This window comes from Dyadobacter sp. SG02, assembly GCF_900109045.1.
Taxonomy (GTDB): domain Bacteria; phylum Bacteroidota; class Bacteroidia; order Cytophagales; family Spirosomataceae; genus Dyadobacter.
This window is the reverse complement of the sequence record NZ_FNYL01000002.1, coordinates 288,357-403,699: the sequence shown is the minus strand read 5'-3', so window position 1 is coordinate 403,699 and position 115,343 is coordinate 288,357. Positions and strand designations below refer to the sequence as shown.

Genomic DNA, 115,343 nt, shown 5'->3' with positions numbered 1-115,343 from the left:
ATTTCGCCATCAGCTCATTCGGCACGTCCCCGGGTGAAGTACGCGTCCTTGTCATCGGCGCCATTACAACCCTGTTTGCCAATTCCTGACCTCCCAACTGAAAGGGAGCGAATAAAGATGCACTTTTCATTTTACATTGATGTTTTAAACTCGGTTATTTCGAGCAAAGTACCGATGCATCTAACTCACCTACAAGAGCTTACCTTGACGTTCGTGACGGTAATGAAGGTTTGTATTGTTCACTGTCACGGGTTTATCAAATGAAAAAAATCATTAAATTTTACATGCATCAGCATATTCATCCCAACAACATTACACAAAGTGGCTTATAACAGAACATCCCAGCAGGACTGGGCAACGGACCCCGGGACCTGCTCCATCGAACTGGCCCTTGCCTCCATCAGCGGCAAGTGGATACTGAGGATATACGGCATCCTGCGCGACCGCGAGACCGTACGCTACTGCGACCTCAACAACCAGCTGACAGACATTTCCGAGAAAACGCTCACGGCCCAACTGCGCAAAATGGAGCAGGACGGCATTGTCACACGGGTCGTCTACCCCGAAGTCCCGCCCCGCGTCGAATACCAGCTCACCCCATTAGGCCAATCGCTTGAAACGATTTACGATGCATTAATGAATTGGGGCGAGCGTTATGCGGAAAGTAAGAAGGAGCAGGAAGTATGATGTTCTTGCAGCAGCGGTTGCCTCATTTGAAGTTAAATACAATTTGCAAGCCTGTGCTGCCATTTACGGTGTTGAATCGTTTCAGGCTGGGGTAAATTTGAAAAGATAGGTCGTCGGACACGTCGAAAGTTTTTAAATGCGCGGCAACGTTGGCCTCGATAATGCTTAGCACGTAAATGAGCCCTGTTGTGAGAAGTGATACATTCTTGTATCTGCGCCACGCGTCTTTACGCCGCACGATCTGATCTTTCCTCAGAAATTCTACCTTGTTGCTGGTGTTGAACAGGCTGCGCACCACGACCGGCATCTGTGAATTATCCGTGATTCCATGAGCCGGGCTGCCGGTGTTCAAGTCGTAGAACGACTGGTATGCTTTTAAGAAATCCTTGTATTTAAGCGAATTAAGGTGGAATGCAAAAATGCTGCCTCCGAGCGAAGCATATACAATCGGAACTTTCCAAAAGTCCCGGTTATAGACCTGTCCCCAACCTGGTATTGTTGCGAGAATCGTTGCGGTCCTGGGATTTCGTTTGCACCTATATTTTCCTTCAACTTTGTTTGATGTGTCTTTAACTGAGACTTCTTTACAAAAAGCAGTATCAGCGGACTTGGCTGACGTCGTCGTCAATACTAAACAAATTACAATTAAACTTACAGATTTGAGAATACCGGTCATGGCTTGCAAAAAGTGGTTTGAGGTTGCAAGCAACCATCATATCCCTGCTTCCACAACTTAAAAAATGTTAATCTTTCCAGCTTGGGTTTTACAAAGGAGAAGTATCTTAGGGCATCATCCGGATCGTCAGCTATGAAAGAGTACCTTATTCGTTTCTTCACTTTCAATAATTGGGCAAACAAGGCCGTTGCCGACTTCATTTCGACACACGAAATAAAGGACGAACAGGTATTGCTCCTTGCCTCGCACCTGGCCCACGCGCAGCGAAACTGGTATTTCAGGGTAATAGGGCAGCAAAACGACGTCCCGATTTGGACACCGTTGCCGCCTTCCTCCATCGCATCGCAACTTGCGGAAAATGGAGAACTTTGGCTCTCACACCTGAACATGATGCAAGAGCCCGACTTTCATACAAAACTGGCCTATAAAAACATGGCCGGTGACCCGTACCTCGATAACCTGGGGGACGTTCTTACGCACCTGGTAAACCACTCGACGTACCACCGCGGACAGATCATATACCTGCTGCGCGGACTCGGCGTGACGCCACCGGGAACCGATTTCATTCTCTTCGCAAGACAATCCCCTTGATTATCAATACGTAAAACTCATTTATTCGTCGCGTAATGCGCCGTAATCACCCCCGAATTGAGCGTTTTTGCATCCAATAGCTTCAACTTGCTGGTATTGATACTTGTATCGAACAAACTGATACCATTGCCCAGTATAATAGGGTGCACGGTGAGTTTGTATTCATCGATCAAACCCAACTTCATAAAACTTTTCGCCAGGCCCGGGCTTCCGAAGATGACGAGGTCTTTGCCGGGTTGCTGTTTGAGTTTGTTCACCTCTTCTACGACATTGTCTTTGATCAGCGTCGTATTATTCCAGTCCGCACTGTCCAAAGTCGTCGAAAACACCACTTTGGGAATGTCTTGCACCCATTGCGCGTGTTCGAGCGAGTGTTTGTCCTCGCCGGGATTGTTCAGGACGGTGGGCCAGTAACCTGCCATCAGTTGGTAGGTAGTTTTGCCGTACACAGGCGCGCCGACGGTCTTCACCAGTTCCGCGGCATAGTTTTGCAACTCTCCGTCGTACGTTAAAAAATTCAGTCCGCCATTAACATCTCCCGCGAAACCATCCAGCGACATATGCGCAAATAATACCAGCTTTCTCATTTTGATTGAATTTGATTCGTTTTTAGCCCTAATGATCACACTTGCAAAACTATCGCCGGTGCGGCGGATTTTTTGTGGGGTTTAGTGCCAATGAAAGGGGGAATTCAGGCCATTTTACCTACCCGCAATCAGCGCCCCCGCATCCGCATCCAGCAAAATCTCACAATTAGGGTGCATTTGTACGATGGACGCGGGGATGTCGGTGGTAACAGGACCCAGAATGGCCTTTTCGACCATTTCGGCTTTGTGGGAGCCTTTGGCGATGAGGATCAGCTTGCGGGTATGCATGATGTTCCTGATCCCGCGCGTGAGCCCGCCCAGGATAGTACCCTCGGGCACCTGCGTCTCCCGGCGCACGCGCGCCTCGAAGTCGGGGTCCATAGGCGATACCCAGGTTTCACTTTCGAACGGCGTGCCGGGCTGGTTGATACCGATGTGGCCGTTCATGCCCAATCCCAGCATTTGCAGATCGGCCCCGCCCCTTTCGGCAAGCCGTTGCTCGAAAAGGCGTGCTTCGCGCCCGAAATCGTCCGACATCGTGGGCGGCATTATAAAATTCTCCTCGGGAATGCCCAACGGACCGGCGATCTGGTTCAGGATCATCGTATAGCAGCTACCGGCATATTCACGCGGCAGGTTGGTCAGTTCATCGACATTAAACAAGGTAATGCGCGACACATCGAACGGGTATTGCCGGTAAATATCCGAAACGATAGCGTGCATATCGATCGTGGTCTGCCCAGTGGAGAGTCCGATCACCGCATCGGGTTTTTCCAGCATCTGGGCAATGATCCGCCAGGCGGCCGTTACATTGAATTCGTGTTCGCTTTTGCAAATGGTAATTTTCATGATTTGTCAAAAAAGGTGTTAAAGTACTGTCAGGCAATAAGGTCTTTAAAAAAAACGTCCAGCGCCAACGCCGCCTCGTCTTCGTCCTCCCCGTCGATCACGACCGACACCCGGTCGCCGCCTTTGGTGGATAGTGCGAGAATGTTCAGCATACTGTTGAGCTGGATCATCTTTTCGCCCTTTTTCAGGCTGATCCCGGATTTAAATTTTTTCACCAGCCTGACAAGCGCCGTGGCGGGCCGCGCATGAATGCCTTCCGGCGCGAGAATCGTGTACTCTTTGGATATCATACCAATGCATTAAAATTTTAATTAACTGATTTACAAATAGCCCTGATCTCATCGGCGCTGTCGAGGCCTTTGGCCGCTTCGAAAATGCATTGCGCCTCGGTGAGCGTGGTCTCTCTCACCTGCTGTTTGATCCGGGGTATCGAGACGGCACTCATCGAGAACTCCCGCAAACCCATTCCGAGCAACAAGCGCGTCGCGTGCGGGTCGCCTGCGAGCTCGCCGCACATACCCACGTGAATGCCCGCACGGTGCGCCTCTTCGATCACACGGACGATCAGCCTGAGCACGGCCGGATGAAACCCGTCGTACAAGGCAGCGACCTGGTCGTTCATCCGGTCGACGGCTAATGTGTATTGAATCAAATCATTCGTACCAATGCTGAAAAAATCCACCTCCTTTGCCAGCAGATCGGCAATAACCGCCGCTGCCGGTATTTCGATCATGATCCCGGTCTGCATTTGCGCGTCGAACAGAACGCCTTCCTGCGCCAGCTCTCTCCGCACTTCCTGCAAAACCACTTTGGCCGCGCGAATTTCCTGCACGCTGCCGATCATCGGGAACATGATTTTGAAATTCCCGAATGCACTGGCACGTAATATGGCGCGAAGCTGGGTGTTGAAAATATCTGTCCTGTCCAGGCAAATGCGTATGGCGCGGTAGCCCAGAAACGGGTTTTCCTCTTTCGCCAGCCCGAGGTAAGGCGCTTCCTTGTCACCGCCGATATCGATCGTCCGGATGGTAACAGGCCGCTTACCGGCTTTCAATGCAATTTTTTGGTAGAATTCGAATTGCTCCTCCTCGTCCGGTAGCGAATCGCGGCCCAAGAATAGTAGTTCGGTGCGCAATAGCCCCACTCCTTCTCCTCCGTTTTCGAATGCCTGGTCCAGGTCCGCCGGTTCGGAAATATTCGCCAGAAGCTGCACCGCGCAGCCATCTTTCGTCACGGCCGGTACATCCCGGAGTGATTTCAGCCATGCGATTTCCTCCGCGAAATGCTGCTGCTTTTCGCGGTAGCTATCAGTCGTTGCGTCGTCGGGATGCAGTACCAGTTCTCCCGCCTGCCCGTCCAGCACCAGCCATTCTCCCTCTTTTATACCATCGAGCAAGGGTCCGCAGCCCACAACGGCCGGAATGCCGCGCGCTTTCGCCACAATGGCCGCGTGGGAGGTTTTGCCGCCCATTTGGGTCGCAAATCCCGCGACCCGCGTCAGGTCCAGGGCAATGGTATCCGACGGGCTCAGGTCGTCGGCGATGATAATGCATCCTTCCGGGTAAGTGCGCGTTTGCTGCGCCCGCCCGCCGAGGTGACGGAGGATACGGTCGCCCGCGTCGCGCACATCCGCATGACGTGCGCGCATGTAGGCATCGTCCATGTTCAGGAAGAGCTGTACCAATGCATCCGTAACCCCGACCAGCGCATCGTGGGCCGTTCTGAACTGTTCTTCGATCCGTTGTACGACGTCATTGCGCAGTTGCGGGTCCGTCAGGAATTCGGTTTGGGTTTCGAGGATATCCAGCCCTTCGTCATTGCCCGCGTCGGTTAATCCGGCGATCAGCGCCTCCACTTCGGCGACGGACTGCGATACGGCTTCGTCAAACCGCCCGATTTCGGCTGCCACCTCCGCCGCATTGGTCAGGGTAATGCCGGTTACAGCCACCACTTCCCGCCGCATCACAAATGCCGGCCCGATCGCAATCCCCGGAGACACGCCAATGCCTCCGATCCTTCGCGGTTCTTTCGTCGTTGTCATAGGCTTTCAGGCAAAAATATTTAAAACACTCCCTAAAAAGCCCAGCAATAACAGTCCCAGGAGCAGATAGGTCGTCTTGACATTCCGCTTCACGAAATAGAACACCAGGAAAGTCAGCGCCAGTGGGATGATATGCGGCACGATCTGGTCGAGCACGCCCTGCAACGGCACCGCCGAATCCGAGGAACCGATCATCGCCGGCGTTTTGATGGCCATTAAGGTCGCCGGCATGGCGCCTACGACCATCAGTCCGAGAATGGCGGAACCGGCTTTCAGTTTGTCCATGACATTGGTTTTGGAAAGATCCTGTAAGAACCGGGTACCCGTTTCGTAGCCAACGAACGTCAGCTTGTAGCGCAGGATCAGGTGCGGCACATTGAATATCACGAGGAAAAGCAAAGGCCCCAACGCGCTACCCTGCAATGCCAGCGATGTACCGATCCCGGCGGCAATCACTTTGATCGTTCCCCAGAACAGCGAATCGAATACCCCCGCCAGTGGGCCCATCAACCCGGTTTTGACGGAGTTGATCGACTCCTCGTCGAAGTCGTGCTCGCGGGCATTCTGTTCTTCCATTGCGGCCGCGATGCCGATAATGAGCGTGGAACCGTGCGGGGCGGTGTTGAAAAACTGCAAATGCCGCTTCAATGCACCCGACATCGCCTCCTTCGTTTTGTAAAGCCTTTTCAGAACCGGTATCATCGTGAATGCAAAGCCGGTGTTCTGCCAGGTTTCGAAATTGAAATTCGCTTCCAGGGCCATCGAGCGGACAAACAGGCTCCGAATGTCGCCCTGCGTGAGGAGCGAAGATTTCGGTTTGACCATCACAGGCGGCGAGTCATCCATATCGAAATCATCGAAATCGCCGTCGCTGTGGGCAGCAGGCTGTTCTTTGTGCGTGATGTTGGTGACGATCAATGCGATGATCACCCCCAGCCCGCCGATGGCGATCATCGGCAGTTTCAGGTAGCTGGTCAGGATAAAACCCAGGAAAAAATACGGCGCGCCTTCCTTGTTGAACATCAGGTTCATCAGCAATGCAAAACCCAGCGCCGGCAGCATATTGCCCGCTACCTGCAACCCTGAATGCACCCAGGGAGGAATCGTATCCACGAACGACCTCACCGCATCCGAGCCCAGCAACAATGCAAGCAACGTTACCACACCCATCAGCAACGGTTTGAGCAGGCCCGACAAAATGTGCAGCCGCTCCACGCTCCGATAGTCGCCGTCCTCCGCATAACGGTCAAAACGTTTATTCCATACCGGGCGGAACACGAACAAGCCGCTCACGACCATTTCCGCGAGGATAGAGATCGGTACCGCCAGCGCGAGCGCCACAGCCGGGCCTTTTCCCGACATAATCGCGAATGCGGTACCCAGCACGCCTCCGGTAATGACGTCGGGCGGGATAGCCGCCCCGACTTTGATATTCCCCATAAAAATCAGTTCCAGCGTGGCGCCGATGACGATCCCCTGTTCGAAATCACCCAGCACAAGTCCTACCAATGGCCCCAGTACAAGCGGCCTGCTGAGCAGCGTAGTGCCCAGAAAATCCTCCGAATGCCCGAATGCGGCGATCAGAGTAATGAGGATATAAGATGTCAGCATCAGAGCAGTGTTTCGATGGACCGTGGTTCGTCGGTAGGTACTTGCCGTACTTCCAGTTCGATGCCCTTTGCGAGCAGGTCGCGGATGAGGGCTACCTCGGCATCGGTGACGGTAAAGGCTTTGGAAATGGCCCTCGCCCCTTCCCGCGCCCGGATACCACCGAAATTGATGCTGCGTACCTCCGGCAATGCATGGGCGAGCGCGGCCGCATCCTGCACGGAGTTGACCAGCACCAGTATTTTCATCGGTTTCGCGCGTTCGTCGGATAAAAAAGTGACGGTATCCGCGATCGATTTGATCAGCAGCTTCGCATTCGCCGGTTTGGCGAGGTTCATCGTCATTTTTAGAAAATCATCCTTGGCGACCTTGTCGTTGGCTACCACCAGGCATTCCGCACCCACGGCGGGCGTCCACGTCAATGCCACCTGACCGTGCACCAGCCGGTCGTCGATCCGTAAGAGCTTAATCATTGAAATCGTCGGGTTGCTGGGAGGTTACAAGATCATTTACATAAACCATCTGGTCTCTGGCAGCCTGTATCGCATGGGCGATCACTCCTTTTACAGGCTCCTCCGGGTCGGCCATGAGCACCTCCACGAGCAGCGGCAGGTTGATGCCCGACACGATATGTACATTTTCTTTCAACGCGTAGCGAAGCACCTGGTTGGTGACGCTTCCACCGAGCAGGTCCGTAAAAACGACCAGTTCGTCGTCGTCCGACAAACCGGCGAGCACTGTTTCCAGCTCATCTTCCAGTCCTTTGTTTTCCTCCGCATACGCCTGAATGAGGTGAATATGCTCCTGCGGGCCGATAATCATTTCCAGAGAGCTCCGGATTCCCCCGGCAAACGTACCGTGGGTCGCGATCAGAAATTTTCGCATGAATTTGATAAGTATATGTTAAAATAGGTTTAGGATTATCCTCAAAAGACCTTATACAGATTTTTTTTACCTTAACATTTCAATAATTTCGCAAAAGACCTCATCCTAAACCTCAACCCATGAAACGAACAAGAGCCCTGCTGGCGCCCTTTCTGCTTGCTATCGCCCTTACTACCCATGCATTTGCCAAAATCATTATCCATGTCAACCAGGTCGGGTTCGATGCCCGCGGGGCCAAGGGCGCTATCATCGCCTCGGACGTAGGCGAACTGGACAGCGTTTCGGCATTCTTCCTGGTCGATGTGCGCACGCAACTGAAAGTGTTTTCAGAAAAACCGGGCAAACCGGAACAGGTTGCAGAATGGTTTCCAGGCCGCATTTACCGCCGCATCGATTTTTCGCGCTTCAATAAAAGCGGTCGGTACCAGGTCGTTTTGAATGTGAAAGGGACGACCATTACCTCCGATGAATTCCAGATCACCGACAATGCTCTCGCTAAACTGCTCATCCCGTCGGTGATCCATTACTACAATAAACAGCGCGCCGACAAGCCCGAAGAGTTGCTCGCCGACGAGCACGTAATGCTTTACGGAAGCGAAAAGACCGTCGACCTGCGCGGCGGCTGGGACGATGCTTCGGGCGATATCAGCAAGTATTTCTCGCATCTGGCCTATGCCAATTTCATGTCGCAGCAACAGATCCCGCTTTGCACCTGGGCCATGACCAACGCCGCCGAGCGCATTCCCGGGCTGCTGACCGAGCTGAATGTACTGGATTCCATGAAACGGGAAGCATTATACGGCGCCGATTACATTGTGCGGTCGCTCTCGGAGGAAGGCTACTTTTACATGACCATTTTCAGCTATTTCAACCCCGATCCCAAAGCCCGTCGCGTGGTAGGTCTGAATGCCAACAGCGTCACGACCGACAAGTACCAGTGCGCCTACCGCGAAGGCGGCGGCATGGGCATTGCCGCGCTCGCCCGCATTTCGCGATGGAAAATGGATGGCGCGTTCACCTCGGCACAATACCTGGCCGCTGCCAAACGGGCATTCGCGCATTTGCAGGTCAATAACCTCAAATACTGCGACGACGGCAAAGAAAACATCCTCGACGATTACTGTGCATTAATGGGCGCCACGGAGCTCTGGCTGGCGACCGGCGAGAACGAGTACCGCGACGAGGCCCGTAAACGCGCCAAAAACCTCGAAAAACGAATGACACCCGCCGGCTACTTTATTGCCAACGATGCCAACCGCCCGTTCTGGCACGCCTCCGACGCCGGGCTTCCCATCGTAGCACTTTGCCGGTACATGGAAGCCGAAGGAAACCTGGCGTTCCGAAACGGGGCGTTCATAACCGTCAAAAAAGCACTGGATTACAACTTGCGCGTCACCGACGAAGTGGCTAACCCTTTCGGCTATGCCCGGCAATCGTTTTTGATGAACGGGACGGTTAAGAACGGCTTCTTTATCCCGCACGAAAACGAGAGCGGCTGGTGGTGGCAGGGCGAAAACGCCCGGCTGGCCTCCCTGGCTTCGGCCGCATTGCTCGGCGGCAGGCAGGTGTACCCGGTGAAAGGCGGGCTTGGTACCAGCGAGAAGCTCATGGCCTACGCGGGGCGGCAGCTTTCGTGGATACTGGGCGGTAATCCCTACGAGGCCTGCTTCATGTATGGTTTCGGGCGCAACAATATGCCTTATATGAAGTCCATGTACGGGCACGGCTCGGAGCGCGGCGGCATTTCGAACGGCGTTACCGGTAAAGACGGAAACGCCGACGGCAGCGGGATCGATTACAAACCGCACGACAACGGCAACGAATGGCGCTGGACCGAGCAATGGATACCGCATGCCGCATGGTTCCTCATCGCCGTCACTACCATGGCCCAGGACTAGCAATATGAGCAAACGAAACCTCCTGACGCTGGTCATTACCCTGTGGATGAGCAGCCTCGCGTTTGCGCAGCAGCCGAAATTCAAGGTGCTGGCATTCTATTCCGAAAAAGTGGAAATGGACCACGTGCTGTTTGCACGGGATGCATTGTATTATTTCAAACTGCTCGCCTCCCAGCACCAGTTCACCTTCGACGCTACTTCCGACTGGGACCATTTGAACGACCGCTTTTTGAGCAACTACCAGGTAATCGTGTGGCTCAACGACTCGCCCGTCACGGACGCGCAACGTGCCGCATTTGAAAAATACATCCATAACGGCGGCGCCTGGCTGGGTTTTCATGTGGCGGGCTACAACGATCGAAGCTCTAAATGGACCTGGTTCAGGGATTTCCTGGGCGGACCCGTGTTTCACAGCAACAACTGGCCGCCTATGGCTGCGAAGGTCGTGGTGGAGGACCAGTCGCATCCGGTAACGAAGCGGTTGCCCGCCACGTACGACGCGCCGGTTACGGAATGGTACCAATGGAAACCAAGCCCGCGGATGGACAAAAATGTGAAGGTATTGGTTTCGCTGGCGCCGGAGGTCTATCCGCTGGGCGTAAAAACCTATCTCGAAATGGGCGATACGCCGGTAGTCTGGACGAATACCCGCTACAAAATGCTCTACCTCAATATGGGGCACGGCAACAAGGTGCTTTCCAACCAGGACCAGAACAAGATGATCGCCGACGGCCTGCTGTGGCTCGCCGGCCAGCTCAAACCCGGCGATCCGCCAGTGGTTTGGACGGATAGCCAAAACAATGCGACTAACATGAACATAGGCCACGGCGACAAAGGCCTGTCCGATTTCATGCAGAACAATATGATCGCCAATGCATTGTTCTGGCTTGGCAAGCGAAAAGAAGGCATTTCCCGCAAAACCCTGCCCACGCTTCGCCCTGGCGATTACCCGGAGCTGGTGGACGTTCCCGGCGGGACATTCCGGATGGGAAGTGACGGCAATGGAAAGGACGAAGCGCCCGTGCACAGCATTACCCTGAAAAATTTCAGCATTGCCAAAACCGAGACCTCCGTGGCCCAATGGCGCGTGTTCTGTAATGCTACCCATCGCGCGATGCCCGATTTGCCCGGCTGGGGCTGGCACGAAAACCATCCGGTGGTGAATGTCAGCTGGGACGATTGCGTAGTCTATTGCCATTGGCTCAGCGAACAAACCGGCCGGCATTACCGCCTGCCCACCGAGGCCGAGTGGGAGTTCGCAGCCGCAGGCGGCGCGCAAAGCCATGGTACCGCATTCAGCGGGGCCGCTACGATCGATTCTGTCGGGTGGTATGTGGCAACGGGTTACGGCACCAGGCCTGTCGCCACCAGGAAACCGAACGAACTGGGCCTCTTTGATATGACGGGAAATGTGTGGGAATGGGTGAGCGACTGGTACGATGCTGCCTATTACGCCGCAAGCCCTGCGCAGAACCCTGCCGGACCGGCGAATGGTACTTACAAAGTGTACCGCGGCGGTGCCTGGTCGGTGCCCGCACCGAATTGCCGCATTAGTTACCGCAATGTAGTACCGCCGTCGAGCAGCAACTTCAACAGGGGTTTCAGAATCGCGGCAGATTGAATGATTTGAAATACAACATACTCACCTAAACCTTTTACAAATGAACAAATACCTGCTTTTCATGGCCGGCCTGCTTCTGGCCGTTACATTGACTTCCGCCTTGCGTACGCCACCCACGCCCGCAAGCGCGTCGTACACATGGACAGGCGCATGGCAGCCCTCGCGCATCAGCGCGGGCGACGGGATTACCGCACTCGACATTAAAATCGGGAAGTTTATCAACCTGCCGAAAGAAGCGCTGGCGCAGGTGATTTTTAATGTCAACAACCGTTTCCCGGGTTCAAAACCTTGGTCGACCTGGGCCGTGGGCGATATGACGGGGCTTATTCCTTCCCACAAAGGCCTTACCGACGCCGGGCACGAGGCGTACCTGAGCTATATGGACAAGCTCGGCGTACAAGTTTTCCTCGAAATTTTCCCCTCCAAAAAAGCGGGCACGGACATTCCGGAAGAGATTGACCGATGGCTGGGCAAATTTAAACAGCACGCTTGCATTGCAGGTGTGGGGATAGACCTCGAATATTACGAAAAAGCGACCGACGAGGCGGCGAAATCCTGGGACGAGCGGATCAAATCGCATAACCCGCGCTACCGCATGTTTATCCGGCATTACAGTCCCGACTTCATGCCCCCTACCTACCGCGGCAAAGGCGACCTGATCTTCGTCGACCATGCTTCCGAGGCCACCATCGAAGATTTGAACAAGGGATTTACAGCCTGGGCTAACCGCTTTGCGCCTACCGCCTGCGCATTTCAGATCGGCTACCCGGCCGACGAAGACGGTATGAACGGCAGCAATGCATCTGGCTGGTGGAAATTGAAAGACCCGGTCCGGGATTGGGGCCAAATGCTGGTTTCGGGGATCAATAACCCAGGACAGGAGCTGGGGCTGATATGGGTTACGGCCCGGTCGGGCAAGAGCTATCACCGGAAATGGGACCTGACCAAAGGGGCCAAAATCCCCGATACCGGCAAATAGCTGGCCCGGCCCTCCTACTCGCTGCGCAGCGATTTCACCGGGTTCATCAAAGCCGCTTTAATGCTTTGCAGGCACACGGTAGAAAACGCAATCATGACGGACAGCGCACCCGCGAGTGCGAAGAACCACCATTCCATGTCGATTTTATAGGCGAAATTTTGGAGCCAGTAGTTCATTATATACCAGGCAACGGGACATGCGATCACGACGGCAATCAGCACCAGTTTCAGGAAATCGCCGAGCAGGAGCAGCACAATGCCGCCCACGGATGCGCCCATTACTTTCCTGACGCCGATTTCTTTCGTGCGTCTTTCGGTGGTAAAACTAGCCAGTGCGAACAGTCCCAGGCCGGAAATGCAAAGTGCCATGATCGTCAGGCCCGAAACTACACGCTGAAAGAGCTCGTCGGAACGATGCAGGGCGGCGAAGTTTTCGTCCAGGAAAAAGTAGGTAAACGGGCGTTGCGGTACGAGCTCTTTCCATTTCCGCTCAATTTCGGCCAGGGACGCTTTCATATCGTTTCCCCGTACCTTGATAAAAAGATTGCTCAGGTTTTGAGAACCGACCACGAAGGCAAATGGCTTGATACTATTGTGCAGGGATGTAAAATGGAAGTCTTTGACGACACCGACCACCGTCCGGTAATCTCCCATCAGGTCCGTATCGACCACCGTACCTAACGGCTGGTGCAGGTCCAATTGCCGGGCCGCGGTTTCATTGATGAGCAACGAGGCCGTGGAATCGGAGGGAAAACCGGCTGAAAACAGGCGACCTTGCTTGACGCGCACATCGAGCGTTTGCAGGAAATCGTTGTCTACGACCATGAAATTAATCACAACTGCCTGATCCGCGCCTTTTTTCGCCATCCCGTTCGCCTGGTTCGACTCGCCGAAGACGCCGGACGACGCGCCTACTTTTACCACGTCCTTCAAGCCCAGCAGCTCGCCCCGGAGCGCGTCCAGGTTTTTCAGGCCGCCTATATTCGGTAATGTAATGATCTGTTCTTTGTCAAACCCGAGCGGCGCGGTTTTTAAAAAATTGATTTGCCTCGTCACCACAATGGACCCGATCATCAGCAACACCGAGGCCCAAAACTGGAATGTAACCAGTCCCTGCCGGAGCCATGACAGACGGGCGCCGGGTATTTTCTGGCTTTTCAATACCTGCGCGGGCTGGAACGACGACAGGAACAAAGCGGGGTAAAGGCCCGCCAGCAGTCCGGTTACCGCCGCAATCGCCAGCGCCACCAGGCAGTTTTGCAGTCCGGGACGGTTCCATACCGTAAGTTCCTTTTCGAGCACGTCACTGAAATAAGGCAGCGACAAGGCAAGCGCCCCGATCGCCAGTACGGCCGCTAAAATGGATACGACCATCGACTCCCCCAGGAACTGCACCATGAGCGAACGCCTGAATGCGCCCGCGGCCTTGCGTACGCCCACCTCCCGTGCGCGTTGCGACGAGCGTGCGGTAGCGAGGTTCACGTAATTGATACCTGCGATCACGAGGATAAAAAGCCCGATGAACGAAAGTATCCTGACATAAGAGTTGTCGCTGTTTTGGCCGAGCTCCCATTTCAGTTTGGAATTCAGGTGAATGTCGGTTAATGCCTGCACATAAAAGATATTCCGGTTCTCGGGTTGATATTTCCTTACCAGCGAGCGCAATTTAGCCGTGAATGCGTCGGTACTGGTATTGGGTTTCAGCTTCGCGTAAGTATAGAAGGTATACGATGCCCAGTCGGTATCGGGGTTCATATCCGGGCTTGTATCCGCGCGACGCAATGGGATCAGGAAATCGAAATGAAAATGGGAGTTGCCCGGCACATCTTTCAGCACGCCCGTCACGATAAAGTCGCCGCCGTCGATGCGCAGGTTTAACCGCTTACCAACCGGGTTTTCCGGGCCGAAATACTTGCGCGCCATTGTTTCGGTCAGTACTACCGACTTCGGCGACGGAAATGCGGATTGCTTGTTTCCGGCAACAAACGGAAATGTGAACACATCGAAAAAGCTGTCGTCCACACGGTACACGCCTTCTTCGTAGAACTGGGCGTCGGGCTGCCGGATCAGGAATTTTTGGTTCCATCCGGGGAAGATCCGGGTCACGGATTCAATTTCGGGAATATCCTTTTGTAATGCGGCCCCCAAAGCGGACGGCGTGGTCGCATCGGGCGTACGGCTGCCGTCGATAGTTACAAAGTCCTTGACAATGCGATAAATCCTTTCGGGGTCGCGGTGGAACCGGTCGTAGCTCAGCTCGTCGCGGACCCAGAAACCGATCAGCAAAGCGCAAAACAGACTTAACCCGAGGCCGCCTACATTAATAAAACCGTAAAGCTTGTGGCGAAGCAGGTTCCTGAAAGCGATTTTGAAATAGTTAATCAGCATACCCGGGACGATTAAGGGGGTGGATGGATATTGTGACCGGTTGCGCCGGATATATCTTGGTTTAACAAAACCCAGCGCCTGGCGCCAGTACAGCAGACGGGCCCGCTTTTCACCCAGACGCTTCACGTTATACGCAAAATCCTCGTGCAGGTCACCCAGGATCGTTTCCAGCAAATGCGGGGCCAGGAGCCGTTGCAGCAGCTTATCGGCCGACGAGGGCGGAGAGTGGTCTGTCTTGTTCATTCCGAGCGCAGGCTTTTAACAGGATTCGTGAGTGCAGTTTTAATGCTTTGAGAACTCACGGTAACCAGCGCAATCAAAACCGCAATTAAGCCTGCAAGGGCAAACATCCACCATTCCGCATCAATCCGGTAGGCGTATCCTTGCAGCCACTTGTTCAAACCGTACCACGCCAGGGGAGTCGCTATGAGAATGGCAATTAGTACTGAGCCGATGAAATCCTTTACCAGGAGCTGTACGATACCCGCCACGGTGGCGCCCATCACTTTACGAATGCCTACTTCCTTGGTCTTGACACGGGCCGTGTACGTGGCAAGGCCAAACAAACCCAGGCAGGAAATCAGGATTGCAACAATCGAAAAGAAGTTGAACAGCACCCCCAGACGTTGTTCAGACTTATAAAGATGATTGTAGGTCTGATCCAGGAAAGTATATGCAAAAGGGGCGTCGGCATTGTATTGTTTCCAGAGCTTTTCGACCCCGGCGATTACCTGTGCCGCGTCTCTACCATTCGTTTTTACATACATTTCATCATTCACAGGCCCGTACTGCAAAATCGCGGGCTCTATTTTTTGTTTCAACGAGGCAAAATGAAAGTCTCTAACCACCCCAACGATCGTACCCGCCTTACCAAACAACGTGAAACGCTTACCCACGGGGTTTTTAATGCCGGCTTCACGGACGGCCGTTTCATTGAGTATGAAATGGGTCGAATCGGACGCTATGCCTTTAAAGCCTTGTCCTGCTGCAAGCGGGAGTTTAAAAACGGTCAAAAAATCCTTGTCCACGGCAAGCGGATGGATGAAAAATTTCTGATCCGGGCTTTTTCCTTCCCAATCGGTGTCGGTGGTCGTTACGGCCATGTCCAGAATGAGGTCGCTCGCGCTGGTAACGCCAAGGATTCCGGGACTATTCAAAAGCGTATTCCGAACAGATTGCATATCCGCGGCCATATTTTTCAATTCAAACCTGACCACATGCTCTTTGTCGTATCCCAGTTGTTTTGCATTGATATACGCCAATTGCCGGTCGATGACGATGGTGCCGCAGATCAACGCCACCGAGAATGCAAACTGGCTCGTTACCAGTATTTTGCGGAAAGCGGGCGCACTCACGCCCCCCGACAGGCCACCCTTCAATGCTTTCAGCGGCTCGAACGAGGAAAGCAATAACGCGGGATAAATGCTGGACAATGCCAGTGTGGAAAACACCACAACGCCGACCATAACCCAGATGTCGGTATTCAGCAGGGTGAAGGACATACTTTTACCCGTCAGGTTGTTGTAGAACGGCATCAGAAGATAGGCCAGGATCATGGCAGCCAGGGTAGCCAGAAAAAACACCAGCACCGTTTCCAGGATAAACTGCATGAACAACTGGAATTTACCGGCGCCGATCATCTTGCGTACGCTCACCTCTTTCGCCCGGACGACAGCGCGCGCGGTCGCGAGGTTGATGTAGTTGACGCAGGCAATGAACAAAATTAAAATACCCACCACCAGGAATATCCGCACGATCCGGATCAGGCCGTCACTGCCGTCGGTTTGGTACAAATGCATTTCCGATAGCGGCTGCAAGGCATAAGGATCGCTCATCCCGATGTCCCTGAAATTCCTGACCAGCGTTTTGGCCATCTTTCCGGCCACCTCGTGGTGGGAGGCTCGCGCGTTCAACTGCAAAAAAGTAGTGTAAGTAAAATTCCCCCAATCCTCATCCATCGTTTTGCCGTCGTAGGCCAGCGCAATTTTTTTCGCATAAAGTGCCATCGGGAAAAGCATTTCAAACTGGATGCTGGAATTGTCCGGAAAATCTTCCACCAAACCGGATACGACAAAGCTTTCCTTTCCGTCGGCTGTCAATACCTGCCCGACGGGGTCCTGATCACCGAAGTAACGTTCGGCCGCGGAGGCTGTCAGTATCACCGAATTTTGCGCAGGGAATGGATTGGACCGGATTCCTTTCAGCATTTTAAAATCGAACATCTTAAAGAAGGCCGGATCGACGTATCCTTGCTTCTCCTGCCTGATCTGTTTGTCTTTATATCTGAAAACTACGAAATCGGTACTGTTTTTGATGCGGACCGCATTCTCAATTTCAGGGATTTCAGCCTTTGCGAACGTGGCGATGGGCGCGTGGGAATTTGCCCATATCCGCCTGTCTTCCCCTTTGCCCATATTGGACAACACCCTGTAAATATGCTCATGGTTGCCGTGAAACCGGTCGAATCCGAGCTCATTCCGGACCCAGAGGAGGATGAGTATTCCCACAACCAGGCCGGAAGTCAGGCCGAAAATGTTAATGGCGGAGTAAACCTTGTGATTAACCAGGTTTCTCCACGCGATTTTGAAATAGTTGCTGATCATATCATGGCTTATTAAAACGGATGGATAATCCTTTCTTCTCTTTAAATATCGTGGTTTGACAAAACCCGACGCCTCGCGCCAGTAGTGCCGGCGGGCCTGCGTTTCACCTGCACGCTTTACATTATACGCAAAATCCTCATGCAGGTCGCCCAGGATGTTTTCGAGCAGATGCGGCGCGAGGAGCAGTTGCAGCAGCCTGTCGGCCAGTCCGGGCGGTTTCGCCGGATGTTTGTCCGGAGCGCTCATAGGCCAATGGCTGGTTTGAACGAATTGGCCAGTTTTGCCCAAAAACTTTCCCTTACTTCCTTTATTTGCTGCAAGGTGCGCTCTCCGTGGGTAGTTACCGTGTAGAGACGCTTTCTCCGGCCGCCGCGCTCGCTCGTAGCCCCTCCTACTTCGGATTTGACCATCCCTTTCTCCTCCAACCGTTGCAAAGCCGAATGTACTTGATTCAGCTTGACGGAGCGGCCTGTCTGTTCGGCAATCTCGTGCATCAATACAACGCCATAGGCCTGCCCGTACATTACAGCGACAGTCAGCAGTACAATTTCTTCAAACTCTCCCAAATAGGTCCTGTTCATGATTTTTTATTATTCCAATATTTGCTGATCAAATAACCTGCCAAACTTTGGTTTTACATTCAAAATACTGATAATCAAAACGTAAAGACCTATCCTAATATACAACACTGTCCGATAACGGACAACTTCTGTCCAATAGGGAACGATCCGCCGGATTGCGGAATCTCCCCGAAAGTATCGTAAATTATACATCGCCAGGGCGCCCAGGCAACCGCCCGCTACTGGTTGCTCGTCTATGTAGAAGAGAACCTAAAATATCCGTCTTCCATGAAAAAATCAGTTCAAGTTCTGCTATTCGGCCTCACGATGTTGCTGGTTGCCTGTGATATTAAAAAAGAAGCAACGCCCGGACCCGGGGACACGATACCTCAGGCGGCGATATCGGCGGTAAGGGAGGCATTCCCGAATGCGACGTCGTTAAAGTTTACGCCTATTGAAGCGAACCGGGTCTGGCAGGCCAAATTCGCCGTGGACGCCGCGCGTATGGCCGTGTACGTGAATAGCGCGGGCAGGATTTACGAAGCTTCGCAAGATACCGGCACTTCCGACTTACCGGCAATCCTGCTGCAATATATCCGGAAGTTATATCCCAAAGCGACGATCATCGAAGCCACCAAAACGATACAGGATGGCACATTCACGGGCTACAAGGTGGTGATCGTGGTCGACCCGGCAGTCCCGTCCGATACCAAAACCCTCCTGTTCGACACCGACGGTAATCCAACCATGGATGTAGATCCGGGCACGTCAAACGGAACGGGGTCTCAGGATGCCGTGAGTTATGTCCTCGGTTTGGCGGATCTTCCCGAAGCGGCTAAAAGTGCATTGGCGGGCTATACTTTCGAGAAGGGTTTTGCCAAAACTTACGATGGCAATACCATTTACAATGTGCTCGCAACGAAGGGAGGCGTAACAACGACGTTTATATTCGACGGTTCCGGGAACATTCTGAAATCGTATGAGGAAACGCCTGTTCCAAACCCGAACGATGGCCTTGTACTGACGGCTGACAATCTGCCGGAGTCTATCAAGGCTTATCTCAATGAAAACTACGCAGGCTGGACATTCGCAAAAGGGGCGATCGATCAGCTCAACGGGCAGATACAGTCCTACCTGGTCGTGTTTATGCTTAACGGAAGCTATTACATCGGCGAGTTCGATGCGGGAGGCAAGCCATCGAAGACTATTCAAAAGCTCTAACTGATCCACAGATGCCCATTTCGGCGAATTGTTTGATTGCCTGCCAGCAACAAGACCGAAAGGCCCAGGCGGCTTTGTACGAACATTACAAAGGCCGTCTGCTCGGCTTTTGCCGACGGTATGCCAGGACGGATGCAGAAGCGGAAGATATTATGCTCGACAGTTTTTTGAAGATTTTTGCCCAATTACATACCGTCAAGCGGGTGGAATCCCTGGATGCCTGGGTAAAGTCGGTCACCATCCGCACGGCGATAGACCATTACCGCAGCCAACTACGTGAGCCCGTGGTGGTACCCATCGAACACGCCGCCGACATGGCCGATAACAGCTTCCATACCATCCTTGATCAGCTGAATATCGAAGAGATTCAACGGATCATCGCACTGCTGCCGACGGGCTATCGCATGGTTTTCAACCTGTACCTGATCGACGGCTTCTCGCATGCCGAGATTGCGCAGTTGCTTGGCATTTCCGAGGGAACTTCGAAATCGCAGCTCTCAAAGGCCAAAACGCTATTTTCCAAAACCATAAAGGGGGACCCCAAACTTTTTTATGCACCCTGACGACGAATTGGGCAAACTGCTCCGGGAGAGATTTGCCCGCTATGAACCGGAACCTGAAACTTCCTGGGAGAAGTTTGAAACGCGTTTGGCCGATTCGTCCAAACCGGCCCGCAAAAAACGACCGATCGTCATGACGGTCGTGGTCCTGATATTAACCATCGGCGGTATCGGATTCTGGGCAAGCCGGCCGTCGCGCTCGCGGAGTGCGGAATCAACCGTATCGCAAAGCATTCATTCCAGGCCACATCTCGCAGGCAACCGTCAGCCGATGGACGATAGTCAAAAACCATTGCGGCATTCTGGAAGCGCTCCGGCATTGGATGGTCACTCAAAGCCACTGCGGCTTTCGAGAAACGCTCCGACGCTCTCAACGCAAATAGTAAAGGAAGCTGACCGGTCGGCGCCAGAAAACAAGAGGCGTTTCACGACAACCCCATTAAAACCGGCTTTGACCGGAAGCTACAAGTTGGATGCTTTACTTACAGAAGCACCGCCGGCAAATGAAATGTCAGAAATTGAAATATCAGACAATAAACCCGCAGCCATGCTGCCACTGGCTTCCAGGCAAGCATCCGATCTGGTCACTGGCTTTGCCGCCCTTCATGTACCGGTACCACCGAATAACGAAAAACCCGGCACCTACAAACCGGGGCGGCTACAACCGGCCTGGGTAATCAAAGCCGGGCCGCTGCTCGGATACAATGGGATGAGCTCGGTGGAGAGAGAAAACAACAGCGCATTAGGTTTGGAAAACCTGCGGACCTCGCTGCCGGAGCGACTAGGATGGCATTTGCACATCGCCCGGCAACACCCGCTTTCCAATGGCCGTCAACTGGAAATCGGCGCGGTATTCCGCCAGTTTCGTCAGGATATCCGTTACCAGGTGCCCACCGGCGCGTATTCGGTCCAGGTCCAGCCCGACAACTCGGTAACGGTGACACAACTTCGCGATACGCTGAGCGACAGGTCCGTCATTCGTCAGGCGGGACTGCGACTGGGACTTACCACGCCGGTTTTGCGCGCCGCAGGCCTGTACGGGGGTATTGGCGGCGAGGCTGTGTATCAGTTCAACCTCGGGAATGTCGTCGTGAATGCGGAAGTTGTAATCGGGAAAAAGTTGGCAACCGCCCACGCCGCAACGGTTATGGTTGAACTATTTGCCAACTCTGCGATACGACCGGTGTATGATAGCCAGCGATGGTTGCGGGTATTGCCGTACCATATCGGCCTTCGCGTAGGCGTGCCTTTGAGGGCGCCACGATGATTCGGACTAAAACTTAAAAATATCACCCAACTCTATCACATGCTGCCCATCTTTCAGGACTTTCGGGGACTTCGCCATTTTTTCGGCGAGTGTCAGCGTGGGTAATGGCCGGAATTTTTTGAACAATCCCAAACCGGTCGCAAAGTTCAGCATCCTCCCGGCGATGCGCTCCCCTGCCCTGTCGGTATCTTTCCGCAGGAGCAACCCGGGCCGGAAAGTAATGGATTGCGGAAATGCAAGTTGCGCAATGCTGTCTTCCAGCTTGCCTTTCATGCGCGAGTAAAACACATTGCTCGCCGCGGACGCGCCGTATGCCGACAACAGGACTATCCCGCGCACACCATTTCTTTTGGCTATTTCCGCGAATTTCAAAGGTATTTCGTAGTCGATCCGCCATTGGTTATCCTGGGAGCCCGCTGCTTTCAAGGTAGTACCAAGGCAGGAAAACCAGACGTCACCCCTGATCCGGTCGGCTACCCGGCCCAGATTCGCAAAATCCGTCACGACCTCCGTCAGTTTGGGATGCGCGATACCGCTGGCCCGGCGCACAAAAATGACCACTTCGGTATAATCCGCGTCTTGCAGCAAGATATTCACCAGGTCCTTCCCGGTGGCGCCCGTAGCGCCGATAATCAAAGCTCTCATGGTTGCTTTTTGTTTATTCAGGTAAATTTAAGGGATTATTGAAAAGTGGAAGTATGCTTATGCATTCTCCCACTCTTTGCCGACTTACATTACTGGGCAGTATACCCGCCGTCGATCACCAGCTCCGACCCGGTAACATAGCTTGCCTGATCGCTTGCCAGAAATACCACGCCGCTCGCAATCTCGTCCGGTTCGCCGCCCCTACCCATCGGTGTAGCTGCGATCACCACATCGTTGAGTACCGCATTCTGGCTGTCGGTAAGCGGGGTGTGGATGAAGCCCGGATGTACCGAATTGACGCGGATGCCATTTTTAGCATACGTGATCGCCGCATTCTTCGTCATAAGCACCACCGCGCCTTTGGCTGCATTGTAGGCTACCACATTTGCGGCACCCACGGAACCCCAAATGGAAGATACGTTGATAATGGCCCCGTAATTTTGTTTGATCATTTGCGGAATGGTATGCTTCATACCCAGGAGTACGCCCGTTTGGTCAACGGCAATGAGCCGGTGCCATTCATCCAGCTCGATCTCGTGGATGGGTGTGTAGGCGATAACGCCCGCATTGTTCACCAGGATATCGATCCTGCCTTGCTCGCCGATCACGCGTTCGACACCCGTTTTCCAGTCACTTTCCTGCGTTACATCGTTTTTGATGAACGTCACTCCTTCGCCGTAGTCCGCATCTTCGCGGATGTCGAATGCGTACACGATAGCTCCCTGCGCTACAAACTGTTTGGTAATAGCCAGTCCAATGCCCTGATTGGCTCCTGTTACAATGGCTATTTTGTTTTCTAAACTTTTCATTTTTGTTAAACTGAATTTACTACTGATTCTAAAATAAAGCCGAACGGTATTGATCAGTCGCAGAGCGACCATTATCGGGCGACCGCCCGGCCAAACTTTTACTATTGCCCGATTTTTATCGAAAGATTCCGGGACCGCCCAATGGCTAAGCCGGTAAATACTTAATTGTCTTTGTTTTTTTGAAAACGAATACACCCAGGTAATGGAAGAAAACGCCGACCGTCCAGGCAGCTGTTTGCCAGAATGGCCAGAGGTAGGTCCTGTCGGTGAAGTACCAGATGATCCAGATGGCCGGGATCGTGAGCAGGAATACAAGCAGGTGAATGCGAAATCCTTTTGTCTGATTGATGGGGTACATGGCCGCCATATGTTTCTGATTTTTCATTGCATTATCATGTTTAAATTGACAATACAAAGTTGCCCCGGAAACGAAGGGGGTACCTGACACAAATGTGTCAAAAACTATTTCTGCGCTAATTTCTGGCGAATGCGGGTGAGCGTCTGGCGTTCGATGCCGAGGTAACTGCAAAGATGGGAAAGCGAAACCCTGTTAAAAAGGTCGGGATACCTGGAAATGAAGTCTAGGTAACGGTCTTCGGCGGTTTGGAATATAAAACTTTCGATGCGGGCCTGCTGCCGCTTCAATATGGCCTCCGCAACGAGCCGGCCATAGCGTTCGAAACCGGTGGATTGTTGGTATACCCATTGCAAATCTTCATGAGAGAGACACGCCATCACCGTCGGTTCCAGGCATTGAATGGTATAATTACTGGGCTTCCGCGCAAGGAATGAATCGTAATGCGTCGCATAATCTCCCGCAGGATAAAACCCGACGGTCGTCTCGTTACCGGTCAGGTCGATGTAAGACGATCGCACGAGCCCCTGCGCGATGAAGCCGATGGCCTTCTGCACTTTCCCCGCTTCCAGGAAAATATCTTTCCTTTTCAGCTCCTGGAAACTCAGCTTCGAAGCAAACAGCGACAGCTCGTGGTCGGTCAGCGAGGGACAAATGGCTTTCAGGGATGCAAGGTAGGTTTGGGTTGCTTCTTCCATGGTGCAAACGGGTTGGTATGCAAATGTATATTTTTCCATTTCTGTTTGCACCGATAACACCGGCATCATGCATCAAGATTTGATAATGCTATTTACAAATCCACTTCATGCCCGAGTACCGATAACCATCCGCAACGATATTCTGCTGGGAATCATAGATTAATTTTAAAGGCTGGTCATAGACGATTTGATTTTCATGACTCAGTTTCACCCTGTTCATATTATTGGTTGAAAACAATCTGGCGGGGGAATCGTTGGCGGAGAAAAACAGGTAGTTCAGCTGTTTTTGCGTTGTTAGAAAGCTGGCGTATTAAGGATGCGGGTTTTTCCGTCGATCCGTAGCTGAATTCAATGCGTTCTTTCTCTTTGATCGTAAAATAGTATCAGAAATTCATGAACTTAGCGGGTGACCTTGTAATTATGGTATCCAAATATATACGAACCCGTTCAGGTTTCTAAATGAACATGATTATCATGAAAAAACTGTTTGCCCTTTTCATAATAATTTCCGCTGCCGGTTGTAAAGAAAGCCCGGATAAAGAATTTGATGAATGTGTAGGAGCATCGTACTATTACCTGGATAATCAAAGCACACGAAGCTTTTCGGTTCAATTTTCGGGTCCCGATCTCAATCATCAAATAGCACCGGCCACGGTCGTTAATCCCAAAATGCGGGTTCTGATCGGACAGGATTCAGATTTCGGTTTCATACCTGCACCGTCGATGACGTTTTCCTCCTTCTCGCTAAATACCACCGTCAATGGTCAAAAAGTCATTCTTTATCAACAAAATCCAGTAAAGGATTCTCTTTGGGCGAAGCAGAAGGAGAACGCCTCCGATCCTGATTTTGGGTGTTACAGTGTTGATTACACGCTCAAAATCACCGATGACATGCTCAATTGACACGCATATTCCTGCATCACTTCACACTGATGCGGCTCCAATATGGCGTCGTTTTTGCGCCGTCCGGGAAGCTTCCGGTGACCGTGTAGAGCCCGGGAGGCAGGCTGAGTGGAATTTTATATTTCCCGAAACCAACCGTTACACCTGCAATGGCCCAGGAATATCGAGCAGGCTCCGGTTCGAGGTCGATCGACGTCGACGCCGATGCCAGGTGCAGCCGGGGAAGTTTGGTGGTATCGAAATAGGTAGCAGTAGCGCCGTAGTAAACCGGCCAGGACTTCGCGTAAAATTCCGTTCCCCTGCTGATGGTCAGTCGCTGCGTGTTTCGGTCGACTGACTGGTGAAGCCCGCCTTGCCAGATTGTTTCGATCTGCCGGGTCGAGTTACCGAAAAGGTAGATATTTCCGGCACCGGCCAGCTCGTCTCCCTCATGGACGGACACCAGATACGAGCCTTGTGTAAGCACAGACGGAATTTTATCAACGCTGAGCGAGGTGGAATCCTGTGACGTCACAGGCACCGTCACCTGGTTTGCCATAAAGTCATTGGAAAAAGTCAGCGTGTATTTTTTCTCGGGGAGGAAAAAACCGCCCGTGATTTTGATCGTATCGCTCCGGCTATAATCGAACTTATAGGATGGTTGAATGTAAATGGAAGGTAAACCCCTGAGGAACCTGATTCCTTCAAAAACCACCGGGTTATGGTTGTACAATGCTATTTCTAGCGTGAACGGGTCGTTGGAGACGAAGTTGCTTGCGCCCGCAAACTGGATAAAGGTGTCAAAATCGCCAATTTCCGCGGCCGTCGAAAAACCTGTTTTTTTATTCACGAATTGCACCAAAATGCCGCTCCCTACGCCGGGTGCGCGCGGGATGGTTCCCATTTTTGCCGTAAAGCGGGCTGGTATTCTGACCGCCCCGGAAACAATCGGGATTTCATTAGTCAATAGCTCAATGGCAGGCGTACCCGTAAAATTGAAATAGACCTGGATGTAAAACTCATACTTTTCGGTTTTGTCCCTCAATCTGATTACGAGCGGCGGATTGCCTGAATACGAATAACGAATTATGGAATCGGAAGTAGCTTTATTGAGGCTATCGAGGAGAAAAATATCCGGTTGTAATGCCAGCTTCACTTCTGCCTTCTTTTCATTAAAATCGTCCGGCAAATTTACCATATAGCTGTTACTGACCGAATCAAACTGGATTTCGGTAGCACCGGTAACATCCAATGCTTTTAAGAAATCCCGGGCTTTCATGACAATCTCCTGCCCAGGTTCAGGTTTGGGCGCGAATTCAATTAAATCATCCTTCTTTTTACAACCCGACAAAAAGCCGAGCAACACAATCATGGTAAGGAATATATTTTTCATATCCAGCGGTTGAAATTCCATTGCATAGACAGTTGCAGGCTGCAAAAGGGTTGCATGTAACTCCATATTTACCGAGTCGCGGAAATTCTACATTCAATAGGAACTATTTGTTACAATCAGTGACATGATCGACGGGTACCTTTCGGCTTGGTCATGGGCGTCCGTCCATGCAGCAATCGTTTACAAATCCCAAGCCGTTATGATCAAACGCTACCTGTTTTTTTGCCACTTCGCTTTGCTACCTGCGCTTTCGGCGCAAGCGCAGTTTACAGCCGGGGCCGAGGGGCTCTTTATTGCCCAGGATACGCAGGTATCCATAGACAGCCTCACCCTGGAACCCAGCGCCGGGTTCTCGCTCGCGTCGCAGACGCTCACGATCTCTCACATACCTGTTCCGGGAGTGCCCCCGAGTATCCGGCGCGTGTACAGTTTTACGACGCCGGTCGATTTTGCCGGTATTATGGGTTTCTTTTTCCAGCCTGCCGAACTCAACGGCAATAACGAGAGTACTTTGCAGCTCGCACACGGCAACACCAACTTCGTTTCGGTTGCGGGCAGCACGGTCGATATTACCCGGCATTATATTTCCAATACGCTGCCGCTAACCAATTTCACCTCCCTTACGGCTGCGCAAGAGGATGCATTGCCTGTCCGCCTGATCGGCTTTGAGGTAAAAAGATTGGAAAACCGGACGGTGCTTTCCTGGCGAACTTCCGAGGAAGAGAACAGCGACTACTTCGAAATCCAGCAAAGCGAGGATTCCCGGAACTGGGCGGCGCTGGGCACGGTGAAAGCCGCCTCCGAAAGCGTTACGCTCCGCGAATACACATTCAACGACCTTGTACAAAGATACGGGACGCAGTATTACCGCCTCAAAATGGTGGACAAGGACGGGAGCTTTGCGTACAGTACTATCCGTCACCTGCGGTTTGAAGATCCGGCAGTAATAAGCGCTTATCCGAACCCCGTGGTGGACAAGTTACGGATCGGCTCTAACGAGGCCCTCGCCAGGGTTACAATGACCGATCTGACCGGCCGCCTGGTGCTCGAACTGACCAAACCCGAGCCCGGCCAGGAGTTCAGTTTGAAAAATTACCCGGCCGGCATGTACCTGATACAGGTAAAAACCGCCACCGGCAGATCCCAGGCTATCAAAATCATTAAACAGTAAAAACCCATTTCCATGAAAAGAAACTTTATTCTCCATACGCTCACAGCCCCTCTGAGATCGAAAGCGGCGCCGCTTGCCGCATTGTTTGCCTCACTGGCCTTCGCAGCGAATGCACAGGTCGGAATCGGCACCCTCACCCCGGATGCGAGTGCGCAGCTCGATGTGAAATCCGATTCGAAAGGTGTTCTGGTCCCACGCCTCACGTCTGCCCAGCGGACAGGCATTCCCGCCCCGGCCGACGGCTTGCTGGTGTATGATACCGATACCAAAAGCTTCTGGTTTTTCAAAAGCGGCACAGGCTGGGCAAAAATCGACCCGGAGACGCTTGCATTGCCCTACGCAGGCACCGAGACTAACGCGGGAACCTTGTTTTCGGTCACCAACCAGGGTGCCGGCGCAGCACTGGAAGGCGTAGCGGGCACTGCGGGGCCGGCAGGCCGCTTTCTGAACACGAATGCCGCGAACACCGAAGGCAATGTGGTCACCGTCGAAACCAACGGAAGTGGAAATATTCCTGACCGTACAAAAGGGCACGCGGCATCTTTCCGGGTCAGCAACAGCGAAAGCGTGGCGGCAGCCGTGCGGGGCGAGGTAAATACCATATTCGGTAATTTCGGCGCAGCGGGTATCTTCGGTGTTTCTAACGGTACTGGTGGGTTGGCCGGATTATTCCATGCTTCGAACACGAATGGTAATGGCGCAGCTTTGGTCGCAATATCGGACGGCAATGGTATTGCCTTTCGGGCCAATGCGGCGAAGGGTAATGCTGTTGAGGCGAACGTCGACGCCACTGGCGATGCGATTTATGGCTGGGTACCCACCTTTGCAACTGGCCGGGCAGGTCACTTTGAGATTTATAACGAGGACAATGGAAATGATGCGATCACCGTGAAAACAGTAGGAAACGGTACCGCTGGGCGCTTCATCGTAGATCGTACCACAGGCACATCTCCGGCAGTATACGGAGAAGTCAACTCCATGTTTGCCAACTTAGGCACGGCCGGAATATATGGTAGATCTTCCGGGACAGCCGGTTATGCGGGGCTTTTCTATTCGTCTAACCCCTCCGGTAATGGCCCTGCCATGCTGGCTCTCACAGAAGGCAACGGAAATGGCCTCACGGCCAATGCCGGTGGCAGCGGGGACGGCGTCGAAGCCAGTGCTGATGGCGCCGGTAATGCTATCTCCGGTTTCATCCCGAATTTTGGTACGGGCAGGGCGGGAAGGTTTGCCAACAATAACGCAAACAACGGCAATCCCGCGGTACATGTCAGCAATGCGGGATCAGGACCTTCATTACTCGTCCAACATTCCGGCGGTGCCAGCGGCAACCTCGCCATATTTCAGAATAATACCGCGAATGTAGCCCGCATCAACAAAGCAGGAGTAGGTTTTTTTAACGGAGGAACCCAGAACAGCGGCGCCGACATCGCGGAGGCATTCGATGTGATCGACGAAGTTTCCGAATATGAACCCGGTGATGTGCTGAGCATTGCCACTTCCAAAGACCGTACCATCGAAAAAAGCGCAGGCGCCTATTCCGACCTCGTACTGGGCGTATACGCGACCAAACCGGGTGTGTTGCTGACGGAGGAAAATATCGACACCGACCTGACCGGAAAAGTGCCGATGGGCGTCGTAGGAGTAATTCCCACCAAAGTCTGCGGCGAAGGCGGCGCCATCCAGCGCGGTGATCTGTTGGTAACCTCGTCCACCCCCGGCGTGGCCATGAAAGCCGATAAAGCGAAAGTTCAGGCCGGACAAATCCTTGGTAAGGCATTGCAGAACTTCGATGGCGACGGAATCGGCAAAATCAATGTGTTTGTCAATGTTAAATAGGAACTTTAATCCATTATCTCATATGAAATGCTACCTCATCATCGCCCTTATCGCCTTCACAGGCCTGACGGCAAGCGCCCAAACCCGCTATAAAACAGACGAGCGTATGATCGACCAGTTTAAGAACGGAACAGTTCCCGGCCTTTTATTCAGCAAGTCGGTTCCTGCCCAAAAAGCGCCGGAGGCAAAGCCCGCAAACACAGAAAGCTTCGGCCGGCAGATTCGTAACAATGCGATACCGGGCGTATTATACAAAGAGACAATGACACCCGCACAACCTGCAACGGGACAGAACGTACAGGCCAGACCGGACACGTCTTCGGCTGGTACCAGGGCTGGTGTGAACCAAAAAGTGCCTCAAAAATCGCCGTTTAAGACAACGACTGATTAGAAAAGCAGAAGAAACGCAATTAGTAAAGGTCAGTTTCAGGGGTATGCAGTCGGCGAACCCATTGGAACTGACCTTTGTATTCACGGGGGCGGGCGACGAAGGAAACTTTTAGAATATCGGCTAACTCATCGAAATTTGGACGGTTAATTTATATTTGCATTTACAGCTATTCTATGTTCTAAGTCGAGCAACGTAAGTCACAGCTGTTTCCAGACAATGAACGGAAAGGTTTTAATCGTAGAGGACCAGTTTATCGAGGCCAACCACATTCAGATGGTCCTTGAAAAGGCGGGTTTTACGGTCATAGCCATCGCTCACGACATCCGATCGGCGCTGGAAATCATCGATCAGCAAACACCGGACCTGGTATTGCTCGATATTTATCTGAAAGGCAACCTGACCGGGATCGATCTCGCACGGATTCTCCGAAAGCAGAACATCGCATTTGTGTACCTCTCGGCGAACTCCTCGAAGGAAATCCTGGATGCGGCGAAAAGCACCCAGCCGTACGGGTTTCTGGTGAAGCCGTTCCGTGAAAAAGATATCCTGGTCACCCTGGACATTGCCCAGTACCTGCACCAGCAAAAGACGGAACTCGCCAAACCGCAACCGCCCTTAAACATTCCGGCCAACACACCACTCCCTACTATCGTGGGAAATAGCCCCGGCCTTTTACAGGTCATGGAAAAGGTACGGATCGCTTCGCCGTCCGACGTTTCCGTACTGATACTGGGCGAGAGCGGAACGGGGAAGGAAAAAATCGCCGAAAGCATTCACAATCTGTCCGAGCGGCGGAAACATCCGTTTGTCAGGGTTAATTGCGCTGCCTTACCGCCTGCGTTGATCGAATCGGAACTGTTCGGGCACGAGAAAGGTGCATTCACGGGTGCGTCCGAGCGCAGGCCCGGGAAGTTTGAAATGGCCCAGAAAGGAACCATATTCCTGGACGAAATCGGTGAAATGTCCCTGTCCATGCAGGTGAAGCTCCTGCATGTGTTACAAGAAAAGCAAGTCGACCGGATTGGCGGAAAGTCGCCGATCAATCTGAATATCAGAATCATAGCCGCTACAAACCGCAATCTCGAAAAGGAAGTGGCGGAGGGCAGGTTCCGACTGGATTTGTATTACCGGCTGAATGTCTTCCCGATCACCCTTCCGCCCTTACGCGAGCGCAAAGAGGACATTATGCCGCTGGCCGTTCATTTTGTCCGGATTTTCGCAGCCCGGTTTGGCAAAACGGTTTCAGGCTTCTCTCCCTCCGTTTCCAAACAGCTTTTAAACTACAACTGGCCCGGAAATATCCGCGAGCTGCAACACCTCGTCGAACGCAGCGTGCTGATGTGCCAGGGCGATACCATTACCAGCATCAGTTTGCTCAATGACAGCCAACCCGATGCAGCCTCGGATGCAGGCTCTTCCAGGATCAAATCCATGGAAGAGGTGGAACGCGAATACATTATCCAGGTTCTGCTGCAATGCGACGGACGCGTAGCCGGCACAGGCGGCGCGGCCGAACTGCTGGGGCTCAACGTGTCGACCCTCAACTCCCGGATGAAAAAACTCGGCATCGTCAAAAGCCACAAATTCTTCGCATAACCAAAGACCGGAGCACTTTTTTTTAATACCCCATAAAAAATACCGCCTTCATATGAATGCGGTATTTTTGGCTACAACTGTACCTTACCAATCATCCGGGGGGCGTGCCCAAGAGGGCGTCCCCGACTAGGCGTCCCCAAGTGGGCGTCCACCCCATGACTGCCTTATTCTTGTAATACAAAGTACCTGCTTCACGCATTGGTTATCAATGGCTAATGGGCGAATAATGTTGTACAATACGTGCCTGGACGAAAAGTTTCGGAAAGGCTCAAATGTCCGAAAAAGTACAATCAGTACCCCGAAATCAATGTTGAAGGGCAAAAGCGGTGTCGGTAGTTTTGCTTATCCCACCGGGGCATTATTACCTGCATTATTCACTTACTTAACTTCAAATTATCATGATCACCGAAACGATTGCATCACCTCCGATTGATTTTGCCGAAGACCCCCATTTGTCACCCGCCGTCAAGGAATTTTTAAAGCCGTTGAATGCCGGCGGACCGCCATTGGAAAGTTTGGCGGTGGAAGATGCCCGTAATGTGCTGGTGGCCGCCCAGGCGGCATTCGAGGTAGACCTTTCCGGCATATCGGAGGAAGAAAGGACTATTACCGAAGACGGTTTCGAAATAGTCCTGAACATTGTGCGCCCCGAAGGTGCGACAGGACCATTGCCGGTGTTCCTCTTCATTCACGGCGGCGGCTGGGTACTGGGCGACTACCCTACGCACAAGCGCATGGTGCGCGACCTGGTGACGCTCACGGGGTTCGCAGGGGTGTTTGTGAACTATTCCCGTGCCCCGGAGGCTAAATACCCGCAGCCTGTCCACGAAGTGTACGCAGTCGCCAAATGGGTGGCAGCCAATGGGAGTACCATCGGTCTCGACGGAACAAGGCTCGCGATTGTGGGCAATAGCGCGGGCGGAAACCTTTCGACGGCTGCCGTGCTCCTGGCCAAGTCCAAGGGAGGGCCTTCGTTTAAGACACAGATACTCTTCTGGCCGGTGACCGACGCCGATTTCGAGCGGCCGTCATTCAAAAAGTTCGGTACCCAGCGGTTTCTGACCGCGAGCCTGATGCAATGGATGTGGGACCAGTACATTTCACCCGACCAGCGGGACGAGATTTACGCGTCGCCTGCGCGGGCCACTGCCGAGCAGCTGCGCGGATTGCCGCCGACACTGATCCAGGTGGCGGAGAACGATATCCTGCTCGACGAGGGGGAAGCATACGGGCGCAAACTGAGCGAGGCCGGCGTGGAGGTTACGACCGTCCGCTACAATGATGTTATCCACGATTTCGGGCTTTTGAATGGCCTCGCAGAAATACCGCAAACCAGGGCATTGTTTGTCCAGGCGGCGCAGCAGTTGAAAAAATATCTTTCATAACCTCTTTCACTCAAATCCTTATGAAAACCAATACGGTACTTTTTGTTACAGGGGCGTTTGTGACACATCATTGCTGGGATGAATGGAGGGGTTATTTCGAAAATCGTGGTTATACAACCGTCGCGCCCGCATGGCCGTTCAAGGATGCGACGGCCGCCGAACTCCGCGCAAGGCAACCGCACGACACCGACCTGGCGCACCTGACGCTGGCCGAGCTCGTCGACCATTATGCGGATATTGCTAAAAGCTTTCCGGAGAAGCCTATTATCGTCGGCCATTCGCTGGGCGGGCTCATCACGCAGATCCTGTTGAACCGCGATCTGGCCGCCGCCGCCGTGGCGATCCACTCGGTACCGCCGCAAGGCATTATTCCCTACGAATTTTCATTCCTCAAATCGACATGGGGCGCATTGGGACTTTTCACTTCCCTGGACGAAACCTACCTGATGCCATTCGATACGTGGCAGTACGCATTCGTGAACGAGATGCCTTTGGAAGAGCAGCAAAAAGCGTACGACCTGTTCACCGCACCCGAATCCAAGCGGGTCGCCCGCGGGGGCCTGACGAGCGCTGCCGCGGTGGATTTTGATAAACCGCACGCACCGCTCCTGCTTACTTCGGGGTCGCTGGATAATATTATTCCCGCCCATTTGAACAACCGGAATTTCGAACGCTACAAAAAGAACGGCTCCGTTTTGGAATACAAGGAATTCCCCGGGCGTAACCATCACGTCCTGGCCCAGGCAGGCTGGGAAGCCGATGCAGACTATGTATTGGACTGGATCAAAAACTACTGACGAACGCTTCTCAACAAATGCAGTGCCTTTGCTCCTCCGCAAGGGCACTTTTTTTATGCACGATTCGGCCCGCTTACTATTGAAATATCGCAAGTCATTTAGCGCATTGTTGATATTTCGATAAAAATATAAGCGGTAAAATAGTTTAACCAATTGATTAACAGTAAATTACACATCTGGCATGGTATTAGCTTTTGAAAAGAAGAAACTCACCCATCAAAACGAAAGAGCTAACTATGAAAACCATCCCCTTACCCGCACCGTTTTTTCAGATTTTGCACGCCTTGGCCCGATTGATCGGGCTCCTCATTCACGACAGGCCGGTTATTATCTACATAAACGGCTCTACCAAATGAGAAGCGCATCCCAACCACTGCACCCGGAAGCAGATTTACTTTTGGTGCAGGCTATTCCGGCGGGAGAATCGGTGACGTATCCGAGCAGTTTATACAGGATTATCTGGGTTGAACCGGAGCGGAAAAACAATACCCGAAGCCTGTTTGTCGTACCACCCGGAAGCGCCATCGATATGCCCCTCGGGATGCATGTCAAAGGGTACGTACTCTCATTCCCCGAGGAATTTCTGCTCATGTTCGGCATTCAGGATTGCTACCCGTTTTTATCGAAGCCTGCGATGCCCGGTTTGTGCAAAGTCTCGGTCGATCTGCTGAACTGTCCGACCGGCAAAACGATAGAGCGTACGATGGCCAGTCTCAACGTACAATGCCAACGGTTACCCAAAGGCCATTTACTGCTCTCCGGGCTCCTGAAAATATTGCTCGTGTCGGTTTCCCGGATGTTTCAACAGCCCGACCAGGCCGATAGCGGTTGTGTGGACCAACAGCTGGTCCAGCGGTTTATGCATCTGGTTGCCCAGCACGACAAGGGCAAACTGAGTATGCGGGATTATGCCAGGGCATTGTCGATGCGGATCGACGTCTTGTCCGAAACCATTAAACGGGTTACGGGCCATCCGGCAAGCCATCATATACACCAACACATCATTCGCACGGCCAAGTATGCCGCTATCGGTTCGGGATCGACGATGAAGGAAGTCGCATACGGACTGGGTTTCAAGGACGTCGCCCATTTCAGCAAGTTTTTCCGAAATAAGGCCGGAATGACATTTTCGGATTACAAAAAGGCCTATCAGGTATTGTAACATGAAAAATTTAACCTACTCCATACCCCAGACCAGCTTCCGTACCGAATGCCTCGATTCCCGCAGCGCCGGCGATCCGGCACGTTCCAGCTTCCGGCAATCGGAAATGTTCGAGCTGATATGGATCAAAAAAGGCAAGGGAGCATTCACTGTGGACCTGGAAAACCGCCAGATCGCCGATAACACGCTGTTTTGTCTTTTTCCGGGCCAGATCAACCGGTTTACCGCCGGGCCCGATCTCGTCGGGTACAAGATCGCATTCTCCCGGGAGTTTCTTTGCGGGGAAAATGCGCTCCCCCACCTGCCACCGCACCTGGATTATGCGGGACGTTCGAGAAAGCTGGAAGTATTGCGGCTGAACCATGAAGCGCAAACGGAAGTCGAAAGTATTGTGGAAATGATCATATGGGAAAACGACAACCGGCAGCGCCTGTGGGCGCAAATGCTGCACGGCCTGCTGAAAGTGCTGATTGCGCATTTCCCCAGTAAATTCGGCGCTGCCGGGGTAGGCCAGTCGCTACGGACCGATTACCAGGTTTTCAACCGGTTTATGGGCCTGCTCGACCACAAATTCACCTTCCAGCGGCAGGTTTCCGCGTACGCGTCCGATCTCGCCGTTACGTCCAACTACCTGAGCGAAATCGTCAAGCGGGTTTCGGGTTATTCGGCCAGTTACCATATCCAGCAACGCGTGCTGCTGGAAGCACAGCGAAAGGCGGTCAGCAGCGGCGCTTCGATGAAATGCATTGCATTGGAACTCGGATTTGACGATCCTTCGACATTCAGCAAGTTCTTCAGAACGCTGACCGGGATTAATTTTTCCGATTTTCGAAAGACCTGGCATAAGGGCCCCGATCCGCGCCAGTAGCGGCCCGCTGGCACGCCCGGTGTTGTGCAATGGCCCGGAACCGGCTATATTCAAGCCGGGAATCTGGTCCTGAGCCGACGTTTGATCCCGACGGTATTACCCGCATTTCAACATTATACGGCCGCGCCTATGTCGACACCAGCTGATTTTGACCAAAAAATTCAGGAGTTAAGGATCAGACTGGCCGCGTCGGGCCTGTTTCCTTCTCCCGAACAGGGCTCTTCCTCGGAAAGCTCCCTCGATTGGCTAATCAGAATCGCAGGAAGGCTTTGTGAGCAACTGGAACGGGTACAGGAATTTAAAGGGCAGTTGGAGGAACAGCATTCGTATTTACTGGAAGAAGTAAAGGAAGGTTTTTCATACAACGACATCATCGGCTCCAGTGACGCAATGCAAACGGTCTTTCATTTGCTCTCGCAGGTGTCTTCTACCAATAGTACCGTGCTGCTGCTGGGGGAAACCGGGACCGGAAAGGAGCTTTTTGCACGGGCCATTCACAACTCGTCGGGCAGGCAACATCACCTGATGGTGAAGGTAAATTGCGCCGCACTGCCCGCCGAACTGGTCGAGAGCGAACTCTTCGGGCATGAAAAAGGCAGCTTTACCGGCGCGGTACAGAGGCGGATCGGAAAATTTGAGCTTGCCAACAAAGGGACACTTTTCCTGGACGAAATAGGCGAACTGTCGCCGGACATGCAGGCGAAATTACTCCGGGCCATCCAGGAGCGGGAAATCGAGCGGATTGGCGGGAAGGAAAGCATTACCGTCGACGTACGGATAATCGCGGCGACGAACCGAAACCTGTACGACGAAGTCCAGCATGGCCGCTTCCGCAGCGACCTGTTTTACCGGCTGAATGTCTTTCCGATATACCTCCCGCCATTGCGCGAGCGGCGCGACGATATTGTTTTGCTGGCAAAGCACTTCGTTGCACGCAATGCCACGAACAGCGGCAAAAAGATCAGCCGTATTTCCAGCAACGTGATCAAGCAGCTTCTCGCCTACCCCTGGCCGGGGAACGTGAGGGAGCTCGAACACCAGATGGAACGAAGTGTGTTAATGGCGAAAGGTAATATCATCACCGACGTACATTTGCCGGCATCGGGCGGCCCCCTTCATCCCCCGGCACCTTCTCTCTACGACAAAACCCACGCCGAAAACGAAAAGGACTACATCATCCAGATTCTCAATAAATGCAACGGCAAGGTCTACGGCCCCGGCGGCGCAGCGCAAATTCTGGGCTTGAAAGTAGGCACATTGAACTCGAAGATCAAAAAGCTGGGGATTAACAAGGAGCTCGTACTCGACAAGGGGCGCTAACGCCAGAAACTTTACAAATGATAAATGCTTTTAAACAGCATTTCTAATCGCTCTTCAAACTATCGAGCGGGTTAACGAGCGACGCTTTGACCGACTGGTAACTTACCGTCAGCAATGCGATGGCCACCGCCAGGACCGCCGCCAGCACGAAAATCCACCATTCGAGATTCACATGGTAGGCATATTCCTGCAACCATGTGCTGACGGCCCACCAGGCAACGGGGAAAGCGAGCAGATTGGAGATCAGGACAAGGATCAGAAAGTCTTTCGAAAGCAGCGTAGCGAGACTGAATGCCGTAGCGCCGAGCACTTTCCGGATTCCGATTTCTTTCACGCGCTGCTCCGCCGAATACGTTGCCAGTCCGAAAAGGCCCAGACATGCGATAAAGATCGCCGCGAGCGCTGTCCAGATCATCAGCGTTTGCCGACGGTGGTCTTCCATGTAAAACCGGGCAAGCTGGTCGTTCAGAAAATGGTATTCGAAAGGATCGTCGCCATCCGCCCGCACCATGGCCGCTTTCAACCGGTCCAGCGTCGCGGGGATGTTCGCAGCCTCGATTTTGGCCGTATAGTAGTCGATACCGTGAACAGGATTTCGGTTGTAGCCCAATACCAGCGGGGCTATTTTTTCCCTTAATGACTGAAAATGAAAGTCCCTGACAATGCCGATTACCTTCGCTTTAAATGGCGTTCCGTCGGTATTGACGGCTTCGAAATCGCCGCCGTTGGAAGATACTAGCGGTATTTCTACAAACTGGCCGGCAGGATCGGTGATGTTCAGCATCCTGGCAGCGGTTTCATTAAGGAGTACGGAAGTGGAATCGGAGGGGTTCACGAAATTACGACCGCTCACCAGCCTGACGTCATAAGTACTCAGAAAATCCTTATCCGCCCCGAAAAAATAGGCAACCGTCGGCTCTGTATGGTTTCCCTGCGCATGTATTTTGACGCGCCTGTAAGTTTTCCATTCCCCGGGCACTCTCGAAGTCACGGATACGCTTTTTACCGTGGGTATTGTGGCCATTTCGGCCTTGATCGCCTCGAAACCGGACCTTGCCTTGCTTGTGTTGACGTCGATCACGACGAGCAGGTCCTTATCGAAGCCAAGGTGGGTATTATTCATGAACCGCACTTGCCGGTAGAGCACAATCGTTCCGATGATCAGCACGATAGAAACCGTGAACTGGAACACGACCAGCCCTTTCCGTAACCCGAGGCTCCTGCCCTGGTTGATCTTCATTCCCTTCAACAACGCAACAGGTTTGAAACCGGAGAGTAACAGCGCCGGGTAGCTGCCCGAAATCAGGCCGATCAGGATTGTGGCGCCGATGGCCATGAGCCATATGCGGTAGTTTGTCGAAAAACCGAGCGTGAGTTCTTTTCCTGTAAAATCATTGAATGGCCCCAATGCCAGATTGAGCAAAAGTACCGCCAGGACGAACGAAAGGCCGGTGATGAGCAGGGCTTCGAATAAAAACTGGTAAACCAGGTTTTTCCTCACCGCCCCGATCGATTTACGCACGCCGATTTCCCTCGCGCGGTTGGAAGCTCTTGCCGTGGACAGGTTCATGTAATTAATGCCCGCGATGAACAGCACGAAAAGCGATACCAGCGAAAACATCCGTACATAAGCCGGATTTCCCTGCGGCATGGGCTCCACGTTGGTGTTCCTGGCCCCGTCGGTGATGTTTTCGGAATAGAGGTGTAAGTCTTTCAATGCCTGCAAACTGAAATGCAGGCTGGTACCTTTTTCGGGCTTGAAATTGGAAAGCACCAGGCGGGTCATTTTGGCGGATACCGTTTCAGGCTCCGCGTCGGCCCTTAACAATGCGTAAATGGCATAGCCGTTGGAAGACCAGTCGGTTGACGCGAAATTTCCTGAACCATCCGAATTACTCACCTCGGAAATTACATTGTTGAAGTCAAAGCTCGAATTACGCGGATGGTTTTTCAGAACGCCGGTGATTTTATGAGGGCTATCCAAATGGCCCCATTGCAGCTTTTTGCCCAGCACCTGCACGGTCCCGAATAGCCGCATGGCCAGGTCTTCATTGATGAGGATGGAATACGGCTCTTTTAATGCCGTCTTTTTGTCGCCGGAAATCAAAGGAAAGTCGAAGATTTGAAGGAAATCCTGGTCGACGACCGTCACCGTTTCCTGAAAATTCACCGGATTTTCGGGATCGACCAGGTTGGCGCGCCCGATACGCTTGATGCGGGTCGTATTTTCCACTTCCGGTATGCTCCGCTTCGATTCTTCCGCCAGATTGTAGCTGGCCGCCGCGATCGTCGTTTCGTCCCCCTTTACATTCTTGTGCTCCACCACCCGGTAAATCCGGTCCGCATTTGCATGCTGGCGGTCGAATGTCAGCTCATCGAACAGGTACAGCCCGATAAGCAGGAAGCAGGTCAGGCCGAAAGTCAGCCCGGCGACATTCAGTAAGGTGTAAAGTTTGTTGCGGACCAGCGTCCGGACCGCGACCGTGTAGTAGTTCCTGATCATATGTTTTCATGGCTAGGTGCTCTATGAAGATATGAAGAAATTACTGGATTATACAATGCACCAACAAATTTGGTTTGGCCGGGCCCATTTAAAAAGGCCGTCTTAAAATGATTCAAGACGGCCCCATTCTATAATGATAATTGTATCAGTAACCCGGATTCTGGGTCATTACCCCGGGGTTAAGTTCTACCTCGCTTTGCGGGACGGGGAAAAGCAACTTTTCGGTGGTCACCTGGTAGGCGTCGGGAGTCAGGTAATCTACCTCCTTTTTCAATGCTTCGCCAAATGCATTCATCACCTGGACGGCCTTGCCGCTTCTGACCAGATCGTGCCAGCGGTGGTTTTCAAAGGCCAGTTCCACGCGGCGCTCGTGCAGGATAATGTCGCGAAGCGCAGCCTGACCGGTCACCGTAACATCGGGCAGACCGGCTCTTGTGTGTACTGCATTCAGGCTCGCAAGCGGCGACTTACCCTGTTCATTCTGCACTTCCGCGAGCAGCAGCAATGCGTCGGCGTAGCGATAGATCGGGAAATTGTCGTTGGAGCCGGTCACGGCCACCAGCGGCGCGTGAACGTACTTTTTAATATACGGCACACCGATCTTTCCGGCAGCCGGTGTGTATCCGGTTACATTTTTGACCGCCGAATAGGTGAAAAGATCGCTGGAATTGTAGGTGCCCTCCGCGATGCCGATCGACGCTTCCAGGCGCTTGTCGTTCTTCTCGTAGGCATTGATCAGGTCGGTGGTAGGCGTGTTCCAGCCGCCGGTCGACGAATTGTTGATGGCAATACCGGTCACCAATGCGGTGGAAGTACTTCTGGGCAGGAAATGGAATGTCAGCGGATTAGGTGTGGTACCTGTAACGGTACCTTCCAGGAACTGAATGTCAAAGATCGATTCCTTTCCGTTTTTATTCGCAGGCAGGAATGCGTCGGCGTAGTCGGCGTGGAGGGCATAGCCCATTCCGGCCAATGTCGAAAGCAGGGTTTCCGCTTCCGCCCATTTTTTCTGCGTAGCATAAACTTCGGCCAGCAGCATCGTTGCCGCGCCTTTGGTAGCCTCGCCGCTCTGCGGGAACTTCGCGGGCGCTTCAAGTTTGGCAACGGCGTCTTTGGCATCGGAGATGACCTGGTTGTATACCTGTTCCGCCGATGAGCGCGGGAGGAATGCCTCGTCTGCTTTGGTGACCTCTTTCAGGAACAACGGCACGCCGCCGTAAAGCCGCACCAGTTTGAAATAATACCAGGCCCTCAAAAACTTGGCCTGACCATCGATATTGTTTTTAACGCTCTCTGCCAATGTCGACCCCGTCAACCGTTCTATCACGATATTGGTCCGCGAAATACCCGTGTAGCAATGTTGCCATACCGCATTGGTATACGAGTTGCTGGAATTGTCCTTGAAGTCGGCAATGTTTTCGCGGTGGATATAGGCCGTACCGCGGTTGCTCGGATACGACTGGTAAATGGTATTGTCCGACCGCATTTCCGACGTGAAGTAGTCGTTCACCAACACATCGCGCAGGGGCGCATACGCCGCGATCACGGCCTGGCGGAATTGCGCTTCCGTTTTGTAGAACGAGTCGCTGGTATAGGAATCTTCGGGTACCAGATCGATGAAGCTGTCGTTACAGGCGGTGAGCGTCAATGCGGCGACCACCAGCAGGGAATATATTCTTTTCATTGTTTTAGGCTGAGTCTGGTTATTTAAAAGTCGCGGAAAGGCCGAGTGAGAACGTGCGCGGTACCGGGTAGGCATTCTCGTCCACGCCTATCCCCAGCGTCGGATCGAGTCCGGCAAAGTTGATTTCGGGGTTCATTCCGGTGTATTTGGTGAGCACGAATGCTTGTTGTACCGATGCGTACACCCGCATATTGTTAAGCAGAAAGCCGTCTTTCAATTTGAAGCGGTAACCCACTGAAATGTTCTTGGCCGTGAGGTAGGAACCGTCTTCGACCCATTGCGAATTCACCTGGCGTCCCATGGCGGTTGTACCGGTCTTCGTGCGTGGATATGCGCCCGAGCCCGGGTTCTCGGGGGAGCGCCAGCGGTCGGCCGCGGCCGCGAGCATCACGCGCGAGCCGTCCATATTGGTCTGGTAGGCCCATTTGGCGGCATTCAGTATTTGATTGCCTACCGAGAAGGCCATGTGGATATTCAAATCGAAGTTTTTGTAGCTCAGCGAGTTGGTAATACCTCCGGTAAAAGTAGGGGTTGGATCGCCGATGAATGTGCGGTCGTTCACGTCGTCGATCACACCGTCGGGCGTGCCGTTCGGACCGCTGATATCGCGCACCTTGATCGTACCCACATCGGAAGCGCTTCCGTATTTGGCGGAACTGGCCAGGTCGGCCTCGTCCTTGTACAATCCTTCGAAGACAAACCCGTAGAACTCACCCAGGCGGTGTCCCTCCTGATGGCGGAAATAGTCGGAGCTTACGGTGTTGTTGCGACGGATGAATCCGGGCGACACCAACCGCTTGATCAGGTTACGGTCGAAGGAGAGGTTGAGGCTGGTATTCCATTTCAAAGGCCCCGTCAGGTTAGTGGTATTGATCGTCAGCTCGTGTCCCCACAATTTCAATTCCCCTACATTATAAAGGATTGAAGAAAAACCGGAAGCTTTCGGAATGGGACGCTGCTGGATCAGCCCGTCGGAGATTTTATTATAAAAATCGTAAGTAATGCTGATACGGTTTTTCAGGAACGACATTTCCAGACCAATGTCAAACTGCTTGTTGCGCTCCCAGGCGAGTTCCGAGTTGGAGAGCCTGTTAATGGTTTGTCCGGAAACCGAGTTGCCGTTCAACGCATAGTAGTAGTTTGCGATCGTCGCCTGCGCGTCGTAATTGCCGAATGCATTGTTCCCGGTAATGCCATAGCTCGCACGGAGTTTCAGGAAATCCAGGAACCTCACATTTTGCATGAATGCCTCGTCGCTCACGACCCACCCCGCCGACACGGACGGGAACGTGCCGTACTTCTGGTTGGCACCGAATTTGGAGGAACCATCCCGTCGGAATGCGGCTTGCAGCATATACCTGCCCTTGTAGTTGTAGTTAAGCCGCCCGATTGTCGATAGCAACGAATAGGCCCCGTAAGTACTGTTACCGGCCGAGATGGTCGTCGCCGCGGTCAGATAGGGAATATCGTCGGTCGTATAGCCCAATCCGGTAAGGGAGTTGTTCGTACCGCTGAACTTCTGAGCCGAATAGCCTGCCAGTACTTCCAGGTGATGGTCGGTCAGGAAACTTTTGTTCCAGACCAGGTTCCCTTCGGCGGTGTACGAGCCGTTGTCCACCGAGCTGCTGGTGCCTGTCGTTTGCCCTTGCGTGCCGGTAATAAGCCCCGGCTGAAAGTATTGCCGGGTTTCGGCGCCCTTATCCACGGCCACGTTACCGCGGAAGCTCAGGTTTTTGATGAATTCGTAATTCAGGTACGCGTTGGCCAGTATGCGGGTCGTCTTGTAATCGTCGCGGGTGAGCATGAACTGCGCGAGCGGGTTCACGTACGCTACCATACCGGGCGAATAGGTATCGCGCTCGAAGGTACCATCTGCTTTGTACGGAGAGATCAGCGGACTCGCTTCGAACACCCTTTCGAACCAGCCGCCCACGCCATCGGTCGAGGTGCGGTTGTTGTGGTCGAGGCGGTAGCTCGGTGCGAGGTTAAAACCGATTTTCAGCTTGTTGTCCGCCAGGGAAAGGTCCTGGTTAATGCGCAGGCTGAACAGTTTGGTGCTCGTGTTGACCAACACGCCCTGTTGCTCCTGATAACCGAAAACGACCGTCGAGGATGATTTTTCCCGCGCCGACTGAATGGTCAGGTCGTAGTTCTGGATGGGTGCGGTGCGCGTCAAAAGTTTGAACCAGTCGGTACCGGCCCCGTACTGCTCGGGATTTGCATAGGCGGGATCTACCGGAGTCTTGACCGGATCGAGCTTCTCGTATTTGACCCGGTCTTCCCAGCGCTCCTTCATAAACTGCGCAAAACCACGGGCGTCCATCATTTTCGGCACCCGGTTGCCGGGGATTTGCTGGATACCGTAATTGGCATTGAACTCTATTTTCGAATCGCCGGCCTTTGCGTGTTTGGTGGTGATCAGGATCACGCCATTGGCTGCTCGGGAACCGTACAATGCCGTGGCCGAAGCATCTTTCAGCACACTGAAACTCTCGATTTCGGATGGATTGATGTTGTTGATACTGCCTGTGACGGGAATTCCGTCGACGACGATCAGCGGCTGGTTGCTGGCAAAAAACGACGCCGCACCCCGGATACGAAACTCCACGCCCCGACCGGGCTGGCCGCTGCTCTGGGCGATCTGCACACCGGCTACCTTACCTTGCAACTGTTGGGCAAATTGCGGCACGGGCATATCCTGCAATGTAGCCGCCTCCACCTGCGCAATCGCGCCGGTAACCTCACGTTGCCGCTGTTTTCCATAGCTTACCGTTACGGCTTCCAGCTCATTGCTCCCCGACAATTTGAAATGCACGACCGTTTCCTTACCGGGAACGACACGGATTTTGCCTTGCTCGGATTTGGCATAGCCCACATAGGAGGCCGTGAGGGTGTAGGTACCCTCGGCCAGGTTCAATGCGTAGTTGCCCTGCGCATCGGAGAAAGTACCTGTGGTAGCACCCGATACCGACACGGAAGCACTCGGCAGCGGGCCGCTATCATCCGAAATGGTGCCTCGAACGACGCCGGTATTATTCTGCGCCCACACATGCGGCGACAACAAAAGCAACAATACGGCCGCCATCGAAGCTATGATCCGGCAGGCAAAAGGGGGTAGATACTTTATCATGGTTAAGTTTTAGAATTTACTTTCACTAAGGGCACAAAACTAGTATGGATATTTTAAGGAAATATTAACAATATGTAAACAAAATAAAACATATTAAACATTTTTAAATTAAAAAACCTTGATATTATAGGAATATACTCATGAAATATTTTCAAAATGTTTCATTTTGTTCAAAACAAGAAAGCAAAAGGCGGGTAATGGCGAAAGCGGGCGAATGGCTGCGAAGCATAGCGCAAAACAAAAAACCGCCTCAGTTTGTAACTGAGACGGTTTTAGTGGTTATTAGATCTTGCGATTCGGGATAGCTATCGAGAATATGTTATCTCTACGGTTAAAGCGCCGGTGATGGGCGTTTTTAGTGGTTGATATTTGACATATAAGCTATCGCCCGTCAATCCTCCAATACTCGTCAGCATCGGTTTTGTAATCGGAAGCAGGAAGCCCATTCCGTGTTGTGAAAAAAGCGTATCGTTGGAAACCTTCACCAGTGCCGTATCGGACAATGTTTCTACAAAGGAAATCCGGGCGGTCTCTGCCCTGTTTTCGTTAGCTACCGCAATCACAGTATCGCGGTTGAGGTCAATCACTTTAACCTGTCGCTGATCAAGGGGATCCGCCGGCCGCGAGTTCTCGCAAGACAGGCCCAAAGCACACGTTAATGTGGCGAGCGTAAGCGTATATACCGTTCCGAACTTACTCCGCAATCGCGATTCGTCTTTTTTCGAAAACTTTCCCGAGGACAGTGGTCCCATAACTTCTTATATTTCATTTGTAACCGAAAGAAACGAATCAAACATATGAAATTTTGGACTTCCTCTCTGCCATTACGGCACTAAATTTTGCGGAAGGCTACTAATACCGGTAACGGCAATGTTCCTGTAAAATACCTCCGCCCCTTCCGATTGTATCTGGATGCTGCCCTTGTTGAGTGGTAAAACTTTACCATCGACGACGTGACGTGTGTTCGTCAGGACATTGTTGACCTTTCCGTTGATCACATGGACGCACGTTCCGTTGAAACAGTAAAGATCGACGGTATTCCACTGACCGGAAGCTTTCTCGTTATCAGTGCTTTTAAGGCAGGTACGTCCGTTAGTCGTTTTGTCCTGGAATACCAGCGGAGAACTTCCCGCACTATACACATATTTCCCCTGTCCATTCTTCTTAGCCGTAATATCGGCCAAAACGTCCATAACGCCCCAGTAGTCGCCTGTATCGCCTTCCTGGATCTGATATTCAAACGATTCCATCCAAAGCATAGGCGTCCCGTGGTTTCCCGTGCTGTGGTAGAGCAGGCCGCTATCGCGGGGCTGATCGAGTTTTGGGGGCCATTTTTTCGTACCCCATTTAAATTCGAGGCGCAGGTGATAGTTTTCGAATTCTTCCAAAGTATTGATCCCGCCGAAAGTTTCGCCGGAAATTCGCATGGCGGGCTGACCGTCTTCGGTAACGACGGAAAACACGTGGCCCGGGTCGTTGTTCAGGCCAAGCGGTGGCAGCTTTTGGGATGAATTGGCAGCATACGGGGCATCCAGATAGGTTTCCCAACCCGAAAGGTCTTTACCGTTGAACAGGGAACGCCAGTTCTCCTTTTTGGTGGAAACCTGGGCGTAACTACCTTGAAAGGCTGTTATGCATACAAAAAGTAAAAGACTTAGCTTCAAAAAGTTGCGGCGGGTCGGCATGGGCTCAGGTTATGGTCAGTGACAAATATAAATACACATTCGCCGCCGACTTTGTATGGCCGTACTTAGAAACTGATGAGTACCTAAATTTCCCTATGGATACAATATTCTGATTTGAAGACCGATGGATGTAAATTTCAGGTTACGGCTCGTTACACCGCCAATGGGGTAACGAAGCTGCGGCTCGATGAGCAACGAATTCCGTGCATTTAACTTTTTTTCCAGCAGAAGTGAGGCGCTAACATAGGTCGCCGGTGCAAAAACGGCCCCGGTACTCCTGCCTCTCGACGGCTCTTCCCGTTGGGATGCCAGTCCCTGAACCTCCCTGACTTCCCCGTTGTACAGCGCCAGCGTAGTCGTAACTATTTTGTCCTTCTGATACAATTCTTTGTAGTGCTCGCCCCAATACACGGACGACGATACACCGAAAAGGCCGGACAGGCTGTATCCCGGCCTGGTACGGAGAGATATCTGAACATCGATCGGAATTTCAAGGTCCCACCAGCGGTAATCTCCCCGGCTGAGCCACCTGACCGCATTTTTGGAGAACTCCGGGGTTGCATTGCTCACGTACACGTGCTCGCGCATGAGGGCGAGACCGCCCCGCAGTGCGAATTTGGGCGTAATGGGAAATGTACCGGACACAGCGGGTCCCAAAGTAAGTCTGCTTTCGGAAGGTCCGGCATAGTTGGCCCGCACTGCCGGCCCGACACTGAGTTGAAAGCGACTACCGGTCCGATTGCTATCCCCGGCCATAAGCGTTTCACTTCTTCGAACGGACGGCAGCGGTAAGTTCACTTCATAGAGCGAAGGCCCTCTGTTTAACAGAACCTTCGACATTTCATGCAAGGCGGGTTCAGGCGCAGTAAACGCGATGACAGCATCGTAATGCAATGCCTGCGACAGCATTAACCTGGAAATTGCAGGTGGAGAATTTGGCAGTTTGGTATTTGATTTTCCGGATGTTGAAGCGCTGTTTATGACGACAGCCTTCTTATTTATTTTTCTTGAAATACCCACTCCGGCGGACGGAACGCTGCCGGCGTTTTCTGCTGGAATAATGACAGGCCCGGCGACGTGCTTTTGCCTTCCCCTTGGCCCCCTCCTCCCGGATTCCAGAAAGACCCATGTGCCGATCAAAACACCCAGAATGAACATTACCAGCACGCCGACGCGCAGGGCGCCCGCCAGTTTACGGTCTCTTTCCTTTTTGAGCCGGTGTTTTTCAAAAAGATGCCACGAGTCCTCCCGAAGCCCGCTTTCGAACCCTGCCAGCTTGTCCCTTACTTTCCGAACCCCTTCGTCATTCCCCATAATGGCTTCCAAATTTTCGTTGTAGCATCAGCGACTTTAACCGTTGCTTGCCCCGCGTCAGATAAGTCCGGCTGGTCGCGGCCGGGAACCCGAGCATCTCTCCTATCTCCTGATGGCTATATCCTTCGATTTCGTACAGATTGAATACCAGCCTCTGGCTTTCGGGAAGTTCCTGCAACAATCGGATAATCTCCTCCGCGGAAAGCTGGTCGATCACATCCCCGGCGATCGTCAGGTCTTCTTCGGCAACATCGGTAGCGATTTTTTCCAGCCGCCGACGCTCTTTACGGTAATGGTCGAGTGCCGTATTCACGACGATTCTCCTCAACCAGGCCCTGAAAACATGGATTTCCCGTGTGATCAGCATGTTTTCGAATACTTTCAGAAAACTGTCGTTCAAAATCTCCTGGGCCTGGTGGTCAGAACTGGCATACCTCAGGCAAATACCCATCACAAATCCATAAAAATGCCTGAATACCTTCTCCTGGCAACGCGCATCGCCTCGTCGACAGCCTTCGATCCATTCCGATTCCAGAAAATGTTGCGAAACAAGGGTATTCAAAGCAGGAGAAAATTTAATCGCCGGCTGCCCACATAGACAAGCCGGCGCGATTACCTTGTTTTTTACAGATTCGACACGTTCCCGTTCTCATCGACGACCTTGTCGGCCACCTTCGATCCATTGGACACGGTCACTGCAAAGTCGGTTGGATTAAATGAATCGCCTATCAGCTTTTTAAGGTCAACCTGCAAAGTATAGGAGCCTTTGGGATTGCAGGCGTCGTTGTTGCTCTCATTGGCTACGACCACATTGATCTGCTGCGGATAGGACAGCAGCACGATCCCGTTCCAGATTGTTTTGAAATCTTCCGCCGAACACCCGCCCTTCACGTCGATGGCCAGCGTGTTCCCGGTGAGCACAATGTTCGATATTTCGAAAGGTACGCCCTGAGAATCCGCCCGGCTTTTCATGATCCGATCGTAATCTCCGTTTAATTCACTTCCAGGATCGGGCTTAACATTCTGGTTGTTATGATCACATGCGCCGAATGCGAGCAACAACAGCATAAGCATTCCTTTTCCAAGCAGTCTGATATTTTTCATGGTTTGAATGGATTTGATTTCAAACACATGACGTACCCGCGTAAAGAAACGCTACAATGGAGCGGTAAACCCCGTTGAAAGGATGTTGGACAGAACAAAAAAAGGTCGCCCTGTTAGTTTAACAAGACGACCTTCAAGCAATAAAAACGACTTAAAATGCTATTTCACCAAAATCCGGTGCGAATAAGCCGCTCCATTGATATAATTGATTACCACCAGATAAATGCCTGGCTCTAACTGATGTACATCGAACGTCGCTTTGGCCGATGGTTGGGCCGAGGCTCTTTTCCGGCCGCTCTGATCGACGACGATCAATGACTTTACGTCTTTCCATGCGGGAAGGTCGACCGTCAACAGGTCCGATACCGGGTTGGGCGACATGACAATCTTCTCGCCACCACTCATCTGCACGGAACGTATCTGGCTGTACGCATAAGACTTATCGGCATCGACCATTTTAAGGCGGTACAAATTCTGGCCCCTCAGGGTATGCTCGTCTTTGAATGCATATTTCTGAATAGTCGATGAGAGGCCGGCCGCCGGTATCTGATCCAGTACCTGCCAGTTGACGCCGTCGCCGCTGCGCTGCACCTCGAAATAATCGCTGTTGCTCTCTTCCGATGTTGACCAGGAAAGCATTACCTGGCTTCCTTCCGTTGTTGCATTGAAGCTGATCAGGGTAACCGGCAAAGGAGGCGCCCAGTTAAGCTTATAAGTAACGTCCGCACTCGACAACCCCTGGGTGTCTACCACGTGGTAATCGAAACTGACGGAAGTACTGCCGATACCGGTGAATTTCACTGCCAGTGCCGATGGATCGTAGGTTAAAATCGTTAAGCTACTGGCAATAACGGGCGAGCCATTGTAAAGCAATGTATTTCCATTGAGCCCGCTGAAATTCGACAGTATAAATGTACGCCCCGCGCCCAGGCTGCCATCCTGAGGATCGGTTCCGCTCAAAGGCACCGGATTTCCATTCAGACCGTCCAATGGTATCGTGGAATCAAGCGCAGGCTTATCGATCGTCACGTTCTGCGCGTTCGCGGACGGAGGTGCAAGATACTGCACGGTTATGGTGGCCTGATCCGATTCACCCGTCACGTTTTCCGTCAGCGTATAGGTGATAGGCGTAGGATCGCCGGTAAAGCCGATCTCGGGAGAGAAGAACAGGAAAGCAAGTCCGTCAAAATTCCATGTCCCCTGGCCGGGAACAATCAATATGAACTGGTTACCCGGTATAGACGAATCGAGGTCGACCGTAGCAGCCAATGGAATAACCGGGCCGGTAGACAGCTGGTCATTAGCCAGAATCGCAATGCCGACCAGGCTTCCGGGCAGGTTCAGATTGGAAATATCATCGGTCGCCACCGGCTTAACCACAAAAGTAACCGTCACCGTGGCCGGAGCCGACACGTGACTCGCGTTGTCCGTCAATGTATAGGTGATAGGTGTCGGGGCACTGGTGAAACCGGCCTCGGGAGTGAATGTAAGTATACCGGTAAGGGCATCGTAACTCCAGGTGCCCTGGCCCGGAACCGCCAGTAGTTGTTGGATGTCCGGAACGGAAGGGCTGATATCGACAGAGACGTCTGTTGGAGTAGGAACGGAACCACTAGCCAGCAAGTCATTGGCGAGGATCAGGATCATTGCGGGACTTCCCGCTGCATTGTTAGCGGAAAAGTCATTGTTTGCCGTCAGCGCTCTTGCATATCTTATCGTCACCGTTGCCTGATCCGACAGGTTCGTAGCCAAGTCTGTGACCTTATAGGTCAGTGGTGTGGGGTCCTGCGTAAAGCCGGGATTGGGATTGAACGTGAGCATACCTAATATCATCTCATATGTCCAAAAACCTTCCCCGGGAGCAACAAAGAATATTTCCGGCAAGGGTGTGGAAGGATCGAGGTCAACCGTGGCCGAAAGCGATAAAAACGGGCCTCCATTAGACGTCAGGTCATTGGCCAGGATCATCACCGATACCGGAATTCCCGGTGTGTTATTATTGGAAACATCATCGGTTGCGGTCGGCCCGCCTGCATAAGTTACCGTCACCGTTGCCGGGTCCGATATGTCGGTTCCCACAGCCAATGTATAACTGATCGGTGTAGGATTACCGGCAAGTCCGGGTTCGGGAGCAAAACCGAGCACGCCTGTGACCGCATCGTAGCTCCACATACCTTGACCAGGCACGAGCAGGCCTGCCTGGGCTCCTGGTGTAACGGGATCAATATCCACGGAAACCATCCCGGGAAGAGGAATTAACCCGTTAGCCAGCAAGTCGTTGATCAGGATCGGGATTGATACGGGCGCTCCTGGTGTATTATTGCTGGAAACATCGTTGTTGGCGACCGACTTGGTCAGGTAGTCGATCGTGACTGTCGCCTGATCCGACTGGCCTGTGAGGTTTTCCGTCAATGTGTAAGTTATCGGTGTCGGATCGCCGATGAAGCCAGGGTCAGGAGTGAATGTCAGCGTACCTGTAATGTTGTAAAACCAGAATCCCTGGCCAAGAGCCAGGAGGACCGACTGGTCTCCGGGCGTGATGGCATCGATATCGACAATCGCCCCTATGGGCACAACCGGGAGTCCATTTCCCGTCAGGTCATTGTCCAGGATCTGAACCGATACAGGGCTTCCCGCTAAATTGTTGTTGGAAACATCATCATTCGCCGTCGGCTTGCTGACGTAATTAATCGTCACGGTACCCGGGTCCGATAGCCTGTTTGCGGCATCCGTGATTGTATAGGTAATGGGAGTGGGTGTATTGGTGAAACCGAGCAATGGGCTAAAAGTGAGTATCCCCGTGATGGCATCGTAGTTCCAGGAGCCTTCTGCGAGCGCAAGCAGGGTCTGTTGAGCCCCGGGAAAAAGAGGATCAATGTCCACAGTAACATCTGTCGGTGCCGGAGTAGTGCCGCTGATCAAAAAGTCATTACTCAGGATCGCGACAGTTATCGGGGCACCCGGTGCAACGCTGACAATGTCGCTGGTCACCGTCGGCTTGCCCAAATAGTGAATGGTGACCGTTGCCTGATCCGACAGTCCAGTGGAATTCTCTGTCAGGGTATAGGTAAGAGGCGTCGGATCACCGGTAAAACCCGGCACGGGCGTGAAAGTAAGCCCTCCCCCGAGCAGGTCGTAGAACCAACTGCCTTCGGTGGGCAGAAACAGGGAATTTTGATTTCCCGACTGCGAAGCGTCGATGTCGACCCTCGCCAACGGTGGAAATATCGGACCGGTCGAAAACGCATCATTGCCAAGGATAAAAACAAATACCATGCTTCCCGGCACATTGTTGTTTGAAACGTCGTCGTTGGCCACCGGCTCACCGGCTACGCCTGCATTTGCGGAAAAACTGACCAAAATGGCCGTCAAAAATGATAAAAGTTGCTTCATGGATATGGATTAGGAGACAGGTTACGTGGTTTGCATACAAGTACAGACGTCCTGCCCCATCAGGAGCAGGACAACTATCAGCATTGTAAAGTGCATGTATATAACTTGTCAAAATTAAATCCCGGCCTATGAATCACCGTAATAATATTGCTTTACTTTTTGTCGAAAATTCACTACACTCCAATTTCCCGCATTTCGAATCTTTTATCCTATCACTATTTCCCTGACAACTTCCTGCTGCGAACTAATAGGTAGTAACAGTTACCGGCAACGGATGTTTTGTGTTGCGGCGGAGTTCACTTCCCTTATTCAAACAGCGGCATACGTGCAAACCCGGGGCGGTTAAGTTCTTCCAGCAAAACCGCCGCGCCGATGTTTCCCTTGTACAGGCTGTGGTTTCTCATTTGTCCCGAATAAATGTGCGGCAGCATTTGCTTCGCGATCCGTTTGGCCTCATTCAGGTAAAAATCATCTTTCGTGGCATTGTAAACACTTAAAAGTGCATAACACTCGCCCGATCTGCCACAACACAAGCTGCCATTCATGCCGGCCTGGGCTGCATTCAGAAAGTACCCCGCCGTCTTTTTGGCTAGTTCCAGGTAATGTTCATCGGCTGTAAAACGGAACAGTGAGGTCCATAAAAACGTGTATCCGGCCGACCCGTGGCACCAGCCCGTCCATGACACCGGTTCGGTGTTGGAAATTTCCCAGCGTACGTATCCATTTTCTTCGATACCCACATCAACCAGTTGCCCGACCCTTTGGAAAAAATGTGCCGGTAAATTTTGCCCGGAAACTTTACACCATTTTAAAGTAGCATATAAAATACCGGCCCAGCCGTGGGCAATTCCGCGGTAGTTGATCGGATTTTTTTGACTGATAGCAGCATAGGAATCCACCATCGACCAGATTTCCTCCGTCACACCTTTGCCAAATGCAAGCAGGTCATTTTTAACAAACTTGTCGTACGGAGGCATCTGCTCCAAAATAAGGGAACTACCGATCAGCGCGGCCGATTTACCGAGCGTAAGATCCAGATTTTCACAGGGCTGCGCAGCGTGCATTAAGAAGCTGCGGACCGCATTGTAGTAGCTTGCGTAATCTCCGGCCGCCTGACTCACCAGCGCCTGAACCAGGTCGACGCCGCTCGGCGTGTGGTATATCGAGGAAAGCCCGACGATAGACGGGCTGATGTCCATATCTTTTGAATAAAACCCGCTTTCGGGGTCGTGAATGTAACTCGCTGCCCTGTCGCACCATACGTCTGCGAGGGCCAGCGTTTCGGCGCTTGAAGTCACCAGGGCCTTGCGCAGAAGCATGTAGGCAATGCCGGCCGCGCCAAAATTAACCGAGCTTTTCGGTGCCAGCAGGAGTCCGGTTTTTGCAAGACCTCCTGTAAAACCATAGTCTGCAAGAATGGAATCCCGGAAGACTTGCACCGACATTTTCTTGTCTTTGGCAAATCGATCCGGGAAACTTTCCTGCACTTTCATCATGGCTAAATAGAAATCTTCGATGTGGGTATAACGGTCTTCGCTTCGCTTGGCAAGCGCCTTGAAGATCGCTCCTTCGATATGATTGTCGACAACGATGTCGAGGTTCCTGAATGGAATCGGGGTTTCCTCGGCAATTTGTGTGAATAGTATTTGCTTGTCATAGGAAAAACTGAGGTATTGCTTGCCGGTAAAAATCTGGTAAAGCAATGCGCCCAAAGCATATTGTTCGCCCGCAAATGTCGAAGGCGGCGCCGGTTTGGCGTCGAGGACGGCCTGTGCATACTCCGGTTCGAAGAAAAATACCTGTCCGCCACGCGCGGGGGTCCCGCTTTTCGAAACCAATCGGGACAGGCCGAAATCGATGATCTTCAATTCACCCGATGCGGACAGGATGATGTTCGCCGGATGCACATCCGAATGAATGACTCCCTGGTTATGCAAATGCCTGTAAGCATTGAGAATGCGGCAGGAAATATCGAGCAAGGCAAGCACGTTGGATTGGTCCCCAAGATTCTGGTATTGTTCGGCTGCCTGCAAGCACGTATCTCCATCGACCCATTCCATGATCAGATAATGGTCTGTTTCGTATTCGCCGTATTCTATCAGAGATGGATTGATGATGTCGTCAAGCGCACTCAGTATGTCGATTTCGTTGTAAAAATTGGCAAGTAGCTGCGGTGTTTTCTTGTTTGTTTTCAGCAATTTAAGTGCGTACAGCTCGCTATTCTTTTTGATTTTATAAATCTCCGTGTCTGCTACCCCTTCCAGCTTCGAAACGATTTCGTAGTCTTTGAAACGGTCGCCGGGCTTAAAAAACTGCTTGTTTTTACCGAATGTATCATCGTAGGAAACCAGAAAGCCTTCACTTCTGAGCCTCGTCAGGAAGGTGTAGGAACCTTCCAGTATCGTTTGTGCATCCAGGTTATTCAGCAATGCATACGTCAGGACGCCTTCCGGCAGTGATTTGGGTTTGCGAAATTCCTGCAAAAGCGACGCCGACGAAGCATCGACGATTTTGCTCGTGTTCCGTGCATGGGTATACGTAAGGATGAAGTCGTCCGCTTCGTATTCGAATTTGGCGAGCGCCTGTTCCGGCAATGCTTTGACCGGCAGTACCTGAACATCTTCCGGCAATATATATAGTTGATGGGAAGCCATAAGTTTAAGATTTTTGGTTAAGCAGCCGTCCAGGTCGTCGGGTCGATTCCTTCCAGCATCATTTTTTTCAAAACAAAATCAACACATTCCTCCTGGCTCAACTTTTCCGTTTTGGACAGGGAGATCGACGCAGCCAACTTTTCGGTCACTGCCGCCCGCCAGCTTCCTCCTTCCCTGTCTTTCAAAATGCCGTCGGTAGCGCTGTCCATTCCCCAGGATAACATGCCCGAACCATCCAACGGGGCCGTGAACGGAACGCCCTGTGCTTTATGCCCTTTTAAAACACCGTCGAGCTGGCCGGCTGCGGCGGTAAGATGATCGAACGCATTGAAATAGGCCACAAATTTGTCGGGCCGGAGTAAGCCTTCACGGTTCATACCAATTTTAAAACTGAAAGCCCCGGAGCCGGTCAGCACACGCACAGCCTTTTCAAATACTTCCGGCAATTCTTCCAGGACCGGGCTGATGTATATTTTATAGGTCGACCTTACCCTGGCATCGTGGCGTTCCTTCCGCTTCCGGCTCCACGAAATCCAGCTGTACTTTTGGCCCGGCTCGTGCGTATGCCAGTTTTCGAGCAATTCGTGCGTCAGCGGGTCATTTCGGCCGATTCCCAGAAATGCTACCACGTCTTCAAACGTTTTCAGCGCATTGGCCGAGGTTAAAAAAAGTGGTGCCGTGTTGTATGCGTAAAGCTTGCCGGCCAGCGAAGCCGCATCCGCCTCGTTCAACTGCACTGCATACCGGATCGCGCCGGACGATATCTCGAATAACGGATGCGAACGATTCGGGTCCCGCTCCCGCAATTCATAAAGGAAAGTCTGCGCGGCAGCACCGGAATAGAAATGCCCTCCGGCCTTGATTTCGAAAATCCCTTCCAGTACCAGCCGGGCCATCGTCAGGTTGACTTCATCGTCATATCCGGATTTGAAATACTGCGGCAGCTCCCCTGCATTTTGCAAAAAGTAAAACAACAGCGCCACTTCTTTATAGGCAAGCTTGGCACTCCCCCGTTCGTCTGTATACGCACGCCGGAACACGCCGAAGAATTCAGGGTCTTTATTTAAATCAGCAAGGGCACGAAGCTCTTGCTGATTTAAATTTCCCTGCTCAATCAATTCAAATTCCGGGTTTGACCGAAAAGTTGCGTGCAAAAGAAATTTGACTTTGATCATCGGAAGGCCGGTTTATTTGTTTCCGCGCTGTGCACGAACCTCTTCGATGGCTTCCTGCAATTTCTTTTCGAGCATATCCAGCTCACGCGGCCCCTCCTCGATCTTCACATCGACATACTTTTGAAGTTCGGCCAGGTTATTCCTGAATTCGTTGAGCTCTGCTACTTCCAGTTCGTCAACCACCTGCTGGTAGGGCGTTCCTGTTTTCCAGATCGTGAAGTCCGTCGGTATGAGTGAAGGCAAATGGCTGCATGCGATGACGCTGCAACCGCCGCAGGTAAATGCGGGGCAAATGGAGGGCCAATAGCAAATCGTATGGGCCGGGCAGTTGATCAAGGTAGGACTGGGGCAAATGGATGGACTGATGACCCTGCAAACGGTAAATTTATTGGGATCAAAATTGACTGTAACGGCAAGGTCCTTGAATTTGAAAGTTTTCATGTTCTTTATTTTTATGTATGGCTAAATGGTCTGCTCCCGATTTTTTTGTCCGAAAAAGATCAGGGAAAAACGGTATCTCAAATCGCTCTGACTATCCCATGTTTCACCTCCTTTCATCAAAAATGGTCTTTCATTTTGTGCTAAACAGGCAGCATGAAGCAAAGTCAAACCATCCTGGCTTGCCCATATTATTCATTTTGTCATGTTCCAACACAACAAAATTATATTTTAACCACACCTTTTTTGAGCGTCAGATTACCCGATTTTAAAATCAGGTATTTTGGTATAGCCGGGTAAAAACACGTTTCGGAAAGCGGGTAGTTTGCAACCCGGGGAATGCGTACAAACGGCAATTGCCGGAAAAACTTCGCCCCTATCTCGGCATTCGGAGACTTTTTGCGGCGTAATCTGTTTAGGTTTAAAATGACTATCAAAACTTAAAGCCAAAAGGACGTTTAATGAAGAAAATAGGTTTTTTATCGTTCGGGCATTGGTCCAACCACCCGGCTTACAGGGCCCAGACAGCGAGCGACACGTTACTTCAATCCATCGACCTGGCCGTTGCCGCAGAAGAAATCGGCTTGGATGGCGCTTATTTTCGTGTGCATCATTTTGCATCTCAATTAGCGTCGCCGTTTCCTCTGCTTGCGGCTATCGGCGCCAAAACCAGCAAAATAGAAATTGGAACGGGCGTCATCGACATGCGTTATGAGAACCCGCTGTACATGGTGGAAGATGCCGGTGCCGCGGACCTGATTTCGGAGGGGCGGTTACAGTTGGGGATCAGCAGAGGATCGCCGGAGCAGGTAATTGATGGCTGGCGCTATTTTGGATACGAGCCCGCCGAAGGGGAAACCGACGCGGATATGGGGCGCCGCAAGGCATTGGAATTTCTCGATAAGCTAAGCGGAGAGGGTTTTGCGCAGCCCAATCCCTACCCCATGTTTCCGAACCCGCCGGGCTTGCTGCGTGTGGAACCGCACTCGGAAGGGCTGCGGGAGCGCATCTGGTGGGGCGCCGGTTCTAATGCAACGGCTGTGTGGGCGGCCGAAAACGAAATGCACCTCCAAAGTTCGACTTTGAAAAACGACGAAAGCGGCAAGCCTTTTCACGTGCAGCAAGCCGAACAGATCCGGTTGTACAAAGAAGCCTGGAAAAAGGCGGGCCACCAGCGGGAGCCGAGGGTTTCGGTGAGCCGGTCGATATTTGCATTGGTAACCGATCAGGACCGCTACTACTTCGGGCAGGAGGCCGATCGCCGGGATAAATTCGGGATGATCGAACCGGGCAAACGCGCCGTTTTCGGCAGAAGCTACGCCGCGGAACCCGATCAGCTCATCAAAGAACTCGCGCAGGACGAAGCTATCCAGGAGGCGGATACCATTCTTTTAACCATACCCAACACACTGGGAGTCGATTATAATGTACACGTGTTATCTTCCATTTTAGAGCACATAGCGCCCGGATTAGGGTGGCGTTAGGCAATTATGCGGCTTCGATCCCCAAATGGTCGAAGCCGGCATATAAATGCAGCTAAGGTAACGGCCGGCGTCGTTTTCCTTTATTTTTCTTCACAATAACCCAATAAACCGGACCGGATTTCCATTGCGACAAATCTACAAAAGCACCATCCGGCACCACCGGGCCTCTTTGCCATGTGCGTGACCAGGCATAGGACGTATTGCGCGAGGGCTCGGTTTCGTCCTCTTCCTCTGCCGCACTGGAATTATTAAATACGGTGGAAATTGTCCCATTTGGATTAAGAATGACCGCAGTATTACCATTGTGAAAAGCAGTAGAATGCGTCCCGTCCGGATTGAAGATCACCGATGTATTGCCATTGCGAAAAGCAGTGGAATGCGTTCCGTTCGGATTTACAATAATCGAAGTATTTCCGTTATGAATGGCTGTCGAATGCGTCCCGTTCGAATTAACGATCAGGGATGTGCTGCCGTTATTGATCATATGCGAATGTGTGCCATCGGGATTTACTACAACACCCTGAGCATTAGCATTCAGCGCAAATATTAACGCTGCCAAAATAAGTATTGATTTCATATTCAAACGGCAATGGTAACTCCCCAATTTAAACGTTAAATTGATTTAATAGCATACTAGTTTCGTGTAAATTATTATTTAACTTACAAAATGAAACAATATTTATACATCATCATTTATTCGGGATTCCTTTTCTGGGGATGCAGAAAAGACGACGATCCAAAAGTAAAGCCCGCCGAAATAAAACAAATCGATATTCTCGAATTTTCCGTGCCGGGGGTAGACAAAAAGAACATTACGGTGGGAGAAAATCTGATCGTGGTGAATCTACCTCAAAATTATTCCGGAGGGAATTATATCAAGCCGGATATTATCTTTGAAACAGGCTATTCTTCCAAATCGGAGCTGATGAACGGGGTTAATTTCGATGGGCAGGAAATCAGGTTGGAAGTGGAAAGTAATACGCGCGAAAGAATCAATTTTGATGTTATCATAGTACCCCACAAGGCCATTCAGTTGGACAAACCGGTTGAAAATTATAATCTCGCCATTGGTCCCGAGGCTACGATTACGACTTCGTTTGATCTCCAGGGAACACGGGCGACCGTCAATGATAGCGGCAAGATCGTGTACGAGCCTTTCATCCGCCTTACCGACAAAACCACCGGAAGAACCGAGCAGGAATTGTACGCCGATCCCAGCTACCCCAATGCCGGCAACGGGCCGACTTTCACATTACCGCCCTCGGTTTTGCCGGGAGAATACACGGCGGAGATCGTATGGGGTACCCAAAAAGAACTGCTGTCTTCACAGGTAAAAGTGAGCCCCGGGCCTGTTAAATTCAAAAGAGGATCCTGGTATATGCAGGACGATCACCGGTATTTCGAAATAACAGCGTACAATTTATCGCCGGCGGACAAATATGAAGCCATTATAGAGAATGACTTCGGCGCCGCCCGACGCATTGCACTCAAATATGAAAAGCCCGGAACGCTGTCCGCGAATTTTCCCGAAACGACCGGTCCGGGAAACTACAAGATCACTTACCTTGTAAATGGAAAAGAACAGAAGCCCTATGAGGATCGCTTATGGCTCGAAAGATATTTGGGGAACGACCATTTCTTTATCCGAAAAAACAGCACCCAGCCGATCGTGAGGATCATCACGCAGCTATCCCTCCGCAGCTTTTTCAGTACGCCCCAACTCAGCAATGTACCTTATTACCCTGCCACTACTGACATAGACCGGAAGGAGCCCATACTCGCCTACACGCAATCCTGGGGGCCGTTTCCCGACCTCAACGAAATGATTTTGACGAACCAGGAAACCGGAGTTGAATATACTTTGCCGTATTCCGGCGATTTTTATGGCATGTTCGACAATTTCGTTAGTTTTCTTTCCTACCCTATCCCGGATAACGTACCGAATGGAAAGTACGCCATCCGTGTCGTCCGGGGCACTGAGAAGACGGAAAATTACAGCCGGATTATCACATTAAAATAAGCGTATTGCGGCAAGGGTATCGTTCGGGACGAATACACCTTTTAAGCACCAATACTTACAATGGATCAGTTAAACGACCGCCGGTACGCGAGCGGCGAGAGGTCTGTTTTGGATTTGAAAAAACGGTTGAAAGACTGGGGATGACTGAACCCGAGCTGATAGGCGATCTCCCCTACCGACAACGTGGTAGCCGCCAGCGACTGCTTGGCCTTGTCGATGAGCTTGTTCTGGATATGTTGCTGGGTATTGAAGCCGGTCAGCGAGCGCAGCATATCGCTCAGGTAATGCGGCGAAACGAAGAGCTGGGCCGCGATGTCCTCCACGGTAGGCAGCCCTAGTTCGGAAACTTTTTCGCTTTCGAAATAATCGGCCAGTATATTTTCAAGTTTGGTCAGAATATCGTGGTTCACATGTTTCCGGGTAAGAAACTGGCGATTGTAAAAACGATCGGCGTAGTTCAGGAGCACTTCCACGAGCGAAACGATGATATTCTGGCTGAATTGATCGGTATTGGTCCGGCATTCGTGCACAATGCTGTCGGCAACCCCGTTGAGGATCGTCTCCTCCTTTTCGGAAAGGAACAGGGCCTCGTAGATTTCATAGGAAAAGAACCCGTAATTTTTGATCGACTTCCCCAGCGGGTAATCCCTTAAAAAATCGGGATGAATGATGAGGATCCAGCCTTCCCGGGCATTATCGTCCGAAGAAAGAATCTGCCCGGGCGAGAAAAAGGATACTTGCCCCTCGTCGAAATCGAAGTAATGCTGCCCGTACCGGATCTTGCCGTCGAACTTCCTGATCATGCAGATCATATAGAAGTTATACATCGCCTTTTCCGAAACCTCGGGGGCTAAATCACCGAGGTCTTCGAAATTGATCACGCTGATTAACGGATGATCGGGCTGTGCGATGCCCAGTATCCTGTGGAACTCAGGAATCGAATTGAACGTGAACATTTCCTTTTTCTCCGTTTTCATTACCAGTGGTCTCGCAGTTTAAAGCGTATTTAAATCAATCACGAATCTGTAACGGACGTCGCCGCGGACCATCCGCTCGAATGCGGCATTCACGTCCTTGATATCGATCAGCTCCACATCGGCGGTAATGTCGTGCTCGGCACAAAAATCGAGCATTTCCTGCGTTTCCTGAATGCCGCCAGACCCTGAGCCCGCCACCGATTTGTTGCCCGACAACAGCGAGAAAGCCGACAATTCGAATGGCTCCGACGGGATACCTACACAAATATGCACGCCGTTGGTCGCCAGCAACCCCAGGTACAAATTTAGGTCATGTTTGGCCGACACGCAATCGATGATGAAATCGAATGTGCCCTTCACCGACTCGGCCTGCGCAGCGTCGCTCATATCTATAAAATCGTGGGCGCCAAGCTGATAGGCATCCTCCCGTTTGGCGGGCGAATTGCTCAGTACCGTCACCCTCGCCCCGAATGCCAGTCCAAACTTCACCGCCATATGCCCCAGCCCGCCTAGCCCCAGGACCGCCAGCTTGTGGCCTTCGCCCACCCGAAAACGGCGCAGCGGCGAATAGGTGGTAATGCCCGCGCACAACAGCGGACCGACGCCCCGCGGGTCGAGCGTTTTTGACACCTGCAATGCAAAATGCTCATTCACGACAATCACATTCGAATAACCGCCGTAAGTGGGCAGGCCGTCTTTGCCCATGCTGTTGTAGGTCCATACCGTCCCGTCCGTACAAAGCTGCTCGTGCCCGTGGCCGCATTCGTGGCAATGCCCGCAGGAATCGACCATCGTACCCACGCCTGCCCAATCGCCGGGGCTGAATTTCTTCACATGATCGCCCACGCTGATTACTTCGCCAATGATTTCGTGGCCGGGTACCATCGGGAAAATACCGGGATACCAGTCGTTGCGGATCTGGTGGAGGTCGGTATGGCAGACACCGCAATACATGATCCTGATCTGCACATCGTGGTGACCGACTTCCCGGACTTCGAAATCCCAGGGGGCAAGATCTGACTGCGGATTTTGGGCTGCGTAACCTTTTGCTGGTATCATGACGTTTTCTCTTTTTGGATTTTTATAATGGATTAACATTACAAATTTCAGCAGCGCATCACAGGAAAAAGTAACCCGATCGGGGTATGTTGTAGCACTTTCGGTTCGAGTGAAAATCCTGACATTCTGAACAAACTAAATATGACACGATGAACAAAACCACTTCCCGTTCAAATTCGTACTTTCGAATAAATGCCCCTGCATCAACCCATTAATATGGCAAAAACAGAACTTCAACCGCTTTACCGATCTCGTCTGGACGGTAACGGAAGAGCAGCTATTCAAAGATGAAATCATCCTGGAATTCCATTCGTTTGTCCGCATTGTTTCGGGAGAAATGAAGGTGGTACAGGCCGACAAATCTTACACATTCGGCCCGGGCAGCACGCTCCTGTTTCCGAAAAACCAGCTGTCGGCCGTCATCAAGCAACCGAAGGACGGCGTTCCCTACAAAGCGCTCGTCGTCGGCCTGTTTGTAGACCGGTTGAAAAGTTATTATGCCAAAAATCCGCCCGACAAGAGCAAGGCGGCCGATCATTCCGTGCGCATCTACGACAAACAGCCGCTGCTGGAAAGCTTTTTCGCGTCGATGACCCCCTACTTCGACCTGGAACAAAAGCTGCCCGAAACCGTAGCCGCCCTGAAAATGGAAGAAGCGATTTCCATCCTGCGCTTTATCGATCCCGGTGTGGACGGTTGCCTGTCCGACTTCGCCGAGCCGGGCAAAATCAACCTGGTCGAGTTCATGGAAAAGCATTACATGTTCAATATGTCCGTGGAGAAATTCGCCTACCTCACCGGCCGCAGCCGCTCTACTTTCATCCGCGATTTCCTGAAAGCATTCGGCGAAACCCCGCAGCAATGGCTCACGCAGCAACGGCTGAAACTCGCCCACTTCCGTTTGGCCGAACAGCAGAAGAAGCCTTCGGACCTTTACCTGGAAATCGGCTTCGAAAACCTCTCCCATTTTTCTTATGCATTTAAAAAACAGTTTGGCTACCCTCCGTCGGAAGTGGTCGCCAGGCAGCTTTAAGACAAGCAGTTTTGACATTTTAAACAAAGCAATGTTGACACTCTGAACAAAACACCGGGGGTAACCGACCACCTAACTTTGCCTCATCAAATTTTTCAAAATCATGAGAGCAATTATTTTAAAAGAGGTGGGAGCGCCCGAAAATCTGGTGCTCGCCGACGTGCCGGTTCCCGAAATCGCGCCAAATGAAGTGTTAATAAAAGTAAAGGCGATCAGCATCAATCCGGTGGATGCATATGTGCGGAGGACGCAGGCCGCATTGGACTACGTGTACCGCTACCAGGGCACCGAACCCCACATTATCCTGGGCTGGGACGTCGCTGGAATTGTGACAGAAGCAGGAAGCGAAGTGCCCCGGTTCAAAGCGGGCGACGAGGTGTTCGGTAACTTCAAGTTTGTCGGACAGGCTAATGCGTATGCCGAATATGTGGCTGCTCCCGAAACCGAAGTGGTCCTGAAACCCGCCCATGTGAGCTTCGAGCACGCCGCGGCAGCTACCATGGCCGCGATGACGGCCTGGCAATCGCTGGTCAATGTGGGTAAGATCCAAAAAGGCGATAAGGTGATCATTCATGGCGCGTCGGGTGGTGTAGGCCATTATGCCGTACAGCTGGCGAAGCATTTCGGCGCATATGTGATCGGGGTCGCTTCCGAAGCCAACCGCGACTTTGTAATGGGCCTCGGCGCCGACGAGTTCATCGACTACCGATCACAACAGTTCGAAGCGCTCGTTACCGACGCGGACATCGTGCACGACGCCGTGTGGAGCGAGGACGACAAGCACCTCGAACGCTCGTTGAAAGCCCTCAAACCGGGCGGCACGCTGCTAAGCCTGGTCATTTATCCCGACCAGCCGTTTATCGACCATGCCAAAGCGGAAAAGAACGTCGATGTCCGGCGCGTGAATGTAACACCCAACGAAACTTACCAGCACGACCTCGCCTACGTAGCCGGGCTACTGGCCACCGGCGAAATGAAAAGCCACGTTTCCCACGTATTTCCCCTGGAAGAAATGCACAAGGCCCATACCATTGTGCAGACCAAAAACACTGTCGGAAAAGTGATCGTCGTACCTTGATACTCCTGCATATGGCACAGCAAACTATCGTTCGGATCGTCGCACAGGCGACGGTCGAACCGTCGGATTGGGACGCTTTCCGCGCAATGGTCCGGGAAACGAAAGAAATCGTCGCGCGGGAGGGCCACGAGCGCGTGCTCACGCATGCGTGCTACTGCGATCCCGCGACGTTCCAATGTCTGATCGTCGAAGCCTACGCAAACGAAGCAGCGCTGCTGGCCCATTTACAGCTGATCCAACCGCTGTCGGAAAAATACCGTGTCAACTGGCAAATCAACCGGTTGGATCTGCTGGGGCCTTATTCCAATGAAACGCTGGCGGCATTGACGGGTAATATGGATGAAGGCGCATGGGCGCATTACGAAATCCAGGTACCCACTGAATAACAGTCAGTTACCCGTTTTGAGTTTAGGCAAAAGACCGGTGATAATGCCGATCAGCGGCAAAAACGCGCAAATCTGGAACACATATCCGATACTGGTCTTGTCGGCAAGATTTCCCAGCAACGCCGAACCGAGCCCGCCCATTCCGAAGGATAATCCAAAGAATAACCCGCCGATCAGCCCGACTTTTCCCGGCACCAATTCCTGGGCATAAACGACGATCGCGGAAAAGGCCGAGGAAATGATCAGTCCGATGCAAACCGAGAGCATCGTAGTCCAAAAGAGATTCGCGTATGGCAGCAACATCGTGAAGGGAGCGGCTCCCAGTATCGAAGCCCAGATCACATATTTGCGACCGAACCGGTCCCCGATCGGCCCGCCGGCGACGGTTCCTATGGCAACCGCTGCCGAGAATATAAACAACCGGATTTGAGACTCCTGGATGGTCAGACCAAACTTATTCATGAGAAAGAAGGTGTAATAACTGGTCATACCAGCCAGGTACACATACTTGGAAAAAATCAGGATCAGTAAGATCACCAGCGAAAAAACCACCTTCTTCTGACCCAGCGCCAGATGGGTACCGGATGCAGCTTTGACCGATTTCGGCAGGATGCTGCCCCGGTACCATTTCCCTATATGGATAGCCAGCGCCCCGCCCAGCAGCGCGGCCAGTGAAAACCACATAATACCGTGCTGGCCAAAAGGCGCCACTACCAATGCGGCCAGCAAAGGACCCAGCGCACTGCCGCTATTACCGCCGAGCTGGAAAAAAGATTGGGCAAAGCCACGCTTTCCGCCCGACGACAAATGGGCAATGCGCGACGATTCCGGGTGAAAAATGGATGACCCGACGCCGATGAGGCTCACCGCGATCAACACCAGGCCGAAGGAATCTGCCCAGGCCAGCGACATGAGCCCGATCAGCGAAAAGCCCATACCCACGGCAATAGAGAAAGGTTTAGGGTTTTTATCGGTGTAAAGCCCGACAAACGGCTGCAAAAGCGAGGCCGTGATCTGGTAGCACAATGTCACCAGGCCGATCTGCGCGAAACTTAAATGAAATTCTACTTTCAGCATGGGATAAATCGATGCGATGACCGCCTGCATCGTATCATTCAGCAAATGCGCGAAACTGATCGCGAAGAGGATTGGATAAACCGTCCGCTGAGGTTGCAGAACGGGTTCGGGTGTTTGCTGGGCAGTTACACTATTCATCATATCATCTGATGTTTTATTATAAAAAAATTTAATGCTTTAATATGGCCCTGGCGCAACGTAATGCTTCTGCTTCATCTCCATCCTTGATGCTCAGAAACAGGGATTTGTGCAAGTCGTTGGTTTGGATGAACGAACTGGTGTCGGGGTAGATCTGCAAAAACCAGCTTTTCAGTCGGGATGAAAACGCGTAGTACATATCGGCCAGGATATCGTTACCGGACGCCCGGGCGATGCTTACATGGAAATTGATATCTGCCTGAATGCATTCTTCGATCTTTCCCTGCTGAGCCGCCTGGACCCGCTCGTTCAGGAAACCTTCTATTACGTCAAGCTGTTGCGGGGTCCGGTTGATCGCCGCATTCTGGGCGATTTTAACTTCCAGCAGTTGCCTTACTTCATCGATATCCTTCGCCGCGGCCCGGTTCAGACGCTGGTGTAAACTTTCCCTCTCCTCTACCACCTCGTTGATAAACGTCCCCAAACCTTGCTGCACACGCAACAGTCCGGAATTTGCCAGCATCCTGACCGCCTCGCGAATCGACGAGCGCCCTACCCCATACTGCTTCATCAATTCGGGTTCGGTGGGCAGTTGCTGACCCGCCACATAATGCCCCGACCGGATATAAGCTTTAATCTGGTTGGCTACCTCATCGGCCAGCGATCTCTTATGTATAGGCGTATTCATCATATCATCTGATGACAAAGGTATATGGTACTTTTGATTAAATGCATCAAACAGGTAAAAAAAGTCGAATGCATGCGCGGCCAGTGTGACCCCAGGCTGTTTTTGACGCATTTGTGTCAGGTAACCCCTTCGCTTCCGCAGCAACTTTGTATTGTCAATTTAAACATGATAATGCAATGGCAAAGAACATCTTACTCATCCTCGGTCACCCATCCGAAAATTCATTTTCCAAAGCATTGCTGGATGCTTACCAAAAGGGAGCGGAAAGCGCTGGCGCCATCTGCAAAACGATCTACGTGTCCCGGTTGCACTTCGACGTAACGCTTCATGATGGTTACAAAAATGGTGAGGCCATGCAGCTCGAAGAAGACCTCGTCAACGCGCAACGACTCATACAATGGGCCGATCACGTGGTCATCGCCTACCCCAACTGGTGGGGCTTCATGCCCGCGATGTTGAAAGGATTTATCGACCGGATCTTGCTGCCCGGCTTCGCATTCAAGCACCAATCCGGCAAAATATTTCCCGAGAAATTATTGAAGGGAAAAAGCTTACGACTGATCGTTACCATGGACACGCCGAAATGGTGGTTCTACCTGATCTACCGGGCTTCCCAGTACCAGATCCTCAAAGACATCGTATTCGGTTACGTCGGATTTGACCCGATCCGCTTCTCCACCTTCGGTTTTATCCGCAAATCAACCGATGCGCTGCGCAGCAAATGGCTCAGAAAAGTGGAGGCACTGGGAAAGAAACTCATTTGAAATACATCCATAAACAATACAAAAAAGCAAAACTATGAATCCGCAACCCAACCCATTCAGACGCATTGTGACAGGTCATAATGCAGAAGGCCAGGCGATTGTCGTATCCGACGCGCCACCCGTACACACGCAACTCGTAGGCGGCCTCGGCGGGCCGACATTTTACGAAGTGTGGCACACACTGGAAACACCCGCATTGATCCACGCACAGCCGGATGAAGTGGATGAACAAACCCTCGTACTGCCCCCGCCGCCGAACGGTACCCGCATCCGGGTAATCGATTTTCCGCCCGAAGGCGAGGAAATACGCAAACTGACCGGCGCAGATGCCGCTGCGAAATTCAAAGCCATGGGTGATGAAAAAGCCTCCACTTCCACGGAAGGAGCCCCGCACCCGCTCATGCATAAGACCGAAACCATCGATTACGGCATTGTGCTCGAAGGCGAGATTACCCTCGTACTCGACCGCGCGGAAACGACGATCAAGGCCGGAGACATCGTGGTGCAGGTTGGTACCAACCACGCCTGGGCCAACCGGTCAGACAAATTATGCCGTATGGCCTTCGTGCTCATAGACGGGCAGTTTACAGATTCTGATTCTTAATCTCCAAAACTTTTAAAATCATGCGTATCAAACCATTAGCACCGGAAACCCTCGACACCGAGGTCCGTTACGTGCACGAAGAAATAGCCCGACTGATCGGCCACAGCCAGGGCCAGGTGAATATGATCAATGTCGAAGGCGCGCTGTTGGGTCCTTTTCCGCCAATGCTGCATTACCCGCAGTTCGGCATCCCCGCCCTCACTTTCCTGCGTTCGCTGGACCATCACGCGACGCTGCCGAAACGGGTCCGTGAAGTGGCCATTCTCACCGTCGGCGGGAAACTCGGTGCCCGCTTCGAACTCTATGCCCACGAGATTATGGCCGAAGCATTCGGTATCCCGGCCGCCGTTATCTCGACGCTCGCGGCCGGCGGCAGCCCGTTCGGAATGGGTGATCAGGAAAACGTCGCACATGACATCGCCCGAACGCTCGTCAACGGCCATATCGTACCCGCATCGACTTACAAGCTTGCGGTGAAGTTACTCGGCCAGGACGGTGTAGCGGAGCTCTTTTTCCTCGTCGGCGGGTACTCCCTCATCGCCGCAGTATTGAATGGGTTCGACATCCCGGCCCCCGGTGATGAAGCCTAATGAAAGCAGGCTAATCAGATAAAACGGAAGCGCCGAACACCGTCCCACAAAGTAGGCAGTCTCATATTTAAAACAATTCAAATTCAAACAAAATGAAAAAGTCAATTTCGTCACTGCTATCCGCAGTGCTCGCAGTATTCGCGTGCTCATCCTGTGCTAAAAGCGATGAGCCAACCGTCGCAAAGTCCAACACCTATGTACTCGTGCATGGCGCATGGCAGGCCCCGTACGTGTGGGATGCCGTTCGTTCGGACCTCGAAAATAAAGGTAATCAGGTCATTGTCGTGGAACTTCCCGGACATGGAAACGACCAGACACCCACGCATATGCTCAGCCTCGACGTATATACTAAAAAGGTAGTAGATGCCATTGCGAAAGTACCTGGCAAAGTAGTGCTCGTCGGGCATAGCATGGGCGGCATGGTAATTACCAATGCAGCCGAGCAGGTTCCCGCCAAGATCAGCAAGCTCGTATACATCGGCGCATTCCTGCCGGCATCCGGGCAGAACCTGGGCGAACTCGCCACGAGTGACGCGGATTCCAAACTGGGCCAGCAGCTCGTCGAGTCCGCCGACCACCTGACGCTCGATGTGAAGCGCGAAATGCTGGCTTCCCTGTTCATCGGCGACGGTTCGCAAGCCGCCAAAGACCAGGTACTTGCCCATTATCGCCCTGAGCCGGCCATTCCGTTCGGCAACAAGGTTACATTGACGGCCGCCAATTTCGGTGCGGTTGATAAAGCGTACATCAAAACTACGCAGGACGTCGTCATCAGCCCAGGCTTGCAGGACAGAATGATCGCAGCGGCCGGTATCAAAGCGGTATACCCTATTAATACCAGCCATTCGCCTTTCCTGTCGCAGCCGCACACCGTGTCCGACCTGCTGATTAAAATCGCACAATAGTGATGAATGCAAAAACAAACTTCTCCCCTGCCCGGCTGGTGGCGTGGTGCATGATGTTACTCGGAATGGGTAGTCTGCCAGCCGCGGCGGAGGAGTCCGACAAAACCCATATCGCGGTCCTGACGCGGTACGAGGTGAAAGAAGCATATCAGGAAGCATTCCGGGATGCGCTGAAAAATTATGTGGCACTGGCATTGCTAAACGGGCACAACATGATGGCGGAGGCCTACGCCGAACAAGATCAGCCATCGGTACTTTGGGTCGTCGAAAGATGGAACAACCAGGCTGGTTTTGAAGGAAATGCAGAGTTACCTCCATCAAAGGCAATCGACCTTCTGGCCGAAAATGCATTGTCGAAACCTGCGGAGCGAACCTATCTGCGGGACCTCGAACCGGTTTCCCGAAAACAATGGCGAACCGCCGCGAACCCGGCCGACCGGCCGCTCACTATTATGCTGTTCGTAGATGCGAAATCGGGTACCGAACAGCGCTTCCGCGACGTGTACCATCAGGCAATGCCGAAGTTCCGCAGCGAGCCGGGCGTGATCAATTACCAGCTCTCGCAGTTTGCGGACGATAGCACCCGGTTTGTCACCTACGAGCGGTTCCGAAACGAGGCAGCATTTCAGTACCATCTGAATTTCCCTCCGATACAGCCTGTGATCGACTATTTAAACACCAGCATCCGGAAACAGCCATTCCAAACCGGGCTTCACAGGCTGGTAGCCATTCCTGCGGCTCAGTAGCAGGCCTTTTAATTCAATTATTTCAAATCAATTATTATTCAAAACAATGAAAACGATCAAACAACTCACAGTAGCAAGCATGGTAGGTTTATCTGCCGTATCACACGTTCAGGCCCAGAGCAAATCCGGCGAAATGACAAGAAGCGAATACGAGCTCTCGGTACTGAACAAGCTGGGATCGCCGGCGGCGGTGGTCAATATGCCGGTATCGCGGCTATTGAATGCACCCGGCAACGAAGCATTGCGTGCTTTCTTTTTTACGCCGGTCGAAAACAAGGCGTTACTGAAAGGAAAAAGGATTGCGGTACTTGCCGCCGACGGATTCGAAGAGATCGAATTGCTCGGGCCGGTATGGTATTTCCGCGAACTGGGCGCACAGGTAGATATCGTCGCGCCTAAATTCACCCCGGCCCCCGAGCGGTACGGGCTGATGTTCCCTGAACAGTCAAAAACGCACATCATGGCCATCCAATATCTGCAACCCGTGGGCTGGATCGCATTCGATCGCACCGCCGACCAGATCAAAGTGAGCGATTATGATGCGGTATTCATCCCCGGCGGCGCCTGGAACCCGGACAACCTGCGCCAGGACAAGGACGTCATCCGGTTCATCCGCGATTTCAATGCATCCGGTAAATTGATTGCCGCTATCTGTCACGCGCCCGTCGTGCTCGCCTCCGCCGACATTCTCAAAGGTCGCAAGCTAACCGGGTACTGGAACATTCAGGTCGATCTGAAAAACGCGGGAGGCACCGTCCTCGAACAACCCGTCGTGACGGACGGCAACCTGATCACCAGCCGACATCCGATCGATGTAGCCGATTTTTCAAGAGCGGTTGAGAAGTGGTTGATGAAGCAATAGCATATGCCTGAAAACAAAAATCCGCAAGACCGGAATACGCCGGCCTTGCGGATTAACATTTCAATGCGTGGAAACTACACCCGGACAGGAACGTAAATGTTGATCTTCAATGGATTATCGACCACGATTTCCAGCAAATAATACTTCCCGGTCGCTGTTTTGCAGGCGATGATCGTTTTGACGGGCATGTAATTCGTCCAGGATGCGGACCCTGCCGGCGCCCAGCCGATGATGCCTTTGTTAAAAGCGAGTTTCGAAACTGCCAACGGGGTTGTTGTCGCGATATCGACGATTCCCAGGTTGTGGAATGAAACTTTTACAGGTTTTAACTCGGGATAGCAGACGGATGTGGCCCAATTGATGTCACCCAGTCCCTTATCGGTGATGTCGAATGGGTACGTGACGTTGAAGCCTTTATCCACCGGTACAGACAGCGTCTTCAACAGGCGCCAGGCGCTTTGATTCAGCGGCTGAATAAGATTACCATCGGCAAGGGAAGCGGTCCTGAGGTTGGCCTGATTTTCGGTTTGGGCTGCGTTTACACCGTTGTCCGGTAATGGTTCTTCATTGCTGCAATTGAACAAAAGAGACGAGATACCCAGCAATGCAATACTTTTCAATAGAGTTTTCATGACTAATAAATGTGTTTTGTACTATTATATAAATTGACTGAAAATTTAAACCGGCTGCATTAATACTCAAATACACGCATTCAGAATGTTAATTAATCAATCCAAATACTGTAAATCAATACCGTCAACCGTTTCGAATACAAAACAACAGGCTGTAACTATGAATAACAAATCACAAAGCTTGCGCGTGATTTAGCGGTAAAGTGCAATTTTAAATTCTATGGGTATTTCTACTTGTTGCCACCAGGGAATTACCCTGACAAAAAATAAAGCCGGTTAGCATAAGTCGGTGGAGGAAAATGATGGTTGCCCTTATTTCAAACCGTCGTAAAATTACCTTTCAGGCTTGCACGGGCCATTTCTTGCCGGCAGGAACAAGCGACTGCCGCCCGAAATTTGACATCTGCCCGGCGTGTTCCGGTAGTCTGTCTCGTCGGCGGCATTCGTCGAATATCCGGCGCTTATCAATTATTTAGTGGCGGGCCGGAATCTAATTTTTGGCGAGCTTAACTGTTCACTTCGCCTCGGGATGCAAGCGGGCGAGCAGCTATCGGGGCGGCTGGTTATGATTTGGGTTGAATGGTGGTGTCATAAACCACTCAATTGAAGAGTATTGGGCATTAATTGCCAGAGGTCCTGGCGAAGCTGCCGGATCTCCTGCAACGCACGGCTCCCCAATGCGCTGATCCGGAACAGGCGTTTCCGTCGCCCGCCCCGCTCGGTCGTGGCCCCGCCCAGCTCCGACCGCACGAATCCCTTCTCTTCCAGCCGGATCAATGTATTATGTACCGTGCCGAACGTGACGATCCGCCCCGTATGTTCTTCCAGCGCCAGGCTGACGGTCACGCCGTAGCCTTCCCCGTCGAGGATGGCCACCATCAGTAAAACCATTTCTTCAAATTCACCCAGATAAGTCCTGCGCATAGGTACGATCTATTAGTTTATATTTTATCGTATAAATGTAGTGCCCAGACCGCAAAAGCGGCACCGGGCACTGAAAATCAGTTTTTTAGGGCTTATGACCTGGCTGAGATTGTTCGTAAATGGACAGTTCTCAGACTATTTGTGAACAATCTTGAAATCAAATACCTGACCCGTGATTCTGACACGGACCAGATAGACGCCGGGCGGTACCGTTGATTTACCAAGATCAAGCGAAGATTGATAGCAGTAAAACATCTTTTCATCACAAGAAAGATTTAGATGAGAATAGTTAAAAACCGATACTTACCATATTGTATATCAGCCCAGTACAAGTAATTAACCAATAGGAACTACTGTTAAGTCACCTATTATTTATTCAACGGAGACACAAGCCGTCGGTAAAAAGCATTTGGCATAACTTGGCATATTGGGAATGCACGACTTACTTTGACGGAGAAACCAACCAGTTATAGCCAAAAATGAAACCGATCCTCATTTGTACTTTCCTCCTATTCTCTGCATTGCAGGCATTTGCACAGGCAAAGCAAGAGATTTTCTTTGCTGATGTAACCATCTATGTCGAGGGAGGCAAGTACTACCTCACCGGGTCGAAAGGAGGGAACGACGGGCCGCAGGGTTTTGCATTATTGGAATCGAAAGACCTGAAAACGTGGGCAGTACCGGCCAAATTGAAAGATTCACTCGGCATGATCCTGACCAAAGGCGATCATACCTTCGGTACCAAAGGTTTCTGGGCGCCCCAGATATTCAAGGACAAGGGTACCTATTATATGACCTACACAGCCGATGAGCAGACGGTATTAGCCGAATCGAAAACGCTGTTGGGCCCGTACAGGCAAAAAGAGGTCGGCCCTATCGACGGGTCCGAGAAAAATATCGATTCATACATTTTCAAGGATACGGATGGTAAATATTACCTCTATTGCGTACGCTTCGATAAAGGCAATTACCTGTATGCAGCCGAGTTCGACATGAAAACCGGGAAGATCAAACCGCAAACCCTGAAAAGATGCTTTGACCAGACGGAACCCTGGGAGGCAACCCCCAATTTTAAATCAGGCCCCATTATGGAAGGCCCCACGGTGATCAAATTGAAAAATAAATACTACCTGTTCTACTCGGCCAACCATTTCCAGAACATCGATTACGCCATCGGTTATGCCGTCGCCGATTCGCCGTACGGGCCCTGGGTAAAATATAAGAATAACCCCATCATTCACCGCTCGATCGTGGGCGAGAACGGCTCGGGGCATGGCGACCTGTTTGAGGGCCTCGACAAGCAGTTGTACTATGTTTACCACATTCACAACTCCCCGGACAAAGTAGGCCCGCGCAGGACGCGCATCGTGCCGGTAGTAAAGCAATGGGACGAAAAAGCGGGTGTTTACACGTTCGCTGTCAAAGGAAACGAGGTAATTGTACCGTTGTTGACCGAAAAATAAGAGGGCCATTTACAGACACCGGCCAATATTTTCGTCTTTATAATGCTTCGGACTGTCCGCCGCATTTGCGGTGGCCGCTGCGTGTATCCGATTAAGTATGATTTTTGACAAACATGCTTATTAAATGCAGGCGTCCGGAACAAACAACCGCTCTGAACCCTAAACCACTTTTGTAAAATTTCCCATGCAGCCGCCATTTCCGGACGATCCGCAACTCCCAGACCGTCTCGGAAGTGACGACCCGCAGGCATTCGAGGATATTTACCGCCGCTACTGGAAACGACTTTACGATTTTGCCTATTCCAAAACGCGCGACGCCGACGTGTCCGAGGAGGTCGTCCAGGAACTCTTCGTAACCCTCTGGGAACGAAGGCATTCGTTGCAGGTCAAAAACCTGCAAAGCTACCTTTTCACCTCGGTTCGCAACCGTATTATCGACCATTTCAAAGACAGGACTTTCGCCGCGCTCGATTCGGCGGACACATTCAGCGAGCCTGAGTATCCCCTTTTTCTCGACGAACTGGAACAAGCCATGCAAGAGGCCGTCGGGCAGCTTCCCGACAAAACACGCAAAATATTCATACTCAACCGGTTCGAAGGGAATACCGTCAGGCAGATCGCCTCGCTGCTGGGCATGCCGGAGCGGACCGTCGAGTACCATATCACGCAGGCGCTCAAAACGCTCAAAACACTCCTCAAAGACTTCATCGTACTGATGCTTGGCCTGATTGCCTGTGGTAAATTTTAAAGAATTTCACGGCAAAATCCTCGATTAAATATAAATATTCGAATAAATTATTTTCCATTTTGCGGTATACACCGCTTTTCCAGTCTTCTTATAAATCATTCGCTCCTATGAACAAACGTCATTTTCATCACTTGCTGACCCGCTACCGCTCCGGTGAATGCACGGAAAGGGAGGCGCGCCTGGTTGAGCAATGGTTTGCATTGTTGGAGCACGACGCGACCGAAATGACCGACGTGCAGTCGGAGAACACCGAGGCAAGGCTATGGCAGGCGATCCAGTCACGAACAGGCTTGGCTACCGCGTCTGAAATGGTATTTGAAGCGCCGCAAGCATCGGTTTCCCGCCGGAAACCACTGCATTTTTTCGTCCGGTGGCAATGGGCGGCGGCGGCGGTGCTTTTGCTGGCGGCATTCGGGGGTTATCAATGGTATCGGCAGCAAACGGGCCGCATGGCGGAGCCAATGGCCGGCGAAGCGCCCGCTAACCTCGTTTCCAAAACGAACAACACCAATGCGCCTATGTGGGTGCTGCTCTCCGACGGCTCGCGCGTGAGCCTGCAACCGCAGGGAAGCATCAGGTATTCAACTGATTTTCAAGATAATAAACGCGAAATATACCTGACAGGAAAAGCATTCTTCGAAGTCGCGCGCGACGAACGGAAACCGTTTTTGGTATACACCGGCGAGATCACCACCAAAGTGCTCGGAACCAGTTTCTGGGTCAACAGGACGGAGGCCGACAAGGGCGTAGAAGTATCGGTAGTGACAGGAAAAGTGTCTGTTTTTCAAAAAGATAAGAAAAAGGAAGCCAATGCCGGCGACCTGACGGGCGGTGTGGTCCTGAGCCGCAACCAGAGCGTGAAATATATGTTCAATTCCAAAATATTCACCCCAATGCTCGTGAAGCGGCCCATTGTGGACGACTACTATAAAAATGCCTTTGTCTTCGACGACACACGCCTCGAAAAAGTGGCGCAAACGCTGGAAAAGGCGTATGGAGTCGATATTGTATTAACCAACAACCTATTGAAAAACTGCCTTTTCACGGCCGATATCAACAAGCAACCGATGTTTACACAGCTGGACCTGATTGCGGCATCCGTGAATGCGACGTATACCGTTAGGGGCACCAAAATATACCTGAGCGGCAAAGGCTGCCGGTAAGATCTTTTGAAACTAAAACCGAAAATACTATTCCTGAATCATACGCAGAACCCTAAACCCTGACCCCTTTTCGAAACGAAACAGCTTGCCTATGCATTAAAACTTAACCCATTAAAAAGAAAAAGAGCCGAATGTGTTGAGACCACCTTCGACTCCGATGCCCTCTCTGAACCTGGCCGGGTCCTCATCTGCGAAGATGAACGGGAGGGGTTTTGCCAAAACTTTTCTGAAAACCTTAACAAAACATTCAAAATTAATGAAAAAACCGATACTTCTTCATCCTCTGCTACGACATATTATGAGGATAACCCTACTTCAATCCCTGCTGATCGGTGTGGCCATCACGGTCGGTTTTGCGCGCGAGGTACGCACGCAGGACCTGCTCGACCATTCCATTTCAATCAAGGCCGACAACCAGGAGCTCCGTAAAGTGCTCGACCGGATCGAAGACATTGCGAGCGTCAAATTCGTGTACAGTTCCAACACGATCCAGGCCGAGCGAAAAGTGAGCATTTCGGCGACAGACCGGAAACTCTCCGAGGTGCTGAGCCTGGTGCTGCGCCCGCACAACATCTCCTACCGGCTCGTAGGCGGGCAAATACTGCTGCAATCGGGAAACGCCCCGGGCCCGGACGCGGCCCGAAAAGCGGAAGTAGCGGTAACGGGACGGGTTACCGATGAAAAAGGGGCCGGGCTGCCCGGTGTGAGCGTCGTGGAGAAGGGGAGCCAACGTGGTACGGTGACGGACATTGAAGGCAAGTTTTCGATCGAAGTCGGCGGGGCACAGTCGGTGCTGGTTTTGTCGTTCGTCGGGTACACCTCTCAGGAAATTACGGTAGGTAACCAGAGCGTGATCGACGTTTCGATGAAGGTGGATAGCAAAGCATTGAACGAGGTGGTCGTGATCGGTTACGGTGCATTGAAAAAGGGCGACCTTACCGGCGCCGTGGCCACGATTTCGGCCGATAAACTAAAAAGCAAAGCGTCCGTTTCCTACGGCGAGGCATTGGTGGGCCAGATGGCAGGCGTGCAGGTACAACAAACCAACGGCGCGCCGGGCGGCGAGGGCCTGAGCATCCGCATCCGCGGTACGGGCTCCATTTCAGCCAGCAGCTCGCCGCTGTACGTGGTCGACGGCTACCCGATCGACAGCAGCGCATTCTCGCTCGTGAACAGTTCTGATATTGAGAGCATTCAGGTGCTGAAAGACGCCTCATCGACTGCCATTTACGGTTCGAGAGGTGCCAACGGGGTGGTGATCATTACGACTAAAAAAGGTACTGCCGGTGCGCCGGTCGTTTCGTTCAGTACTTTTTTCGGTATGCAGCAGGTGGCGCGGAAGATCGATATGATGAATACCCGCGAGTATATCGAGTTTTTCAAAGACGGCCACAACCAGGCCTGGCTCGACCGTACGCCTATGCCCGGCGATCCGGCGCATACGATCAACGACAGCAACGAAATGCGGTCCAAATACACCAATTCCAACTTTTACATCATTCCCGAAGCATTCAACGACCCGTCCAAATTCCCGGATATCAACTGGCAGGACGAAATCTTCCGCAATGCTTCCACCCAGAAACACGAACTTTCAGTCAATGGCGGCTCTGAAAAAGTGCGCTACGCCGTTTCGGGAAGTTATACCAATCAGCAGGGTATCCTGATCAACACCGATTTCAAACGCTACAATATCCGGGCGAACATCACGACCAATGTGACCAAAAAACTGGAACTGGGCGTGGCGATCAGCTCCTATTATTCCGAAAACAACGACCTCGCCAATGGCAAGGACAGTCCCCTCGCCTACGCGCTCTACCTCCCGCCTATTTACCCGCTGCGTAATGCGGACGGTACGTACGGCTCGCAGGTGCGCAACCCGGAAATCTGGGCGGGCGACGTAGCCAACCCCGTCAGCATTGCGGAGAATGTGACCAATTTCACGAAAAAGAATGCGGTAATCGGCTCGGTATATGCGGAATACGAAATCATTCCGGGGCTGAAATACCGCGTGAGTCTGAATGCGAACCTTGAAAACCGCCGGTTGAAATACTACCAGCCATCTTTCGTGGATACCGACGGCTCCCGTGCGCCACGCATTGCCAATGCACGCAGCGAAACCTGGCTGGGCGGTAACTGGCTGAACGAGCACACATTAACCTGGTCCAAAACCCTCGCCGAAAAGCATAATTTCAACCTCCTGGCAGGTTATACCGCTCAGAAATCGTTCGGCGAATACAACCAGCTCCGCGCCCAGAACTTCCCGAACGACGCCGTGCGCACATTGAGCGCGGGGCAGATCGTGGGCGGTACCAGCACCGAATACCGCAACTCGCTGATCTCTTACCTCAGCCGCCTTACTTATTCTTACGACGACAAATACCTGTTCTCGGCCAGTATCCGCCGCGACGGCTCTTCCCGCTTCGGTTCGGAAAACAAATGGGGTACTTTCCCCTCGGCATCGGTGGGCTGGCGCGTGAGCAACGAGGCATTCATGCAGAATGTGAGCCAGATTTCAGACCTCAAAATCCGCGGAAGCTGGGGCTTGGTAGGGAATAACAAGATCGGCAATTACGACGCCATCGCGCGGACCGGCGTGAATTACTATCCGCTGAACAACACATTGGTGAATGCGGTGAACCCTTTGAATTATCCTAACCCTTTCCTGGGCTGGGAGAAAACCATGCAGTGGAACCTGGGGCTCGAACTCGGCCTCTTCCGCGACCGTGTACGCCTGGAAGCTGATTTTTATAACAGTAAGTCGGTGGATTTGCTCCTCGATGTGCCTGTACCGACCATTAGCGGCTATGCTACCCAGCTGCAAAACATCGGAAAAGTACAGAACAAAGGGATGGAATACCTCGTCCGTACCCGCAACACCGTGGGCGCATTCAAATGGTCGACGGACTTCAACATTTCCTTTAACCGGAACAAAGTCCTGGCCCTCGGCCCGGATGCGAGGCCGATCTACGCAGGCGCGCCGAATGCGAACAACACGTTCATTACCACCGTGGGCCAGCCCATTGCCACGTATTTCGGCTACCAATATGACGGTGTTTTCAAAAATCAGGCGGAGCTCGACGCCGCGCCTCACCTCGTGAACGACCGCCCAGGCGATCCACGCTATATCGACGTGAACAAGGACGGCCAGATCACCGCCGCCGACAAAACCTTCCTCGGCAGTAACCAGCCCAAGTTTATCTACGGCTTTGGAAATGACTTTTCTTACAAACGCTTCGATCTGAATGTGCAGCTTACCGGCTCGCAGGGCGCTAAATTGTTCAGCTTTTTCAACCGGATGATCGGTATTTACCACGGCGACCGCAATGGCCGCGCGAAACTGAAAGACCGCTGGCGGTCGGAAGAAGATCCGGGTTCAGGCGACATTCTCCGTGCCAACCGCGACCCGAAAGGTTTACAGAAAGAGCCTTCCAGCTACTGGGTGGAGAACGGTTCGTTCCTCCGTATACGCAACGTGTCGCTCGGATACACTTTCGACAGCGAAATGCTGCAAAAGATCAAAGTCCGCTCGCTGCGCTTGTATGTGACGGGCCAGAACCTGTACACGTTCACGAAATACCCCGGCTTCGACCCTGAAACCAGCAGCGAGGGCAACGGCCTGTCGCGCGGCGGCGATTACCTGGGCTATCCGGCCGCACGGACCGTGATTGCGGGGCTTAATATTACATTCTGATCATTTTCCGGTAAAATTCAATTTTATGAAAAGATATATTTTAGCAGCCTTTCTGATCTCAGCCTCGTTGTCGTGCAAAGAAAGCTTTATCGACCTGCAACCGATATCGGATATGAATGCGGGTAATTTTTACAAAACCGAGCAGGATATGAACCAGGCCGTGATGTCGCCCTACTCCTCCCTGCGCGACCTTTATAATCAGCTTTACATTTACACGGGTGAAATCCGTTCCGACAATACGACATTCTCCTGGGTACCCGGCAGCTCGAAGGATATGACCTCGATCGACAACTTCGGCGATGTGCTGCTTTCGGACAACCAGAATATCCTCAACCTCTGGAACCGCAGCTATGTCACCATCCTGCGCAGCAATATCGTACTCGATAAGATCGACGCTGTGACATTCCGCGACGAGAAGCTGAAAAACCAGTACAAAGCCGAGGCCCGGTTCCTGCGCGGACTCGTGTATTTCTGGCTCGTAAGGATCTACGGCGATGTACCGAAGGTCGATAAGCAGATTTCCGTGCAGGAAGCTTACACGATGGGCCGTACATCTACGGAAGAGATTTACAACTTCATTGTCGAAGACCTGAAATTCGCAGAAGCTAATCTGCCCGCTACCTATGCCTCCGCCGATCGCGGGCGTGTGACCATGGGCGGGGCCAAGGGCTTGCTGGCCAAAGTTTATATGTTCATGGCCGGTTATCCTCTTAAAAAAGGCGCTTCGCATTATGCATTGGCCGAGGCGAAAGCCCTGGAAGTGATCAACGACCCGCAGTATTCGTTGCTGTCGGATTACAGGGCGGTTTTTGATGTAAAGAATGAAAACAGTGCGGAATCGCTTTTTGAAGTACAATACAAAAAAGGCGGCCCGGCACCGATCGTGACCGGCAGCCCGTGGAGCAATGATTTCGCGCCACGGTTTTCAAATAAAGAAGTGATCTCGGTGGGCGACAAATCGGGTTTCAATGCACCCAGCCCGTCGATGTCGGCCGCTTACGAAAAAGGCGATCCGCGTAAAGCCATTTCCATGGCCGATGGCTACGTGTCCGATCCCGGCGGGCAGCAGATCAACGAGAAGTATGTCAAAAAGTATTACGACGTATCGTTCTCCGTTGCGCCCGATAACGACAACAACTGGCCCGAGCTGCGCCTGGCGGACATTTACCTGCTCTATTCCGAAGCGCTCGTGCGCCAGGGCAAACAGCAGTCCACAGCCCTCCTCTACCTGAACAAAATCCGGCAACGCGCCCGCAACAGCGCAGGCGCCGCGGCAGGTGCATTGCCCGATTACCCGGCATTCGCCTCCGACGCCGATTTCCTGCTCGCGATCGAAAAAGAGCGCCGCGTGGAGCTCGCATTCGAAAACCACCGCTGGTTCGACCTCGTGCGTACCGAGCGCGCGAAGGCCGTGATGAGCCAGGAGCAAAAAGAACAGAACGGTTTCAACCCGGCCACATGGAGCGACAATATGCTGCTCTTCCCGATCCCGTTGCAGGTGATCCAGTCTAATCCTGAAAAAATTAAACAAAACCCCGGTTACTAATGTCAATACAATCCAAAATGCTACGCGTGCTGGCGGGCGGAATGCTGGCCTGGATGCTCGTCCCGGCCGCCTTCGCCCAGAAGGATAACACGCTCACTCCGAAAGAAAAGAAAGAAGGCTGGGTACTGCTGTTCGACGGCACGTCCACCAAAGGCTGGGCAACCGCCGGCGGCAAACCCGTACCGGCCGGTTGGGAAGTCAAAAACGGCACGCTCTCCACCAAAAAGGATGGAAAAGGCGGCGACATCGTCAGCGACGGCGAGTTCTCCGATTTCGACCTCAAAGCCGATTTCAACATTGCGCCGGAAGGCAACAGCGGCCTCAAATATTTTTTCACCAAATACGAACAGGGCGGTAACCTCGGCTTCGAATACCAGATCCTGGACGACAAACTGGCCGAGGACAACAAAAAGGCCAACCACCTTACCGGCTCTTTCTACGACGTGATGCAGCCCGACGAATCCATAAAGAAAGTGAATGCGCCCGGCCAATGGAATACCCTGCGCATTGTAGCCAAAGGCAAAAACGTGCAGCATTACCTCAACGGCATTAAAATCCTCGAATTTACCCGCAGCGGAAAGGTATATACCGACACCGTGGCACTTAGTAAATTCAATAAGGCAGTGCCCGCATTCGGATCGGTGGAGAAAGGCCATATCCTGTTGCAGGAGCACGGGGCCGAGGTTTCATTCAAAAACATTAAAATCAAAGCATTATAAGTCATGGCTAACAGACGTGAATTTTTGAAAACAACCGCAGCAGGCTCGCTGGGCCTTGCTATCGGCGGTACGGCTATGGGTTTCAGTGCGAAAAGCTATAACCGCATCATCGGCGCCAACGACCTCATCCGCGTGGCTACCATCGGTGTCAACAGCCGTGGCAGGAGCATGAGCGGCACATTCGCCGGCCAAAAGAATGCCGAAGTCGGCATCGTGTGTGACGTGGACGAGCGCGCGATCCCGAAAGCCATTCAGGCCGTAATGGATGCCAAGCAAAAACTGACCCCAAAATCCGAAAAGGATCTCCGTAAGGTGCTTGAAGATAAATCCATCGACGCTATATATACCGCTACCCCCGACCACTGGCACGCCCCGCTGACGATTATGGGCTGCCAGGCGGGCAAGCACGTGTATGTTGAGAAGCCCTTGAGCCACAACCCGCGCGAGGGCGAGCTCGCGATCGAGGCCGCACGCAAGTACAAGCGCGTCGTGCAAATGGGTGCGCAGCGCAGGTCGGCACCCGTGCTCACGGAGGGTATCAAGCAGCTGCACCAGGGCATTATCGGGCGCGTGTATTTAGCTAAAACATGGTATACCAATAAACGAAAGGCTACTTATCTCAAACCGGGCACCGTTCCTTCGTGGCTCGACTACGAGCTGTGGCAGGGCCCGGCACCGCGTATGCCTTACAAAGAAGGCCTGATCCACTACGACTGGCACTGGTTCTGGCACTGGGGTACCGGGGAGGCACTCAACAACGGCACGCATGAGGTGGATGTGGCGCGCTGGGGATTGGGAGTAGACTTCCCCACCCGTGTCAGCTCGGTGGGCGGACGCTACGAGTTCAAGGACGATTGGGAAACACCCGACACCCAGGTGATTGCCATGGATTACCCCGGCCGCGTTTCGCTGATCTGGGAATCGAGGAGTTCCAATGGCCGCAAGATCGAAGGCCAGGACCGCGGGATCATTTTCTATGGCGAAAACGGCAGCCTCGACACCGGCGGCGACAGCTACAAAGTATACGACCTCGACGGCAAACTCATCAAGGAAGTGAATTCCCCGACCGAAGAGGCCGGAATGCAGGGCCGTAACCTGGCCAGCCCGAGCCTCGGTATGGACAACCTCCACGTGGCCGATTTCCTCGACGCGATCCGCAACAACCGCAAACCGAACTGCGACGTGGAGCTGGGTTTCAAGAGCGTCGTAGCGATGCAACTCGGCAATATCGCCTGGCGCGTAGGCCGCGACCTGAAAATCGACCCTAAAAACGGGCACATTATCGGGGATAAAGAAGCGGAAAAACTCTGGTCACGCGAGTACGCGAAAGGCTGGGACCCTGTGGTATAGCCCCCCGTGCCCCCTGCGAAATGTTGTTTGGCAGGGGGCTTTTTCTCAATGCGTGCCGGGCCGGGCTTCGCAGTTTATTTTGTCGTTTTTTTCCAAAGTTCTTCCCATCGAATACACTTTTCTTTGCACCAGATCCAATGACGAATGCAAGCTTAGTGATCAATTCCATGGAAAAAATATTGTGCTCCACTTACAAAATCCGGTTTCAGGATTGCGATCCGTTCAACCACTTGAACAATGCCAGCTACATCAACTATTTTCTGAATGCGCGGGAAGACCATTTGCAGGATCGTTACCAATTCGATGTATTTGAGCGCGTGAAAACGGATGGTGAGGCATGGGTTGTAGTTTCTAATCAGATTTGCTACCTCAGTTCCGCATACGCAATCGAAAAAGTACTTATCGAATCCCAGCTGATCGCCTTCACCGGCAAAAGTCTCAGGGTCGAAATGCGTATGTGGAATAACACCAGGGACAAACTGAAAGCGGTATTATGGACCGATTTTTTGTACATTAATATCCGGACGCAAAAAACGATCCATCATCCCGAAGCGCTGGCGAAGCTGTTGGGAGATATGCTGTTGCCGGTAGAACAAACCGTTTTCGAGGAGCGCCGCAATTACTTCATGCGACGAACCGGCGTTTAAGGACGGATCAGGAAAAAGGAAGAGATTGGAGGATATGTTAACGGATAGTCAGGGTGAGCACATTCAGATATATTGAAATCCCTCCGGCCGCGCACCTGAGGGATTTTATCGATACCTACTGGATAATGGAAACCGGCGCATTGTACCAGCCACGCGAAGTCAGGCTGTATGCCGACGGTACGACGGATCTTTTCGTCAATATGGGCAGCAATAAGCCTTTGCTGAACAACAAGCCCTTACTCCCGGGCACCATTTATTTTGGCGGTACCATGACGGCGTCCAGCGTTATCCGGCGGATGCCGGACAGCTTCATGATCGGCATCCGCTTCAAGCCTGGTGGTTTTGCTTTCTTTTACAAACTACCACTGCAAGAGCTTGCCGATGAAATTATAGAATTCCCGGACCATTTTCTCTCCGACCTGCTGGATATGGACGACCTTGTAACCGATCGCCTGGATATCTTTTTTACCGGAAAAATCAAAAACACGCGTAACCTGCTCGATTTGGCAAAAACCGTAGAAAATCACAAAGGAATAATTACAGTAGACCACCTGGCCGAACATCACCATTTGAGCAACAGAACATTAGAAAGACTTTTCAATGAACATATGGGAATCAGTCCAAAAGAGTTCATCAAAGTCACCCGTTTCCAACAAGTCCTGAAAAGGATCCGCAGAAAAGACTTTGATGAAAGCTTTTCGCAACTCGCCTTCGAAACGGGCTACTATGACCACGCGCACCTGACTAACGAGGTAAAGCGGTATTCCGGATTGAGCCCTACCGCCCTGGCATCTTTATATCGACCCTATTAAAAACGGGTAAGTCTGCGAGATTTGGCAGGTTTATGAAATAACAATGCTCAGAAAACAGCTGACCGTCAAAGGATATCATGATGTAAAGATTCCTCCAACATCGGATGTCTTTTCGGGATCAGATTCGCCTTACCAAGCTGGTGGCTCACCGACCATGCAAATGCCGCGAAGAAAACGATCGAAAATCCAATTTCGAGCGGCCCGAAACCCGCCCCGCCCCCTACTGTTCCGGGCATAATGTTGGTATAGAATTCGACATAATGCCCAACGATGACGCTCCATGAAGCCACTTTCAGGATCGAATGCGTGGATTTTGCGTCGCGGGGCATCAGGATCAGAAAAGGGAATACGAAATTGAGCACCATACTGATGAAAAAAGGCGCTTTAAAGACGCCGCCGTGCCCGCCAAAGCGCTCAATAAAATAGATGACCTCTTCCGGCTGGTTTGAGTAGTAAATCAACAGATATTGGCAAAACCAGAGGTAGGTCCAGAAGATACTCCATGCGAACAGCATTTTGCCCAAATCCCGCAAATGACTGGCATTGACTACCCTCAGGTACCCCCTCTCGCGCAGCATAACGACGATCAGCGTTATTACCGCAATACCGGAAACATGCCAACCTGCAAGTGTATACCAACCAAACATCGTACTGAACCAATGCGCGTCGATTGACAGAATGAAATCCCAGGCCGACGTGGAAGAAGTGATCGCAAACACGACGACGAATGCCGTTCCCACACGAACGGATCTATCGTAAAGCGCGGTCCCGCCGAGCTGATCTTCTTCCAGGGAATACTGTCGGATTTTTCTCCACATCCAATACCAGACGACAAAGTAAAATACCATTCTGGCGAGAAAAAACGGCGTATTGAGATACCCCTGTTTCCCCGCCAGCACCTTGTCGTACGCGGGGCTTCCTGCGACATACACTTCATGGTGCGTCCAGTGGAAAAGGTCGTGACCTCCCATTAAAAAGACGCCCAGCATGACAAGTCCGGTTACCGGAAGAAAACCCGGTAAACTTTCCGCCACACGTTTGATGACGACCGACCACCCGGCCTTTGACAGGTAATCGTAAGAAACGACAAACATTCCCGTCGCCGAAATTCCGGTTAAGTACATGGCGTTGAGCCATATATTAGCCCATATACGCGTTATCCAGCTTACGTTGTGATGGTTGTCCGGTGCGTGACTGTTCGCAGCTATGTAAATGCCACAAGTGATTAACAGAACGCCGATAGATAGGGCGATGAGCAGTTTTTGTTTTGCTTTTCGCGTGAAAATAAACCGCTCCTCGATAGAAGGCAGTGCATTGGATGAAATCATTATGTAGATATTGTTTGAAATTTTCGGGACGCTATTCGCTACTTATCTTTTCGTAAGGAGGTGATGCTCTGGCCGGTCACATTCTTAAAAAAATGACTAAAATGCCCTGCATCTTCGAATCCCAGCGCATGGGCAATTTCCTTCGAAGATTTGTCTGTGTAGAGTATGAGCTTTTTCGCTTCGAGGATTATCCGGTCATGGATAATCCGGAGCGGTGCCCTCTGCCCGGAGCGGGCAAACAGATTGGATATCGTTTTGGGAGATTTGTGGAGTTCAGCCGCGTAAAACTGCACTTCGTGTTCTTCTTTGAAATGCTTCTCGACAAGAATATTATATTGTCTGATCAGGTGAAATCGCGTATCCGGCAATTGGTTGGCATACTGTTTCTTCCCGAGGCGTGTTGCTATGATGATGAGACGTTTGAGCAGTAAACGGAGCATATCCGTTTGGATTCCGTCGTTTGTTTTCAGCTCTTCTATGAAAATGCGCCTCAGCAGTTCAATTTTGTCCCACCGTTCCTCGTCCAGCATGATGAACAAGTTCCCGAATGACCCGAAAAACAGGAACCCCGCGCACCCCACTTCGCTGTCGTGGTCGATGATGCAATAAAAATCGCGGTTATACTGCCATGCGATAATTTCACCCGAATGCTCGAACGCAAACGACTCATGGGAAAACAACGGAAGGATACTCCGCGAAGGAAATGGGTAGGCGATTCCATCAATAGTCGCTGTCTGGCTTTCTCCCCGGTTTATACAAAGGGTAAAGTATCTCCTGGCCTGTTTTCTGGTCTGCTGAAAATCAGGCTCGTCCTGAACGAAAACAACCTGCCCGCCCGTCCTGGAATCTGAGTGTTTCAAAATCATCTCAATCAAGTCGTTTAATTACGGTGCGAACTTAGAAATGCCGACATCAACAGTAAATGAAGATTTTCCCCTAAAAATGGAAGAAACTTCCTTCCGACCATGAATTCCTCCCGTTGCTCTCGGATAACACGGTGTTTTTAACTAATCCTGCGAATACCACCGGGCCTTGTATACGTGCATACCCGGGAATGCGAATACGCGCGCGGGCTCGTGGAATTTGACGTGGAATGTCCACCAGCTCTCTTCGGGAATGGTATAAATGTACTGCCCCGAAGCGTCGCGGCCAAGGCTCTTGATGTTTTCGGCATCGGGGAAGCCGGTAATTTTTTTAAACTGACCGTCCGCGATATCGAACAGCCAGGAACCGTGGTGCTCGGTGACAAACAAGTTGCCGGTATCGCCCGCAGGCTGCAATTCGTGGCCACCGATGCCGGGGATTTTCCAGCTTGCCACCATGCGAAGGCTGCTTTTCGAATCGACCTTATATTCACGGAGCACGTCGTAACCCAATGCGAACAGGCTTTTGCGTTTTTCATTCCAAACCAGGCCGTGTGCGGAATAGAGACTGTCCGTCCACAATACCTTCCCGGGTTGACTGAGGCTGAAAAGCATGATTTTATTACCTGTTTTGTTCGTCGATGCGGCAGCCGCCACCAGGTCTCCGGGAAGCAATGCGATGGAATGCGAATTGGGCACGGCAGCATGGAAAAGCACTTTTTTGTCCTGCACATTCACAATGGCGATGGCCCCGCCGGACGAGGAGACGAGCAATTGCTTGCCGCCGCGGATGGATTTGCAATCATCCATCGTGTTGAACATTTTGGTACGGAACTGCTCGGGCAGGTCCATGGCCTCATGGGCGTCCCATTGCCACACCACGGCAGGAATGCTGTCTTTGGACTGGTTATAATCCACCATCAGCACCTTGCTGTCGCCGCATACCAGGAACTGCTTTTTAGATTGGGCGAATGCCGGGTTCAGCATGAACAGTAAAAGTGTCGGCCATGCAAGCTTCCGGGCGGTTCTGAAATGTTTCATAAGGGATTTTGGATTAGTATTAAAATAAAAACAGCCGGAAAAGCTACTGCATTTCCGGCCTTTGTGAAGATTAATAACCCGCATTCTGATCGAGCGCCGGGTTGCGGTCGCGCTGCACGTCGGGGATCGGCCACCAGTAATCGCGGGCCGGGTTGAACGTCCGCGTCATGATCGTCTTGTTGTCGTAAGTCAGGATCGGTGCATTGAGCACTTTCTCGGCCGTTTTCCAGCGACGGATGTCATTGTAATAAAAACCTTCCTGCGCCAGCTCGATGCGGCGTTCGAGGCGGATAATGTCGCGGAGCTCCGCCTGGGTTTTGCCGCTGGCGATCACCGGCATTCCGGCGCGGGTGCGGATACGGTTCACGGCCTCATACACCGACGCGTCCGGCCCGGAAGCCTCGTTCTGCGCTTCGGCGTACATGAGCAGCACATCGGCGAAGCGGATCACCATGTAGTTGATCTCCGAGCGGTCGCCCTGGATATTGTTGCTGTTGGCCTCCTTGTCGTAAACGGTGTATTTCTTGGTGCCATAACCCGTCACGACGAAGCGTGCAGGCGTCACGAGCTCGCCCTGGAAAGTATCGCCGGGGTACACGATCGTCTGGTACATACGCGGGTCACGGTTTTCATAAGGTTTTGCCGGATCGTACAATGGCGAAGTCGCGATCGGCAGGCCGTCCTTCATCTGGTAGACGTCGATCAGGTCGCGCACGGGGGCATTGGTGTTGTACTGTCGACCGATCAGGTCGAACGAGCTGCCCTGCTGCGGCGTAATATACTGCACATCGAAAATCGATTCCACGCTATTGTCGTTTTGTGGCAGGAAAAGCTTGCGGTAATCCGCAAACAATCCGTAACCGGTACCGGCGAGGTCCATGACCGCTTTGGCGGCGTCCGCGGCCTGTTTCCATTTGGCCTTATCGCCCGAAGCGTTGTTCAGCGGACTGGCTTCGAAGAGCAACACGCGGGCTTTCAATGCGAGGGCAGCGCCTTTGGTAGCCCGGCCCACGTCCCCGGCCACGGTATATTTCACCGGTAATATGGCTGCGGCGGCATCGAGGTCTTTCAAAACCTGCGCCACCACTTCGTCGCGCGTATTACGCGGGAGCGACGCCTGTGCGGCGGGATCGGGCTCGTCGAGGATCAGGGGAACGCCGCCGTAATACATTTCAAGATTGGTATAAAAAAGCGCACGGAGGAACATTGCTTCGGCTTTCATACGGCCCTTCGTAGCCTCGGCCATCTGAATGGGGTCGATACGCGCCAGCAAGGTATTGCAACGGCCGATGGCACGGTAGCTGTCGTCCCAGCGGGACGTAATAATGGCAGAGTTCGTGGCCGTTTGCGTCCCGGAAGCGATCACGTTCCATCCGCCGGAGTTGTCGTAATTGTAGGCATTAGGCGTCGCGGTTTCCTCCCACAAAGGCGTTGCCGTACCTCCGAACGCGCCCGCCGTGCGCAAAACCGAGTAGCAGCCATTCAGGCCCATCATCGCATTGGACTCGGAGGTCCAGAAGGTTTCCTGCGAATAGCGGTCGTTGGGTTGCGTATCGAGGATACTGTTGCCGCAGCCGGCCAGCAGCAGCATACCCAATGCAATGCAGAGTATATTTTTCAGGGTTTTCATAGGCATATCAGAATGAAGCGCTCAGACCAAAACTCAGTGTTTTCAGCAAGGGATAATCGTACAGGGTATCCTGCTTGATATTCCGCTCGGGATCGGAGTCTTTGTACTTCGAGAAAGTGAAAAAGTTTTGAAGGTTAAAGAACAGGTTCAGCTTGCTGACTTTCGCCTTGCTAAGCCACTGATCGGGGAATGCGTAGCTCAGCTGCACGTTCTGCACGCGGAGGTAGGAAGCGTCGCGGAGCCAGAAAGTCGAATTCTGGTAGTTTTCCGAAGCGCCCTGCGGCGTGGTCAGGATCGGCAGGCGGGCACCGGTGTTCTGCGGCGTCCAGGAGTCGGTCGCCCATTCCCTGGTCAGGCCGGCACCATTGTTCACCGGATAAGCCAGGTTAGCCGTCGGGTAAATGCTGATACCCTGCACGCCCTGCAAGAAGGTGTTCAGGCTGAGGCGTTTGTACGACAAGTTGACCACGAAGCTGTAAGTCCATTTCGGGATAGACGAACCGGTTACCACGCGGTCGTCGCCATTGATCTTACCGTCGCCATTCACGTCTTTGTATTTCAAATAGCCCGGCTTCACGGCGCTACTCACGGTCGCGCTGTTTTTGACCTCTTCCTGTGTCTGGTAAATGCCGTCGGCCTGGTAGAGGTAATAGGCGTCGATCGGCGCGCCTTCTTTGAGGATACGGCGGTCGCTGATCACCGTTTCGCCGCGCAGGTCTTTCACTTCGTTTTTCACATAGCTTCCACTCGCCCGCAGCTCGTAGCGGAAATGGCCGATGCGGTTGCGGTGGCTGAGCGAGAGCTCGAAACCGCTGTTGTCGACAGCTCCGATATTACGCTGCGGCCCGCCCAATGCGCCTACCTGCGACGGGATAGCTACCTGGCGGAGAATGCCGGTGGTCTGGCGGCGAAACAGGTCGAGTTCCGCGCCGAGTTTCCCGTTCCAGCCTTCGAAATCGATCCCGGCATTGTAGTTGGTCGTTGTTTCCCAGGTAATGCCGGGGTCGTTGTAGGTGGTCGTGGCCGCACCCGGCTGGATTACCCCGCCGAAGGAATAGTCGCCGCCCAGGGCCACTACATTGAGGTAGCTGTACAACGGCACCGCCTGGTTACCCAGCTTACCCCATGAAGCCCGCAGTTTCAGTAAATTGACGAATCGTGCCTGAAAGAAACGCTCCTGATCGATACGCCAGCCTCCGGAAATCCCAGGGAAAAGCCCCCAGCGCTTACCCGAGGCGAAGCGCGAGGAGCCGTCGTAACGCAGCACCGCTTCGAGCAGGTATTTCTCTTTAAATGCATAATTGACCCTGCCGAAATACGACGCCAGCCTGTCGCGCGTGACGTTGCCTGCCACAGCGGGGTTCAGCGATCCCGAACCAATGTCGGTCAACGTGCTGCCCGGCGTGCTTTCGATGCTCGAACTGAACCGCCCGCGGTCAAAATCATTGTAGCTCTGCCCTATCATCGCCGAAAGGGTATGGTGCTGCGCGAGGGTCTGCTCCCAGGAAAGCGTCTGATAGAATGTCAGGTTGACGGCGTTCGCACTGGAATTGTAGGCAACCGGGTTCCCGTAGGTCATGGCCGCGAGCGTAAGCGGATCGTAAGTATTCACACGCGAGTTGAACCTTCTTTCCAGGCTGTCGAGTTTGTCGAAACCGAAGTTGATATTGTATTTCAAATTGTGGGGCAGCTGATATTCCGCGTAAAGTTTGGCGAGTAGGCGCTGCACACCATATTTGCGATCGCCTTCCTTGATGAGCTTCATCGGGTTTTCAATGGAATTACGCCCCGGCGTGCGGAACACCACATTCCCGTAGCGGCCATCCTCCACATAAGGCGTAAAAATGGGCAGCACGCGCATTAATGAACCGAAATACGAAGAAGTCCCGTCGACAGGCTCCTGTGAGGTGCGGTAATTGCCGATGAGGTTCGCCCCTACCCGCAGGTTTTTCGTGACTTTGGCCGAGAGGTTGAGGTCCAGCGAATAGCGGTCGGCCTTGTCGTTGGCAATGAGCACGCCTTGCTGGTTCATATAGCCCAGCGCGAGGCTGTAAGTGAGCCTGTCCGATCCGCCCGAGAACTGCAAATGGTGCTGATTGAGTTTACCATCGCGCGTCACGAGGTCAAACCAGTTGATATTCGGGTAGGCATATGGGTTGGTAGCCATGCCCTTCTGGTACTGGTCGATCTGCGCGTCGGAGTAATCCACGACGGTTTTACCCTCGTTGCGCAATGCCTGGTTTTTCAGCTGCATATACTGAATAGGGTCCCACACGACGTCGGGCATGCGGGTAGGGCTTTGGAAACCGAATGAAAAATTGTAGTTGATCTGCGTCTTGCCCTCCTTGCCCGCCTTAGTGGTAATGAGTATTACGCCGTTGGCCGCACGCGAGCCGTAAATGGCCGCGGAAGCGTCTTTCAACACGGTAATTGTTTCGATGTCATTGGGGTTGACCATGTTCATATCGTACTCCACGCCGTTCACCAGCACAAGCGGGTTGCTGTTGTTGGTCGTACCGACACCCCGGATACGAATCGTCGCATTGTCTGCCCCCGGTTTGGAACCCGACTGGTTTACCCAAAGTCCCGATAAACCGTGCAGTGCCTGGCTGGTGTTGGTCACCGGCGTGTTTTCCTTTACACTCATATCGAGGGTCGATAATGCGCCCGTCAGGTTGACCTTCTTTTGCGTACCATAACCTACTACCACCACTTCGTTGAGCGCCTGGTTGTTTTCATTCAAAACCACATCCACTACCGAGCGGTCATTTATCGGAACTTCCCGGGTATCGTAGCCGATGAAGGAAAAAGTGAGGGTACCGTTGCCATTGGGAATCGTGAGCGAGAAAAGGCCGTCCGCATTGGTGGAGGTACCCGTATTGGTCCCTTTCAAAACGACGTTCACGCCGGGAATGGGCTCGCCGCCTTTGCCGGTTACCTTTCCCGAAACCGCGAAAACGGTTGAGGCAATGTCGGTGACAATGTTACGGTGGTTTTCCATCGACACCGAGTCGAGGCGGATGCGCATGCGTTTGTACAGCAATATCTGCCGGCCGGTAATTTTGTAGCCGATGTCGGTATTGCGGAAAATCTCGTCGAGCGCACGCGGGACGGATACGCCTTTGATGTTCACGTTTACTTTCTCGGAAACGTTTACGCGGGCGTGGTTGTAGATGAAACGGTACTGGCTCTGCTCCTCGACCTGTTTCAGGAGGTCTTTGATCGCAATGCTGTTTTTAAGGATGGATATTTGCGGCTGCGTACTTCCCGGACCAGCCTGGACCTGGAAAAGCGAACCGAAAAATAGGAACACGAATGTCAACATGGACCGGTGTAACGGGTTTAACAGGGGTTTGAGTCCCGGAAGTAATGGGCAAAAGCTCCCCTGCTCGCTCGGGTGTCGAGTTTTTTTCATACTTTCAAAAGTTTTTTAGATAAAACATCTCAAGAAAGCGATCGCCACTCCCGGCATCGCTTTTAACGCCCGGAGTGTTCGCTGCACTTCAGGCGTTTTTTCTTTCGGGTCGTCAGTTTTTCATAAGTGGGTCCTGGGTTGCTTAATTGGCACAGATATTTCCATTGATATACACATCATTACCCTTGATGCGATAGGTGACATTATGTGAAACGGCAATGAGGTCGAAGATCTCCGCCAGCCCTTCCTGCTCGAAATCCGCCGTAAAAAGGCAACTCAGGCCCTGGCGGTCGGCGATATGGACTTTCACCTCGAACCTGTTTTCCAGCCTTGTGAGTACTTCGGTAAAAGGTACCGCATCGAACACCATGCTCTCGCGCTCGCGCGTGGCGAGGTCCAGTGCCTTGATCTCCCGCGCATCCGCGACGGAGCTGACAGTCACCGTCCTGGCCTCCCGTGAATAGGTTGCGCGCTGGTTCGGGGCAAGGATCACCGGCCCGGGCCCGGGTGCGAGGTTTTTCTCGATCATTACTTTTCCCTTCACCAGCGTGGCCTCAGCCGTCTTGTCGGACGGATAGGATTTCACATTGAATGTCGTACCCAACACCTTGATCCTGAGATCGGCCGTATGCACGACGAAAGGTTTGGAAGCGTCGTGGGCGACGTCGAAAAATGCCTCGCCATCCAGATAGACGTCCCGCGTACCGCTTTCGAAGTTTTTGAGGTATTTCAATGTACTGCCTGCCTTCACCCACACCTCGGAGCTATCGGGCAGCATTACTTTCGACAACTGATTTTGTTTCGTGGCCAATACGACATATGCGCTTTCGGCAGGCCTGCGCTGCTTCCACCAGACGCCGCCCGCCACCAGCAACGCCAGGAACACCGCCGCTACCACGCTCACCCGGCGCAACGGCCAAAGACGTGATGGCTGCGGAAGGGTTGTTTTGTCACTGTATTTGGAAACACCAGGTAATATGCCTCGGAGATCGCTTTCAATGCGGGAAGCCGTAGCCGGTTCGTTTTCCAGCTCCATTTCAATGTCACGCTCCCTCGGGGCGAAGGAGTGGTACCATGTTTCCAGCTCGGCAAGCTCTTCGTCCGTGCAGGTCCCGTGTTGTTGTTTTTCAAGTAAAAAAGCCAGTCGTTGCCTGTTCACCTTTGTGCCTTGTTTATTCCAAGACTAAGCCGAACGGCGGATGTACCGGGTGGATTTGAAAAAAAATTTCAGGTATTGCGATACTGGTCGATGCGGTCCCGGATCCGCCGCAGGGCGTGGCTGATCTGGTTACGGACGGTCTGGTGGGAAAGTTCCAGCTGCCGGGCGATCTCGACGCCGGATAAATGCTGTTCACGGCTCAGCAGGTAGATTTTCCGCATCTGCTCGGGCATGTACGCGATCTCCTTTTCGATCAGCAGCGCGAGCTCTTCGAAACCCAGGGAATGCTGGTCGGGCTCTTCGTGGTATTGCGTTTCGTGGGTGTAGGCAACGAGGTGTCTCTGGTCGGTCATCCGAGCACGGAACAGCGTATAAACCTTGTGTTTGACACAGGTATGCAGGTAACCGGCGACCGACAGGGGAAGGGTCAGGCTGTCTCGTTTTGTCCAGATCGTCATGAAAACGTCCTGTACGCAATCCTTGGCATCCGCCTCGTTTTCCAGGCGCGCACAGGCCTTCACATAGAGCTGTTGCCAGTACCGCTCAAAAAGCTCGGCAAAGGCGGCGAGATTGCCTTCGCTGATGATCAATCCGAAAATTTGGCTGTCCGAGGCGTTTTTCACGGCTTTCGACCAAGTACAATAGAAGCTTCGACGGCAAAATTATGCGTCGGCGGGCAAAATCTCCGGTCGCGGCCGATATTTACCAATTTTTTAACATTGCCGCACGCCCGAAGCTACTTTACTCCTTCACCACCTTGAACTGCTTTTCTCCTTCCGTTGATGTCACCTTGATCAAATAAAGGCCGTTGGCGAGGTCCGGCGAGCCGAGATCGACTTCCAGTTTCTTCGTTGCCTGCCTGAATTCCAGCTCTTTGCACAGTTTTCCGTTCAGGTCGAATACCGAGAGCCGCACAGGTCCGCCCAGCCCGCTTTCCCGCTCGATCCGGAACACCCCTTTGGAAGGGTTCGGGAAGACTTTCCATTCCATCGCCTGGTCGAAAACGACGGACCTGATGGACGAATAAGCAATGGCCCCTTCGGAGCCGTCCGTCGCGTGGTCGACCATTTTCAGGCGGTAGTAGCGTGTGCCGTTGAAATGCTGCGGACCATCGGTGAAAGTGTACGTCCGCGTTCCATTTCCGCCCTGGCCGGCGATTGTTCCCAGGTCCTGGAAAATTCCCTTCCTGACATTTTCCGCATCGGTCGCGACCTGCACGACGAAATGGCTGAAATCCGTTTCCGAAGCGGTGGACCATTTCAGGTCGACGATAGCGCTTTCCCCGGAAATGCCTTTTTCCGCGACAAAATTGATCAGTGTTACGGGTAAGGGCTTGCCCGTCCCCATATAGTCTCTCGCCACCCAGAATTCCGAGAAGCTTTTTGTTTCAAATTCCAGGTAGTAGCCGTTTAAATACGGGACTTTTTTGACTTTGCCGGGCTCGAAATATTCCCACCCTTCTCTGGCATTGTTGTCCAGTGAGCCGTCCTGGTTTGCACCGGAATACTTCGTTATTGCAAGGTCATAAGCCGATTTCGGCTTCGTTACATTCGGTTGGTCCGCCGCGGAGATCAATCGCCCGACGTCGGTTTCAGGAACGTACAGCCGCACGATGACGGGTTTTTCAAAGGTTTTGGCAGTATTAAATACAAAATTCCGGTCCAGTACCAACTCATTTTCACTCACCCGTAAAGGCCCGTCATTCACGAAGGTTTGGAGCGTTAAGCCAGCAATGTCCTGTCCTTGCGGATTGACCGATGCCACAATGAAATTCCCCAACCTGAAATGCGACCAGGCGTCATAAATAGTCGGAACCGGGGCAATTTCGTTCGGCGGCGTTGCCCCGTAGTAAATTTCAGAACTCAACATATCGGCAATATTGATGTCGTCGATTACCGCTCCCTCGGCCGTTCCGGCCCCATTGCTTTTGAAAACAAACCGGAGTTTCAGGTATTCGCTATGCGGCAGCTCAGTTGAAAACACCCTCCATCCGTCGGCCACCTTGCCCTGCCAGAAGACTTGGCCGTTACTCTCGAGATTATACCAGTTTACGCCTTGTTGTAGCATACCCAGCTGGTACCATCCATAGCCGGTGTTGTACTCGACGTACAGCATGTCACATGGTTCGCCGTTGTACTGCTCGATGTCCATTCGTGCCACGAAACTCAGCACGGGCGTTTGCAAATTGCGCGTATCCAGGCAGGGAGAATAGAGATAGGACTCTTCGTTATTGTTGTAGTGCCCTGTCAGATTGGTCTTCCATGCATAGTAGCCGCTGACCACATTCGGGAAACCTCCGCTTGTGGGCGTGCCATGCTCCCACGAAGAATTTGTGCCGCTAGTATACCATCCGCCATTTCCCGATTCGAAGCTTTCGCGGTAGGGGCTGGCCGCAACGGTTCCTGTAATATAGAACTCAGCTGTGATCGTATCATTGGACAGGTTTATATCCATCGCTTTTTCGGACCAAACTTTCACCACATGTTTGCCTTCTTGCTGTACGTTTGGCGGATAAATAAAATCCAAGTCCACCTCGCTATCCTTTTTAATGCGGGGTATTGTGCGGTAGAATACGTCGCCGTCGAACGAAATCTTAACTGGCACATCGTAGCAATCGTGCGTACCGTTATTTTTAAATACCGCTTTCATGGGGGGAACGATGGGGAAATCACAAAGCGATAATGAAGGGGCTTCCAGCTTGGTTGCCACAATATCGCTACTTGCTTTTAACAGCTGAATGTCGCTAAAGAGCACCCCACCGGATGGATGCTGATGATTCCACCTTACCTGGAAATCTGTCGTAAATTCCTGTCCATTAGCTCGAAGCAATGGCGTGATTTCCACCTGCGCCATCTTGTACCCTTCAATAAGATCTTCCAAAAGGTAGGCCTCCTCTACAACGACGTTAATCCATGGATCGCTGCCGCTGCCCCGAATTTGCGGGGCAACATTCTGATAAAAGTATCCCTGGGGGTACCTAAATCGCAGCCATACTTCGTCGTCTTGCACCCGGTAACCAGAAAGGTTGAATGTACCATCCAGGTAACACAGAGAACTTGACGGTGATGAGATGGCGGCCAGGACAAATCCACCCTGGGATGCGTAACCTGGCCTCACCACAGTCGTCAATCGACTGTTGCCGGAGGCAATAGTAAAGTCAAATGCATCCGCGCCGGCAATCCCCGCGGTGGAAACGCGGATGTCCTGGGGAGGAACAGATTTCAAATCCAGCAAATAAGGCAATACGAGCTTTGGATTCGGGATCTGGCGTAGCTTCACCACGAGCGAATCATTGATTTGCCCGGGATCGCCCGCGAGGCGTACGCGTACCTGTAATGTCGCGTCGCTGACCGAAGCCAGATTCTCGCGCCGCTGAAAAGTGTAATCCGTACTCGCCGTCGCCGGCAAAGTAATATTGACCTGCTCCCAATGCATAGCCCCGCCCAGCGAGTACCCGACCTCAAATGGTTTCGTTTGCGGCTGATCATCGAGGTTTTTGATGCGAATGGTAATGGCCTGTTCGGTGGTGTAAACTGATTTGGTAAAAGCTCTTACGGCTGGCAAAGGCGCCACAACGGCCTCGATACCGAGATCATTATCCGAAATGGTGCCCTGGCAAGTGCCGTTATCCGGCTTTCTGATCAATGCCACCGACCGGCGCCCCGGCGCCTGATCTTTCCGCGCCCTGACCGATACGTAATAGGTAGAGTCTTTCGACAGGGACTGCAATGTGTATTTCAGTCCGGTTGTCAGCCCGGCCGACTTCATTTCACCGCCGGTCGATATCATCACCTCGTAATCCGAAGCCCCGCCGATTGCATTCCATTGCAATGCGATATACCCCTCACATTGAGCGGCTTGCAGCGTAACGGCGGGAATACCGAGCACTGCGAAGGAGCCGCTCGTATTTGTAAAGGCGGTACCGTTCCGTATGACCCGCACCTTCGCGGTTCCTGTGGCGGCGTCGGGTACGGTCCAGGCTAATTGCCGCTGGTCGGCCGCAACGTTGGCATTGAGCGTGGTCCAGGCCGTTCCGTTATTGAGCGAATAGGCTACGTTGAATGTGCTGAGCGTGTCTCCGTAAGAATCCCAGCAGATATTGACCGCATCGCCTTTCGTGAGATGCTCTCCCGCCAGGGGATAAGTGACAGTCAGCGAAGGCTCGATCACATCGTACACGACAAAATACTCCTGCACACCCTGCGGAATGCGCGAGGCTTCGACCTTAATGGAATAGGTGCCCGCAGCCGGTTCTTCGAGCACGACCTGCTCAATATTGTTGACCGAATCGACGCCGGGCACAGCCGCGGCCAGGGGAGCGGCCGCCGAAGGGAATTTGGGTAAAACTTTGGTATTTCCGGGCCGGGTTACCGACAGATCGAGGTTGTTCACCAATGCCTGGCCAGCCAGCATGGACATGGCGGGGTCGTTCCAGTAGAGCATGATCTTCAATTTGGCCGTATTGGCCGGAACGACGATCTGGTGCGTATTGATGCCGGAATCCGTCATTTCTCCACTGAAATAATGTCCCTTATCGAGCATTGTTACCGATCGGAGCAAGTTCATCATACCAAAGCCATGACTGAAATCCGGCCCGGGCAAACCTACGTCGGTAGCCCCGTTGCATATCAACGCCTTCACCAACGCGTTTTTGGGATTACTCTGCTGATGCAGTTGACGGTACCGCTCGTAGAGAAGCGCTGCCCCGCCCGTCACCGCCGGCGTGGCCATGCTCGTCCCCGATCCACCCTGATAGCCATTGTTTTGAACGGTCGAAACAATATCACTGCCGGGAGCCACCACCTCGGGCTTGATACGACCGTCGGCGGTAGGCCCTTTGGACGAAGATAAATTGGCGATCGTAATGGCTGCCTGGGTCCTGCCCACCGTCAGGATGTTCTTCGCTGACTGAAAATCGCCCAGTACCGTACCAAAACCGGCCGGATAGCCCAGGCCCTGACAATTCGTCTCCAATCCGCTGTTACCGGCGGCGAAAACTTGCTGCAAATAGGGAAATTCAAACGCCTGCTGATCGAGCACCGCAGATCCATTCATATAAATTCCCATATAATCACAATAGGTATAACCGCCGTATGTATTGCTGGTTACCACCATTCCATAATCTCTGGTCAGCGACGCGGCTTTTGTCCAGATATCCGCCCTATTCTCGAATACAACCTTCGATTTCGGCGCGTACCCCCGGTATTTCTCATTAAGCAAACCGGAGCCGGCGGCCGTTCCGCCTACATGTATACCGTGCCAGCCGTTGTCGCCCAGGGACGTGTAGCTGATCACCCGCTTGCCAATATCCGGGTGCAATATCGGGTTGGAATCATCGCCGAGACCAATCGTTACCCCCTCACCAGTCAGTTTGTAACCCAGGATAGCCGTCGAACCCAGCACATTCGCCTTGGTACCCGCAGTACTCTTGTTGTTCAGCATTTCGGAGGGAGGCGCCACGGGGGCGATGTATTGTACCCAGGGAAGTCCGGCGAGGCGCCGGACACTGCCGTCGGGAATTCTGACGTCCACCACCTGGTAGGCACTCAGGCCTTCGTAGATCACCTCGAAACCATTTTGGGTAAGGTCGCGCTTCACTTCTTCCACGGAAAACGATCGGGCAAAGCTCAGTCTGACATCTGTTTTCCCTGCGACCTTGCGGGCATGGTCAGGTACAATGCCCGACAACAATGCAGGTTCTACGACATCCTCCGGCCCCGGCCTGAATACGGCCCGCACACCCAACTTCCTTAATGCATTTCCATCGACGGCCCCGGCCATTGTGGCCGTATAAGCATGATCGGGAACATAATCCAGCAATTCGATACCATCGTCTTTCAAGCGCGATTGCGTCGCCCGGTCGGGTATTTTGTTAAACTGAATAATTACCAGCGATTTTTGCCCCCCAGCCAGTCGCGTACGACCGGAGCTTGCGGCAATTTCATCGGCGTCGGCTTGGGGAAGCACCAGCACCCGGTTTTTCAGAAATAATTGTCGCCCTGGTGAGCGCTGCGCGATGATTTTGAAAAAAGAGCATAATAGAAGCAACAGTAGACAGGCCGTCCGTTTTCTGGAAATCATACGTTTTGTAACCGATAGTCAAGGGATATGCGAAAATAGAATAATGCAACGAAAGTTTGGCTATACCTGTCTTATGTAACTGGTAGTATTTATAGAATTAATTTCGATATTTAGAGATCAAAACACCTCACTTATCAGTTCCATAACTCTTTCATGAAAAAATTTCTATTACTTTTTGTCCTGCTACATCCTATTGTCGGCGCGTTTTCCCAATCCAAAATCCAGCCTATCTTCAACGATGTGCAAACCGGCATCGATTTCCGGACCAACACGCCGCTCATGGGCCGGGAAATGGGTTTCGGGATGCCCGTATTTCGCATTCACCCGCTGCCCGACGAGTCGTCGATTGCCGTCATGCTCCGCAAGAAAAACCCGAACAAGGAAATGTGGACTTTCAAAGGCGAAGTGATGGTTTTCGATCCTGCTACCGGGCAGACCAAATGGCAGAAAAAATTCAAATACGCACAAAGCCAGTGGCTGCTGGACGGTAATGTGATGCTCCAACAGCAGGGTAACAAACTGGAAAGGCTTAACCCCGACACCGGCTTGCCCCTCTGGACTTCGAAGGGAATCGTGTTCAAAATGTTTCCCGAACTGGGCCGTGCATTGTCTTACAACTTGAAGGATGGCGGTTTCAAAGTGATGCAGGGCATTGACCTGGAAAATGGCCGGTCGGTCTGGCACAGGTACGTGCCCGGCTTTTACGGCTGGGAGGATCTGCAAATGCTGGACGACGAAACGGCGCTGATCAAGTCGTCGGGCCTGCATTGGGTGAAGTTGACGGACGGGGAAGGCTGGTCGGTGGACCGCGTATCGCATGCCGAAAAGGTGGATATGGGGAAGGTCGGGCTGGCGGTACTCGCGGGCGTTGCGGTAGGTGCTACCAGCGGCGCATTGGGCGGCGGATACTATGCGGTACCTTACGGCGGAGGTTCCTACATGAACCTTTTCCTGAACATTTGCTCGAATCTAGTTTTCCATAAAGACTCCGTTTTCTTCGCAGCCAAGAATAAAATCAGCTGCCATTCGCTGGATGGTAAAACCGTTTGGTCCACCGACCTGAACGAGAAACAGACCAGTAAATCACACCTGTTCAGGGAAGGAAATGTGCTGTATATGATCAACACGGGGTATGCCATGAAATTTGGCCGCCCGGCACGTTTCGGCACGCCGTTTATTACGGCATTCGATGCAGGCACAGGCCGGCAGCTTTTCATGAAGGTTTGGGAAGAACGTAAAAATTACTTTACCGACTATACGATCCAGGGTGGCGATCTGTACCTTCTGTACCGCGACAAGCTCGAAATTCACGAATTTTCGCCCGAGGGACTGACCCAGAAAAACAAGATCGGCATGGACAATGGCAGTGAAATGCATTCATTCGTATCGGATGGTTTATTTGCCAAAAAAGATTCGGCCTGCACGCAGCTAAGCCTCGACCGCGACCATTACTATATCCTTTCGCAGGAGGGCGACGTCCTGAAATTCAACAACGATTTTGTATTTGTAGAAAAAGTAGACAAGAATATCTTGTACAAAAACTACTTCGAAACCCCCGATTTTAGGTTTCTGGGCAACGACAAAGAAACTTTCATCGTCAGCAAAGTCGACAACCTGCCGGTGGCGCGATGCGAAATCCCTGTTTCCGCATCGCGTTTCGGGACGAAGTTTTACTACCGGAAATCCAACCTCAATATCGCAGAAATGGATATGCGCCCTTTTATGAGCGCATTCGGCGGGGCCGTGGGGAGCCAGGGGCGTTAGAAACGGAACCGGTCGGCATCTGTTATTTAGCGATTCTTTTTGCCCCAACTATATTTAATATATTTTGATAAAACATTTTCCGAATGTGCAACGATCTTTTAAGCCACGCGTGTCTGAGGGCCGAAGTCAATAAAAAGCCTGTTTATCCATCAGACCATGAAAAATCGATTGAGCTATTTTTTAAGCGCCCTGTCACTAATCCTGCTGGCCTGCGTATCCCTTTCTTCTTGTGATAAAGTAAAAGGACCCGAACCTTCCCCGTCGACCGTTCCGGATTCGATTGGACGCCTGGTCTCGGAAAAACATCCGGGCGCATCCGACATTGTCTTCAAAACGGTCACAGAGAATGAATTATGGGAAGCGCGCCTGACGGAAAACGGGGTACAATATTACCTGGGCCTGAACCCGGAGAAGATCGTCGCCGAACAAAAATTGATCAGCCCCGGCTTACCGGACTCGCTCGAAAGAATATTCAGGAACAATATCCCCATTAGTTTTGAAAATGCCGTATTCTCGGATTACCGGGAGGATTTGATCAATAAAATTACCTGGGAAACGGCCTTGCCGATGTATAATGTCAAACTAACCGCAGGCGGCAAGGAGTACCTGATTTACTGGATTCGCCCGTACCGCGGTGGGCCGGGCCCGGAATGGGTCTACATGTGGTGGCTGATCCCCTACGCCAAATTCTTTTACACATCCAATAACAGTACTGCGGCCGAAGTGCCCTCGGTACTCGCTAGTTTCGCGGCCAAAAAAGGGTTTACTACCGGGCAATTCTGGGCGTGGGTCTTTGATGATAACAGCGCCCAATTGATGGTCAATAACTGTTGCAACAATTACATTATCAATCAAGAAGGTCAAATATTACAGACGACCGAAAATATGGAGGCTATCACATCCCTGAATGACTTTCCGACACCCATTACGCAGCATATTTCAAGCATTATCCCCAATTTTCAAAAATTTCAGCTGGCCGGGCCGGAAAATTACAAGTTCTCGGATAGCGGCACAACAGGCTATTCGATCAGGTTAAAAGACATGACGCCCGGCACCGTTGCGCCCGCTGCGGAGATAAAGGCATCTTTCAATAAGGACTTTAAAATGAGCCGGCTTGAACTATCGGGCACAGCAGCGGCCCAGTAATAAGACCTCGTTAACATGTCCTGTCGATTCTCCGCGTTCACTACCCCTGATGAAGTTTTTCCTGAATAAGAAATACAACACATTAACCGACCTCGTAAAAGCATGTCAAAGGCTCGATCCCAGGGCGCAGACTGTCTTTTACGAACGTTACAAATCGGAGCTGATTGGAATTTGCCTGCGCTACGCGAAAACGAAAGCCGAAGCGGAAGACATTTACCAGGAGTCGTTTATCAAGGTTTTCAAACATATCGACGAAGTGATAAATCCTGAAACGATCGATTCGTGGATCAAGTCGGTGGTGATCAGAACGGCGATCAACTATTATCACCGAACGACGAAACTGGAAACGCGGCACGTCTCCGCAGATGCCTATGCGATTGACGTCGAGGCGGAACGGCACGATCTGATCATCGAAAGAATAAGTGTGAACGAATTGAGAGAAATAATCGGCCAGCTGCCCGACGGCTACCGGATCATTATCAACCTGCATTTGATCGACGGCTACTCGCATGTAGAGATCGCCAAAATGCTTTCCATATCCGACAGCACATCCCGCTCGCAGTTCTTGCGCGGGCGGAATCTATTAATCAAGAAATTACAACAAGCCGGAATTAGCAGATATGAAACACTCTGACGACGAAATAAACGAGTGGATGGGGTCGGCGCTCCGAAAAAAGCTGACCGGGACAGCCGATCAGCCCGATCCGCGACTGGCCGGAATCATATTGAACGCCGCTGCCGACAGACCTGTTAACACCCTGTGGGCGAAGGCGATTGCGCTGTTGATTTGCAGTATGTTGTCGATTACACCACTTGCCCATCGGAAGTCGGCTGGGCAGCTGGCCCTTGTTTCAAAAACACCCGATACGGGAATCGCTCACCGGAATAAAAGCATAAACCTGAATGGCGGCCACCCGATCGAACTTACAGCTGATCATGCCGAAGCACCACGTACTACAAAATCCAGGTTCAAGGCAAAGGCGAAACAAACCACGGAACCGAAGCCGGAATCTGTACTTCCGGCATTGTCGAAAGCGAGAGGATTTGAGGACGTTGAAGTAGCTGAAAAGCAATGGCCCGCCTCATCGGAAAACATAATCGCCGGAAATGTCGATACCAGCCTGTCAGATTCCGCAGTGATCGCCGATAACGGACCTGTCGGCGTGCCCGATTTGAAAATGCTCACAGCACGCAAAAGCACCTTCCCGACAGTCGCCGTTGCCTCCGTAGAGATTCCTGGTCGCAATGCAACCCAACCGAAGCCCAAACGGGCCGTGCAACCTTGGAGCATCCTCTTCGGTTTTTCGCCCATGAATACATTTCAATTGATCCACATAAAGCCCAATCAGCAGGTTACCTACCAGAATTTCCGGTTCGCACCTGCATTATCGGCTAAAAAGATGGCATACAAATTCCACGCGGGCATCGAACAGAACGGCTGGCAACTGCAAGCGTCCTATACCCATTTCACGCAGGCTTTTTACTATGAGACCGCCACCGACGAGTACATCTTAAAACAAGGTAATGCAAGCCAGGAATGGGTCCGAAAAGGAATTGGTATGGAGGAAAGCCAGACCCTGAACATGATAGGCATTGGCCTTTCCAAAAAAATATCATTCAGCAGCCACAAGCTTACGCGGTATTTGGCGAACGTCGGGGTCGAATATTCGCATGATTTCAGCGCACGGCAAGGCATTGCCTGGGGCACCGTTATGGTAGGCCGGCAAATCTATTTAAGCAAGAGTACGTCATTGGTTCTCGGCCCTCACCTGACATACGGCCTCACAAAACTGAACGCCGCCCGCGGGCGCTTCGAAGTGCAACCGTACCAGGTTGGAATCGCAATTACACTCGAAATACATGCTGGAAAATAGGTGTGGCTTCCGCCAGCTTACCCTCATTACTTGTCATAAGACAAGTGTAGCCGGTTTTATTCGCTATTCCTTTGCATTGTACTTAACAATAATGCTATGCAAAACAGAGGTAATACCGAAGATACGGACAAAGGCCCCTTGCCTTTGACAGGTACCAACACGATCGTGATTGTCCACGGGGCGTGGTCGTCTGCAAACGACTGGCATAATACTGCCGACCAGCTCGTCTCGACCGGAAACAGGGTAATCATGGTAAATCTGCCGGGCCACGGCAACCCTTACAAACGCCGGTTCGGCCCTTATCGAAGAGGTATATATCCACACGGAATATGACCATACGGTAAGCCATTCGCTTCAACAAAAGATGGTTCAAAACGCCGGCATCCGGAGAACCTATTCGCTGCCGTCAAGTCATACCCCATTCATCGTCCATTCTCCCATATTATCGGCTATCATATCCTTCGAAGCCCGATAACATATATCAAAATCAACCCAATGCAAATCATGACAAATCTAAGATTCATCCAATTTTTCTTCGTTGCCTGTATCTTTCTCCTGAACTCCTGTACCACTGACCATGCCCAGCCGGCGAAGCCTAAGGAATTCGTGCTCGTACACGGAGCGTGGCAGGCACCGTATGTCTGGCAATCGGTAAAAACCAGTCTTGAAGGCCAGGGAAATAAAGTCACCGTGGTGGAGTTACCGGGCCATGGAAACGACCAGACACCTCCTGAAAAAATAACGTTAGATACCTATAAAGAGAAAGTAATAGCTGCCCTTTCAGCCATTGACGGCAAAGCGATTTTGGTAGGCCATAGTCTGGGCGGGATGATCATATCCTCGGTAGCGGAAGCAATGCCGGAGAAAATCGAGAAACTTGTTTACGTAGCTGCCTATTTACCGGCGTCCGGCCAGACCCTGGACAGCCTGGCACACACCGACCCCGATTCACAACTTGGCGGCGCGGGTGTCCTGATCTTCAATAGCGTGACGGTGGATGTGAAGCAGAATCAGATTGTCAACCTGTTTATCCAGGATGGCACGCCCGATATTCAAAACCTGGTACTGAAAAATTACCGCACGGAACCACTCATTCCATTTATAAACCCTGTTACGCTGACCGAACAAAATTTTGGTTCGGTCGAAAAGATCTTTATCAAAACGCTGCAAGACCACGTGGTTTCACCCTCCTTACAGGCAAGGATGATCACAGCTGGCGGTGTTAAGGCCGTCTTTCAAATCAACACGGGACATAGTCCGTTTCTTTCAAAACCCGATTCACTGACTGCGCTGTTAGTCCAGGCGTCAAATATTCATTAAATTAATGCTTGTTCTTCAAAGCAAAAGCAGCGCACAATGCAGCCGGGTGTTTTACTTAACTTCCCGTCACGCAAAACGGCTTTTGTAAAAAATACAACAAGATTAATACATGGATAAGCAGGGACTAAAAAATTACATTTTAAGAAACTTGTCGTTCCCGGACCGGACCCTGGATCTGGTGGTTGAATATTTCGATGAGCTTCGTTTTGCCAAAGACGAGTTCTTCCTTAAAGAGGGATCAATCAATGATCGTTACTTCTTTCTTCAGACCGGACTTATGCGTGCCTTTACCTTTGACACCAACGGGAACGAGATTACGACAAATTTCTATCAGAGGGACAGTGTGGTGTTTGAGGTATCGTCATTTTACCTGAAAACAAAGTCCACGGAGAGTATTCAGGCGGTAACCGATTGCATGGGTTATTCCATCGGCTACGACCAGTTGAATGTGCTGATGCACGATGTGCCTGAATTCCGGGCATACGGCGTGGCAATGCTGGCCAAAGAGTATGTTTTGTTTAAAAAACGGGCATTGGAAATGATCAATCTGAGCGGCGAAGCCAGGTATGAAAAACTGGTCACTTCCGGCAAAGAGATATTTCAGCACGCGCAGTTAAAACAAATAGCTTCCTATCTGAACGTCACCGACACCTCGTTAAGCCGCATCAGACGTGAATTTACGAGAAGGGCTCGATGAACGTCACAAATCCTAAAACGGGCGTCTGCAAAGTGTGTGAAGACGCCCGTTTTAGGTCAATTATGTAGATCTAATCTATTGTAAATCAGGCGAGCAAATGCGGCTTGGATTGATAGGTCTCCCACAGGAATTCCCCGAACAGTGTATTGGCCCACGCAAACCACGAACGCGTAAATTTGGCAGGATCGTCCTTATGGAAGGATTCGTGCATAAACCCGGTGCCTCCGTGATTCTTTTTGAGCATCTGAACGCATTCGCGGATCTCCTTATCGTCCTTGCTGGTCATACCACGGATTGTAATACCGATCGGCCATATCATATCCAGCCCGATATGCGGGCCGCCGATACCCTCTCCCGCTTTGCCTTTGAAGAAGAAAGGATTGTTCAGCGAAAGGATCAGTTTGCGGGTATTCTGGTAAATCGGGTCGGAAATGGGCATTGCATCCAGATACGGCATACCCAGCAGGCTCGGCACATTGGCGTCGTCCATCAGGTTATAGCTGCCGAAGCCGTTTACCTCGTAGGCGTACACCTTCCCGTATTGCGGGTGCGTCACGACTGCGTGTTGCTTCAATGCCTGCTCCACCTCGTTGGCCAGCGCCGTGAGCTCCGCAATGAGCGATTTTTCGCCATTCAGTTTGCCGAGCATGGTTGCCGCCTGGCGGAGGCTGGTCACAGTGAAGAAGTTGGAAGGTATCAGAAACGAGTAGATCGTCGCATCGTCGCTCGGGCGGAAGGCGGAGCAGATCAGCCCCACGGGTTTGACCGGGTAGCCGTAGCCGTTCATCGGCACACCGTCGGTTGCCCAGGCGGTTTTACGCTGGAATCGGTACGGGCCATTATCCTGCTTGCGTTGCTGTTCTTTGAAGGTTTTAAGGGTTAACGCAATGGCTTTTTGCCAGGTAGCATCAAACGGCGCGGTGTCGCCGGTAAGCTGCCAGTACCGGTGCGCGAGGCGGATCGGGTAGCAGAGCGAATCGATCTCCCATTTGCGCTCGTGCAGACCGGGTTTCATGTCGGTGTCGTCGTCTTTCCATTCGCCTACTTTGGCCGGATCGTCGTAGAATGCATTGGCGTAAGGATCGCGCAGGATACAGGCCGTCTGCCGGTTGATCACCCCCGCGATGAGCTGCTGCAAGGGTTTGTCTTTCTTGATGAAATGCAGGTAGGGCCACACCTGCGCCGTACTGTCCCGAAGCCACATCGCGTCGATATCGCCGGTGATCACGTACGTATCCGGACGACCTCCTTCGGTTTTGTGGGTAACGGTGGTGTCGAGGGTATTGGGAAAACAGTTTCCGAAAAGCCAGCCAAGTTCCTGGTCTTTTACCTTCGACTGAAATTCTTTGATGGCTTCCTCAACCGCCACGCTGCTGAAATGCCGCTTGTCGGCAGGTACGCGCACGGAGGGGAAATCAGGTTTGGCGAAAGCCGGCATTTTGCCGACCATCAGCCCGGTGCCCAGCAGGGCGGCATTCTTCAAAAACAGGTTTCGGTTCATTACACTGTAAATTAGTATTGATGTATTTATAATGCAGGACCGCTAAAATAGGGAGGATTAATTAATCCTGCTACTCCATCACAGAACTCAACAATGCAACCATTCTGGTCTGCGCACCTTCGCCAAGCATCCATTCCGCCATTTCCAACGACACCCGGGCCTCGTCGGCCACCTTTGCCCGCATGGCATTTTCATAGGCTGCGATCGCCGCCCGGGTGTCCGTGAACTTGTCTCTTAAGTAGCTCCGTTACGGCAATGCAAACACGACATAACTTTTTCGCAATGCATTACCCTGCGTTTTCGAGCCTTCCTCATCCCGCCCGAAGCTGAGCGGAGCGGTAGCGGCTACCACCAGGTATTGTTTACCGTTCACCTCGTATGTGGACGGTAAGCCCTGCGTGCCTGCGGGCAATTGGCCTGCCCATAGCTCCCGGCCGGTTTCGGCGTCGAATGCGTAGAATTTACCGTCCTTACCGGTACAGAACAACAGGCCTGTCGAAGTGACGATCATGCCGTTACGCTGCGCGCGGAGCAAGCCGCTGCGGGGGCCGCCCAGGGCCGTTACCTGCCGGTCTTCGCCCACCGGGATACGCCATTTGATCGTCCCTTTGTTGAGATCGTAGGCGATAATGGACGACCACGGCGGGCCGATGAGGTAAGGATAGCCCAACCCCCAGCCCGGCGGGATGAAGTAGCGGGCTTCGGGCGCACTGGTACCAGCCGGATAGGGAACGCCGTAAGAATTGGGACCCTGTACCCGTGCATTCATCAGCGAAGGATCGATTTCCCGCAAGGCAAGCCCGCCGGGGGCCCCGCCCGTAGCCACCACGGGACCCACCGGAGGTTTGAGCTTCCCGGGCGCAGGCCTTCCCGGACGTGCCGGCCCTGTTTCGCCCGTTAGGAACCCATACAATTTTTTCATCGTCGGCTCGTCCAGGTGCGCGAATGCGGGCATTTCTCCTTTACCTGAAAAAACGAGCCGGTGGAATTTTTCAAAATCCAGCTTGGAACCGATGCCCAGCAGCTCCGGTCCTATTCCGCCCTTTCGGTCGGCCCCGTGGCAGGCCTGGCAATTTTGTGCGTAAATGCTTTGGCCCCCATTGTCCTTCGAAACGGCGCCTCCGCCCTGCTCCCTTTTATGCACTTTGCCGTACACCGAGGGCCAGTCGATGCTGCGAATGTATACAATGCCTTTTTGCGGGTCGGCGGCGGTACTTCCCCAGCTGGCACCGCCCACGGCGCCCGGTATGGATAAAGTTTCGCGGTTCATGGAAACGGGCGTGTACAATCCGGTCCCCATCGAATCGATGCGGGCCGTCCAATGCTTGCGTTCCTCGTCGGTAAGGAAGTAGGGATTGAGGTCTTTGGCCGTCATGTTCTGTCTGCCGAAGGGCGGCAATACGGTCGGGAACGGCTGCGTAGGCGATGCATGCTCGCCGGGCACGTCGCTCGCAGGTACGGGCCGCTCCTCGATGGGCCACAGCGGCTTCCCGGTTACCCGGTCGAACACGAACAGGAAGCCGTTTTTACCGGCCACAGCGACAGCGTCGATGTCCTTGCCATTGTGCTTGACGGTGATCAGCTGCGGCGCGGCCGACAGGTCATAGTCCCAAAGATCGTGGTGTACGAGCTGGTAATGCCACAACCGCTTGCCGGTGCGGGCGTCGAGCGCGAGAATGGAGTTCCCGTACAGGTTGTTTCCCTGGCGGTCGCCCCCGTAGTAGTCGTAGGTAGGCGAGCCGAGCGGGATGTAGGCAATACCCCGCCGGGCATCCACCGATATTTCGCCCCAGCAGTTCACGCCTCCGATGTATTTGTAGGCGTCCCTGGGCCAGGTTTCGTAACCATATTCGCCCGGGTGCGGAATGGTATGGAACGTCCAGGCCAGTTTGCCGCTCACGATGTCGTAGGCGCGGATATCCCCCGGCATCGACATGTAATTCTCCCCGGTAGCCGACCCGAGTATGAGCAGATTCCCGAAAACCTTGCCCGGCGTGCCCGATTGCACACGCGTGACCATTTTGGGGTCGCGGCCGAGGTCCTGGCGGAGGTCTGTCAGCCCGTTTTCACCAAAACTGAGAATGGATTTCCCGGTAACTGCGTCGATCGCCTGCAGGTAGTTATTGATCTGAAACACGAGCCGTCGGTCTTTGCGGTCGGCGCTTTCCCAGTAGTTGACGCCCCGCGCCGAAATGCCCTGCAAATGCGCGTGGATCCAGATTTCCTTGCCCGTGGCCGCATCCAGCGCCACCAGCGAATTGTCTTTGGCTAAAACATACATGACATTGTCGACGATCAGCGGGTTGAACTGGTAAACCACCTCGTCTTCGGTTGCATAAGTCCAGGCTACTTGCAGCTTGCTTACATTGCTTTTAGTGATCTGGGCCAATTCGGTGTACTTCGACTGATCCGGCGCGCCGCCGTAATCGTGCCAGGTTTTATAACGGTCTGCTGTCCCCGGCTTTGAGGAATTCCAGCTCATCGCGGCACACGCCACCAGCACGATCACAAAGAAAAATCCCCACAGGAATAACCGGTTCCAGGGATGTAGTTTGGGTTTGAATTTCAGGATTCCCATGATGCAAAACAGGTTGGATAAAGGTTTAGGAATGAATGCGCGGTTTACGCGCTATTCGGGGAAATCGACGGCTTCGAACATTTTGTAGTTATCGACACTGGTTGCGGGGGCGAAAAAGCAGATCACTTTCATTTCCACATTGCCGGTGTTTTTGAGCATATGCACCTTTCCCTGCTCGAAAAGCACGGCGGTACCCGGCTCCACCGCCCCTACCTCACCCTCGATCATGACCTTTCCGGAGCCATTGATAATGTAAATCAGCTCCTCGCTATGCGGATGCGAATGCGCCGGCCGGACTGCCTCGCCGGGCAGGACGCGGATGACGCAAACGGACAGATTTTCGGCTTGCAGCCCCTCGTCGCCCACCAGCCAGCGCATATACCGCCCCGGATGTTCGACTTCGGGCGTGGATTTCTCGTGAATGATCGTCATTTCAGTTTCCGTTTATGGTTTTCAAAATAGTATCCGCCAGCCCGGCCGCGTCCAGGCCATAATGCGCGGCCAGCTCGGCATAGGTACCCGAATGGATGTAATGCAAACCGCCCTTCGCCGTGTTCACGGGCACGAGCAGGCGGGTATCGATCTCCGTTTCCGTTTCGAAAAGCACCTTTCTGAACTGCGCCCACAGGTAGCCATTGTTCTGTTCGGCGATGAAAACCGGGGTTCCCGAGCGGTGCAGCGCAACAATGGCCGCACTGTCGGTCGATGGCATATCGATCACGTTCACATGCCGCCCTGCCTTTTCGAGCATTTCCGAAGCGGCGAGCGCCTCGTACACGCCACGCCCGCTGGACACGATGCAGGCGTCCGGGCTCGCGAAATTCCGGACAGCATAAGATTTGCCCGGTTCAAATTGAAAATCAACAGGGTAAATGACCTCCGACGGCGCGCGCAATACCCGCAGGTAAATGATCCCCCGGTTGCCTTCCGCGATCCAGCGTATGATACTGAACAGCTGCTGCGGACACGATACATTGATTATCTGCACATAAGCCGCCTCGGCGAGCATCAACGCGTCGTCGTTGCCCATATGCGTGGCGCCATTGGACTGCGTTTCCAGGTCGGCGGCGGTAGCCACGAGCGTAAGGTCGATACCGTGCCCCTCCGACAGCCAGCCATTGGCGGCGATCACTTCCAGCCGCTCCTGGTGCCCCACGGCAATGCGGCGCAGTACCTTCCAGTCGAAAAACGGGCAGAACGTACTGATCCAGGCATTAGCCCCCAGCACGGCAAACGCTTCGCCGATGAGCATCATATTGGCTTCCGCGACGCCCACGTTCAATGCGCGGGTTTTATCCACATACCCTACCCCGGCCTGCAAGCCGCTGGTGGAAGCCAGGTCCGAGTCGATGGACACGATCCGTTCGTCCCGCGCCAGCACTTTCATGACCGATTCGATGACTTTATTGGCACCGTACTGCTTCCCTTTTTCCAGTTTCGGAAGGGCATTGGACTCGTATTGAATGCGTTTGTCGCGCACGGGTGCTTTTTGTGTGCGTACAGTGCCGTCTGCCCGCCGGGTAGCGCTTTTCGTGTTCAGGTTTAATTCAAAACCCATTTCCCGCGCATGCCGCAGCAACGCATCCGCTATTTCTCTTGTATTTTTTTCAGCATTAAGCCGATCCAGAAACTGAAAGAATGCGGCTTCCCTCCTTTCCCGCCCCGCTTGTTGCAATGCTTCTTCCTGATCCAGCAAATCGCCCGCGATATTCACTTTGTGGTTATTCATGAAATCCGAAAACCCGCCGTGGCCTTTGGTCGACCGGCAAATGATCACAGTCGGTCGCCCGTCGCGTTCGCCGTATTTGAATTCCAGTAATGCATGGTGCATCGTTTCGTACTGCGTGGCATCGACTTCCAGCACGCGCCATCCAAAGCTTTCGAAGCTGGCGGCGAGGTTATGGTAGGGAAAATGCAGGGAGTTCACGTTATCGAGCTGCCCGCCATTATGGTCCACCATCACACAGAGGTTATCCAGTTTTTTAAAGCCCGCGTACATGACCGTTTCCCATATCGGCCCTTCCTGCAACTCGCCATCGCCCGTCACCGCGTACACGTCGAACCCTCGTGTGCGCTGGCCCGCGATCGCAAAGCCCTGGGCCACGCCCATCCCCTGGCCCATCGGGCCCGTGGCGACATGCACACCCGGCAACAGCGGGCCGGGATGGCCGTTGAGCAGGCTCGACAGCGAACGGGAGTTTTCCAGTATCTCGTGTCCGAAATAGCCGAGGTCGTGGTAAATGGATGCCAGCGTGGCCACGGCGTGGCCTTTACTCAGCACAAACATATCTTGCCCCGTAGCAGCGGGTTGCTCTACATTCACGTCGATAATGCCGCCGTAGAAAAGGCTTACCATCGGAATGGTCGCCGAGAAGGCTCCGCCGATGTGGATCGCATTGTCCACCGCGTGCCTGCATTGGTACAGGCTCAGCAGCCGTATGTCGGAATCCTTGATCGCCAGCAAAAGGGCCATACCCTTCCCGACCAGGGATTTTTGGTTATCCAGGTAAATCAAAATTCAGTATGTTTAAAAGTCAAAGAATCGACCAACCTCCATCCACAAACCAGGTGGCTCCCGTTACGAAGGAGGCCTCGTCAGAAGCCAGGAAATACATGACATTGGCCACTTCCTCCGGTCTGCCCATTCGGTTCAATACACTTTTGGAATTGAGGAACTGTTCAGTGGCTGCCGGATCGGGCGAATCGTTGATCGAGCCTCTCAAAAGGGGCGTATCGATCGCGCCGGGCGCTACGCAGTTTACACGAATTCCATTGGGGGCCAGGTCGTACGCCATGCTGCGTGTCAGCGTATCTATTGCCCCCTTGGAAGACGAATAGGCCGCACGCTCGCCCACAGCCCGGTAACCCAGTATCGACCCCGTGTTGATCACCGAACCCTGCCCCGCAGCCATCAGCGGCACGAATGCATTAGACATATAATAAATGCCTTTCAGGTTAATGTCGTAGGTCCTGATCCAATCCGCTTCGGTGCATTGCAGGATGCTCCCGCGTATTTCAAGGCCTGCATTGTTAATCAGCACATCGGCCCTCCCGAATTTTTCGCGCACCAGCCGCCCGGCTTCCTCCACCTGTGCCTTGTTTGAAATATCACATTGGCAAAACAATGCATTTACGCCCAGCTTACGGATCTCGCTTTCGGCCTGCGTCCCCTTTGCGGCGTCGATATCCACGATCACGATGTCATAACCATTTTGGGCAAACTTCATTCCCGCGGCGAGCCCCAGTCCGGATGCTCCTCCGCTGACAATCATTACTTTATTACTCATCCTGTTTCCGGTTTCAGTTCATACCATTGGGTTTGGTGGCCACTTTAATGGCCCCGTCTTTCCGCGTTTCGAATGTATCCAGCGCCGTGGCGAAGTCGCCTAATGCAAACCGGTGGGTCATCAGCGGCGTGAGGTCGATGCGGTTGCTGAGCAGCAGCTCGATCGTCGCCTGGGCGGTATTCGGGTTGGCGCGGTTGCCTACCAGCTCCACCTCGTCGAGCACGATCCGTTTGATCGGAATGGCAGGATCGCTGTGTGGAATGCCAATGACCGAAATCACGCCGCCTTTGGCCGCGGCAAGGCACGCCATCGTCAGCGACTGCGAGGTTCCTGCGCATTCCAGCACGGCGGGTACGCCCATACCGTGCGTCAGTTCCCTCACTTTTTTTACCACATCTTCTTCCTTGTAGTCGATGGTGATGGCACCGAGCTCCGCCGCTTTTTTCAGTCTTTCGCCGCTACCGGCCGCATATATACGCCCGGCCCCCAGCGCCTTCGCGACGAGGATCGCCATTAACCCCTGCGGACCGGTACCGATGATCAGGATGTCGTCGCCCGGCTGCATGCGTGACCGCTTTACCGTGTATAGTGCAATGCTAAGCGGGTCTACGCAGGCCGCATATTCGAGCGACATCGAATCCGGCACTTTGAAAATGCTCTTCACGGAGGTACGCATGTATTGTGCGTAGGCGCCGGGCGTGTAATGCCCGTACTGGCGATGCCCCCGGCTTTCGTGCCCGTAGTTGAGGCAGATATTGTAGCGTCCCTTCTGGCATTTTTCGCAGTAACCGCACCCGCAATGCGAAATGCCGCACACCCGGTCACCCTCCTTCCAGCCCAGGCTTGCCGCCCTGGGGCCGGTTTGCACCACCGTACCCGACCACTCGTGACCGGGAATAAACGGGAAACCCGTCGGCCAGAAGCCGGGGAAATCGCCGGCGATAATGTGCGGATCGGTGCCGCAGATATAGGTTGTATCGACTTTACAGATCACCTCGTCGGTTTCCGGCTGCGGCACGGGCACCGTTTCAATCGCAAAGTCGCGCACGCCCCTGAGTACAAGGGCTTCCATCTCTTTTGGTAGGTTCGTCATATTGAAATGCTGTTATTGAATGTTTGCTTCCGGTACAATCGCCACACCCCGGAAAGGTGAGCCGGACCCGTCCTTGATTTTCAGGGGCAGGCCAACAAACCAGAATTCGTGGGCGGGGATCAGGTCTACCTGCGCCAGGTTTTCGATATTGAGGATTTCCCGCTCGCGGCACACGATATGCGCCGGCTGCTCCTTCACGACGGCCACTTCATGGTGACTATCGATGCTGGGCGCGTCGGCGCCGATGCTGATCGCCCCGAGGTCGTTCAGATATTCGATCGCGCTGCGGTCCACGCCGGGGTACCCGCGAATGTATTCGAAGGGGGTTTTCCATTTCTTGTACCAGCTCGTGTGGTAAAGCACCACCGACTGCGGGCGGATCGTAACGCCCGTTTTTTCAATGGCTTCCTCGATATCCCGCCGGGTAATGTAGCTGGCGGGCTCCTTGTGTGAAAAGTCGAACCACACACCCGGCGCCATAAACCATTCCAGCGGCAGCTCGTTGACCGCCCGCGCGCCGGGCTCGTTCACCACGTGGTTGATCGCGTCCACATGCGTGTTCGAATGGTCGCACATGGTGAAACCGACCACTTTATAGGAGTAAGGTGGCTTGGTAAGGCCCATTTTCTGGGTTTCTTCATGCGAAAGGTGGTTCCAGATCAGCGTTCGCTGATGCCCGATGAAAGTAGGATCTTCCGTGCTGATGGTGTGGCTCAGGTCCGTCACCACACAATCGATACCCAGGAAATTGAGCTTCGTCTGCAAGCGGAACGGCGGACAAAATGCCTTTTTGAAGGCAGCTGGTTCGGTGATAGCGTTCATGTTTTTGTAGGATTTTAGTTAAAAAACAAATCAGAACTTCCTTGACCACTCCCTGGGCCAGCGTTCGATCACGACTTTCGTTTGGGTAAAAAACTCGATGGCATGCCTGCCCTGGCCGTGCAGATCGCCGAAGAAGCTGTCGCTCCAGCCGCTGAACGGAAACTGGGCCATTGGCGCGGCCACGCCGATATTGATCCCGATATTACCGGCCACCGCCTGGCTTCTGA

General features: G+C 52.5%; 97 protein-coding genes (2 of these 97 cut by a window edge). 45 read left to right on the top strand and 52 right to left on the bottom strand.

Annotation, left to right across the window (positions count from 1 at the left end):
* Window positions 1–130, bottom strand: the beginning of a protein-coding gene (locus tag BMW93_RS05385; RefSeq protein ID WP_090374174.1) for an alkene reductase. Its footprint begins 1,028 nt before the window's first position; the window shows 130 of its 1,158 coding nt (coding positions 1–130); it begins with the start codon at window positions 128–130; the stop codon falls past the left edge of the window.
* A 191-nt stretch (window positions 131–321) separates the two neighbouring features.
* Between BMW93_RS05385 and BMW93_RS05380 the strand changes: the two genes are divergently transcribed.
* Window positions 322–687 (top strand): helix-turn-helix domain-containing protein, encoded by a 366-nt coding sequence (locus BMW93_RS05380; protein WP_090374173.1) that lies wholly within the window; start codon window positions 322–324, stop codon window positions 685–687.
* A gap of 22 nt (window positions 688–709) precedes the next feature.
* Here the strand turns inward: BMW93_RS05380 and BMW93_RS05375 are convergent, their stop codons facing one another.
* The gene (locus tag BMW93_RS05375) at window positions 710–1,363 is read right to left on the bottom strand and encodes a DUF5683 domain-containing protein (RefSeq protein WP_090374172.1); all 654 of its coding nucleotides are present in this window, start codon (window positions 1,361–1,363) and stop codon (window positions 710–712) included.
* A 132-nt stretch (window positions 1,364–1,495) separates the two neighbouring features.
* Here BMW93_RS05375 and BMW93_RS05370 point away from each other — a divergent pair, with 132 nt between their 5' ends.
* Window positions 1,496–1,954, top strand: a complete 459-nt coding sequence (locus BMW93_RS05370) for a DinB family protein (protein ID WP_090374171.1) — start codon at window positions 1,496–1,498, stop codon at window positions 1,952–1,954.
* Between the two features lie 17 nt (window positions 1,955–1,971).
* On the opposite strand, the gene BMW93_RS05365 is transcribed toward BMW93_RS05370, so the two are convergent.
* The 7 genes from BMW93_RS05365 to BMW93_RS05335 form a co-directional block, all read right to left on the bottom strand.
* The gene (locus BMW93_RS05365; RefSeq protein ID WP_090374170.1) at window positions 1,972–2,541 is read right to left on the bottom strand and encodes a dihydrofolate reductase family protein; all 570 of its coding nucleotides are present in this window, start codon (window positions 2,539–2,541) and stop codon (window positions 1,972–1,974) included.
* Window positions 2,542–2,655: 114 nt separating this feature from the next.
* Window positions 2,656–3,390 (bottom strand): 6-phosphogluconolactonase, encoded by a 735-nt coding sequence (locus BMW93_RS05360; RefSeq protein ID WP_090374169.1) that lies wholly within the window; start codon window positions 3,388–3,390, stop codon window positions 2,656–2,658.
* Between the two features lie 29 nt (window positions 3,391–3,419).
* A complete protein-coding gene (locus BMW93_RS05355; RefSeq protein WP_090374168.1) occupies window positions 3,420–3,680 on the bottom strand; it encodes an HPr family phosphocarrier protein in 261 nt (86 codons plus the stop codon).
* Window positions 3,681–3,697: 17 nt separating this feature from the next.
* Window positions 3,698–5,431: a phosphoenolpyruvate--protein phosphotransferase gene (gene ptsP, locus BMW93_RS05350; protein WP_090374167.1), complete on the bottom strand. Its 1,734-nt coding sequence runs from the start codon at window positions 5,429–5,431 to the stop codon at window positions 3,698–3,700.
* Between the two features lie 6 nt (window positions 5,432–5,437).
* Window positions 5,438–7,042: a PTS system mannose/fructose/sorbose family transporter subunit IID gene (locus BMW93_RS05345; RefSeq protein WP_090374166.1), complete on the bottom strand. Its 1,605-nt coding sequence runs from the start codon at window positions 7,040–7,042 to the stop codon at window positions 5,438–5,440.
* On the bottom strand, window positions 7,042–7,512 hold the full coding sequence (locus BMW93_RS05340; protein WP_090374165.1) for a PTS sugar transporter subunit IIB: 471 nt from the start codon (window positions 7,510–7,512) through the stop codon (window positions 7,042–7,044). The genes BMW93_RS05345 and BMW93_RS05340 overlap by 1 nt, the downstream gene beginning before the upstream one ends.
* The gene (locus tag BMW93_RS05335) at window positions 7,505–7,924 is read right to left on the bottom strand and encodes a PTS sugar transporter subunit IIA (protein WP_090374164.1); all 420 of its coding nucleotides are present in this window, start codon (window positions 7,922–7,924) and stop codon (window positions 7,505–7,507) included. Before BMW93_RS05335 ends, BMW93_RS05340 begins: the two co-directional genes overlap by 8 nt.
* A gap of 119 nt (window positions 7,925–8,043) precedes the next feature.
* Between BMW93_RS05335 and BMW93_RS05330 the strand changes: the two genes are divergently transcribed.
* The 3 genes from BMW93_RS05330 to BMW93_RS05320 are packed head-to-tail and all read left to right on the top strand — an operon-like array spanning window position 8,044 to window position 12,422.
* Entirely contained in the window at window positions 8,044–9,822 is a 1,779-nt protein-coding gene (locus tag BMW93_RS05330) for a glycoside hydrolase family 9 protein (protein WP_090374163.1), read from the top strand.
* A gap of 4 nt (window positions 9,823–9,826) precedes the next feature.
* Window positions 9,827–11,443: an SUMF1/EgtB/PvdO family nonheme iron enzyme gene (locus BMW93_RS05325; protein ID WP_090374162.1), complete on the top strand. Its 1,617-nt coding sequence runs from the start codon at window positions 9,827–9,829 to the stop codon at window positions 11,441–11,443.
* 40 nt (window positions 11,444–11,483) lie between these two features.
* Window positions 11,484–12,422: a hypothetical protein gene (locus BMW93_RS05320; protein WP_090374161.1), complete on the top strand. Its 939-nt coding sequence runs from the start codon at window positions 11,484–11,486 to the stop codon at window positions 12,420–12,422.
* A gap of 14 nt (window positions 12,423–12,436) precedes the next feature.
* Here the strand turns inward: BMW93_RS05320 and BMW93_RS05315 are convergent, their stop codons facing one another.
* The 3 genes from BMW93_RS05315 to BMW93_RS05305 are packed head-to-tail and all read right to left on the bottom strand — an operon-like array spanning window position 12,437 to window position 17,993.
* On the bottom strand, window positions 12,437–15,052 hold the full coding sequence (locus BMW93_RS05315) for an ABC transporter permease (protein WP_090374160.1): 2,616 nt from the start codon (window positions 15,050–15,052) through the stop codon (window positions 12,437–12,439).
* Window positions 15,049–17,658 (bottom strand): ABC transporter permease, encoded by a 2,610-nt coding sequence (locus BMW93_RS05310; RefSeq protein ID WP_218147661.1) that lies wholly within the window; start codon window positions 17,656–17,658, stop codon window positions 15,049–15,051. Before BMW93_RS05310 ends, BMW93_RS05315 begins: the two co-directional genes overlap by 4 nt.
* The gene (locus BMW93_RS05305; protein WP_090374159.1) at window positions 17,655–17,993 is read right to left on the bottom strand and encodes a PadR family transcriptional regulator; all 339 of its coding nucleotides are present in this window, start codon (window positions 17,991–17,993) and stop codon (window positions 17,655–17,657) included. The genes BMW93_RS05310 and BMW93_RS05305 overlap by 4 nt, the downstream gene beginning before the upstream one ends.
* Window positions 17,994–18,260: 267 nt before the next feature.
* On the opposite strand from BMW93_RS05305, the gene BMW93_RS05300 reads away from it, so the two are divergent.
* The 3 genes from BMW93_RS05300 to BMW93_RS05290 are packed head-to-tail and all read left to right on the top strand — an operon-like array spanning window position 18,261 to window position 21,020.
* Complete coding sequence (locus tag BMW93_RS05300) at window positions 18,261–19,193, top strand: hypothetical protein (protein ID WP_090374158.1); 933 nt, start codon at window positions 18,261–18,263, stop codon at window positions 19,191–19,193.
* An 11-nt stretch (window positions 19,194–19,204) separates the two neighbouring features.
* Window positions 19,205–19,756 carry an RNA polymerase sigma factor gene (locus BMW93_RS05295; RefSeq protein ID WP_090374157.1) on the top strand — a complete coding sequence of 184 codons (552 nt, stop codon included), beginning with the start codon at window positions 19,205–19,207 and terminating at the stop codon, window positions 19,754–19,756.
* Window positions 19,746–21,020: a hypothetical protein gene (locus tag BMW93_RS05290; RefSeq protein ID WP_090374156.1), complete on the top strand. Its 1,275-nt coding sequence runs from the start codon at window positions 19,746–19,748 to the stop codon at window positions 21,018–21,020. The genes BMW93_RS05295 and BMW93_RS05290 overlap by 11 nt, the downstream gene beginning before the upstream one ends.
* Before the next feature lie 6 nt (window positions 21,021–21,026).
* Here the strand turns inward: BMW93_RS05290 and BMW93_RS05285 are convergent, their stop codons facing one another.
* The 4 genes from BMW93_RS05285 to BMW93_RS05270 all read right to left on the bottom strand — a co-directional run bounded on the left by BMW93_RS05285 (window position 21,027) and on the right by BMW93_RS05270 (window position 23,527).
* The gene (locus tag BMW93_RS05285; protein ID WP_090374155.1) at window positions 21,027–21,665 is read right to left on the bottom strand and encodes an NAD(P)H-binding protein; all 639 of its coding nucleotides are present in this window, start codon (window positions 21,663–21,665) and stop codon (window positions 21,027–21,029) included.
* Between the two features lie 89 nt (window positions 21,666–21,754).
* Window positions 21,755–22,474, bottom strand: coding sequence for an SDR family NAD(P)-dependent oxidoreductase (locus BMW93_RS05280; protein WP_090374154.1), 720 nt, complete (start codon window positions 22,472–22,474; stop codon window positions 21,755–21,757).
* Between the two features lie 145 nt (window positions 22,475–22,619).
* Window positions 22,620–22,859, bottom strand: coding sequence for a 2TM domain-containing protein (locus BMW93_RS05275; RefSeq protein WP_090374153.1), 240 nt, complete (start codon window positions 22,857–22,859; stop codon window positions 22,620–22,622).
* A 77-nt stretch (window positions 22,860–22,936) separates the two neighbouring features.
* Entirely contained in the window at window positions 22,937–23,527 is a 591-nt protein-coding gene (locus BMW93_RS05270) for a Crp/Fnr family transcriptional regulator (protein WP_090374506.1), read from the bottom strand.
* Window positions 23,528–24,001: 474 nt separating this feature from the next.
* On the opposite strand from BMW93_RS05270, the gene BMW93_RS05265 reads away from it, so the two are divergent.
* Window positions 24,002–24,430: a hypothetical protein gene (locus tag BMW93_RS05265; protein ID WP_143061599.1), complete on the top strand. Its 429-nt coding sequence runs from the start codon at window positions 24,002–24,004 to the stop codon at window positions 24,428–24,430.
* Between the two features lie 16 nt (window positions 24,431–24,446).
* Here the strand turns inward: BMW93_RS05265 and BMW93_RS05260 are convergent, their stop codons facing one another.
* The gene (locus BMW93_RS05260; RefSeq protein ID WP_143061598.1) at window positions 24,447–25,802 is read right to left on the bottom strand and encodes a hypothetical protein; all 1,356 of its coding nucleotides are present in this window, start codon (window positions 25,800–25,802) and stop codon (window positions 24,447–24,449) included.
* A 199-nt stretch (window positions 25,803–26,001) separates the two neighbouring features.
* On the opposite strand from BMW93_RS05260, the gene BMW93_RS05255 reads away from it, so the two are divergent.
* The 9 genes from BMW93_RS05255 (at window position 26,002) to BMW93_RS05215 (ending at window position 36,331) form a co-directional block, all read left to right on the top strand.
* A complete protein-coding gene (locus BMW93_RS05255; protein WP_090374505.1) occupies window positions 26,002–26,973 on the top strand; it encodes a T9SS type A sorting domain-containing protein in 972 nt (323 codons plus the stop codon).
* Window positions 26,974–26,985: 12 nt separating this feature from the next.
* Window positions 26,986–28,812 carry a hypothetical protein gene (locus tag BMW93_RS05250; RefSeq protein WP_229240215.1) on the top strand — a complete coding sequence of 609 codons (1,827 nt, stop codon included), beginning with the start codon at window positions 26,986–26,988 and terminating at the stop codon, window positions 28,810–28,812.
* A 22-nt stretch (window positions 28,813–28,834) separates the two neighbouring features.
* Window positions 28,835–29,203, top strand: coding sequence for a hypothetical protein (locus BMW93_RS05245; RefSeq protein ID WP_090374150.1), 369 nt, complete (start codon window positions 28,835–28,837; stop codon window positions 29,201–29,203).
* Window positions 29,204–29,419: 216 nt separating this feature from the next.
* Window positions 29,420–30,799, top strand: coding sequence for a sigma-54 dependent transcriptional regulator (locus tag BMW93_RS05240; RefSeq protein ID WP_090374149.1), 1,380 nt, complete (start codon window positions 29,420–29,422; stop codon window positions 30,797–30,799).
* A gap of 398 nt (window positions 30,800–31,197) precedes the next feature.
* Window positions 31,198–32,184: an alpha/beta hydrolase gene (locus BMW93_RS05235; RefSeq protein ID WP_090374148.1), complete on the top strand. Its 987-nt coding sequence runs from the start codon at window positions 31,198–31,200 to the stop codon at window positions 32,182–32,184.
* Window positions 32,185–32,204: 20 nt separating this feature from the next.
* A complete protein-coding gene (locus tag BMW93_RS05230; protein ID WP_090374147.1) occupies window positions 32,205–32,981 on the top strand; it encodes an alpha/beta hydrolase in 777 nt (258 codons plus the stop codon).
* Between the two features lie 352 nt (window positions 32,982–33,333).
* A complete protein-coding gene (locus BMW93_RS05225; RefSeq protein ID WP_177194012.1) occupies window positions 33,334–34,143 on the top strand; it encodes a helix-turn-helix domain-containing protein in 810 nt (269 codons plus the stop codon).
* A 1-nt stretch (window position 34,144) separates the two neighbouring features.
* The gene (locus tag BMW93_RS05220) at window positions 34,145–35,011 is read left to right on the top strand and encodes a helix-turn-helix domain-containing protein (RefSeq protein WP_090374145.1); all 867 of its coding nucleotides are present in this window, start codon (window positions 34,145–34,147) and stop codon (window positions 35,009–35,011) included.
* Window positions 35,012–35,140: 129 nt separating this feature from the next.
* Window positions 35,141–36,331, top strand: a complete 1,191-nt coding sequence (locus tag BMW93_RS05215) for a sigma-54-dependent Fis family transcriptional regulator (RefSeq protein ID WP_090374144.1) — start codon at window positions 35,141–35,143, stop codon at window positions 36,329–36,331.
* Window positions 36,332–36,374: 43 nt separating this feature from the next.
* On the opposite strand, the gene BMW93_RS05210 is transcribed toward BMW93_RS05215, so the two are convergent.
* The 12 genes from BMW93_RS05210 to BMW93_RS05155 form a co-directional block, all read right to left on the bottom strand.
* Window positions 36,375–38,834 carry an ABC transporter permease gene (locus tag BMW93_RS05210; protein ID WP_090374143.1) on the bottom strand — a complete coding sequence of 820 codons (2,460 nt, stop codon included), beginning with the start codon at window positions 38,832–38,834 and terminating at the stop codon, window positions 36,375–36,377.
* A gap of 145 nt (window positions 38,835–38,979) precedes the next feature.
* Entirely contained in the window at window positions 38,980–40,518 is a 1,539-nt protein-coding gene (locus BMW93_RS05205; protein ID WP_090374142.1) for a RagB/SusD family nutrient uptake outer membrane protein, read from the bottom strand.
* Between the two features lie 19 nt (window positions 40,519–40,537).
* A complete protein-coding gene (locus tag BMW93_RS05200; protein ID WP_218147660.1) occupies window positions 40,538–43,648 on the bottom strand; it encodes a TonB-dependent receptor in 3,111 nt (1,036 codons plus the stop codon).
* A gap of 305 nt (window positions 43,649–43,953) precedes the next feature.
* Entirely contained in the window at window positions 43,954–44,400 is a 447-nt protein-coding gene (locus tag BMW93_RS05195; RefSeq protein ID WP_090374141.1) for a hypothetical protein, read from the bottom strand.
* Window positions 44,401–44,472: 72 nt separating this feature from the next.
* The gene (locus tag BMW93_RS05190) at window positions 44,473–45,333 is read right to left on the bottom strand and encodes a DUF1080 domain-containing protein (RefSeq protein ID WP_090374140.1); all 861 of its coding nucleotides are present in this window, start codon (window positions 45,331–45,333) and stop codon (window positions 44,473–44,475) included.
* A gap of 93 nt (window positions 45,334–45,426) precedes the next feature.
* Window positions 45,427–46,647: a hypothetical protein gene (locus BMW93_RS05185; protein ID WP_090374139.1), complete on the bottom strand. Its 1,221-nt coding sequence runs from the start codon at window positions 46,645–46,647 to the stop codon at window positions 45,427–45,429.
* On the bottom strand, window positions 46,637–47,209 hold the full coding sequence (locus BMW93_RS05180) for an RNA polymerase sigma factor (RefSeq protein ID WP_143061597.1): 573 nt from the start codon (window positions 47,207–47,209) through the stop codon (window positions 46,637–46,639). The genes BMW93_RS05185 and BMW93_RS05180 overlap by 11 nt, the downstream gene beginning before the upstream one ends.
* Before the next feature lie 62 nt (window positions 47,210–47,271).
* The gene (locus BMW93_RS05175; RefSeq protein WP_090374138.1) at window positions 47,272–47,751 is read right to left on the bottom strand and encodes a hypothetical protein; all 480 of its coding nucleotides are present in this window, start codon (window positions 47,749–47,751) and stop codon (window positions 47,272–47,274) included.
* A 159-nt stretch (window positions 47,752–47,910) separates the two neighbouring features.
* Complete coding sequence (locus BMW93_RS05170; RefSeq protein ID WP_090374137.1) at window positions 47,911–51,144, bottom strand: T9SS type A sorting domain-containing protein; 3,234 nt, start codon at window positions 51,142–51,144, stop codon at window positions 47,911–47,913.
* 305 nt (window positions 51,145–51,449) lie between these two features.
* Window positions 51,450–53,798: a lanthionine synthetase LanC family protein gene (locus BMW93_RS05165; RefSeq protein WP_090374136.1), complete on the bottom strand. Its 2,349-nt coding sequence runs from the start codon at window positions 53,796–53,798 to the stop codon at window positions 51,450–51,452.
* Window positions 53,799–53,815: 17 nt separating this feature from the next.
* A complete protein-coding gene (locus BMW93_RS05160; protein WP_090374135.1) occupies window positions 53,816–54,973 on the bottom strand; it encodes a hypothetical protein in 1,158 nt (385 codons plus the stop codon).
* Window positions 54,974–54,985: 12 nt separating this feature from the next.
* Window positions 54,986–55,414, bottom strand: a complete 429-nt coding sequence (locus BMW93_RS05155) for a hypothetical protein (RefSeq protein ID WP_090374134.1) — start codon at window positions 55,412–55,414, stop codon at window positions 54,986–54,988.
* A gap of 458 nt (window positions 55,415–55,872) precedes the next feature.
* On the opposite strand from BMW93_RS05155, the gene BMW93_RS05145 reads away from it, so the two are divergent.
* The gene (locus tag BMW93_RS05145) at window positions 55,873–56,895 is read left to right on the top strand and encodes an LLM class flavin-dependent oxidoreductase (protein ID WP_090374132.1); all 1,023 of its coding nucleotides are present in this window, start codon (window positions 55,873–55,875) and stop codon (window positions 56,893–56,895) included.
* 52 nt (window positions 56,896–56,947) lie between these two features.
* Here the strand turns inward: BMW93_RS05145 and BMW93_RS05140 are convergent, their stop codons facing one another.
* Window positions 56,948–57,454, bottom strand: a complete 507-nt coding sequence (locus tag BMW93_RS05140) for a hypothetical protein (RefSeq protein ID WP_143061596.1) — start codon at window positions 57,452–57,454, stop codon at window positions 56,948–56,950.
* A gap of 108 nt (window positions 57,455–57,562) precedes the next feature.
* Here BMW93_RS05140 and BMW93_RS05135 point away from each other — a divergent pair, with 108 nt between their 5' ends.
* Entirely contained in the window at window positions 57,563–58,915 is a 1,353-nt protein-coding gene (locus BMW93_RS05135; protein WP_090374130.1) for a hypothetical protein, read from the top strand.
* Between the two features lie 65 nt (window positions 58,916–58,980).
* Here BMW93_RS05135 and BMW93_RS05130 read toward each other — a convergent pair whose 3' ends face one another.
* Complete coding sequence (locus BMW93_RS05130; RefSeq protein WP_090374129.1) at window positions 58,981–59,892, bottom strand: AraC family transcriptional regulator; 912 nt, start codon at window positions 59,890–59,892, stop codon at window positions 58,981–58,983.
* Between the two features lie 18 nt (window positions 59,893–59,910).
* The gene (locus BMW93_RS05125; RefSeq protein ID WP_090374128.1) at window positions 59,911–60,951 is read right to left on the bottom strand and encodes an NAD(P)-dependent alcohol dehydrogenase; all 1,041 of its coding nucleotides are present in this window, start codon (window positions 60,949–60,951) and stop codon (window positions 59,911–59,913) included.
* A 202-nt stretch (window positions 60,952–61,153) separates the two neighbouring features.
* On the opposite strand from BMW93_RS05125, the gene BMW93_RS05120 reads away from it, so the two are divergent.
* The 3 genes from BMW93_RS05120 to BMW93_RS05110 all read left to right on the top strand — a co-directional run bounded on the left by BMW93_RS05120 (window position 61,154) and on the right by BMW93_RS05110 (window position 63,448).
* A complete protein-coding gene (locus tag BMW93_RS05120; protein ID WP_409013067.1) occupies window positions 61,154–61,984 on the top strand; it encodes a helix-turn-helix domain-containing protein in 831 nt (276 codons plus the stop codon).
* A gap of 103 nt (window positions 61,985–62,087) precedes the next feature.
* Window positions 62,088–63,062, top strand: coding sequence for an NADP-dependent oxidoreductase (locus BMW93_RS05115; protein WP_090374126.1), 975 nt, complete (start codon window positions 62,088–62,090; stop codon window positions 63,060–63,062).
* Window positions 63,063–63,073: 11 nt separating this feature from the next.
* Window positions 63,074–63,448, top strand: coding sequence for a putative quinol monooxygenase (locus BMW93_RS05110; protein ID WP_090374125.1), 375 nt, complete (start codon window positions 63,074–63,076; stop codon window positions 63,446–63,448).
* Window positions 63,449–63,451: 3 nt separating this feature from the next.
* Here BMW93_RS05110 and BMW93_RS05105 read toward each other — a convergent pair whose 3' ends face one another.
* Complete coding sequence (locus tag BMW93_RS05105) at window positions 63,452–64,666, bottom strand: MFS transporter (RefSeq protein WP_177194011.1); 1,215 nt, start codon at window positions 64,664–64,666, stop codon at window positions 63,452–63,454.
* A gap of 28 nt (window positions 64,667–64,694) precedes the next feature.
* Window positions 64,695–65,354 (bottom strand): FadR/GntR family transcriptional regulator, encoded by a 660-nt coding sequence (locus BMW93_RS05100; RefSeq protein WP_090374500.1) that lies wholly within the window; start codon window positions 65,352–65,354, stop codon window positions 64,695–64,697.
* 173 nt (window positions 65,355–65,527) lie between these two features.
* Between BMW93_RS05100 and BMW93_RS05095 the strand changes: the two genes are divergently transcribed.
* The 6 genes from BMW93_RS05095 to BMW93_RS05070 all read left to right on the top strand — a co-directional run bounded on the left by BMW93_RS05095 (window position 65,528) and on the right by BMW93_RS05070 (window position 69,822).
* Window positions 65,528–66,115, top strand: coding sequence for an NAD(P)H-dependent oxidoreductase (locus BMW93_RS05095; RefSeq protein ID WP_090374124.1), 588 nt, complete (start codon window positions 65,528–65,530; stop codon window positions 66,113–66,115).
* 34 nt (window positions 66,116–66,149) lie between these two features.
* Window positions 66,150–66,719, top strand: coding sequence for a cupin domain-containing protein (locus tag BMW93_RS05090; RefSeq protein WP_090374123.1), 570 nt, complete (start codon window positions 66,150–66,152; stop codon window positions 66,717–66,719).
* Window positions 66,720–66,739: 20 nt separating this feature from the next.
* Window positions 66,740–67,309, top strand: a complete 570-nt coding sequence (locus BMW93_RS05085; RefSeq protein ID WP_090374122.1) for a carboxymuconolactone decarboxylase family protein — start codon at window positions 66,740–66,742, stop codon at window positions 67,307–67,309.
* 92 nt (window positions 67,310–67,401) lie between these two features.
* Complete coding sequence (locus tag BMW93_RS05080) at window positions 67,402–68,214, top strand: alpha/beta fold hydrolase (protein ID WP_090374121.1); 813 nt, start codon at window positions 67,402–67,404, stop codon at window positions 68,212–68,214.
* Window positions 68,215–68,216: 2 nt separating this feature from the next.
* Complete coding sequence (locus tag BMW93_RS05075; protein WP_090374120.1) at window positions 68,217–68,960, top strand: putative quinol monooxygenase; 744 nt, start codon at window positions 68,217–68,219, stop codon at window positions 68,958–68,960.
* A gap of 46 nt (window positions 68,961–69,006) precedes the next feature.
* Complete coding sequence (locus tag BMW93_RS05070; protein WP_090374119.1) at window positions 69,007–69,822, top strand: DJ-1/PfpI/YhbO family deglycase/protease; 816 nt, start codon at window positions 69,007–69,009, stop codon at window positions 69,820–69,822.
* Between the two features lie 74 nt (window positions 69,823–69,896).
* On the opposite strand, the gene BMW93_RS05065 is transcribed toward BMW93_RS05070, so the two are convergent.
* On the bottom strand, window positions 69,897–70,454 hold the full coding sequence (locus BMW93_RS05065) for a hypothetical protein (protein ID WP_143061595.1): 558 nt from the start codon (window positions 70,452–70,454) through the stop codon (window positions 69,897–69,899).
* Between the two features lie 588 nt (window positions 70,455–71,042).
* Window positions 71,043–71,378 carry a PadR family transcriptional regulator gene (locus BMW93_RS05060; RefSeq protein ID WP_090374117.1) on the bottom strand — a complete coding sequence of 112 codons (336 nt, stop codon included), beginning with the start codon at window positions 71,376–71,378 and terminating at the stop codon, window positions 71,043–71,045.
* A gap of 479 nt (window positions 71,379–71,857) precedes the next feature.
* Between BMW93_RS05060 and BMW93_RS05055 the strand changes: the two genes are divergently transcribed.
* From BMW93_RS05055 to BMW93_RS05015, 9 genes are all read left to right on the top strand, one after another.
* Window positions 71,858–72,841 (top strand): glycoside hydrolase family 43 protein, encoded by a 984-nt coding sequence (locus tag BMW93_RS05055; RefSeq protein WP_090374116.1) that lies wholly within the window; start codon window positions 71,858–71,860, stop codon window positions 72,839–72,841.
* Between the two features lie 184 nt (window positions 72,842–73,025).
* The gene (locus BMW93_RS05050) at window positions 73,026–73,589 is read left to right on the top strand and encodes an RNA polymerase sigma-70 factor (protein WP_090374115.1); all 564 of its coding nucleotides are present in this window, start codon (window positions 73,026–73,028) and stop codon (window positions 73,587–73,589) included.
* Between the two features lie 107 nt (window positions 73,590–73,696).
* Window positions 73,697–74,752 (top strand): FecR family protein, encoded by a 1,056-nt coding sequence (locus tag BMW93_RS05045; RefSeq protein WP_090374114.1) that lies wholly within the window; start codon window positions 73,697–73,699, stop codon window positions 74,750–74,752.
* Between the two features lie 298 nt (window positions 74,753–75,050).
* A complete protein-coding gene (locus tag BMW93_RS05040; RefSeq protein WP_090374499.1) occupies window positions 75,051–78,443 on the top strand; it encodes a TonB-dependent receptor in 3,393 nt (1,130 codons plus the stop codon).
* A gap of 25 nt (window positions 78,444–78,468) precedes the next feature.
* A complete protein-coding gene (locus BMW93_RS05035; RefSeq protein WP_090374113.1) occupies window positions 78,469–79,989 on the top strand; it encodes a RagB/SusD family nutrient uptake outer membrane protein in 1,521 nt (506 codons plus the stop codon).
* Window positions 79,989–80,708 (top strand): DUF1080 domain-containing protein, encoded by a 720-nt coding sequence (locus BMW93_RS05030; protein ID WP_090374112.1) that lies wholly within the window; start codon window positions 79,989–79,991, stop codon window positions 80,706–80,708. The genes BMW93_RS05035 and BMW93_RS05030 overlap by 1 nt, the downstream gene beginning before the upstream one ends.
* A gap of 3 nt (window positions 80,709–80,711) precedes the next feature.
* Window positions 80,712–82,058 carry a Gfo/Idh/MocA family oxidoreductase gene (locus BMW93_RS05025; protein ID WP_090374111.1) on the top strand — a complete coding sequence of 449 codons (1,347 nt, stop codon included), beginning with the start codon at window positions 80,712–80,714 and terminating at the stop codon, window positions 82,056–82,058.
* Between the two features lie 167 nt (window positions 82,059–82,225).
* Complete coding sequence (locus BMW93_RS05020; RefSeq protein ID WP_090374498.1) at window positions 82,226–82,705, top strand: thioesterase family protein; 480 nt, start codon at window positions 82,226–82,228, stop codon at window positions 82,703–82,705.
* A gap of 53 nt (window positions 82,706–82,758) precedes the next feature.
* Window positions 82,759–83,517 (top strand): helix-turn-helix transcriptional regulator, encoded by a 759-nt coding sequence (locus BMW93_RS05015; protein ID WP_090374110.1) that lies wholly within the window; start codon window positions 82,759–82,761, stop codon window positions 83,515–83,517.
* Between the two features lie 65 nt (window positions 83,518–83,582).
* Here the strand turns inward: BMW93_RS05015 and BMW93_RS05010 are convergent, their stop codons facing one another.
* From BMW93_RS05010 to BMW93_RS04975, 8 genes are all read right to left on the bottom strand, one after another.
* Window positions 83,583–84,845, bottom strand: a complete 1,263-nt coding sequence (locus tag BMW93_RS05010; protein ID WP_090374109.1) for a quinol:cytochrome C oxidoreductase — start codon at window positions 84,843–84,845, stop codon at window positions 83,583–83,585.
* A 38-nt stretch (window positions 84,846–84,883) separates the two neighbouring features.
* Window positions 84,884–85,711, bottom strand: coding sequence for a helix-turn-helix domain-containing protein (locus BMW93_RS05005; RefSeq protein WP_090374108.1), 828 nt, complete (start codon window positions 85,709–85,711; stop codon window positions 84,884–84,886).
* Window positions 85,712–85,852: 141 nt separating this feature from the next.
* A complete protein-coding gene (locus BMW93_RS05000; RefSeq protein ID WP_090374107.1) occupies window positions 85,853–86,749 on the bottom strand; it encodes a DUF6528 family protein in 897 nt (298 codons plus the stop codon).
* Between the two features lie 70 nt (window positions 86,750–86,819).
* Window positions 86,820–88,379, bottom strand: coding sequence for a RagB/SusD family nutrient uptake outer membrane protein (locus BMW93_RS04995; RefSeq protein ID WP_229240212.1), 1,560 nt, complete (start codon window positions 88,377–88,379; stop codon window positions 86,820–86,822).
* 7 nt (window positions 88,380–88,386) lie between these two features.
* Window positions 88,387–91,794, bottom strand: a complete 3,408-nt coding sequence (locus BMW93_RS04990) for a TonB-dependent receptor (RefSeq protein ID WP_090374106.1) — start codon at window positions 91,792–91,794, stop codon at window positions 88,387–88,389.
* A gap of 142 nt (window positions 91,795–91,936) precedes the next feature.
* Window positions 91,937–92,953, bottom strand: coding sequence for a FecR family protein (locus BMW93_RS04985; protein WP_090374105.1), 1,017 nt, complete (start codon window positions 92,951–92,953; stop codon window positions 91,937–91,939).
* Between the two features lie 68 nt (window positions 92,954–93,021).
* Complete coding sequence (locus BMW93_RS04980) at window positions 93,022–93,576, bottom strand: sigma-70 family RNA polymerase sigma factor (protein WP_090374104.1); 555 nt, start codon at window positions 93,574–93,576, stop codon at window positions 93,022–93,024.
* A 118-nt stretch (window positions 93,577–93,694) separates the two neighbouring features.
* On the bottom strand, window positions 93,695–99,034 hold the full coding sequence (locus tag BMW93_RS04975; RefSeq protein WP_090374103.1) for a S8 family serine peptidase: 5,340 nt from the start codon (window positions 99,032–99,034) through the stop codon (window positions 93,695–93,697).
* Window positions 99,035–99,187: 153 nt separating this feature from the next.
* Here BMW93_RS04975 and BMW93_RS04970 point away from each other — a divergent pair, with 153 nt between their 5' ends.
* The 7 genes from BMW93_RS04970 (at window position 99,188) to BMW93_RS04940 (ending at window position 105,835) form a co-directional block, all read left to right on the top strand.
* Entirely contained in the window at window positions 99,188–100,798 is a 1,611-nt protein-coding gene (locus tag BMW93_RS04970) for a PQQ-binding-like beta-propeller repeat protein (RefSeq protein ID WP_090374102.1), read from the top strand.
* Between the two features lie 156 nt (window positions 100,799–100,954).
* A complete protein-coding gene (locus tag BMW93_RS04965; RefSeq protein WP_143061594.1) occupies window positions 100,955–101,944 on the top strand; it encodes a hypothetical protein in 990 nt (329 codons plus the stop codon).
* Window positions 101,945–101,993: 49 nt separating this feature from the next.
* Window positions 101,994–102,578 (top strand): RNA polymerase sigma factor, encoded by a 585-nt coding sequence (locus tag BMW93_RS04960; RefSeq protein ID WP_090374100.1) that lies wholly within the window; start codon window positions 101,994–101,996, stop codon window positions 102,576–102,578.
* Window positions 102,565–103,818: a hypothetical protein gene (locus BMW93_RS04955; RefSeq protein WP_143061593.1), complete on the top strand. Its 1,254-nt coding sequence runs from the start codon at window positions 102,565–102,567 to the stop codon at window positions 103,816–103,818. The genes BMW93_RS04960 and BMW93_RS04955 overlap by 14 nt, the downstream gene beginning before the upstream one ends.
* Window positions 103,819–103,914: 96 nt before the next feature.
* On the top strand, window positions 103,915–104,151 hold the full coding sequence (locus BMW93_RS04950; RefSeq protein WP_090374098.1) for an alpha/beta fold hydrolase: 237 nt from the start codon (window positions 103,915–103,917) through the stop codon (window positions 104,149–104,151).
* A gap of 171 nt (window positions 104,152–104,322) precedes the next feature.
* Window positions 104,323–105,138 (top strand): alpha/beta fold hydrolase, encoded by an 816-nt coding sequence (locus BMW93_RS04945; RefSeq protein WP_090374496.1) that lies wholly within the window; start codon window positions 104,323–104,325, stop codon window positions 105,136–105,138.
* Window positions 105,139–105,247: 109 nt separating this feature from the next.
* On the top strand, window positions 105,248–105,835 hold the full coding sequence (locus BMW93_RS04940) for a Crp/Fnr family transcriptional regulator (RefSeq protein WP_090374097.1): 588 nt from the start codon (window positions 105,248–105,250) through the stop codon (window positions 105,833–105,835).
* Between the two features lie 85 nt (window positions 105,836–105,920).
* On the opposite strand, the gene BMW93_RS04935 is transcribed toward BMW93_RS04940, so the two are convergent.
* The 8 genes from BMW93_RS04935 to BMW93_RS04900 all read right to left on the bottom strand — a co-directional run.
* Window positions 105,921–107,336 carry a glycoside hydrolase family 125 protein gene (locus BMW93_RS04935; RefSeq protein WP_090374096.1) on the bottom strand — a complete coding sequence of 472 codons (1,416 nt, stop codon included), beginning with the start codon at window positions 107,334–107,336 and terminating at the stop codon, window positions 105,921–105,923.
* Window positions 107,337–107,583: 247 nt separating this feature from the next.
* On the bottom strand, window positions 107,584–109,914 hold the full coding sequence (locus tag BMW93_RS04930) for a PQQ-binding-like beta-propeller repeat protein (RefSeq protein ID WP_090374095.1): 2,331 nt from the start codon (window positions 109,912–109,914) through the stop codon (window positions 107,584–107,586).
* A 51-nt stretch (window positions 109,915–109,965) separates the two neighbouring features.
* The gene (locus tag BMW93_RS04925) at window positions 109,966–110,346 is read right to left on the bottom strand and encodes a cupin domain-containing protein (RefSeq protein ID WP_090374094.1); all 381 of its coding nucleotides are present in this window, start codon (window positions 110,344–110,346) and stop codon (window positions 109,966–109,968) included.
* A 1-nt stretch (window position 110,347) separates the two neighbouring features.
* Window positions 110,348–112,429: a transketolase C-terminal domain-containing protein gene (locus tag BMW93_RS04920; RefSeq protein WP_218147659.1), complete on the bottom strand. Its 2,082-nt coding sequence runs from the start codon at window positions 112,427–112,429 to the stop codon at window positions 110,348–110,350.
* A 19-nt stretch (window positions 112,430–112,448) separates the two neighbouring features.
* Entirely contained in the window at window positions 112,449–113,201 is a 753-nt protein-coding gene (locus tag BMW93_RS04915) for an SDR family NAD(P)-dependent oxidoreductase (protein ID WP_090374093.1), read from the bottom strand.
* A gap of 13 nt (window positions 113,202–113,214) precedes the next feature.
* Window positions 113,215–114,273, bottom strand: a complete 1,059-nt coding sequence (locus tag BMW93_RS04910) for a zinc-binding dehydrogenase (RefSeq protein ID WP_218147658.1) — start codon at window positions 114,271–114,273, stop codon at window positions 113,215–113,217.
* 33 nt (window positions 114,274–114,306) lie between these two features.
* Window positions 114,307–115,116: a cyclase family protein gene (locus BMW93_RS04905; RefSeq protein WP_090374091.1), complete on the bottom strand. Its 810-nt coding sequence runs from the start codon at window positions 115,114–115,116 to the stop codon at window positions 114,307–114,309.
* Between the two features lie 30 nt (window positions 115,117–115,146).
* Window positions 115,147–115,343: the final stretch of a CoA-acylating methylmalonate-semialdehyde dehydrogenase gene (locus tag BMW93_RS04900; protein ID WP_090374090.1), read on the bottom strand. 1,273 nt of this gene lie beyond the right edge of the window; only the last 197 of its 1,470 coding nucleotides appear in the window; the start codon falls outside the window, past its right edge; its stop codon occupies window positions 115,147–115,149.

Coding starts and splice junctions, on each gene's coding strand:
- BMW93_RS05345 (WP_090374166.1), bottom strand. CDS start 7,042: ATGCTGACATCTTATATCCTCATTACTCTGATCGCCGCATTCGGGCAT.
- BMW93_RS05250 (WP_229240215.1), top strand. CDS start 26,986: ATGAAAAGAAACTTTATTCTCCATACGCTCACAGCCCCTCTGAGATCG.
- BMW93_RS05220 (WP_090374145.1), top strand. CDS start 34,145: ATGAAAAATTTAACCTACTCCATACCCCAGACCAGCTTCCGTACCGAA.
- BMW93_RS05215 (WP_090374144.1), top strand. CDS start 35,141: ATGTCGACACCAGCTGATTTTGACCAAAAAATTCAGGAGTTAAGGATC.
- BMW93_RS05200 (WP_218147660.1), bottom strand. CDS start 43,648: ATGATAAAGTATCTACCCCCTTTTGCCTGCCGGATCATAGCTTCGATG.
- BMW93_RS05090 (WP_090374123.1), top strand. CDS start 66,150: ATGAATCCGCAACCCAACCCATTCAGACGCATTGTGACAGGTCATAAT.
- BMW93_RS05310 (WP_218147661.1), bottom strand. CDS start 17,658: ATGAGCGCTCCGGACAAACATCCGGCGAAACCGCCCGGACTGGCCGAC.
- BMW93_RS05175 (WP_090374138.1), bottom strand. CDS start 47,751: ATGAAAAATATCAGACTGCTTGGAAAAGGAATGCTTATGCTGTTGTTG.
- BMW93_RS05285 (WP_090374155.1), bottom strand. CDS start 21,665: ATGAGAGCTTTGATTATCGGCGCTACGGGCGCCACCGGGAAGGACCTG.
- BMW93_RS05320 (WP_090374161.1), top strand. CDS start 11,484: ATGAACAAATACCTGCTTTTCATGGCCGGCCTGCTTCTGGCCGTTACA.
- BMW93_RS04930 (WP_090374095.1), bottom strand. CDS start 109,914: ATGGGAATCCTGAAATTCAAACCCAAACTACATCCCTGGAACCGGTTA.
- BMW93_RS05105 (WP_177194011.1), bottom strand. CDS start 64,666: ATGATGAATAGTGTAACTGCCCAGCAAACACCCGAACCCGTTCTGCAA.
- BMW93_RS05130 (WP_090374129.1), bottom strand. CDS start 59,892: ATGAAAACGGAGAAAAAGGAAATGTTCACGTTCAATTCGATTCCTGAG.
- BMW93_RS05085 (WP_090374122.1), top strand. CDS start 66,740: ATGCGTATCAAACCATTAGCACCGGAAACCCTCGACACCGAGGTCCGT.
- BMW93_RS05030 (WP_090374112.1), top strand. CDS start 79,989: ATGTCAATACAATCCAAAATGCTACGCGTGCTGGCGGGCGGAATGCTG.
- BMW93_RS05185 (WP_090374139.1), bottom strand. CDS start 46,647: ATGGGGAATGACGAAGGGGTTCGGAAAGTAAGGGACAAGCTGGCAGGG.
- BMW93_RS05110 (WP_090374125.1), top strand. CDS start 63,074: ATGGCACAGCAAACTATCGTTCGGATCGTCGCACAGGCGACGGTCGAA.
- BMW93_RS05080 (WP_090374121.1), top strand. CDS start 67,402: ATGAAAAAGTCAATTTCGTCACTGCTATCCGCAGTGCTCGCAGTATTC.
- BMW93_RS05295 (WP_090374157.1), top strand. CDS start 19,205: ATGCCCATTTCGGCGAATTGTTTGATTGCCTGCCAGCAACAAGACCGA.
- BMW93_RS05075 (WP_090374120.1), top strand. CDS start 68,217: ATGAATGCAAAAACAAACTTCTCCCCTGCCCGGCTGGTGGCGTGGTGC.
- BMW93_RS05190 (WP_090374140.1), bottom strand. CDS start 45,333: ATGCCGACCCGCCGCAACTTTTTGAAGCTAAGTCTTTTACTTTTTGTA.
- BMW93_RS05135 (WP_090374130.1), top strand. CDS start 57,563: ATGAAACAATATTTATACATCATCATTTATTCGGGATTCCTTTTCTGG.
- BMW93_RS05325 (WP_090374162.1), top strand. CDS start 9,827: ATGAGCAAACGAAACCTCCTGACGCTGGTCATTACCCTGTGGATGAGC.
- BMW93_RS04965 (WP_143061594.1), top strand. CDS start 100,955: ATGAAAAATCGATTGAGCTATTTTTTAAGCGCCCTGTCACTAATCCTG.
- BMW93_RS04960 (WP_090374100.1), top strand. CDS start 101,994: ATGAAGTTTTTCCTGAATAAGAAATACAACACATTAACCGACCTCGTA.
- BMW93_RS05165 (WP_090374136.1), bottom strand. CDS start 53,798: ATGGCTTCCCATCAACTATATATATTGCCGGAAGATGTTCAGGTACTG.
- BMW93_RS05300 (WP_090374158.1), top strand. CDS start 18,261: ATGAAAAAATCAGTTCAAGTTCTGCTATTCGGCCTCACGATGTTGCTG.
- BMW93_RS05355 (WP_090374168.1), bottom strand. CDS start 3,680: ATGATATCCAAAGAGTACACGATTCTCGCGCCGGAAGGCATTCATGCG.
- BMW93_RS05240 (WP_090374149.1), top strand. CDS start 29,420: ATGAACGGAAAGGTTTTAATCGTAGAGGACCAGTTTATCGAGGCCAAC.
- BMW93_RS05035 (WP_090374113.1), top strand. CDS start 78,469: ATGAAAAGATATATTTTAGCAGCCTTTCTGATCTCAGCCTCGTTGTCG.
- BMW93_RS05160 (WP_090374135.1), bottom strand. CDS start 54,973: ATGATCAAAGTCAAATTTCTTTTGCACGCAACTTTTCGGTCAAACCCG.
- BMW93_RS05270 (WP_090374506.1), bottom strand. CDS start 23,527: ATGGAAGAAGCAACCCAAACCTACCTTGCATCCCTGAAAGCCATTTGT.
- BMW93_RS05155 (WP_090374134.1), bottom strand. CDS start 55,414: ATGAAAACTTTCAAATTCAAGGACCTTGCCGTTACAGTCAATTTTGAT.
- BMW93_RS04935 (WP_090374096.1), bottom strand. CDS start 107,336: ATGAACCGAAACCTGTTTTTGAAGAATGCCGCCCTGCTGGGCACCGGG.
- BMW93_RS05025 (WP_090374111.1), top strand. CDS start 80,712: ATGGCTAACAGACGTGAATTTTTGAAAACAACCGCAGCAGGCTCGCTG.
- BMW93_RS05195 (WP_090374141.1), bottom strand. CDS start 44,400: ATGGGACCACTGTCCTCGGGAAAGTTTTCGAAAAAAGACGAATCGCGA.
- BMW93_RS05065 (WP_143061595.1), bottom strand. CDS start 70,454: ATGAAAACTCTATTGAAAAGTATTGCATTGCTGGGTATCTCGTCTCTT.
- BMW93_RS04905 (WP_090374091.1), bottom strand. CDS start 115,116: ATGAACGCTATCACCGAACCAGCTGCCTTCAAAAAGGCATTTTGTCCG.
- BMW93_RS04945 (WP_090374496.1), top strand. CDS start 104,323: ATGACAAATCTAAGATTCATCCAATTTTTCTTCGTTGCCTGTATCTTT.
- BMW93_RS05170 (WP_090374137.1), bottom strand. CDS start 51,144: ATGAAGCAACTTTTATCATTTTTGACGGCCATTTTGGTCAGTTTTTCC.
- BMW93_RS05205 (WP_090374142.1), bottom strand. CDS start 40,518: ATGAAAAGAATATATTCCCTGCTGGTGGTCGCCGCATTGACGCTCACC.
- BMW93_RS05020 (WP_090374498.1), top strand. CDS start 82,226: ATGGAAAAAATATTGTGCTCCACTTACAAAATCCGGTTTCAGGATTGC.
- BMW93_RS05005 (WP_090374108.1), bottom strand. CDS start 85,711: ATGATTTTGAAACACTCAGATTCCAGGACGGGCGGGCAGGTTGTTTTC.
- BMW93_RS05000 (WP_090374107.1), bottom strand. CDS start 86,749: ATGAAACATTTCAGAACCGCCCGGAAGCTTGCATGGCCGACACTTTTA.
- BMW93_RS05040 (WP_090374499.1), top strand. CDS start 75,051: ATGAGGATAACCCTACTTCAATCCCTGCTGATCGGTGTGGCCATCACG.
- BMW93_RS05370 (WP_090374171.1), top strand. CDS start 1,496: ATGAAAGAGTACCTTATTCGTTTCTTCACTTTCAATAATTGGGCAAAC.
- BMW93_RS05255 (WP_090374505.1), top strand. CDS start 26,002: ATGATCAAACGCTACCTGTTTTTTTGCCACTTCGCTTTGCTACCTGCG.
- BMW93_RS05115 (WP_090374126.1), top strand. CDS start 62,088: ATGAGAGCAATTATTTTAAAAGAGGTGGGAGCGCCCGAAAATCTGGTG.
- BMW93_RS05290 (WP_090374156.1), top strand. CDS start 19,746: ATGCACCCTGACGACGAATTGGGCAAACTGCTCCGGGAGAGATTTGCC.
- BMW93_RS05260 (WP_143061598.1), bottom strand. CDS start 25,802: ATGAAAAATATATTCCTTACCATGATTGTGTTGCTCGGCTTTTTGTCG.
- ptsP (WP_090374167.1), bottom strand. CDS start 5,431: ATGACAACGACGAAAGAACCGCGAAGGATCGGAGGCATTGGCGTGTCT.
- BMW93_RS05375 (WP_090374172.1), bottom strand. CDS start 1,363: ATGACCGGTATTCTCAAATCTGTAAGTTTAATTGTAATTTGTTTAGTA.
- BMW93_RS05045 (WP_090374114.1), top strand. CDS start 73,697: ATGAACAAACGTCATTTTCATCACTTGCTGACCCGCTACCGCTCCGGT.
- BMW93_RS05230 (WP_090374147.1), top strand. CDS start 32,205: ATGAAAACCAATACGGTACTTTTTGTTACAGGGGCGTTTGTGACACAT.
- BMW93_RS05010 (WP_090374109.1), bottom strand. CDS start 84,845: ATGATTTCATCCAATGCACTGCCTTCTATCGAGGAGCGGTTTATTTTC.
- BMW93_RS05315 (WP_090374160.1), bottom strand. CDS start 15,052: ATGAACAAGACAGACCACTCTCCGCCCTCGTCGGCCGATAAGCTGCTG.
- BMW93_RS05050 (WP_090374115.1), top strand. CDS start 73,026: ATGCAGCCGCCATTTCCGGACGATCCGCAACTCCCAGACCGTCTCGGA.
- BMW93_RS04995 (WP_229240212.1), bottom strand. CDS start 88,379: ATGAAAACCCTGAAAAATATACTCTGCATTGCATTGGGTATGCTGCTG.
- BMW93_RS05070 (WP_090374119.1), top strand. CDS start 69,007: ATGAAAACGATCAAACAACTCACAGTAGCAAGCATGGTAGGTTTATCT.
- BMW93_RS04990 (WP_090374106.1), bottom strand. CDS start 91,794: ATGAAAAAAACTCGACACCCGAGCGAGCAGGGGAGCTTTTGCCCATTA.
- BMW93_RS05210 (WP_090374143.1), bottom strand. CDS start 38,834: ATGATCAGGAACTACTACACGGTCGCGGTCCGGACGCTGGTCCGCAAC.
- BMW93_RS05225 (WP_177194012.1), top strand. CDS start 33,334: ATGAGAAGCGCATCCCAACCACTGCACCCGGAAGCAGATTTACTTTTG.
- BMW93_RS04915 (WP_090374093.1), bottom strand. CDS start 113,201: ATGAGTAATAAAGTAATGATTGTCAGCGGAGGAGCATCCGGACTGGGG.
- BMW93_RS05340 (WP_090374165.1), bottom strand. CDS start 7,512: ATGATTAAGCTCTTACGGATCGACGACCGGCTGGTGCACGGTCAGGTG.
- BMW93_RS04925 (WP_090374094.1), bottom strand. CDS start 110,346: ATGACGATCATTCACGAGAAATCCACGCCCGAAGTCGAACATCCGGGG.
- BMW93_RS05360 (WP_090374169.1), bottom strand. CDS start 3,390: ATGAAAATTACCATTTGCAAAAGCGAACACGAATTCAATGTAACGGCC.
- BMW93_RS05275 (WP_090374153.1), bottom strand. CDS start 22,859: ATGAAAAATCAGAAACATATGGCGGCCATGTACCCCATCAATCAGACA.
- BMW93_RS04970 (WP_090374102.1), top strand. CDS start 99,188: ATGAAAAAATTTCTATTACTTTTTGTCCTGCTACATCCTATTGTCGGC.
- BMW93_RS05280 (WP_090374154.1), bottom strand. CDS start 22,474: ATGAAAAGTTTAGAAAACAAAATAGCCATTGTAACAGGAGCCAATCAG.
- BMW93_RS05365 (WP_090374170.1), bottom strand. CDS start 2,541: ATGAGAAAGCTGGTATTATTTGCGCATATGTCGCTGGATGGTTTCGCG.
- BMW93_RS05305 (WP_090374159.1), bottom strand. CDS start 17,993: ATGAACAGGACCTATTTGGGAGAGTTTGAAGAAATTGTACTGCTGACT.
- BMW93_RS04955 (WP_143061593.1), top strand. CDS start 102,565: ATGAAACACTCTGACGACGAAATAAACGAGTGGATGGGGTCGGCGCTC.
- BMW93_RS05125 (WP_090374128.1), bottom strand. CDS start 60,951: ATGATACCAGCAAAAGGTTACGCAGCCCAAAATCCGCAGTCAGATCTT.
- BMW93_RS04910 (WP_218147658.1), bottom strand. CDS start 114,273: ATGGAAGCCCTTGTACTCAGGGGCGTGCGCGACTTTGCGATTGAAACG.
- BMW93_RS05145 (WP_090374132.1), top strand. CDS start 55,873: ATGAAGAAAATAGGTTTTTTATCGTTCGGGCATTGGTCCAACCACCCG.
- BMW93_RS05055 (WP_090374116.1), top strand. CDS start 71,858: ATGAAACCGATCCTCATTTGTACTTTCCTCCTATTCTCTGCATTGCAG.
- BMW93_RS05060 (WP_090374117.1), bottom strand. CDS start 71,378: ATGCGCAGGACTTATCTGGGTGAATTTGAAGAAATGGTTTTACTGATG.
- BMW93_RS05095 (WP_090374124.1), top strand. CDS start 65,528: ATGGCAAAGAACATCTTACTCATCCTCGGTCACCCATCCGAAAATTCA.
- BMW93_RS04975 (WP_090374103.1), bottom strand. CDS start 99,034: ATGATTTCCAGAAAACGGACGGCCTGTCTACTGTTGCTTCTATTATGC.
- BMW93_RS04940 (WP_090374097.1), top strand. CDS start 105,248: ATGGATAAGCAGGGACTAAAAAATTACATTTTAAGAAACTTGTCGTTC.
- BMW93_RS05245 (WP_090374150.1), top strand. CDS start 28,835: ATGAAATGCTACCTCATCATCGCCCTTATCGCCTTCACAGGCCTGACG.
- BMW93_RS05235 (WP_090374148.1), top strand. CDS start 31,198: ATGATCACCGAAACGATTGCATCACCTCCGATTGATTTTGCCGAAGAC.
- BMW93_RS05330 (WP_090374163.1), top strand. CDS start 8,044: ATGAAACGAACAAGAGCCCTGCTGGCGCCCTTTCTGCTTGCTATCGCC.
- BMW93_RS04950 (WP_090374098.1), top strand. CDS start 103,915: ATGCAAAACAGAGGTAATACCGAAGATACGGACAAAGGCCCCTTGCCT.
- BMW93_RS05100 (WP_090374500.1), bottom strand. CDS start 65,354: ATGATGAATACGCCTATACATAAGAGATCGCTGGCCGATGAGGTAGCC.
- BMW93_RS05335 (WP_090374164.1), bottom strand. CDS start 7,924: ATGCGAAAATTTCTGATCGCGACCCACGGTACGTTTGCCGGGGGAATC.
- BMW93_RS05265 (WP_143061599.1), top strand. CDS start 24,002: ATGAAAAAACTGTTTGCCCTTTTCATAATAATTTCCGCTGCCGGTTGT.